Raw genomic sequence first — 115,343 nt, forward strand, 5'->3', positions numbered from 1 at the left:
GCGTGAATTGACACGCCTCGTGGAGGCCCTCCGAGTCTTCTGCAGCCAGACGCGCGAACGCTGCCGCTGCGTCGACCGTATGACTGTCCACCGGGCGGGAATGCCGGCGCAGATATACCAGCGTCTGCGCAAGTGCGCGCAGCATAGCTGCTTCGAGACTGCTGAACAGCAGAGAACGTACTTCCTCGACGCCGGCGAAATGGCGGCCCGATTCGCAGTAATCGGCAAGGAACATGATCATCGCGAGTCGGTCCATGTGAGGCGCGCCGGTCGTGTGCACAGCGATTGCCCGAAGAATATCAGGGTCATCCACACCAAAGTCGCGTCGAGCGATCAGTGCCCCGACGGGGGCATGGAGGACAACTGGGGCGGCCGTGCCAGCCATCTCACGAGCCAGAGGGTCATCGGCGTCCTCCGCCAGCCCGAGCAGGGAAGAGTCGGGCTCATCCCTCGCGATGTCGTGCAGTAGAGAAGCGACGCTGGCCTTCTCCTCAGATACTCCCCAGAAACGGGCAAGTCTCATCGCCAGCGTCTCCACACGGAGCACGTGCTCCAGACGTTTCTTCGAAACACGCTTGGCGATGAGGTCGAGAAGGGTACCTCTCTCCTGTGGTGTCACTGACTTCTGTACAATCCGCGTTCTGCAATATACCCAGCGACGGACGGGGATACGAGGCCCTCGATCGAGAGACCCTGCTGCAACCGGTCACGAATCAGGGTTGACGACAGGCTGTCGAACGGGTTGATATCAAACAGAGCCTTGGCATGGACTTCCGGGCTGACTGGATGGTGCCTGCCGGCGCGTGGAACGAACCATAGTTCGACCTGGTCCAGGATGTCCTGGTACCGATGCCACTGCGGGAACGCAACAAGCTGGTCCTCCCCGAGCAGCAGTGCAGGCTTGCCTCCACCCAGCGACGGACGGAGACCTTCGAGCGTGTCCACGAAGTAGGATGGACGTGGTTCACGGCTCAATTCGATGTCGGAGATGATCACATCAGGCACGCCTGCGAAGGCTAGCCGCAGCATTGCCACACGATCAGCAGCAGATGCGGAGAGGTGCTTGTTGAAGTCCGGATTGGGAAGTCCCGTGGGGATGAGTACAAGGATGGAAGGAGCCATGAGGCGAAGGGCCTCATGGCCGACAAAAAGGTGACCAGCATGGACAGGGTCGAACGCCCCCCCATACAGAACGGTCTTCATCGCTTCTTGGTTGTCTCTTCTCCCAGAGTGAAGACGCGGCCGCCGATCATGACGCTCTGTCCGTCGTGAGCCCCCTTCTTGCGGAGAGCCTTCTCGACGCCGATCTTGCGCATCCTCTGGTCCAGGAGTGTGACCTGGAACGGCTTCTCGAAGTCGGTCGTGTGGACAATCCGGTCGAGATAGCGTCCCGATGCAGAGAGCATACCGTCGGGAAGCCGGGAGATTCCGAATGTCTCATCGGACGGCTTCAGCTTGTAGACCCGCGTCACCTGTTCACGGGGAGGCACAGGCGCTGACTGCACGAGGGCCAGTCCGCGTTCGATGACGGCGTCAATGCCAGTATTTTCAAGAGCGGAAATCATCAGAGGCGGGGTCCCTTGATGGATAAAGCGGGTACGAATCCCCGTTCGCTTCTGCGGGGAAATCACGTCGATCTTGTTGACGACGATGAATTGAGGCTTGCCTGCAAGCTGCTCACTGTATTGTTCCAGTTCGCGGTAGAGCAGGTGATACGCCTGAACCGGGTCGGGATCGGACGAACTGCCGTCAACCAAAAACAGCAGAACCCGGCTGCGTTCAATGTGGGCCAGGAACTTGTTGCCAAGCCCCCGACCGTCGGCGGCTCCTTCCACAAGCCCCGGGATATCCGCAAATGTGACGCGCTCACCGTCTGGTGAGAATGCTACGCCCAAGTTCGGGGACAACGTCGTGAAGGGATAGTCGGCAATCTTCGGGTGTGCTGCAGAAAGCTTGCTCAGCAGTGTGCTCTTGCCAGCGTTCGGAAAGCCGACTATGCCGACGTCGGCAAGGATCTTCAGGCGCAGCCTGATCCGGCGCTCCTGCGCAGGGATGCCCTCTTCGGAGTACCTCGGGGCACGGTCGACGGACGTGGCAAACGCCGCATTACCCCTGCCACCACCTCCACCACGGGCTACGGTGACAGTCTCACCCTCGTCGACCAGGTCAGCCAGGACTTCTTCTGAGACAATATCCGTCAGGACGGTGCCCAGCGGGACCAGGATGGTGACATCCAGTCCATCACTGCCGTGCTTGTTGCGCCCAGCGCCCGGCTCTCCAGCCTGGGCCCTGAACGTCCGCTTCTTTGCAAAGAACTGAAGGCTCGAGTAGCGGGTGGTGGCAACAAAGATAACGTCTCCGCCTCTGCCGCCATCACCGCCATCCGGCCCGCCCTTCTCAACATACTTCTCACGGCGGAAGCTCATTGCTCCGTTTCCGCCGTGTCCCGAGGTGACTCGGACGATGACCTCATCGACAATGCGGTCAGCTGAGTCTCTAATGGAAATGCTCCCTATCTATGCTAGTTCGCCTGTTCAGGAACAGGAAGCTCGGGAACAGGAAGCACGTGAACGCGCTTCACCGTCTTGAGCGACTCGAACTTCACTGTCCCGTCGATGACGGCGAACAAGGTATAGTCACGGCCCATCATGACGCCCTTGCCGGCTTTGAAGTGCTCGCCGCGCTGACGCACGATGATGTTGCCTGGCCGAACGACTTGACCATCATAGAGCTTGACGCCGAGGTACTGCGGGTTGCTGTCCCGCCCGTTACGTGACTTACCGCCTGCTTTCTTGTGAGCCATTGTCCACCACCCCTCTTACCCGATCTCCGTGATCTTCACGTAGGTCGATGTCTGTCTGTGCCCTATGAGCTTCTTGTGCGTCGTCTTGTTCTTGTAGGTGAAGACACGGACCTTGCGGTCGCGCGTCGTACGAACGATCGTACCGCTCACCTTCGCGTCCAGAACGTAGGGCTTGCCGATTTGAGTGCCGGCGTCAGTGGTGACGACGAGGACTTTGTCGAACACGATCGGCGTGCCGGGTTCGCTGGCGATTTTCTCCATCTTGACGGTCTCGCCGAGCTCGACCCGATACTGCCTTCCTGCTGCTTCAATAACAGCGTACATAGACTACCTCCACGAGGAATTGCTCGGTCGAGGCGGCCTTTCGGCACTTAGGGAACCCGACCAATGCGAAGAAAGTATACGGTGTTCGAGCCCCCTGTCAACCGTTCACAGCTTGAAATCGGGCCTCTCCCGAGTAGTATATCATGTGTGAAAACGATCATGATCGCAGGGCTGGGCAACCCGGGGCCCGAATACGATGAGACACGGCATAACGTAGGCTTCATGGCCCTCGACGCTATCGCACATTCGTTCAAGGTTCACAGGTTCAACCACAATCGACTGGCGCACTGGGCTGCCGTCGACCTGGTGCTCTGTGACGGATCGGAACCTGTCAGAGTAGTGCTGGTGAAGCCTCAGACCTCCATGAACAGTTCTGGCGTCGCTATCGCTCCAATGATGAAGGAACGCAACATCCTTCTCGAGAATCTCATCGTGATCCATGACGAGATGGACTTGCCGGTCGGCACCATCAGAGTGAGCTTCAACGCCACAGCCGCAGGTCACAATGGGGTCCGATCGATTGCCGACAACTGTGGTGGGAAGGGATTCGTCCGGGTCCGTGTCGGTATTGAAAAGCCACGCAGCAAGGACGGTGTCATCGATTTCGTACTGTCGAGATTCTCCAGGTCCGAGTGGCCACCCATCATCGATGTCATTGCGCAGTCGCCGGCTGTCGTCCGGACCATCGTCTGTGATGGACTGATGGCCGCGCAGGCCATGTTCAACCACAAGGTGGCCAAGGACTGATGCAGTCTGGTTCCTTCGACCTGCTGCTGCAGCAGGCACGGGCCAGCACTCCGGAACTGTTCGCCAGATTTGCGCAGCTGCTGGAACAACCCGGCTCCATCACGGTGTCCAGCCCGTCGAGCGGCTATCGGCAGCTGTTGCTGACTGTGTTGGTCACCGTTTGCCCTCGGCCCGTCGTGGTCATTTGTCCCAGCGTCGACCGTGCGGAGGAGCTGTCTTCGATGATCCGCGGCATGTCCGGTGCCACCTCCAGCGCGCGCCCCTTCGTGGTCCTGCCCGAGCTGGGCGTCGAGATCATGGAATACACGCAGTACTCGCGTCCCTTGTCGTTCGCCCGGGCCCGGGCCCTCGATCAAATCTATGCTCATGCAGAGACCGTCGTTTTCACGACGGCCCAGGGGCTCATCGACCCGTCCATCCCCGCTGGCGATTTCGCGGAGCTTGTTTCCACGCTGACTGTCGGGGACCGCATCATCCCGCACTCGCTGGCGCGCCGGCTCTTGCAGATGGGGTATGACGGGGTTTCGTCGGTCACCGAGATGGGCCAGTTCAGCATGCGGGGCAACGTGTTCGATCTGTACTCGCAGGTCGGAGAGTACCCAGCGCGCATTGTGCTCGAAGGCAATGTCATAAGCCGTATCAAGCTGTTCGACCCCGTGACACAGCAGTCAGTCGATCCTGTGTCATCCGTCGGACTCCAGCCGCCGTACCCCGTCCTGCTGGATCGGGAGGCCCGTCAGAGCTTCGCCGCCCTGGCTGCGGAACGCTGGAAGAAGGAGCGTGAGACCAGTGAAGGAAGTGAGGAACAGGATGCAACATTTCTCGAGGACCTGGAATCCTTCATTTCGACGACGAACAGCAGGGGGGTCAACTACTTTCTCTATCAGTATGCGGATCCGGAGCGCATGTGCGGGGGCCTTGCCCGCTTGCTCGGACCCCGGGCCATTGCACTGTTTGCCGACGTCGACCCCGAAGCCGAACTGACGCAGATCTTCGACTCTGCGCGGGAACTCTATGACCGGACCATTCAGACCGGCTTCGTGCCATCGTCCAGCGCGCTCGACCAGGTGGAGCAGACTGCGAGACGGGCTCTGGGCGGTTTCGCCCGGTCGATTATCCTTACCGCTAGCTCAGCCCAGGACGCCCTGACGCCGGCCTCCCGCGAGTTGCCTCCACTGACGCTGTCGGGTTCCCTCAGCGAGTACCTGGGACTTCACGCCCCAGGAGAGACCGCAATCGACGTCGTGTCATGGAATCCCGACAAGGCCCGGCATCTGGTGATGGATACGGTCGAGGACCCTGGTATCATGGCAAGGCTTGCCGTCATCAAGGGCTCCCTGTCGGCGGGGTTTGCCGCAGAGGGATTCATGGTTCTGACGGACAGGGAACTGTTCCCGAGGGCCACGATGAGTCCCAGGAAGACGACCCGATTCTCTCAGGCCATCTCGCGCCTCGAGGACCTGCACGAAGGCGACTACGTCGTCCATCGGGACTACGGCATCGGCGTGTTCAGGGGCATGAACGCCTTGACGGTCGATGGTGTCACCCGGGATTATATCTCGCTGGAGTACAAGGACCGTTCACTGCTCCACGTGCCTGTCGAACGCCTGGGGTACCTCGAGAAATATGTCGGGGACCGCACGGAGATTACCCTCGACGAGCCAGGATCGAGGAAGTGGAAACGGGTGCGCAAGGAGGCTGCAGAAGATGCGCGGCGCATCGCCCACGAACTGCTCGAGACGGCGGCCAAACGCCATACGCGCGAGGGCTATATGTTCAAGCCGAATCCGGAGTTGGAGGTACCAGTCGTCGACGCCTTCGCCTACGAGTTGACGCCCGATCAGTCCAAGGCTATTGCCGACGTCCTCAGCGACATGGAGGCGGGCAAGCCGATGGATCGCCTGGTGTGCGGGGATGTCGGCTTCGGGAAGACCGAGGTTGCCATACGGGCGGCGGCACGGGCGGTCGCAAACGGCAAACAGGTCGCCGTCGTCGCCCCGACGACCATCCTGGCGATGCAGCACTTCCGCAACTTGGAGGCACGCTTCGAGCCGATCGGGTACAAGGTTGCGCTGTTCTCGAGGATGGTAGGCTCCAGGGAACTGACGGTTGACCGCAAGCTCCTACACGAGGGCCGTGTCGACATCGCCGTCGGCACACACAAGGTCCTGAACATGGCAGGGGACTTCAAGGACATCGGCCTGATGATTGTCGACGAGGAACAGCTCTTCGGCGTCCTGGACAAGGAGAAGATCAAGAAGATGAAAGCTGAGGTCGACGTGCTGACTCTCAGCGCCACACCTATCCCGCGCACTCTGGAATCGTCGATCGTTGGTATCCGGGATATCTCCCTCATCAACACGCCCCCGGTGGGCCGGTATCCCATCAGGACGTTCCTGATGCCCTTCGACGAGGAGCAGCTGACGCGGGCTGTCCGCGCTGAAATGGCGCGTCACGGGCAGGTATACTTTGTCCACAACCGCATCATCGACATCGAGGGCCGGTTTACGCTGCTCTCCCGACTGTTTCCGGAGGCACGCATCGCGGTAGCGCATGGGCAGTTGAGGAGTGAGGTCCTGGAACAGATCATGCTGGACTTCTACGAAGGCAGGTACGATATCCTCCTGTCGACCACCATCATCGAAGCGGGACTCGATTTCCCCAACGTCAACACGATCATCATCGACGAGGGAGAACGCCTTGGACTTGCCCAGCTCTATCAGCTGCGTGGCAGGGTGGGCCGTGCAGGGCGTCATGCCTATGCCTATATCTTCCATTCCCACGGTGTCCTGCGCGAATCAGCGGCTTTCAAGCGTCTCGAGGCCATTGCCTCGGCCGTGGACTTCGGTGCCGGCCTGCAAGTCGCCCTCAAGGACCTGGAGCTGCGTGGCGCCGGTGACGTCCTGGGCGTGAAGCAGAGCGGCCGGTTCTCCGATGTCGGGTACCACATGTTCCTCTCGATGGTCGAGGAGGAAATCATGAGAGTACGGGGCCAGTACTCGGAGCCTGTGGCGAAGCCCGTGATCATTCTTGGGATGTCCGCCTTCATCCCTGAGTCCTATGTAGCCGACTCAGGAGAACGGCTGGCACTCTACAACGCTGTCGAACGGGCTGGCGGACAGGATCTGACAGCACTCGAAGAGCGGACCGTCGACCGCTATGGAGCTCTTCCTCCTGAGGTCCTGGGGATCTTTGCGCTGAAGCGCCTCGAACTGTCACTGATTCCCCTTGGCGTGTCGTCCGTCAAGGAGTCGGGCCAGGCGCTTGTTCTGGAATTTGCCACTCAGGAAGCAGCCACGCGGTTCCTTCGCGCCCATGTCGACCAGATCGCCCACGCCCGAACCGTGCGAGACTCGGTGGTCCTTCCCATGAAGGCCGACCAAAAGCCGCTCTCACTGCTTTCACGGTTGCTTTCGGGGCCGGAAACGGTACACTGAAGCAATGGAAGAATATGAGATACGCATCATTAGTGAGCCGGACCCAGGTCTGCAATTGGCGTTCGAAAGTGGACGGCACGTTGCCTGGGCGGTTCCGGCTGGAACGGATGCTCTGGTCTATGCATCAGCCTCCAGCATCCGGTTTCTGCCAACCTCAGCCCGAACACTGCTGGATCCGGCAGAGGCTATCGGTTTCCTGACGTGGATACGTTTTGCGGGTCGGCACTATGGCACGATCATCTGTCAGTGTCCTGTCGACATGGCATCCGTTGTTGTGGGGCTTCTCGGCCGGCTGCCTGGACTGTCTCATGATCCGACAATCGAGGCCAACGACCTGACTCGGGAGGCGATACGGCTGGCCGACGTTCTCTGGCCTCTCGTTGGCACCCAGTATACGGCTCTGGAGGAGTTCAGGCTGCTCATTGCCGAGTTGCGCCAGAAGTGTCCATGGGACCGCCAGCAAACGCATGTGTCGCTTCTGGATACGCTTCTGGAAGAATCCTACGAGGTCGCGCTTGCCATACAGAGGGGCAGCGCGGACGACCTCGAAGAGGAGCTCGGGGATCTGCTGCTACAGGTGTTCATCCAGTCGGAAATCGCCCGTGAGGAAGATGGCTTCGACATCTGTGACGTGGTTCAGACCGTTGACGACAAGCTGACATTCAGGCATCCGCACGTTTTTGGCAGCGTTTCGGTGGCATCGAGCGACCAGGTGCTGGAGAACTGGCAGAAGCTCAAGGCCCAGGAGGGTCGGAAGAAGCACTTTGTCGACAGCGCAAAACTACTGTCGTCCATCGAAAACGCGTTGCTGTCCCAGGAGACCGCCCGTTGCGAGGGGTTCGATTTCGAATCGGCGGACCAGGCCTATGGCAAGCTGCTCGAGGAGTCCCGCGAGTTGGGAGAGGAACTGAACGCAGCGTCCAGGGACGAACACGCGCTGGCCATGGAGCTGGGGGACGTCCTCTTCTCTGCACTCAACGTCGCGCGGCTTTCAGGTATCAACCCCGTCAAGGCTCTGCACCACTCGTTCGACAAGTTTCGCGACCGATACGATCGCGTCCGTGCGTACGCGACACAGCAGGAGGTCGATATTGCGACAGCATCTCCTGAGGAACTGGACCGCTTATGGCAACTGGCGAAGAACGCATAGACGACAGTCTCCCGACGACGGGGACGCACGGTGACCAACCCGAGCCTGTCACGTTGAGCCCGGAGGATCACGCCGTCAGTCAGCCCGATATTGCTGCTGGGCTCTCTCAACCTCTGCCGCCGGCACCCGATCGTCCCGAGATTACCAACGTCTGGAGTATCGTCTGGAAGCTTCTGGGAGCACTTGCATTCGGAGCACTCGGTTTCTTCGCTGTCTCACTCATTTCGCATCAGATGAATATCGTGAACGTGGTGAGGTCCCTCAATCCCGGCTATATCCTGGCGGCCCTCGTCCTCATCTTCCTTGAGATCGTCTTCCAGGCGCTTCGACTGCAGGCAATCGTCCGCTCGGTCGGCCTGCGGATCACGTTCCGCACCGCCATGCGCAACATCCTCGTGGGCGAGTTCTTTGCCAGGTTGACACCGTTCGCGGCGGGCGGAGGTGAACCGGCCCAGATATTCATGCTGTTCAAAGACGACTCAATCAACGTGGCAGATTCGACGATGGTGTTCGCCATCAAGGCGATCCTCGCGGGTGCTTCCCAGATGGTCGTTCTCGTTTTTGTGCCTGTCTGGCTGTTCTTCTCCGGCCAGAGCCTGGATGTCGGCAATCGCTTCCGTCTCGTCCTGTACATCGGCATAGCAGCCTACGTGGCCAACTTCGCTCTGCTCGTGTTTTGCCTGATTCGGCTGCAGTGGATCAATGACTACATCGACAGGCTGGTTCAGCATCCGACGCAGACGCTCAATGGGCGAGGAAGGTTTTGGCAGCGACCAGCGCGCCGTGTAGAGAAATTCGTCAAGGATGCCCTGTGCGCGCGCGAGACAGCCGCCAAGGCCAATCGACCAATGCTTGCCGCAGGCCTGGCCTATAGTTTCGTCTCCTGGGGTCTCATCGTCCTGACGCCGATCATCCTGCTGTATGGTCTTGGCGTTGCGTCGTCGATCACCCAGATTGTTGTGGCAACCCTCATCTACTACCTTGCCGTCTCCTATTTTCCAACGCCTGGCGCCTCCGTCGGAGCCGAGCTCGGCGCGGTGGCCCTGTTTGCCGCGTTTGTTCCACATGGCATCCTGGGGGCTTTCATTCTGATCTGGCGTTTTTTCGATCACTATGTCAAGATGGGCGCCGGCGGCATCACCGCCATCGGCGAATTCATGCTGAGGCCGGCCCGTCGTCGCAGGCAGCGTCGACAGGCGGACAAGGGCACCAGCGCACAGGAGGGGACGAACAAGCCATGAAGAAGAGAGCAATCGTCATTGTTCTGGACAGCGTCGGCATCGGCGAAGCCAAGGATGCGTTCATCTATGGGGATGGTGGTTCGGACACACTTCGCCACATCTACAAGAGCGTGCCGGGTTTTCACCTCCCCCATCTCGAAGAACTTGGCCTGAAGTATCTGCTCGACCTGCGCTTCGACAGCCCCGTGGGTTCCTTCGGGATCATGGAGGAGAAAGCCAGGGGGAAGGATTCTGTGAGCGGTCATTGGGAGATGATGGGACTGACACTGACAAAGCCGTTCCCCACGTATCCCAACGGGTTTCCGCCTGAGGTCATTGAAGCCTTCGAAAAGCGCTTCAGTACGAAGGCTCTGGGCAACCGCCCTGAGTCCGGGACGACAATCATCGCGGAACTGGGCGAAGAGCATATGCGTACCGGCTATCCGATCGTCTATACGTCCGCCGACTCCGTGTTCCAGATTGCAGCCCACAACGAGGTCATCCCCCTGGACAAGCTGTATGAGATGTGCGAGATCAGCCGGCGCGAGATTCTTCAGGGTGAGCACCTGGTCGGTCGCGTTATCGCGCGTCCGTTCATCGGAACGCCCGGGAATTTCGTGCGAACATCTGACCGCCACGACTATGCCGCTCAGCCGCTTGGCCCTACCACCCTCACTCAGGTGAGCAAGGCCGGTATGGACGTCATCGGCGTCGGTAAGACCTACGACCTGTTTGCGGGTGAGGGGTTCACGCAGCATTTCCACGCCGAGAACAATGAAGAAGGTATCCAGAAGACGATTGAGCTGATCAAGGCCAACAACTGGGAAGGACTGCTGTTCACCAACCTCGTCGACTTTGACATGCTCTTCGGCCACCGCCGCAACGCGGCCGGCTATGCCACCGCCCTGGAACGCTTCGATGAGGCGGTCCCCGAGTTGCTGAGGTCGATGAAGCATGACGATATCCTGTTCATCTCTGCCGACCATGGCTGCGATCCAACATTCACCGCACATACGGACCATACACGTGAGTACGTGCCTGTTCTCGCATACTCTCCCTCGCGCCGTGGCGGAACATACCTGGGAGTCCGCGAATCCTTTGCGGACCTTGGTGCCACCGTGGCGGAGTACCTCGGAGTGGCGCCTGTCGCGGGTTCGAGCTTCCTTGCGGATATTTCCTAAGCTGTTGCAGGAATCCCGAGGATCAGCGGCCCAGTGAGCAGCGGAGGCAGTCCGGCCGAATCAGATACGTGGAAAGAGCTCCTGCGGGGTCTGGTGCGCTTGGAACTCAAGCGTGGCTGTCAGGACGATGCCGCCGTAGGCGGGTTTGCGCGGCTGGCCCTGGCGACCGTGGAAGGCTCTTGCACGCGAGCACAGCGTGTAGCGGAGCATGGCGTATCGAACGAGCTGCGGTCCTTGCTGGTCGATTATCAGTTCTTGCCGAAGCGCGAGCGAGCAGACAGGTGTAGCGCACTTCTTGCCCTTCTGGACAGCTCGACGCCTTCGACTGCGGGGTCGCCACTGCAGGGAAGCGCGCCTGCGATGTGTGCAACGCCTTCGCCGAAGCCTGTGTTCGACAGCATGAATGCCTTGCTGGAGGTGCTCGAGGAACCGGTGTCCACACTGTGGGGAGTCGGACCCCGTGTTCAAGAGGTCATGGGGAAACTCGGGGTGGCCAGCATTGCAGACCTCCTCCAGCATGCGCCCAAGGGCTACCTCGACCTGCGCTATCCTACGGAGCTGTCGCGCGAGTCGCTTGGACAGATGGTCCTCATCAAAGCGCGGCTGCAGTCGGTGACAGAGATCCGACGAAAGGTCCTGCTGGTCAAGGCGACAGCCAGGGACCCCGGTGGACGCGTGCTCCATCTCGTCTGGTTCAACAACCGGTTTGTGAGGAGCAGACTTCAGGCTGGACATGACTACGATTTCTACGGGAGACTGGAGAACTCGTTCGAAGGGGCTCAGCTGATGCAGCCGGCGTTCGAGGAGTCGGGAACGCCGGCTGCCCAACTGCACATGAACCGGATCGTACCGCTCTATCACCTTACGTCGGGCGTTACCCAGAAGGGATTGCGGTCTCATATGTGGCGTGCTGCAGGCCGGATACCCTCTGTGGCCGCCGAGTATCTGCCACGGGACGTGGCTTCGCGTTTCCAGCTGCCTGACCTTGCCTGGAGCTACCGCTCCCTGCACTTTCCAACCGATGAATACGAGGCGGAAAAGGCGCGCGGGCGGTTTGCATTCGATAGTCTGTTTCTCTTTGAACTGAGAGTCCTGATGCGCAGGCATGTCGAACAAGATGTTCTGGGAACCCCGTTCGACCTGCCCGCGGGGACGGTCGAACGCTATGTCAGGATCCTGCCGTTTGTTCCCACTGCGTCTCAGACAGCGGCCATGCGAGACATTGAGGGAGACGTACGCAGGCCGAGGCAGATGCACCGCCTGCTCCACGGGGACGTTGGTTCAGGCAAGACGGCGGTGGCCGGGTACGCGGCGTATGCCGCCAAGGTGGCCGGATACCAGAGCGCCGTCCTTAGTCCCACTGAGATTCTCGCGGAGCAAACGGGACGCGTCCTCGAGGAGCTGCTTGCTCCTGTCGGGGTTCGAGTCGCCACGCTGACCGGAGGGATGACCAAGTCCCAGCGCAGGGGCATCCTGAGCGCTGTCGCAACCGGTGAAGTCGATTGTCTCGTCGGCACGCATGCCATTCTCGAGGAGGGTGTGGCATTCGAGCGTCTTGGCCTGAGCGTGGTCGACGAGCAGCATCGCTTTGGAGTTGCTCAGCGCGTAGCTCTGGGAACGAAGGGCAAACAGCCACACTCGCTCGTCATGAGCGCGACCCCGATCCCGAGAACGCTGGCTCTCACCATATACGGCGATCTCGACATCTCCGAACTGCTGGAAAAGCCTCCGGGGCGATTCCCGATCCAGACGCATCTCCTGACGGCCACCAAACGCGATAGCGCCTATGCCATGGTGCGCAAGGAGATTGCTCAGGGCCGGCAGGCATTTGTCGTGGTCCCCGCCATCGACCCGGCTTCGGACGAGGGCGAAGGCACTGCGTCAGTCGAGGAGACAATGAAGGAGCTGACCGAAGGCAGCCTGAAGGGCCTGCGCATTGCTTCGTTGCACGGACGCATGAAGAGCAGTGAGAAGGAGGCTACCATGGATGCCTTCCGGTTGGGGAGTCTGGATGCCCTGATTGCGACGACGGTCGTCGAGGTCGGTGTCGACGTGCCGAACGCAAGTGTCATGGTCATCGAGGATGCGGAGAGATTCGGGCTCGCTACGCTCCATCAGCTCCGCGGGAGAGTCGGCCGAGGGTCCTCGGTCTCGCATTGCATGCTCATCCAGGGCAACGTGACTCCCGACGGTACCGAACGCCTCCAGGTCCTGGTCAATTCTGACGATGGGTTCCAGATCGCAGAGGAAGACCTCAAACTGCGAGGACCCGGCGACATCCTTGGAACGGTCCAGCATGGCTATGACGTTCCGCTGTTCGGATCGACAGCCCTGCTGAGCTACCGCGATCTTTCGACTCTTCCGGAGATCCGAAAGGCTGCTTCGGAGCTCCTGGAACACGACCCAGCACTTGGTACTCCGGAACACATGGATCTGGCCCGTATGCTGTCTCTCCGGTACCCTGCTTCAAAGCCAGGCATGGAGGACAACTGATATGATCATCGGATCAGGTACACTGAAGGGACGTTCACTGAAGACAATCGGGAAGGAACCATGGCTGCGGCCTACGTCCGACAAGGCACGAGAGGCCGTCATGGACATGCTGCGACCGGTTCTTGCGGGAGCGCGGTTCATCGACGTCTGCAGCGGCACCGGTGCAGTTGGCATCGAAGCGCTCAGCAATGGAGCGGCACATACGACCTTCGTCGATGCGGACAATCGCTCAGTGCGTCTCATCCATGACAACCTGCGGATGCTTGCGCTTCAGGAGCAGTCTTCTGTCGTCAAGGGCGATGCTGATGGATATGTGAGCGGATTGCAGGGAACGGAGTTCGACGTCCTCTTTGCAGACCCGCCCTTTGACTCCGGATTGCAGGAAGGGCTCCTGGTCACCCTGTCCGAGCATTTGCGCGACGCGGCAGACGGCTGTATCATAATCATGGAACATGCATCAAGGCAACCCGTGCATGAACGGTATGAAGGGCTGGCGATAGATCTGGTGAGTTACAAGGAAAGGCGCTACGGAGACGTTAGCACGACATTCTTCCGTGCAACAAGGCACAGAAACGAGGCGGACAGTACCACCCATGACCAGACACAGTAGAATAGCGCGTTTCCTCCGAAGTACTCGACATAGCCTCGTTGTCCGACTCACACGATTCAGATACACTGGTACCCTGGTGTTCATTCTGGCAGCACTCCTCTCCGCCGTGCTGTGCGCTCTTCCATTCATGCCCGTGCGCAGAAGTGTGCCTGTAGGCACCGCCCTCGACGCAGACATGGTTTCCAGGCGAGGCATCGTCTATGTCGATGGTGCCAGAACTGAGGACCTTCGCAAGCGCGCAAGAGACGAAGTCGCTCCTATCTACAAGTTCGACAGCTCGCGGCTGCCTGCAGCCATCGCTGCCTTCGAAGAAATCATGACCAAGGTCATCAGCATACGCGCGCAGGATCTCACGATGGACCAGGACTCTCAGCGGATCGCGGCACTGCTCATGACCTCGGCAGGTGCAACGACCAAGTACCTGGCGACCTGTTCGGAGTCGGAGGTTCAATCGTCGAAGACGGCGGCGCGTCAGGCATTGACGACCGTCATGAGTCGCGGCGTCCTCGAGGGAAGCCTCGCAGCTGCCCGCGAAAGCATCAACACGGAACTCAAGACCTACGGTGTCTCCGATAACCAGGTGCGCTCAGCGTATCTCCTGGCCGCCCGTTTCGTGTCTTCGAACCTCATTTTCGATGAGCAGGCAACGTTGCTTGCGCGCGAGAAGGCTGCGTCCTCCGTATCGCCGGTTGTCTCGACCATCCTCGCCGGCACCCCCGTCGTGAAGAAGGGGAGCATACTGGATCAGAGCACCGTCGACGTGCTCTTGAGTACGGGCCTGGTCTGGGGACCTCGCGCGCTTCGAAACGTTGTGTCTCAGATACTGGTCGCGTGGGTCGCGTGGATAGCGGTCGCGCTGGCAATCATACTACTGGGTTCGGCGAAAGGCCGGACCGAACATCTGTTGATGGAGACAGGGGTCATCGGCGGCTCCTGCATCGCGATCGGCTGGCTCGCCGGTGGCGTGGCGGCAACGATGACCCCCTTCTTCCTCTGCATGCTGCTCGGGTTCGTTTTCTTCGAGGGTACCCTTGCCACGGTCTTCGGCCTTGCCCTGATGGTCATGACGTGGATCATGGTTCCGATGCCCGCGGAAGTGATCTCGGGGCTTGTCGTGGGGGCTATTTCGCTATTCATCGTCATGCGGAAGGCGAACAAAATGAGCGCCCTTCTCATCGCCGGGCCGATTGCGGGGGTATCAGCAGCTCTTGTCTACGGCGCTCTTGCCGGGCTCAGCGAACAGCGGCTATCCGTGATTGCTGCCAACGCCGGGTACCTGCTCGCAGGGGGGGTCATTGCAGCTGTGTTTGCATTGGGACTGACCCTGGTTTTCGAGCGGCTCTTCAACGTCGCCACGGTCATGAGGTTGCGCGAGCTTCTGGATACGGGAAGCAAGCTTCTGGCGCAACTGTTCGAAAGCGCCCCGGGGACGTACCATCATAGTCTCAACGTGGCCAATCTCGCGGCAGGAGCCGCTCAGCGTATCGGTGCAAACTGGCTGATGGCTCGCGTTGGCGGTTACTACCACGACATCGGCAAGTTGCTGCATCCACAATTCTTCGGCGAAAACCGCGGAGAACTGCCGAACATCCACGAGGATATCTCTCCTGAACTGAGTACGAAGGTGATCCTCGAGCACGTCCAGGCAGGCGTTACGCTTGGAGGGAGCAATCACCTGCCGCCCGAGGTGGTCGATATCATCGCCGAGCACCATGGCACGACTGTCGTCCAGTTCTTCTACGACAAGGCGTCCGCCGAGCAGACAAACCTCTCGCCTGACACATTTCGGTACCAGGGGCCCAAGCCACACACGAGGGAGTCCTCTCTTGTCTTCCTTGCCGACGGCGTCGAAGCGGCGGCGCGGTCGCTTGCCAGGGTGGACAAACCAGCTCTGGAAGGGCTCATCGATGCGATTGTCAACGCTCGCATTGCCGACGGTCAACTTGCCGAGTCGCAGCTCACACTGGGTGAGATCGCTGCCGTCAAGGACTACTTCCTCACATCCCTCATCTCGTTCTACCACGTTCGCGATGCCTATGTGACGTCTGAGGAGGCAAATGAAAGAATCTGACCTGTCTGTACACTGTCGCGTAGAACTGTCGGATCCCGGATGGATGGTCGACAGCAAGGCTCTGGTGGCGCTTGTCGTCAGCATAGCTTGTGTGATACAGCCGGAAATCACCGCAATTCCGGGTGTTCGACACGCCGTCGCCGTCTCCTGCTATTTCGTCCCTGGGTCTCAAATGCGGGAGTTGAACCGTGATCACAGAGGCAGCGACACGATCACCGACATGCTATCGTTTCCGCTGGGTTATGCCGCGCCCGGCACGGGATGGGTGCTAGGGGACATTGTCATCTGTATGGATGCTGTGGAGAGCAAAGCGATCTCGAGTGGAAACGGGCTTGAAGACCAGCTCGCGTTCTCCCTCATTCACTCTGTGCTCCACCTGGTCGGCTTCGACCATATCCTGGAGCATGACTGCACACTGATGGAGCACCGCGAGGAAGAGGTGTTCGCAACAATAGCACAGGGGCACTGCCCTGACATGGCGAGAAGGTCTGTATGACCGGGCAGATTGTTGGATTGCTGGTCCTCCTGGCTCTCTCGTTCCTCTTCTCCATGGTGGAATACGGCTACGTGACCATCACACCGATGGCTCTGGAAAAGACCGGAGCGTCTTCCGCTCTTGCTGATCGGCTGAGGGCCAGAATGGCGGCTAGCCATTCGATGCTCATCGCCGTGGTGGTCCTGGGTAACAACATGGCCAATCTTGGGGCGTCCTTCATCTTCGCTCGGGTCGTTCTCACCCTGTTCACGCGCGTAAACCTGGACCTGCTTGCGGTGGCCTCCACACTCGCCTTGACGGTCGTTGTCGTTATCTTCGCCGAGAGTATCCCGAAGTCGATCGGCAAGGCGTTTCCTGAACAGGTCACACGCGGTACAGCCATTCTGCTCTATCCTCTCTACCTGCTGCTCTACCCGGGCGCACGTGCACTTGCGGCAGTCTCTGGGGTCTTTACCGGACCACTGCTCCGGCGTGCCAAGCACACCGGCTACCTCAACGATTCCGAGGACTTCCGCTACCTGCTCAAGATGGGGCAGGAGGACGGCGTGATCGACAAGGAGGAAGAGCGCCTCATCTACAATATCTTCGACTATACCAACACGCTGGCGTATGAGATCATGACGCCGTTTGTCGACGTGACAACAGTCGAGAAGGACACCCCGATCAGTGAAGTGGTCAGGGCCATCAACGAGACTGGTCACTCCCGTCTGCCGGTCATGGACGATGACAACGTCGTGGGAGTCGTTTATGCCAAGGATGCGCTGAGAGCCATGGCGGGCGGTGCCGGGCCCACCGTCAAGGCAAGCGGCATCCTCCGGCAGCCATTCTTTGCTCCTGATACCAAGAAGATCAGCAGCCTGCTCCAGGAGATGCAGCGGCAGCGCATCCAGACAGCTGTTCTCTTCGACGAGTACGGTGCCGTTTCAGGGCTCATTACCGTGGAGGATATCCTGGAGGAGGTGTTCGGCGAGATCCAGGACGAGTATGACAAGGAGGCCGCCGAAATCGAGAACGCGGGAGCCGATGCATTTCTTATCAAGGGTTCGGTGTCGACCGACAAGGTTTCGGAACTCTTTCGCGCAGAGCTGTCTGGTGAAGACTATGATACCGTCGCAGGGCTCATGCTGTCCCAAATTGGACGCCTTCCTCGTGTTGGAGACAAGGTCGAGCACGCCGGCGTTGTTTTCACAGTCGAGAACGTTGTCGGGAAGAGAATCTCCAGAGTGCGTGCAGAGCGATTGCCCACGGCTCCGCCACGCTCGACCGAGGATGAAGAATCATAGTGGGCGTGGGACTCATGTGTCGCGTCAAGAGGAGAACAACATGAAAATCGTCGCAGGAAACTGGAAGATGTTCAAAACCATTGAGGAGGCCGGGACGTACTTTGCCGAGCTGACTGCCGCCACTCCCCCGCAGGGGGACAAGGTGCGGGTCCTCGTTTTCCCCAACTACATCGCATTGGGTGCCCTGGCAGAAACCGGCGCGGTCCCAGCCTGGGTGCAACTCGGCGCTCAAGATGTCGCGGCCGACGCAGAAGGCGCGTTCACCGGAGAAGTGTCGCCAGCCATGATCCGCTCAACAGGGGCAACCCACGTGCTCATAGGGCATTCGGAGCGCAGACACATCATCGGCGAGTCAGCCGTTCTGCTTCATCGCAAGCTGGTCAACTCCCTGGAGGCGTCCCTGATTCCCGTGCTGTGCATTGGAGAGACACTCGAGGAGCGCAATGCGGGCAAGATCGAGGAGGTCGTGTTCGGGCAGCTGGATACCGCCCTCAGTGACGTTCGGCTCTCAAATGGCGCCCAGCTCATTGTCGCCTATGAGCCGGTATGGGCCATTGGAACAGGGGTGAATGCCACGAATGAGCAAATTGAAGAAGCACACCGCCTCATCCGGGAGCACCTCAAGCAGCTTCTCGGAACGGCCATTGGTGGCTCTGTCGCAATTCTCTATGGCGGCAGCGTCAAACCGGCCAACTTCGCCTCCATCGCAGGGCTCCCTTCGGTGGATGGTGGATTGATCGGAGGAGCCAGCCTCAAGCCGGCCGCCTTCGCCGAGCTGATCGCGATCGCAGAGCAGGTGTAGCCTTCAGCCACACGCTGTCCGGCAAGCGGCTGCTGAGATGTCGTCGGCAGGAACGCCTGGAAATAGAGAGACCCCTTCCGTGAGGTCGGGGTCTCTTCATATACCGCGAATGATAAGCCAGGTTCTGTCGTGGTCAGTCATTTATCTAAGCGACATACCCGAAGGCAGGGAGAAGCAGCCCTGTGTGCCTTCCTATTTTGTCTTGCTCCAGTTGGGGTTTGCAATGCGCAGCCCATCGCTGGTCTGCCGGTGGTCTCTTACACCACCATTTCACCCTTACCCCTTGCGGGGCGGTATATTTTCTGTTGCACTTTCCTTGGGGTTACCCCCACTCGGGTTTCCCGAGCAACTCGCTTCTTGGAGCCCGGACTTTCCTCAAGCAGGAAGATCTCCTGCCTGCGACTGACTCATTCGCGGTCTTTGGTGCCGGCGTACAGGATCTTGCCGCAGATCTCGCAACGGATAAGATCTTCAGCATCACCGCTACCGCCCTCTGCATTACGAAGATTGAACAGTGTCTTCTGGGACAGCCTCACGTGACAGTAGTCACAGGTCGAACTCGCCACTCTCGCAACAGGAGCTCCGCTGAATTTCTCCGAGAGACTCTCGAAAATCAGCTTGGCTTTGAGCGGCAGCTTCGACTTGCGATCGTCCATCTCCTTGCGCAAGGTTGGAAGAGACTTCTTCACGGCAGCTCTCGAGGTCTTGTCCAACTGTGGAATGGTTACGAGCTCCTTGCGAAGCTTTTCTGCCAGCAATTCCGACGCTCTGGTCTGATCCTCGACGTCCTGCCGGTCGTGGAAGTTCTTCCCCTGCGCATCCTCGACCTTCTCCTTCTCGAGGGTGAGCTTCTTCATCTTTTCCTCGAGTTTCTGGACCTTGTCCTCGGACATTTCTTCCTTCCCGAGCTTGGCGCCGGCTTCGTGAACCTTCGCCGAAAGGTCGTCCAGCTTCTCACCAATCCTGACCTCGTCGGCCCTGAACGTTTCCAGCTGCTCGCGTAGTGCGGCCAGCTGCTCCTCGGTCTCGTCGATCTTGTGACTCAACAATGAAGACAGGTCCGACTCCTCCAGAAGACGTTCCTTCCGCTGGTAGTCCAACTGGAGTTCTTGAAGCTCCCAAAGTTTGTCTATTAGCATGAATTCACCTCATCGACGATTATGACACCATGGTGGGCCCACCTGGATTCGAACCAAGAACCAAGTGGTTATGAGCCACCTGCTCTACCGTTGAGCTATGGGCCCCTGCGCTGTGCGCACGTCAGGAAAGGGCCTGCGCCGTGCCTATTATAGGCGGGGACGGCCGTGCGTCAACCTTTTGACGCGCACAGATACGCCACAGCCTCCACCCTGGAGTTGATCATACCGTCCAGCTGGAGGCGTCGCACCTGGTCGAGAAGCAGTCCGACCTGTTGTCCCTCGTGAATGCCGAGGCTCATGACGTCCTCACCTGAGACCAGTGGTGGGCCGTCCATCCTTGCCAGGACTGTCATGAGGAGGTCGTGGGGACCGGTCGTCTCCGATCCGGCAAGACGGGCCTCCAGGATCAAGAGGATAGGCAGGGGAATACCCTCGAGCTTTGCGGCTACAGCACTCACCTTGCATGATCCTTGCTTGAGAAGGCGGCGCAGTGCCCGTTCCTTTCGCTGCCATGACCGAAACGCCGCCGCAAGCCGGTCGCTCAATCCGAAGTCTTTGAGGACCTCCTGCAATTCCCCAGAAGGAATGTTGCCCAGCCACACGAGAAGCGGCGCAACCCACGGAGGAGCGTCCAGGCCGTTCACGGCCGTGTGGCGGCCATCTTTGAGGGCGGATAGGAGTCGGAGTTTTGTGGCCCGCGGCGGAACCAGTGGAAGACCGATGAGTCCGCATCCGAGTAAGCAAAGCGCTGCGATGCATGCGACGCTGCTGCCCCCCGAGAGCAGCTCCTTGAACTCGCCTTGCGCACGTCTGTTACGGCGGACGTTCAGGAGCCCGAGCTCAAGGGCTTCGCTCGCCTTCTCACGGGTGCCGTCCTCAAGGATAAAGCCCAGACGTACTTGGGCTGCCACGGCACGCAGTATCCGCGCGGGGTCCTCGATGAAGCTGTCGGCATATGTCATCCGGATGATCCGGGCGTCGAGGTCCTTGAGCCCTCCGGTGGCGTCGACGATGGTGCCGAAATCGCTCTCTGAGAGGGACATGGCAAGAGCATTCACGGTGAAGTCTCTCCTCAGCAGGTCCTTCATCAATGATGCAGGGGCGACCGTGGGCAATGAGCCTGGAAAGTCGTAGTACTCGAGGCGGGCTCCTGCAAAATCGTACTCCCGCTCTCGGATACGAACCTTGTGTGTCATGAAGCGTCCATAGGAGATCACGTTGGTGTCGAAGGACGTGGCGACTGCCGCGGCAACGCCCGAGACGTCTTTCTCCGTGACGATGTCCCAATCGTTGGGAGGCCTGCCGAGGAGGACGTCGCGTACGGAGCCGCCGACCAGATACGCGCGGTTTCCCTCGGTATCCCCAATCTGACCGATTTTGGCCAGTGTCGCTGCCGTGTCGCTTCCGCCCAGGCGATCCAGATCGGAACGCGCGATGACCCGCACGCCCGGCGTACCGACGACACTCTGTGGATGTGCCGTACTGTTGAGGTAGCGCAAGACGTCCGATCTCGACACCACGCCCAGAAGGCGGTCCTGTTCCATGACCAGCAGGAGACCTGTGTTGTACGTACCGAACGCCTCTATGAGCTCTTCGACGGTCGCAGTGAGGGGGACAGCCGGAATGCGCGTATTCAGGAAGTAATGTACAGGCTTCTGCTGGAGCCGCATGAGGGAAGTCTTCTCGAGAGCTTTCTTGGCCACGACGCCGACAATTTGGCCATCACGTTCGACCGGCAGGACCGAGAACCCAAGATTGACCATGATCTGCAAGGCTTCTTCGGCGACCCGGTCCTGGGAGACTGTCGCAGGATGGGGGGTCATGATATCGCGCACGACCTGACGCCACTGAGTACGCCTCGCGGCTATAGCGGATATAATGTGCTCCTGTGCAGTCTCAGCAGATGTTCCGTCTCGCAGGATGGATGCTGCCGCATGGATCCGGCCTGCTCCACCCAGAGGGGCAAGCAGCTCTGCGACGTTGAGCAAGCGGTCGCTGCGCCCGAGAACGTAGAGCGCCTGGGGGGTCTGGTAGACGAGAAAGACCGCTTCTGCCTTGATGATCTGGGCCAGCCGGTGGACGATGACCGAGAGGTTGCCGACGTTCCGCTCTGCATGCACGATGGAAAATGCTATCTGTGCTCCAGCCACTGTCCTGACCTGTGCATTGCTCAGCGCGTTCTCGAGAGCCGTTTGCTGATCCGGGACCAGGTAGGTCGTGACGTAACGGGCGACCATGGATAGGCTTGCCCCGGCCTTGAGCAGATAGGCCGCCTGTTCGACGTCGAATGCTGTCGTCTCGGGAAACAGCAGGGAGCCCGTGTCCTCATAGATGCCAAGCGCAAGAAGTGTAGCCTCGTCCGGATTCACCGGAACCAGCTGCTCGCGGAGCGCGGCTGTCACAAGTGATGCGGTCGCTCCACACTTCCGGATATGTCCCTCGTCAATATGTGCCAGGCTCGCGGAGTTTGGTTCATGATGGTCATAGGCAACCAGCCTTATCCCGGGGATCGAGAGGACCTCTTTGTATTCGCCGAGACGCGATGCGACAATCGTATCGGCAATAATGACCGTTTCGATGTCTTCTTTCAGCAAGGTGGGCGCGGGCATGCGCACAAAGCGAAAACGCCCCTCGTAGAGCCGGAGGAACTCCTCAACGTTCGGCTCGAGGGACCCAGGCAACACTGGGACGGCCCCGGCATACAGCCGAGACAGCCCAGCCATTGAGGCTACACAATCAAAGTCCGCACCTGCATGGCCAAGAATGACCGTTTTCACGAATGCCCGTACGTCACCACACCGTCCGCACGGCTGATCTTTGCCACGACGGTCTGCCACCGAGGGACGGACGCTTGCCCGACGACAATTGCCCCCAGGATCTCCTGCTCGCACGTAGTTGCGTCGCCCTCCGTGCGTGCGTAAGCGGTCGCAATCTGGTGTCCGGCACTGACGGCATCGCCAGTCTTGACATCTAGTACCAGGCCGACGGCCAGATCGATGACGTCTTCCTTCGTTCGGCGTCCTGCACCAAGGCGCATGGCAGCCAGCCCAATGCCTTTCGCATCGATGCTCGTGACGAATCCACTGTGTGGAGCATAGACAGGCCGCCTGACTGCGGCCTGCGGCAGAACCTCGGGCCGGTCGATGAATGCAGGATCCCCTCCCTGCGCCTTCACGATATCCGCGAAGCGCTGCAACGCGTTCCCGCTGGCGATGGCGTTCATCGCCATTGTTCTGGCGTCTTCACGTCTCTGAACGATTCCACTTTGCATGAGGACCTCGTCGCAGAGCGTCAGTATAACATCGACCAATTTGGCCGGTCCGTGCCCCTTGAGAACCTGGACAGCCTCGACGATCTCGAGGGCATTGCCCACTGCGTTGCCCAGCGGCTCATTCATGTCCGTCACATAGGCCACGGTCGTCTTGCCATTGTCCTCTCCGATGCCAACCATGGTCTTCGCCAGTTCGATGGCCTCCGACTTGCCTGTCATGAACGCACCAGATCCCCACTTCACGTCGAGGACGATCACGTCCGTCCCGGAGGCAAGCTTCTTGCCCATGATGCTGGACGCGATAAGAGGCACAGAGTCCACTGTTGCCGTCACGTCACGGAGAGCGTACAGCTTTTTGTCGGCCACGGCTACATCGCCGGTCTGAGCCATGATGGCTCCACCAAAACGGTTGACGACCTCCGCGAACGCCTCAGGCGTCAGGTTGACGTCGAAACCCGGAATCGACTCAAGCTTGTCGATTGTCCCGCCAGAATGGCCGAGCCCCCTTCCCGACATTTTGGGCATCACGGCACCACAGCTTGCGGCAATGGCAATGAGGGGTATGGACACTGTGTCGGCGACGCCCCCCGATGAGTGCTTGTCGCATTTCACTCCACGCAGGGAAGAGAGGTCGATGACGTCTCCGCTTGTGCTGATGCAATGCGTCAGCCAGGCAGTCTCGTGAGGATTCATCCCCCTGAAATAGATGGCCATGAGCATTGCAGATGTCTGGTAATCGGGGATGGAGCCACTCACAAGGCCATCGATCCACCACGAGATCTCTTCTTCCAAGAGCTCGCCGCCGGACTTCTTCTTCTCGATAAGTTCTGCGAAGTTCCTGCTCAGCACTCGGTCTCCTCGATGACACCGGTCAGCAACTCTGCCAAGTGTTCATCGGCACGTCTCGCCGTGGCGAGTACCTGGTCATGACTCAGCTCGGTGACCGTATCGGTCGCAAGGTCGGTAATAACCGAGACGGCGCCAACGCGCATGCCTGCCTGGTTTGCCACAATCACCTCGGGAATCGTCGACATACCGACCGCGTCGGCTCCCAGAATGCGCAGCATGCGAATCTCTGCACGGGTCTCGAACTGTGGCCCGGACAGTGCAGCATAGACGCCGGACGCCATCGGCAGCGAACGACGTTTGCCTACCGACTTGAGCGCCTGGGTGACCGTGGGGTTATACGCAGTGTACATGTTCACGAATTTGGAGCCAAAGACTTCATCTGCGAGCCCTCGAAGCGGGCTGTCTGCGGTAAGCAGGTTGAGATGGTCTTCGATGACCATGAGGTCCCCCAGTCGCAGACGATCCGCAATGCCGCCCGCCGCATTCGTGAAGAGGGCGGTATGGACACCGAGAGCCTGGGCAACTCGGACGGGGATGGTCACCGTGGCAGCATCGTAGCCCTCGTAGTAGTGAAAGCGACCCGCAAAACACAACACTCTGTGCCCGCCGATGCTCCCCGCGACAAGCTCGCTGGCGTGTCCTTTGACCGTCGACACAGGGAACCCCGGAATCTCGACATAGGGAACGATCGTTCGCGCGTCCATCCGTTCCACGAAGCTCGACAGACCAGATCCGAGGACGACCGTAAACTCGTATGACTGTCCAATACGCCGTATCAGGCTCTCGACGGCGATAGTTACCTGCTGTCTCAGCTGAGCACTGTCCATTACTCGACCGACCCCACGACATCGTAGAAAGCCTGCCCTCCATAGTAGGACTGAATCTCAAGGTCAGGGAATTGCTGGGTCAACGTCGCAACGAGCGCTTCGAATGACGCTTCAGCAAAGTCGACGCCCCGGTACACTGATACCAGAGACTTGTCATCCCAGGCGATGGGGAACTCGCTGAGGTGCACCAGTGCTTCCTCGACCGACTGTCCAAGTCCCATAAGCTTGTCGTCCACGAGCAGCATGTAGTCGCCCTCGTGGACAAGCATGCCGGAAACCGTGGCATTCTTGGTCGCACGCGTGACCGCAAAGAAGTCTGTCGCATCGATAGCCTGGTTCGCGATTGCCATACAGTCGTCATCGGGATCACACGAAGCTAGCTGGACTAGCGCGCTAATAGCCTGAACCGGGTGGCGAGCGTTCAACACTAGCACGTCCTTGTCGATGAGGCCGGCGGCCTGTTGTGCGGCCATGATGATGTTCTTGTTGTTTGGGAAGACAATGAACGACTTGGCCTTGCACGCCTTGATGGGACCCAGGAAAGCCTCAGTCGGCGGATTCATCGTGTCGCCGCCGCCGACAATGATCTGCGCTCCAAGTTTGCGGAAGATCTCGTCAAATCCAGGTCCCGGAGAGACGACGACGTATGCACGCTGGACGCCTTCGTCAGCGCAGCCCTCCGTCGAAGCGAGTGGCTTCGATAGTGAACCTGCTCCGGACGCCGGGCCGCTGGCATACTCGTTTGCCTGGTATTGCATGTCCTCGATGCGCCCCTCCCGTATCGGGGCAAACTTCATGAGGTACTGGATGGTGTCATATGGCTCATTGGTGTGGACATGGATCTTGGTAAGGCCACCCGCCGAGGCCATGACAAGGCTGTCGCCACGTTCTGTCAGTTTTGCGCGGATTTCGGTTTCCGGCAGCGTGTCGGAAGCCACCAGGATCACCGTGTCATAGCGGTACGTCAGGTCCTGCGGGCCGACATGTTCCTCCGGCTCATCCTCCACCGTCAGTCTGCCGGAGGCGACTGACTCACCCCGGAGGCTCATCAACATACCTTCCAGGAGTGTCACAAGTCCCTCGGCCCCAGCATCCACCACATGGGCTTCTGCGAGTGCGGGGAGCTGCCCCGTCGTCTCCTTGACCGCTTGTCTTCCCGTCCTGATGACCTCGGCCAGGTAATCCGTGTAGTCTTCCTGGTACAGCCCCGCCGCACTCTCGGCCATGCGTCTGACGACGGTCAGGATCGTTCCTTCGACAGGCGTGACCACGGCCTTGTATGCTACCTCGGTCGCTTTGGCGAGCATCTGTGTGAAATCTGTCGTCGTCAGCACCGGCTTGCTGTCAGCTGCCGCTGCCATGCCGCGGATGATCTGTGACAGGATGACGCCTGAGTTTCCACGCGCCCCGATGAGGGACCCGGCGGACAACGTCGAGATGAACTCCTTCATGGACTTTGGCTGGCTCTTCTGGACTTCCTCAAGAGCAGTCCGGAGGGTGAGGGACATGTTCGTGCCAGTGTCTCCGTCGGGCACGGGAAAAACGTTCAGGCTGTTGATAAAGGCTTTGCGGGATTCGAGGCTGGCGAGAGCAGCCGTGAACAGCGCCTCAAGCTCACTGTAACCGATTTCTTTCAAGATATCCTCCGGGAGTGCTGCTATTCGTTTTCGTGTTCGACGCGAATGGACCAGACCACGACGTTCAGCTCGACTCTCTCCTGCGCAATCCCTGTCATGCTGCAGAAAACATAGCGAACCTGTGATGCAATGGTACGGGCGACTTCGGAAACGCGAACACCGTACTGGAGCCGAACATGAACGGTCGCCACGATTGTGCCGTCCTTCTTGATCTGAGCATCGACGCCCTTCGGTGTCGACGGAAGCGCAAGAGCGCGGGTGAAGCGTTCGGCGAATGTGACGGGAGCCAGTCCTGTCACGCCGTACACATTCAGGGTAGCCAGCCGGAGGATTTCCTCCATTGCGTTCCTGCTGAGAACGACGTTACCTTTCGTATTTGTCATATCCACTCTCCAGGCAAAATGTGGTATTCGATTATACCACCAAACTTGAATTCGTTGGCCTTTGACATAGAATTGATCTACTTTTTCATGGAGGTTCATCGAAATGAGCAGAGTATGTACTATTTGTGGCAAGGGTCCCATGGTAGGCAACACGGTCAGCCATTCCGTTCAGCGCGCTTCTCGTCGTTTCCTGCCAAATCTTCACACAGTACAGGTAGAGATGAACGGCAGGGTTCAGAGGATTCGCGTGTGTGGCAAGTGTCTCAAGAAAATGAAGGCCACAGCCTGATTCGACGGTTCAGCGCATGAGTGAAGAACTCCGGAGCCTGTTGTGGACAGGCTCTAGTTTGCGTGTACTCGACCAGCTCAGACTCCCTTTCGAAACTGAGTGGATCGAGTGCACGTCCTACAGGGACATCTATGCTGTCATCAAGAATATGAATACTCGCGGGGCTCCGGCAATCGGGGTCGCCGCCGCATATGGCATGGCTCTGGCTGCCCGGGAGGCGCTGACAGCTCCGCAGCCGGTGCAGTTTGTGCTCGACGCCGGTGCCTATCTCAAGAGTGCCCGACCCACCGCCGTGAACCTGGCCTGGGCTGTCGATCGGTCTCTCTCCGAGGGAGCGCCGAGTCTCGGCAAGGACCCACGGGCGGCGGCCGACGAGCTTGCTGCATTCGCGGGCAGACTTGCCCAGGATGACGAAGTCCAGAATCTCGCCTTGTCGAAGCATGGTGCCGAACTGTTCAAAGACGGAGACACTATCCTGACCATCTGTAATACCGGTGCTCTTGCGACCTATCGATACGGAACAGCGTTTGGTGCCATCAACGAAGCGTTCAGGCAAGGAAGGAAGATCCAGGTCATTGCCCTCGAGACGCGGCCGTATCTTCAGGGAGCACGATTGACAGCCCTGGAACTTGTGAACGCAGGTATCCCGTTCCATCTCATCACTGACGGAATGGCCGGCTTCATGATGTCGCATGGGATGGTCACTAAGGTCATCGTGGGCGCCGATCGCATCGCCTCGAACGGTGACTTCGCCAACAAGATTGGGACCTACCAGCTGGCCGTCCTGTCCAAATACCACGGGCTGCCGTTCTACACGGCGGCACCATTGAGCTCCTTCGATTTCTCCATTGCTTCGGGCGCCGAAATCCCCGTCGAACAGCGCGACGAGCAGGAGGTCCTGTCGTTCGGGGGCCACCGTGTTGCTGCAGAAGGAGCACATGCCTTCAACCCGTCGTTTGATGTGACACCCAACGAGCTGCTTTCGGGCATCGTCACTGAGCGTGGCGTTTTCAGACACCCCTTCGGCAACTGGGAGCGGCCCTGAACAAGACAGCCCTGGCACAATCAGGCCACGGACCCCGACAGGAGAAGGTGCCGGGACCGTGGCCTTTTGCATGCTGTCGGACGTGGCTGCTCCTGGCACGACCAACGTCAGCGTGGAGCCTTCGCCCCTGGCACCCCGTTCTTCGGACAAAGCCCGGTAATGGCGCAGGCGTCGCAATCTGGTCTGCGAGCATTGCAGGCAGATCGCCCGTGGGCGATGAGTGCGTCACAGAGTGAGTTCCAGTGGCTCTCCGCAACGACAGCCATGATGTCCTGTTCCACGTTCTCCGGAACAAGGCTCTCGCTGAGTCCGATGCGATAGGCTAGACGCTTCACATGGGTGTCGACAACAACAGCCTCCTTGCCGAATGCATGTGCAAGGACGACGTTGGCGGTCTTGCGTCCGACGCCAGGGAGTCCCGTGAGAACATCCATCTCAGGGGTCACCATGCCCCCCCATTTCTCACAGAGCTCGAGAGATTCGGCAATGATCGCCTTCGCCTTGTTGTGGAAGAAGCCGGTCGACTTGACGATCTCTTCAACAGCCTTAACTTCAGCGTGACCCAGGGCACATGGGCTGGGATAGGCAGCAAACAGGCGTGGGGTAACCTTGTTGACCATGACGTCTGTGCACTGGGCGCTGAGTATCGTTGCCGTAAGCAGCTGCCATGGGTCCGTGAACTCCAGAGCGGTTCCTCTGCCGGGATAGGTCTTCTCGAGTGTAGTCACCACCTGTCGAACGTGCTTCTGCGCTGTGAATGCCATTTCCATGTCTCCTTACTTGACGTTTGCATACGAGCAACAGTATACTCATATGTCACGGCAGCAAGATGGCTGCTCTGACCCGCTCGAACAAGGACCCAAGGGGTGAAGGCCTCCAGGGTTGTGATATGCGGGCAGCCCCGAGTCGTGGGCTTGCGGCCGAGCGTGTTCTGTGTATACTACAGCAAGTCCGGTTTTGTGGGCGATTAGTTCAGAGGTAGAACGCTTCGTTGACACCGAAGAGGTCAGAGGTCCGATTCCTCTATCGCCCACCATCTGCGTTTCCAGGGAGCGGACATGGATATCAGAATTGTTCTTGACGACGCATCGTCTCAATACTCCTTCAATGATGGCGAGTCCATTCTCATGGCTGTTCAGAAGCTCTTTCCCCAGCAGAAACGATCGATCGTTGCTGCCAGGATTGGCGGCTTGCTCGTGGACCTGACGACGATTCCATCCACGGCCGACGACATCGAGCTTGTGAGCACTGCCGGCAGCGACGGGCTGGAAATCCTTCGCCACAGTACGTCACACATCATGGCCGAGGCGATCAAGGAGCTCTACCCGGACGCTAAGCTTGCCATCGGACCGTCGATCGACACCGGTTTCTACTATGACATCGACATGTCGAAGACGCTGTCTCCTGATGATCTCGCTGCAATCGAACAGAAGATGCACGAGATCACCGAGCGTAGCGAGCATTTCACCCGTCAAGACAAGCCCATAGCTGAAGCCATCGAGTTCTTCAAGGAACGCGGCGACCAGTACAAGGTGGAGATCCTGTCGGAGATACCCGCGACGACCGTCTCGCTCTACACGCAGGGATCCTTCACGGACCTTTGCCGTGGACCGCATATCCCTTCCACCAGCTACCTCAAGCACTTCAAGCTTCTGTCGATCGCAGGTGCATATTGGCGGGGGGACGAGAAGAACAAGATGCTTCAGCGCATCTATGGCACGGCCTTCCCGTCGAAGGAAGAGCTAGTCGGCTTTGTCACGGCCCGGGAAGAAGCTGCCAAGCGCGACCATCGCAAGCTGGGGCAGCAGCTGGACCTCTTCAGCATTCAGGAACAGGCCGGCGCTGGACTGGTTTTCTGGCATCCCAAGGGAGCCGTTGTTCGCAAGGAGATCGAGGATTTCTGGCGTGCTGAGCACATCAAGCGTGGATATGAATTCGTCTACACGCCCCACATTGCAAATCTCGAGCTCTGGAAAACCTCTGGCCACTGGGGTTTCTACCAGCAGAACATGTACTCGCCGATCCAGGTCGATGAGGACCAGTACATGCTCAAGCCGATGAACTGCCCCTTCCATATTCTCATCTACAAGTCGCAAGTTCGCAGCTATCGTGATCTTCCGCTCCGGTGGGCTGAACTGGGCACCGTGTATCGCTATGAGAAGTCGGGCGTCCTTCATGGTCTTCTGCGGGTGCGTGGGTTCACCCAGGACGATGCTCACCTCTTCGTCCGTCCTGACCAGCTCAATGATGAGGTCAAGGGAGTGCTCGATTTCACCCGTCACATGATCGAGACGTTCGGGTTCACGAAGTACAACATCTATCTGAGCACCCGGCCGGAACATTCTGTTGGAACGGACGAAGGGTGGCAGATGGCGACTGAGGCTCTGCGGGTGGCTCTTGAGGAAATGCATCTCGGCTACAAGGTCGACCCAGGCGAAGGTGTCTTCTATGGGCCAAAGATCGACGTGAAGCTTGTGGATGCCATCGGTCGCGAGTGGCAGGGGCCGACGGTCCAGGTCGACTTCAATCTTCCTGAACGCTTCGACGTCACCTACATCGGCGAAGACGGCAAGGAACACCGCCCGATCATGCTGCACCGTGTTGTGCTGGGTTCCATGGAACGGTTCTTCGGGACTCTCATTGAGCAGTATGCTGGCGCCTTCCCTCTCTGGCTTGCCCCCGTGCAGGTCGAGGTGGTTCCCATCACGGACGTGCAGGAGGAGTATGCCAAGGCAATCACCGCCAGGCTGGTCGAGCGTGGTATCCGTGCCAAGGTGGATATCCGCCGGGAAAAGATGCAGGCGAAGATCCGCGATGCCGAGATGCAGAAGGTCCCATACATTGCCGTCATAGGCGCCAAAGAAGCAGCAGTGGACTCGGTGGCCGTGCGCATGCGCCACGAAGGCGACCTTGGTGTGGTGGCCGTCGACCAGTTCATCGAGCGTGTGCTCGAGGAGATCACGGGCAAGGTCATCTTCCCCTAGTTGCTTTGCACGGGAACGTTGCTATACTCATGGAGGCTCAGAAGAGTCGAGCCACTGTAAAACGAAGCCTGTAAGGCTTCTACCTCCCGCCTTAGGCAAAGAGGTTCTTGAGTTCGCCAGTGTGTTACTTCAACTATATGGCGGCCGTTTTACAGCGGCCGCCATTTTTCTTTTTGGAGGTGTGGAATCAATAGGGATTCAGATCTGATTTACAACGAGAGAGTGCGCTGGAAGGAAGTCCGCGTCATTGACGAGAACAACGGCCAGCTGGGCTTGTTGACGTCCGAAGCGGCTCTTGAGCTTGCGTACTCGAAGGGGCTCGACCTGATCGTCGTGGCGCCGAACGCCACTCCACCCGTTTGCAAGATCATGGACCTGGGAAAATACCAGTATGAGCAGATGAAGCGGCAGAAGGAAGCCAGGAAGAAACAGGTCACAGTCGAGATGAAAGAGATGAAATACCGACTGCGCATCGACGTTGGCGATCTGACCGTGAAGAATCAGCACCTCAAGGAGTTCCTGTCCGACGGAAACCGTGTTCGCGTGACGATCATGTTCCGCGGTCGTGAGATGGCTTTCCCGGATCAGGGGCGTGCGCTGCTCAAGAGGGTCGCCACTGATCTTGCCGAGTACGGCACGGTCACTCAGGAACCAAAGATGCAGGGCCGCAATATGTCAATGATGATGGAACCATCCAAAGAAGCGCTCGCCAAGATGAAAGGATCCGGAAAGGAGTAGGACATGGCTATCAAGAACAAAGTGACCAAGATCAGGACATGCAGGGGAGCCGCCAAGAGGTTCAGGATAACCGGTACCGGCAAGATACAGGCGTATGGCGCCAACCATGGCCACAAGCTTGGCAAGAAGTCCATGGGGAAGAAGAAACTGATGCTGAAGAAGCATGTTCTTCAGGGCGCAGATGCTCGCAACATGAAGAGACTTGTGCCGTATCTCAAGGGTTAATGGAGGCTCATAATGTCGAGAGTTAAAGGTGGAAGCTCGATCCGCAGAAGGCACAAGAAGATACTGAAGCTCAGCAAGGGCTATGTCGGCGCACGCTCTATCCGGTACAGGGCGGCACGAGAAGCTGTTCAGCAGGCTGAGCGTCATGCGTACTTCAACCGCAAGGAAAAGAAGCGCGAGTACAGAGCACTGTGGATTGTGCGTATCAATGCCCTGTGCCGTTCCAATGGCATCACCTACTCCCAGTTTGTGGGAAGCCTGAAGAAGGCCGGCGTGAAGCTTGACCGCAAGGTCCTGGCTGACATGGCCGTCCACGACAAGGAAACGTTTGTCACCCTCGTCGCTGAGGCGAAGAAGCAGCTGACTGCCTAGTCCTTTCATGATCTCACCATTTGGTCGAGCGGCTCTAGCTCTCGATCTCCTGCCTCTTGGCGTCTACAAGTGGGACCTCGCGGCCCTGCTCGAGTCGCCGGGAGAATTGGAGACCGCGTCACAAGAGAGGCTCGACCAACTGCTTTCTGCGTCGACTTCGACTCGTGGGAAGCATCTGTCGCTGTCTGAACGCGACAGTGCTCTGGAAAAAGCCGATAAAGAGGTTACTGAGCTGACCACGCTCGGAGCTTCTCTCGTGACGATGTTCGACGGGCCGGAGACCTATCCGGGTCGCCTTCTCGAATGCTACCGCCCCCCACTCTTCCTCCAGATTCTGGGTGATGCAACCGTTCTCCTCAGGGACTGCATTGCCATCGTGGGAAGCCGAAAACCGACGCCTGAAGGTATCAGAGCCGCCTCCGACCTCGCGGGACAGCTGGCGAGCGCGGGTCTCGTGGTCGTCAGCGGCCTCGCTTATGGCATTGACAAGGCAGCCCACGTCGGATGTCTGGACGCAGGCGGTCAGACGATTGCAGTCCTCGGATCCAGCGTCGACGAGATCTATCCCTCCATTCACGGTCCAATTGCGCGGACCATTGCAGGGAGCGGCGGGGGAGCCGTCATTTCTGAGTTCCATCTTCATACGCAGCCGACGGTCTATACATTTCCACAGCGCAATCGCGTCATTTCCGGTCTTTCGCTGGGTGTCCTCGTGGTGGAAGCTGCGAAGGAGAGCGGGTCTCTTCTTACGGCCAACTTCGCCCTCGAACAGAATCGTGAGGTCTTTGCGATTCCAGGGTCCATCTACGCTCCTCAGCATGTCGGAACGAACGCGTTGATCAAGTCTGGTGCCAAACTGGTACAGTCTGTACACGACGTTCTCGATGAATTCCCGGGGTTCAAGGCCGTTGCCACCGCCGAGGAAAGCCCGTCCGAGGCACTGTCGCTGCAGGAACAGTCGATCATCGGCTGCATACAGACAGGGTGTACCTCCGTTGATCTGCTCTGTGAACGCCTTGCCTGCGCTGCACCCCAGGTCCTCAGCGTCCTGACCACTCTTGAACTCCGAGGCCTCCTGGTGCGACGGGGACCGGACAGTTTCGCTATCGTCCAGCCGCGGTAGCATGGACATAGACATCCGCGTTGTCGGCGGTGGCTTGGCAGGCAGTGAGGCTGCACTGTCCCTGGCTCGACTCGGTCTATCGGTCGAGCTATGGGAAATGCGGCCATTGCACCAGACCGACATCCACGAAACCGACCGATTCGGAGAACTTGTCTGCAGCAATTCTCTTGGCTCTGACGCCTTGCGCGACGCGAGAGGCCTTCTCAAAGCCGAACTTCGGCTTCTCGGTTCCGCCATCGTGCGGTGCGCTGATGCGAGCCGTCTTCCAGCAGGCAAGGCCTTCGCCGTTGACAAGAACCAGTTCAGCACCCTGGTGACTCAGAGCATCCAGAGCAATCTACTCATTTCCATTCGCAGGGAGGAATATAGACGGCTCGACTCCTCGGTTCCAACCATCCTCGCAACGGGCCCTCTTACCAGTCCGGATTTTCTCAGCGAGCTCCGGGAGCGCCTTGGACGCGAGAATCTGTTCTTCTACGATGCCATCGCTCCGTCCATCTGGGCTCATTCCGTCGACCACAACTCTTCGTTCTTGAGTTCCCGAGGAGGAGATGCCGCCGACTATCTGAACTGTCCCCTCACGAGGGAGGAGTACTACGCATTTGTTCACGCGCTCCAATCTGCCAGACGGCACCTCTCCGAGACTCCTGATGAACAGAAGTACTTTGAGGGATGTCTGCCCGTCGAGGAAATTGCGCGGAGGGGCGACGACGCTCTCAGATTCGGTCCGATGCGCCCCATCGGCCTCCGGGAGAGACCCGAAAACTGTTTCGCGGTCGTTCAGCTTCGCAAGGAGAACCGCGAAGGAACCGTCCTCGGCCTTGTGGGATTCCAGACTTCTCTGGCCATCGCCGAGCAGCAGAAGGTGCTTGGCATGATACCGGCTCTCCGCAACGCTGAATTCGTGCGGTACGGCCTTATTCACAGGAACGCGTTTCTGCGTGGCCCTTCAGTGCTGTCTCAGGACCTCGAACTGAGAGCATTTCCACGCGTATGGGCAGCGGGACAGCTATGCGGCGTCGATGGATACATGGAGTCGACCGCACTGGGACTCGTTGCAGCACTGAACGCTGCCGCAACCCTTCGCGGCTTCCCGCGGCCCGTCTTTTCTGTCCAGACAATGACGGGCCTTCTGGTCGACTACGTTACGCAGGAAAGGGATGACTTCCAGCCCACGAACGCCAACTATGGGCTGCTCCCGCTCGAGCCCGGCCCCAAACAGAAGGCCGTGGACCGTAAAGCATTCGCTGTCGTGGCTCTGGAACACATCCGGCACGTTGCCGACGAGGTCGACGCATGGACCACAGACAAGACACTCCTCTAGATTCAGGCGCGGTTGCGGCTCCGGGGCAGGACACGGCAACAAGTCCGGAGGTGGTCGCTGAGCTGAACGGGGCATATCTCCGGTTGTCGGATGCGGAGTTCCGGGCCCGGATCCGGACGGCATATCGCCGCATGGCGGCCTGTGATCTTTGTCCCAGGCGGTGCGGGGCCCACCGGCTTGCTGGAGACGCTGGTACCTGCGGCGCGGCTCTCAAGGCCAACGTCTTCGTCTGGAATCTGCATCGTGGCGAGGAACCTCCCGTCAGCGGGACACGAGGATCAGGAGCGGTCTTCCTCAGCGGCTGCAACTTGAATTGCTGCTATTGCCAGAACTATCCACTGAGCCAACTGCACCATGGAACGCAGATGCCGGTTGGGCAGCTCGCAGCGGCGCTCGTCGAGCTCCAGACAAAGGGAGCTCACAATATCAACTTCGTCACACCCTCTCACCAGGTACCGCAGTTACTGGCTGCAGTATTTGCCGCGCGGCAGCAGGGGCTGCACATTCCCATCGTGTACAACACGAGCAGCTACGACGAGCTGTCGACGCTGGCTCTCCTGGATGGAATTGTGGACATCTACCTGGGCGACCTTCGATACACGGACGAAGACGTCGCCATGCAACTTTCGGGAGTCCCCGATTACGTTCAGGTCGCTGAACGTGCTCTCATCGAGATGCATCGCCAGGTTGGAGACATCAGCATAGACGAGCAGGGCAGATATGTTCCACGAGGACTCATCGTGCGTTACCTCATTCTTCCGCGCCATACCGGCATGGCTGGAGAGGTCTTTGGCTTCGTTTCCCGCCGGCTCTCACTTCAGACATACGTGAGTGTCATGACCCAGTACTTTCCTGCCTACAAAGCGTTCGACCGTGCACTGGGCATCTCGCGGAAACTCACTGATGCAGAGTGCGACCGGGTCATGCGAACCTGGTCCCGATCAGGGCTGGTCCATGGATGGGTGCAGGATATGGGCGACGACGGGGGAGCCTGAGCAAGCGAAGAGAAGGAAGAGCGCAAGCCCCGGCATCTCGGCATCACTTGTGCATGAGCGGCAGATCAGATCTTGCTGACAACCTCGCGAGTGATTCCCTTGAGACACTCCATGACAGACACTCCACTGCTGGCCATGCCAAGGTAGACAGCCTTCCCTTTGAGCTGCAGGTCATCGACAAGCTCACTGACCGGCATGATGGCCGGTGTGTCCCGTTTGTTCAGCTGATAGATGATGGGCGTATCCGGCAACTCGTAGTCTTCGAGATTCTTGAACATATCCGCAAGGTTCTTGATGTTGTCCTCTCGCCGGTCGCGATTCGAGTCTGCGACGAAGACGATGCCGTCGACAGATTTGAGCACGGACTTGCGCGTCAGCTTGTACAGTTCCTGGCCCGGTACGGTATAGAGGCTGAGGCGGATCTTGAAGCCCTTGATGGTTCCCAGTTCCACCGGCAGGAAGTCGAAGAAAAGCGTCCTCTCTGTCTCGGTCGCGATCGAGGTGAACTGACCCTTCACCTTTTCCGGGATCGTCCGGAAGATCCAGCTGAGGTTCGTCGTCTTGCCGCTCATTGCCGGGCCATAGTAGACGACCTTGAACGTGATCTCAGACTTGGAGAAGTCGATCAGAGACATGTGATGGCTCGGATCAATGCGCTAGAAGAGGTTGTCGATCTCATCCTGCAGTCCCTTCTTCAAGTCCTGGGAAGGCTCTTGACGTGGGCCTGCGGCCATCTTCTCGAAGACCGGCTTGATCGAACCCGAGATCTTCTTGGCCCAGAACCTGATGGCGCCGATGGGTGCCTTGTTGTCGAATATGACGGCAAGCAGGATCAGGGGGTCTACGAGCGAAATATGGATGTTGGTCTCTTTGCCCTGGTGAAACGTCAGGGTGAATTCATATTCTCCGAGGAGTTTCGCCAATTCATTCGTGGCCGAGAAGACACCGGCTGCCAAGGCGGATACAGCGACTGCCGACTCTCGCGTCACGGCACCACTCTTCGCAAGGAGCTCGCCGCTCTTGTTGAGGAGGATAATGTCCTTCGCCTGAGAATCGACGAGGTACTGTGAGAACAGGTCGTCGATGGTTTCGATATCTTCCTTCGTAATTACCAGTGAAGACAGTTGACCTTCCATCTATGCCTCCGATTTCGACAACGTAACCATCTTCTTGTCCGCAAGACCGTTCAGAGCTGTCCATGCGCGGAAAAACCCAAACTCAGCTTCCTTCAGAATCCTATCGGACGACTGCGGCTCGCCAGCCTTCTGCAGGAGGAGAAACTCATCGGCGGTCAGCGTAACGGCTGCGTCGGAGTCATTCTCGGTCAGGCTTACCTGCAGCTCCGACGGTTCCGTATGGATTCCTGCACGTGCGTATTCGTCAGCAAGTTCCGTTGCCTCTATGAGGAGGCTCGTGTTGCTCTGGGTGATCCTTCGAGGCGGCATGATGACGTTAGATACAAAATTGAACGTACCGTCATGTTCGAGAAAGGCATCGAAGAAGGCGGGTAGCCCGCTGCTGTATGGTGATTGCGCATGGATGACCTTGCCCTTCTGGAAGAAGATGGCAAAGCTGCCAAGATGCCCTTCTATGTCCAACTTTCCAGTTCTTTGAGCGTTGTCCAGGGTCTGAATAAGCTGGACAAGCGGAAAGCTCTGCAAGTCACCGCGCAATTCCATAGGACTCCTCCATTTCTCTAACTTAGCATGCTATTTGATTTCGGTCCAATTTCAAGGTATGCTGACCTTCTCACACACTCGGAGGTGAACAGCGATGAAGTCCAAAGACATCGGATTGAACAAGACGTCCGCCTGGAGCAGCATCGATCGCAAGGCGGCCGACAAGCTGGCTGCGGAGTATATGTCGCTTATCAAGGATGCCAAGACGGAACGCGAGTTCGTCGAGGCAGCGACGGCCATTGCCCAGGCCAGCGGCTACAGAACTGCCGACGCTCTCTCTGCAGAACCATTGCCCAAGGGTGGGAAACTGGTTTTTGTCAACCGGGGCAAGAATGCCCTGATCGTGAGGCTTGGCAAGCGTCCTCTTGGAGAGGGTGTCAACATTGTGGCTGCGCACGTCGACGCTCCGCGCATCGACGTCAAGCAGAACCCGCTGTTCGAAAGCACTGGGCTGAGCCTCTTCCAGACCCACTACTATGGTGGAATCAAGAAGTACCAGTGGGTAACGATCCCCCTTGCCTTGCACGGAGTGATCTATGACAAGGCAGGGAAGAAGCTTCAGTTGCGCATCGGTGAGGAAGATACTGATCCTGTGTTTAACATTTCCGATATCCTTCCGCATCTGGGGCAGGCTCAGGGAGAGAAGAAGCTGAGCGAAGGTGTTTCGGGCGAAGCGCTCGATGCCATCGTTGGCCACGTTCCCGCTGATAGCAAGGACGATAAGACGCCCATCCGTACGAATGTCCTGAAGATACTCGCCGAGCAGCTCAACGTCGAAGAGCGAGCCTTCGCGGCTTCCGAACTGGAGCTCGTGCCGGCGATGAAGCCGCGGGAAGTCGGTTTTGACCGGGGACTCATCCTCGCCTACGGACATGACGACAGGATCTGCGGGTACACGGCCTTGCGCGGCCTGATGGACCAGAAGAAGGAGCCTGAGCGCACACAGGTCGTGTTCCTCGCTGACAAGGAAGAGATTGGCAGTGACGGCGACACCGGTATGCAGAGCGAGTTCCTTGAGCTGGTCATTGAGCGGCTCATCCTGGAAACCGGAGAGAAGACCACGGCCAGACAGGTCTTCTGGAGCTCCATGGCCCTCAGCGCCGACGTCGATGCCGGTATGGACCCCAACTACCTGGATGTGTTCGAACCGACGAACGCTGCCACAATTGGCAACGGCATTGTGATTACGAAGTTTACCGGCTCTCGGGGCAAGTCCTCAGCCCATGACGCTTCGGCCGAGACTCTTCACAAAGTGCTCGGATTGCTGGACGAGGCCAACGTCCCATGGCAGGTGGCTGAGATGGGCAAGGTAGACGTCGGCGGAGGTGGCACAGTAGCCAAGTTCCTGTCGAAGCGTGGTATCGAAACGCTCGACGCCGGCCCTGCGCTTCTGTCGATGCATGCCCCACAGGAACTGGCCAGCAAGGCGGATCTGTATGCCTGCTATCTCGCTTACAAGACGTTCCTGGAGAAGGCCCGCTAGCTCGTCGCATATCAGAGTGATGCAGCCGGATGCTCCCGTGAAGGGTCCTTCCGGTTGCATCGCTGCAGCTCCTGCATATACTATTGTCGCTCTCTGCCGTCGTGAAGACGGCCGAAATCTAAGTCCAAAGGGAGGAACTGTTGAGAGAGTTTGAATTGATGTTTATTGTGGACGGGACAATGCCGGAGGAAGAAGCTACGGCTGTCGCCACTACCGTTCAGTCCTTCATCTCATCGAAGGGCACGATTCTGAAGGCAGACCCATGGGGCCGTCGTCGCATGGCGTATCCGATCAACAAGAAACAGGATGGCTACTACTGGGTGATCGCATTTGAGTGCGAACCTGGCGAGGTTGATGCTCTCAAGCAGCAGCTGAGAGTGAACGAAAACATCGTCCGGTGGATGGTTACGCGACCCGAGCACAAGAAGACTGTCGTTCCAGTTGAGACAGTTGTGCCTCAGGAAGCTACCCCTGAACCTGAACCCGTTCCAGTAGCTGCGCCGGTACCTGAACCCGTTCCAGTAGCTGCGCCGGTACCTGAACCTGCTCCTGCCTCTGCACCTGAACCTGCTCCTGCTCCTGCCTCTGCACCTGAACCTGCTCCTGCACCTGAGGCGTAGGGATGAACGACCTCAACCAGGTTGTCCTCACAGGCAGGATTACCAGGGATCCGGACATCCGGTACACGCCGTCGGGCAAGAAGACGGCTCGTGTTTCAATTGTTGTGAACCGGAGCTGGAACGCGTCCAAAGACCCGTCTGTCCGTGACTGGAAGGAAGAAGCCTTCTTCGTTGACGTCAACGCATGGACCTTCGTCGCCGACAAGATCGAGAAGTCAGCTGAGAAGGGCCTGCGCGTTCTCGTGACAGGACGCCTGTCCATTAGAGACTACACCGCCAACGATGGAACCAAGAAGCGTGCCACCGAGATCGTGGCCACGACATTCGAGGTCATCGGTGTTCCGCAGAACCGTCAGAGTACTGGTGAGCCCGGTGAAGCCCCCGGCGAAGATGATCTTCTCAAGGACTTTGAAGTCCCCGAGGGATCGCTGCAGCAGGGCTCCGGCTCTGAAGACCACGACGTGCCATTCAACTGAGATGAAGGAGTAGACTATCATGCCAAATGCACCATTCAAGAAACCGAGCAAGACCGGCAAGAAGAAGTCGTTTTTCTTTCGCGCGCGTAAGAAGTTCTGCCCATTCTGTGCAGACAAGACTGATGATATCGACTACAAGGATGCTTCACGGCTGCGCCGTTTTGTGAGCGACAAGGGCAAGATCCTTCCTCGCCGGGCGACAGGCGTGTGTGCCAAGCACCAGCGTGCCCTTGCGGGCGCCGTCAAGAGAGCTCGCGTCATGGCTCTCCTGCCATTCGTGAATCGTTAGGTCAACACCAACTATGGACAGGAAGGTAATTCTGCTCGCCGACGTCAAGGGCGTTGGCCACAAGAATGACGTGGTCAGCGTTTCTGTGGGCTATGCTGCCAATTACCTCCTTCCCCAGCGTCTGGCCGTCGACGCAACACCCGAGAGAGTTGCCACCCTCAGCAAACACAAGATGGCAGTGTCTCAGGAAAAGGATGTTGTGCTTGCGCGGGCCCAGGACTTGGCGGCGAAACTCACAGGTCAGTCGGTTACCGTTCGCGCCAAAGCGACGCCGCAGGGAAGACTGTATGGCGCCATCACTCCGGATGAAATCGCCGCGGCCATTGGCAGTCAACTCGGTGTCGCCGTGGAGAAGAGAACCGTGAGCACCGATGAACCCATTAAAGCACTTGGCGTGTATGCGATTGCCCTGAAGTTGAGTCCCCAGGTCACTGCCCTCGTCTCCGTCACCGTCACGGAAGCTGTCTGAGGATGCCTGACCGAAGCGATGCCCAGATAAACGAAGCCCGCCCACGAGCTGGGCAGAACGAAACGGGTTCGAATCCGGGGAACGTTGTCCCGCCGTATGATATGGGAGCCGAGCAGTCGCTGCTCGGTTCCTTCATCGTCTCAAATCTCACCGTCGACGAGGTCATGGACTATCTCAAGCCTGACGACTTCTACTTCGATGAGCATGTTGCCATCTGTGACTCCATCTTTCGCCTCCGGGCGTCCAACAGGCCTGTCGACGTGGTCGTTCTGAGCAACGACATCAAGAGTCATGGCAACCTCGATCGCGTCGGCGGTGTGGCGTACCTCGTCAAGCTGACGGAGCTTGTCCCGACAACCCAGAACGTCAAGTACTACGCCGAGATCATCAAGGAGTCGTCGGTCAAGCGCAGTATCATCCGTGCGGGGCGAGACATCTACGAGCTGGGGTTTTCTCCCTCCGTCACGGCCATGGAGCTCATCGACAGGACAGAGAAGTTCATCTACGAGGCGTCTCAGGGTATGGTACGCGGTGATTTCATGCCGCTGGAACGCATCCTCCCGAAGACGTTGCAGTTGCTGGAGGAGCGGTATGATCACAGGGGTTCCATTCGTGGGATTGCCACTGGTATCAAGAATCTGGATCTTCAGATTGGCGGATTCCAGCCCCAGGAACTGGTCGTCCTCGCCGCGCGGCCAAGCATTGGAAAGACCTCGCTTGCATTGAACATTGCAGCGTACAACGCGGTCCGCCTGAAGAAGCCCGTGGGCATCTTCAGTCTGGAGATGTCCAGAGAGCAGCTGGCCGAACGCATCATATCGTCAGAAGCGATGATCGAGGCGGACAAGCTTCGGTCAGGCTATCTGTCGCAGGAGGACTGGCAAGCGCTGACACAGGTCAGCAACAGGCTATCGGAGGCACCCCTGTACATCGACGACGCAGCGGGGCTGACGGCTCTCGAGATACGGGCGAAGGCAAAGCGTCTAGCGATCACAGCGAAGGTAGAGCTCCTCATTGTTGACTACCTCCAGCTTGCTGCCTCTGGCGAGAAGGTCGAGAGCCGCGTCCTTGAAGTGGCGCAGATCACCCGTATGCTCAAGAACCTGGCCCGCGAACTCAATGTGCCGATCCTGGTCGTTTCTCAGCTTTCACGGGACATCGAGAAGAGAGACCGCAAGAAGCCTCAGTTGTCCGACCTTCGTGAGAGTGGAGCGATCGAGCAGGACGCCGACATTGTCATCTTCCTGTACACCGACGAAGCGATAGACACTTCCGAGATGAACACCCGGACGCCCACCAACGCTCTGGTCGCGAAGCACCGCAATGGCAAGCAGGGCAATGTGAAGCTGATGTTCGACAAGAGATACACCCGATTCGAGTCTCTCGACACGACTGCAGAGGACTGAGCACAGCTGCTCGACCGTCCCAACTATTGACGAGGAGCCGGTTCTCAGTAGAATAGACTCGTGCGCGGGCCGTTAGCTCAGCTGGCAGAGCATCTGCCTTTTAAGCAGAGGGTCACAGGTCCGAGTCCTGTACGGCTCACCAAAGCCCTCGTAGTCTAATGGTCAGGACACGGCCCTTTCAAGGCTGCGATAGGAGTCCGATTCTCCTCGAGGGCACCAGGTATGGGCGGATGGCTCAGCGGTAGAGCACCTCCCTCACACGGAGGGGGTCGCAGGTTCGAACCCTGTTCCGCCCACCACGTTTCTTGTATCGCATGTGGTGACAGCTTTGCGCGCCCAGTGAGACTGAGACACCGGATGCTCACTTGACTTTTTGCAGAACAATCTATACTAAGTGTGGTACGGGGTCGTGGTGTAGCTGGTCCAACACGCTGGCCTGTCACGCCGGAGACCACGGGTTCAAATCCCGTCGATCCCGCCAGAGCGGGAGTAGCTCAGGGGTAGAGCTCTGCCTTGCCAAGGCAGTTGTCGCGGGTCCGAATCCCGTCTTCCGCTCCATTTTTTTGTTCTGGCCAGTTGGCTATTTGTGTGCCGGCGTAGCTCAGTTGGTAGAGCAGCTGATCCGTAATCAGCAGGTCGTCTGTTCAAATCAGATCGCCGGCTCCAGTGTTTCTTGTTCCGCCTTCGCGATACCCAGTACAGGAGGGGCCTTGTAGTGAGTATTCCATCGCAAGCAGCCATTGCCTATCCTCTCGTTCTCGTTCCACTCCTCTCAGTCATCGGGCTCCTGTTCGTAGCACTTCTGGCGAGATCCATTGCCCGCCATCCGCTCGACAACGAGGCAATCCTCCAGATCACTCTTACCATCCATCGTGGTGCGACCACGTTCCTGGCGCGTGAATATGCCGTGCTGTTTCCCATCCTGGCGATCGTGGGCATTCTTCTCGCACTTGGCGACGGGCTTGTGGCAGGACTCTCCTTCATTGCCGGAGCGGGATTCTCGGTACTGGCCGGTTATGTGGGAATGCAGATTGCCACTATGGCCAATGGTCGCACTACCCTCGAGGCACGACGTTCCCTGGGGGCAGCTCTCAATATGGCTTTCTCTGGCGGGTCCGTCATGGGGATCCTTGTGAGCAGTCTTGGCGTTGCAGGGTCGTTCCTGTCGATGTTTGGCACACTGGCTATCCTTCACAGTCCCGAGAAGGCTCTTGTCGCTGCAACCGGATACTCCATGGGGGCGTCTCTTGTCGCACTGTTTGCACGCGTCGGGGGAGGCATCTACACCAAGGCGGCGGACGTAGGAGCAGACCTTGTCGGCAAGGTCGAGGCCGGCATCCCTGAAGACGATCCCCGCAATCCCGCCTCGATAGCGGACAACGTCGGCGACAACGTCGGCGATGTGGCAGGCATGGGCGCCGATCTCTACGAATCGTACATAGGGGCCATCCTGGCCGCCAACATCCTGGGCTACTGGTTCGCCCGTCAGCATGAGATGGCCGATGTTCTCCTGCCGGTGCGCTATGTTTACTACGTCGTTGCAGCAGGCCTGGCGTTCTCCCTGATAGCCGTACTGGTGGTGAAGCTCCTGTCCAGAAGTGACCGGTTCTCGCCCGAGTCCCTGCTGCGCTACGGGTCTATTGGAGCTTCTGTTGCACTCGTGATTTCGTCGATTCCTCTTTCTCTCGGAGTATTCGGGGATATGAAGGCAGGGAGCGCTGTCACCGTTGGTGTTATTTCCGGGGTCCTCGTCGGCCTGGCTTCAGAGTATTTCACATCATCACGACCCGTCGCGCAGATTGCGCTTGCGTCCAAGAGCGGCGCAGCGACCAACATCCTGAGCGGAATGTCTGCCGGCATGCGCAGTGTCGTGATTCCCGTTGTCGTGATTTCGGCAGCCCTGCTTGCAGCCTATGCCGGCCTCGGGATGTACGGCATTGCGCTGGCGGGGGTGGGGATGCTGGGAACCCTTGGCATATCCCTGTCCGTCGATGCCTATGGTCCGATCGCTGACAACGCGGGTGGCATTGCGGAACTGACGGGACAGCTACCTGTTGTCCGAGAGCGCACGGATCAGCTCGACTCGCTCGGCAACACGACGGCGGCAATGGGGAAGGGTTTTGCGGTCGGCTCCGCCGCCCTTACGTCGCTGGCACTGTTCAGCAGTTTCGCACAAGCTGTCAACTTGTCGGTGCTCAACATTCTTGATCCACGCGTGGTTGCAGGCATGTTTCTGGGCTCGGTTCTGCCATTCTGGTTCTCAGCGCTTCTTATCGAGGCTGTTGGCTCGACCGCAATGCTTATGGTTGCCGAAGTGCGCAGGCAGTTCCGCGAGATCCCCGGTCTTCTGCAGGGTCTCGCTCCGTCGGACCCAAATGCGTGCATAGCCATCAGCACGCAAGGCGCTCTCAAGTACATGGTGCCGCCGGCTCTCCTTGGTATCGCGGCTCCCTTTGTCACGTACTTTCTGCTGGGCAAGGAAGCCGTCGGTGGTCTTCTTCTCGGCGCCACGGTGACCGGCACACTGCTCGGGCTCTATATGGCAAATGCCGGTGGAGCATGGGACAATGCGAAGAAGCTTATCGAGCGATCGCTTGGCGGAAAGGGCAGCCTTGAGCACCAGGCAAGCGTCGTCGGGGATACGGTTGGCGACCCGCTGAAGGACACTGCAGGACCTTCACTGAACATCCTCATCAAACTCATATCGGTGATTTCGCTCAGCTTCCTTCCCCTCTTCATGAAGTAGGCCGGACCAGTCTAGGGACCGACGCATTCCTTCAGTGTTTGCGTCTTGCGCAGTCAGTCCAAATGCGTACTCTTTGAGTACACAGATGAATGGATCTGAACTTTCAGGTGAAGGAACGTGCCGATGAAAACAGAAACCAGGGGACTGACGGGCTCTCTGCGCTCGACAAAGGTCCGCAGGACGCTTCTCATAATTGTTGTTTCCATGTTGGCCATTGTGGTCTGTTTTGTCGGCTACAACGTCATCTCTCTCTACAGTTCTCTCCGCTCGATCAGCCCCAATGCGGGCGCCACGAGATCGACGCTCAACCTGCGGGAACGAGTCAACATCCTAGTCGTCGGCGTCGACTCGCGAGCCATGAACGATCCGGGTCGCGCCGACAGCATCATGCTCATCGGACTGGATCCCGTGTCACGGACAATGAGGGCGATGTCGATCCCGAGGGATTCTCGCGTCAGCATTCCTGGACACGGCTATGACAAGATCAACGCCACGACAAATACCGACTACTTTTCCGATGGTGGAATCGTGCTCCTCGAGCAGACGGTCGAGGCAATGATCCCCGGCATCAAGGTTAACTACTATGCGAAGGCCAACTTCGCCGGGTTTGAGCAGGTCATCGATGCCCTGGGGGGCGTGACCATTGACGTCGAGAAAGCCATGTACTACAAAGCAGAGGACACGCTTATCGACCTGAAACCGGGAGTACAGCACATGGACGGGAAGACGGCGCTCGGATATGCTCGCTTCCGTCACGATGCAGTCGGTGACTTTGGCTCATGGAACGGAGAAGAATACGGACGTGTTGTTCGTCAGAAGGCTCTTTTCAAGGCTATCGTAGCCCAGACCTCCTCGCTTCGGAACGTCTGGAGACTGCCGCCCGTTGTCCGTGCCGTCGAGAACGCTGTTGTGACCGACATTCTCCCCAATGATATGTTTCGCATCGCCCTGGCTTTCAAGAATGCGGGCGACAAGGAAGTAACCACCGTCCCCTTCCCTGGAGTGCCAGGGGATGTCCAGGGAACGTCGTACATCATCCCGGACCTGGATGCCTTGCGATCGAAGATCGCTCCTCTGTTCAGTGCGGCAGTCCCGTCCAACCAGGAGCCCTGACGAACGGAATCTCTGCCTGGCGTTGGCCACGACCGCGCAACGGTGCTTCATGAGCGTCATTGCCGTCGTCATCACCCTGGACCGCCCCGAAACGGCATCGTGCTGCTTGTCATCGATCCTGCACGGCTCCCGGCGACCCGACCGGGTCGTCGTCGTCGACAATGGGTCCGCCATCCCGTACACGCCTCCTCAGGAATACCGGTACGACGTCGACGTTGTTCGCCTGGAACACAACAGTGGACCGGCAGGAGGTGCAGCCATCGGCCAGCAGAAAGCACTCGAGCTCAAAGCCGACTGGGTATGGATGCTCGACGACGATGCCATCGTCGATCCAGACGCTCTGGCGCGTCTCGTGCAAGGCGCCGACACGCACGGCGTGCGAACGTACTTCCGCTCGGTGTGCTACAATACGCCACAGCCGGAACTCCCGTTCTTCAACTCGTTCACCTACAGTCGCCGGACTGGGATGCTCAGGCCGGTGCCCCGGGAGCGCTATCTGGAACCTGAATTTGCCTTTGACACCTGCGCCATGGCAGGCCTGTTCATCCCGTCTTCCCTGCTCTTTGAAGCGGGTCTCTTCGACGCGTCTCTGTATGGCTGGTATGACGACACGGAGTTCACTCTGCGAGCAACGTTGGCGGGTTTCCGTGGGTACGCCATCCCCGCGAGCCGGTTGCTGCATCCTTCGGCCAACCGCAGAACGATGCGGTTTCTCGGAAGGTCTCTTGCCGTCCTTGTCGACCAGCCGTGGCGCTTGTACTATGGGACCCGGAACTGCATTCTTACGCAGCGCCGACTCCTCGCACGGGGCCGTTTTCTGGCATTGTTCCTTCCTCTCTTCGCAGTTCGGCGTTTCATTTCGATTGTGCTTCTCTACAATAATCGTCGTGCGTTTCTGCACTACTTCGTGAGGGGTGTCTCGGACGGCCTCCACGGCCGAACGGGCGAACTCACACAAGGAGGTCGTACCATATGAAAAACAGAGGGGTAGTTGGAATCGTTCTTGCGATCGTCATCATCGCGGGTGTCGCTGCAGCCTACATGCTGACGCGTCCCTCCACCGGGACGAAGAGCCTCAGCGGCAAGCACATCGAGGCCACGTTCCTCGCCTATGGAATCCGGCCGGAGACGGCCGCAGAGATCAAGATGGGTACAACCATCTATGACGAGACAGGCAAGGTGTGTTTTACGATCACGAACGTCACACCATCGCCAGCCCAGATGGACGCGATTGACAGCAAAGGGGAGCTGCGTGTCGTCGGGCATCCTGTCCTCAAGGACGTCGTGATAACAGCCCGGTCCGTCGACGCGAAGGTCGCCTGGGCATACATGTACGGCCGCGACAAGATTCTCGGCGGGGCGAACGTTGCCATATATGGGGACACTTGGAAGGTCTGGACACGTATCCTGACGGTGCACGATCTCCCATAGGGACCGGATGAACCTCAATCCCACCAGGAGACGTTTGGCAGCGAGGGTGTTCCTCCTGCTGGTCGCCTATTACCCTCTTGTCAACTGGGCGATTCGGAAGGCCAATCTGCCTCTTGCCAACCTGTGGGAAGAGATCATGCTCATGGTCTTCCTTGCCGTGGCCGTCGCGACGAGCTGGCGGAAGATTGGGCGTCTCGTGGCTTCGCCCGTCGTTCTGACGGCCCTCCTGTTTGCTGCTGCAACACTGCTGAGCTATGCGGTGAACGCCTACTACATTGGCGCCTACATCCACGAAGCCCGCCTGGCGTTTGAACCATTCATGGCCTTTGTCATCCTGTGGCTCCTCATCGACGGGGATGCCGGCGGTCTCCTGCGCGAGACCGTTCCACACCTTGTCGCGAGTGCCACTATCGTAGCGTTCATCGGTGTCTATCAGTATGTCCAGAAGGTTCCGGTACCCGCTCAGTGGCTCGACAAAGACACAGAGAGTGGGATCATCAGTACTCGCGCGTTCTCGCTCTTCGGCAGCCCCAATGTTCTCGCTGCCTACCTCGAGACTATCATCCCACTGGGCGTGTACGTGGCCGTCGTGCGGACGAGATGGTACGAGCGAGCGATTGCGGTGGGATCTGTCCTGGTGATGGGCAGTGGATTCCTCCTCACGCTGACGCGAGCTGCTTGGTTGTCGGCCGCGGGGTCCTTCTTCGTCGGGCTCCTCACGTTGAACCCCATACTTGCGGCGGTGTTTGCCGCCGCCGGCGCTGGTATCCTCATCGCCGTCCCAACGTTCCGGCTCCGCATGACCAACCTCCTCAGTTCAACCTATGTCGACAAGAGCAACAACCTCGGCCGCCTGTTCCGCTGGAGGCAGGCCTTTGTGAACCTCAGTGATCACCCTCTTCTTGGAAGTGGACTTGGCACGTTTGGAGGCTCCGCCGCACAGAAGTATGGCTACTTCACGGGTATCTCCATGGATTCTGTGTGGATTCGCGTCTTTACTGAGACGGGTGTCGTCGGCTTCGCTTTGTATGTCTCATGGTTGGCAAGCGCCTTCGCCTGCGTCGCCACACGCTTCTTCCGCTCGAAGGACAAGCTCTGGCTGTTCGCGTCGGTGGGTCTTCTTGCGCTGCTGGTCAACCTGTTTACCGACAATCTTCTCAACTCGTGGGCAATAGCGCTCCTCATGTGGAGTCTCTTCGCCCTCGGCGCCGTTCCCGAGGCAGACGAGTGAAGGCACTCGTCCTCAGCACCAACAATTATCGCTCGTTCCCCAGCCGAAAACAGCGCTTTGCTCGCCGACTGGCCGAACGAGGCAACGACGTGCTCTACGTCGAGGCCCCAGTGACCTGGCTAGCTGCAGCTCGCTCGCAGCAGTGGCGGAAGCTGAATGCCTGGCGGTCCGGCACGCATGAGCAGGGAGACCACGTGTGGACCGCATCGCCCACGCCGTGGCTTCCGTACTTCAAGAAGTACGAGCGCGTGGCAGACCGCGACTCGCTCACCTACTACCGCTACCTGCAGAGTCTCGCGGGTGACTGGACGGAGGGTGTCGGCATCGTCCTGACGTACCTGCCGTTTGTCCCGAGAGCTCTTGACCTGCTTGGCGCTCCAGTTGTGTACGACTGCGTCGACGACCACAGCGCTTATCCTGGACTCCTTCTCAAGGCTACTGTCGACCGCCTCGAGGCTCGGACTGCCGACATCGCATCTGCCGTGATCGCGACCAATGAAACCATTGCCGCCAAGTTTTCATCGCACGAGGACAAGCTCAGCCTGATCCAAAATGGCGTAGATCACGAGCTGTTCGCCGCGCCCGCCATGAGGTGGCTTGACACCTTGACCACACTGCCGAGGCAGCACCGATTTCTGTACGTCGGAGCGATGCGCGAATGGTTCGACGTGCAGGCACTTGGCGCCGTGGCTGCCGCGTGTCCAGACTGCGAGATCGATTGCTTCGGCGAGGCCCTGCCGGTTGTCCGTGATGAACTGGCCGTCCATGCCAACATCGTCTTCAAGGGAATGCTCTCCCAGGCTGCGATCGCGCAGGAGGCGCCCCGCTATGACGTCGCGCTCATCCCCTTCCGTGAATCGCCGCTGACCCTGGGTGTCGACCCGCTGAAGTTCTATGAATATGTTGCGGCTGGACTGCCTGTGGTCTCGTCGACAATCCACGCCCTTGGGGTATTCGGCGACGACATGGTGCGACTCGCGTCCACCCCGCAGGAGTTTGTTGCCGCAGTGACAGAGACCATCAATAGAGATTCACTCGAACTGCGCCGCTACCGCGTGCAGTCGTCCCGACGTTTTGACTGGTCGTTCCGCATCGCGGAATTCGACCGCGTACTCGACGCGTTGACACCCAACGAGTCCTGAATATGGAGGAGAAGATGGAAAAGAAGCTTGCAATTGTCGGTCTTGGCTATGTTGGCCTGCCTCTTGCGCTCACCTATGCACTGGACGGATTCCAGGTCTCCGGGGTCGATATCGACCCACGTCGCATCGAGTCGATCAAGGCATCTTCGCTCAGTATGCGTGAGGACTTCGATGGCGTACCGGTCAATGACGTCCTCCGACGGTGTCTTGCAGATGGCAGTCTGAACGTCACCAGCAAGTTCGACGAACTCCCTAAGGACGTAGCGACCTTCATTATCACGGTTGGCATCCCCATCGACCATGCATGGGCCCTGGACATGAGCATGCTCACTGGCGCCTGTACGGAGCTCGGCAAGCTGCTCAAGAAAGGAGATCTCGTCATCTGCCGGTCCACCGTACCTGTTGGCACGACTCGCGGTCTCGTGCTCTCCACGCTGGAGCGCGAAAGCGGGCTCGCGGCAGGCACGGACTTCGATCTCGCGTATTCGTCGGAACGGATAGCTGAAGGGCACGCGTATGACGAGTTCCGCAATATGCCGCTGGTCGTCGGAGGCATCAACGCAAAGAGCCTCGACCGTGCGACCCAGGTACTGGGAGCGGTCAACCGTGAACCTGTCTTCAAAGCGTCGTCCATCGAACTTGTCGAAGTGGCAAAGATGTTCGAGAATGCCCAGCGGGACGTCAACATTGCCGTCGCCGACCAGCTGGCGCGCTTCGCGAATCGATTCGACATTCCCACCTGGGAGCTGGTTGAGGCCTGCAATACCCACTCCAGGGTCAAGATTCTCATGCCTGGCATCGGCGTCGGGGGGCACTGCATCCCCTATGCCTCGCCCTATCTGTTCGGTTCGCTCTCAACCCAGGACGAATGCGGCGACTTGCTGCCGACCTTCGTTTCGGCACGTCAGGCGAACGCCGCTCAGCCTGGCTACATTGCCAGGCGCATGTCCAGCAGGATGGGGGGGTTGGTGGGCAAGCATATTCTGTTCGTCGGCATCGCCATGAAGGACTACTCGGACGATATCACGGTGAGCCCGGCCGTCGACCTCGCCACGGCGCTCGCGAAGGCGGGAGCCGAAGTGCGTGTTTTCGACAGCATCGCTGAGGCGCCCAAGGATTTCGGACGCGAGACCGACATCGATGCCGGCTCGTTGTGGGCAGACGCACTCGTGCTGCCCATCCGACAGACGAATGTGGACTATGAATACGTCAAGAAGGTAGCTATGGCAGCAGCTGGCCGCCTGATTCTATGTGACTTCAGGGGAGTGTTCGAACATGACAGCGACGTCCTCAGGCAACCCTGGTACGTTCGTCTGTAGAACGCGGGCGCGCCTTCCTGACAATGGCTGAGCGAGTCCACGTCGCCGGTATTCCGGTCGACAACCTGGACATGGACGAAGCTCTCGCTGCCGTCGAGGGCTTCGTCGCGTCTCGCACCCCTCACATGGGTGTCGCCATCAATCCTGAGAAAGTCATCAAGGCAAAACAGGACAAGGCCCTTGAGAAGGTCCTGCGCAAGAGCGACCTGAATTTCTGTGACGGCATAGGGATCATGTGGGCTTCGCGGGTGTTCTACCACGAGCGTATCAAATCCCGTATCACGGGTGTCGACCTGTTCTTGCGGCTGCTCGAGCTGGCAGACGCTCGTGGATGGCGGCTCTTTCTTCTTGGGTCACGTCCAGAGACACTCTCGAGAGTCGTGGCAATTGTGAAGGACAGATACCCTGGCCTCGTCGTGGCCGGATCACGCGACGGATACTTTACCGCTGCGGACGAGCCCGGCCTCGTGGTAGAAATCGCCGCTGCCGGGGCGGACATGATGTTCGTCGGCATGGGCAGTCCCAAACAGGAGAAGTTCCTTGCGGACAATCTTTCCGCGATGGGTGTTCCGTTTGCCATGGGTGTGGGAGGAAGCTACAACGTCCTGTCGGGTGAGTTCAAGCGTGCACCTGCCCGTGTCCAGAGACTCGGTCTTGAGTGGCTGTATCGGTTTGTGCTAGATCCCAAGCGGCTGCCTCGCATTCTTTCGCTTCCGCGGTTCGTCGGTATTGTGATCCGGTCACCCCGGGAACATGTCGACAACATCGACTTCTTTGGCATTTCTATCAGCAACAGGGATATTGACGAGCTTCTCGAGATAGCCGACGGTTTCGTTGAAAGCGGAGTGCCTCATCTCGTCGTCACGCTCAACGGTGAGATGGCTGCTCGTGCGTTCCAGGACGCCGAGTTTCTGGCAATTGTCCAGCAGGCGGATCTTGTCGTTGCTGACGGCGTTGGCATCGTATGGGGAGCACGCATGCAGGGTACGCGCATCGAGAACCGCATCCCCGGCATTGAGTTCTCGGGTTCTCTGCTGGCACTCGCCGAACGCAGGGGCTACCGCGCGTACTTCCTCGGTGCAAAGTCGGATGTTGTCGAACGGGCTGCCTCCAACGTCATGACTCGTTACCCAGGTCTTCAAGTCGTCGGTTTCCATTCCGGCTACTTTGACGCAGCCGAAGAAGCGCACGTGATTCAGGAAATCCGGGAGGGGCACGTCGACATTCTGCTGGTTGGCATGGGCGGAGGAGCCCAGGAAAAGTGGATCTGGCGCCACCGCGACATGGGTATCCCTATCGCAATCGGGGTAGGCGGAACATTCGACGTCTGGAGCGGACTTGTCCGCCGAGCGCCGCGATTCGTTCAGAAGACCGGCACGGAGTGGTTGTACAGACTGGTCGTCCAGCCAAGCCGCATACGACGCGTAGGCAGTATCTTCTATTTCATGTTCCGCGTGCTTGCGCATCGTCGGACAGCCTCCAGGAGCTAGATGACCAGACTCCTTGTCCTCGGCTACTATGGCTTTGGCAATTTCGGCGACGAGCTCATTTTGTCGGCTGTGCAGGATGAACTCGCGAGTATCGAGTGTGAAGCAGTGTTCGCGGTCAATAAACCTGGCCAGTATGCTCACCCCGTCTGCCCGCGGCACACGCTCGTCGATCGGCATGACCCGACAGCGATGAGAGCCGCTCTCAGAGCATGCGACCATGTGATGCTAGGCGGAGGCGGGCTCATTCAGGACATCACCAGCTGGCGAAGCAGCCTGTACTATCTGGGGATTCCCCTGGTGGCAAGCCTCTGCAAGAAGGGAGTCATCTCCTACGCTCAGGGTGTCGGCCCCGTCAGGCGGCCCTGGATCCGGCGTCTTGTGAGGGCTGTCTTTGGCCGCATGATCCTCATCGATGTACGCGACGACGCTTCGCGAGACCTCCTGCTCGGTTGTGGGATTCGGACGCGGGAAATCTGCGTGTCGTCCGACGCTGGGCTTTCCTATCTGGTCGCCCGACGCGGTGAACCTGTCGCGACCACTCGCCGCGAGCCTCGCATTGTTGCTTGTGTCAACGAACGGTTCGGGTGGACGGCCGAGGAGACAGCCTCATTTCTCGACTGCCTGGGGTCCCAGTCATCTGCCCGGTTAGATCTGGTCGTGCTCTTTCCATCGGCAGACCTTGCATTCACGTGGGCGGTCCGGGACCGTCTGCTCACGCCGTCAGAACTCATCATCTCGCCTCAGCCATTACCGCTGCTGGACCTCTGCAGTTCTGCCACGCTGACGGTTGCGGGTCGATACCATATGGCTGCGGCGGCAGTCGCCACGCACTCTCCAGTGGTGGCGCTCGCCTACGATCCAAAGGTTTCCCAGTTGGCCGAGGGCTGTGGCTTCGATGCTATCCAGCCAGGAGACTCGCCGCAACAGGCTGCTCGGCGCGTTCGCGCCGCAAGCATCTCACCCTTGGCCGAACAGTCCATCGCGCGACTCGGTCAAACGAGAGTGGACCGCGTCGCCCGGCTGAAGGTCGCTCTGGAACGTGGGGACCCATGAGCGTTCTCTCAGTTCTTCGCCAGGTCCTCGCTGACAAGGCATGTTTTCTCTGTGGCGAGGAATCGGCCCTTCCTATCTGTCACCGCTGTGCCTCTTCGTTTCGAGCGTGCGACCCGGGATGGAGCGATAGCCACCTCGCCGCCGGTCCGGCGTCGGGCTTCTCCGCGTACTGGTATGAAGGAACATTGCGACAGGCCATCTTGCAGATGAAGGTACAAGGTGAGTATCAATTGGCCGGACAACTCTCTGGCATGCTGACAGGCCTTGCAAGAGCCCTTCCACTGGGAGACCGGCCGGTTTTTGTCCCTATTCCGCGGTTCGGCGCCCGGGATGAGAGAGGCCCTCGTCACTTCCCCCACGTTGCATGCAGAATACTCTCCGCGGGTTTCGATGGCGACTACGGCAGTGGCCTTCTGCTCAAGACGCGTCGCACGCCTCTTCAGACACAGCTGTCGGATATGAAACGCCTGAAGAATGTTGATGGAGTATTCGAACTCTCGTCCAATGCAGCAGGCGAGCTGCGCGGCAGGACGGTCGTCATTGTGGATGACGTCCTGACAACAGGAGCTACGGTCTGTACCGCCACGAACGTCATCCTGCAAGCACGTCCGCATCAATGTCTGTACTTGACCCTCGCTCGTAGTCGGGCTACAATACGGTCAGGCTTCTGATGGCAAGAGCCGAATCCGATGCAACGGGAGGCACACATGAATGTAGAACATAAATCCAGGACGCTTGAGATCCCTCCGCGCATTCTTGCCTATCTGAATGAGAAGGTCAGTCGGTTTGACAAGTTTTTTCGCAAGGAACCCACGCTCAATGCCAATCTGAACCTCCTGCGAGGAAAATATACATGCGAACTGACTCTTGAGGTCTCTGGCCGCATCATCAAGGCTTCAGGGCAGGGACCAGACATGGAAGGTTCTATCGATGCTGCATGCGACAAGCTCGATGTGCAGATCCGCAAGTTTCACACCCGGATCTTCCGGAGGGACTTCAAGGCGGTTGCCGAGCTCAAGGGTCTGTTCCAGTCCGAAGTACCAGTGGAGGATGTTGAGGAGTCTCCTGAGGGCATCGTGAAGCGCAAAGAATTTGAGGTACTTCCCATGTCAGAAGAAGAGGCGATCCTTCAGATCGAGATGCTGGCGCACCAGTTCTTCGTCTATCGAAACGCCTTGTCCAACAAGGTCTGTGTTCTGTACAAGCGTACCTATGGGGGCTACGGTCTGATTGAAATCGACTGACCAGACAAGACCCCCGGTCGTTGCGACGAGGGTACGGGCTATCGCTTCAGCGTTGGCGTCGCGGTCTGCTGGGCGACGCCAACGGTGTCTTGTGCTGTTGCGCATGCTGACAGGCAGAGTCCTGTGACAATCTAGCAAACCAGCGAAGTGCTGGTTTCGAAACGTCTAGAAGTTCGCTCCGTGGAGGTTGATCTCTGATGGGACTGTTCAGCTTCTTTTCCCCAGCTGCTCGCAAGCTCAAGACATATCAGGACATGGTTCCACGAATCCTTCAACTCCAGCCGGCGTTGGCCGAGCTCGACGATGAGGGTCTCAGAAGCTATGGAGCTGAGCTTAGACAGCGGGCCGCAGCAGGCGAAACCGAGACCGGGCTGTTACCCGGGGCCTTTGCACTGGTGAGAGAGACCTCCCGCCGTCTGATAGGGCTCGAACACTTCCCCGAACAACTGCTTGGAGGCATCGCTCTCTATTTTGGCAACATCGCCGAGATGAAGACAGGCGAAGGAAAGACGCTTGTGGCCACCTGTCCACTCTACCTCAACGCCGTCATGGGTCACAAGGGGCATCTCGTCACTGTCAATGACTACCTGGCCAAGCGAGACCGGGCCTGGATGGGGCCCGTCTATGAGTTTCTTGGCATGTCGGTCGGTCTCCTTCAGAACAACAGTACACCCGAGGAGCGTCGCGCCGCGTATGCGGCCGACATCACCTATGGCACGAACAACGAGTTCGGCTTCGACCACCTGCGAGATCACATGGCCGGCTCAGAAGACGGCATGGTCCAGAAGGGAGCCCTCGATTTTGGCATCGTCGACGAGGTCGACAACATCTTCATCGATGAGGCTCGGACAGCTCTCATCATAGCAGGCCCCAGTGGTGACTCGGACATGCCATACTACGAGGCTGCAGCATTCGTCAAGCGGCTGAAGGGGATGGCTCGTACGGAGACGTCTGATGGTGACAACGAAACACCAGATGGCTCTGACTATATCTACGAAGAGAAGCACAAGACAATTGAGCCTGCCGACGACCTGCTGACCCGTTTCGCCCACGCTGCCAGGATTCCTCAGGACAAGCTGCTGAAGGAGCAGGCTACCTATGGCAAGATCCTTCGCAACGCCATCAGGGCACAGGTCTTCTTCAGAAAGGACAGCGAATATATCATCAAGGACACAGAAGTCATCATTGTCGATGAGTTCACGGGCCGGCTCATGTATGGGCGTCGCTACTCCGAAGGGCTGCACCAGGCCATCGAGGCAAAGGAAGGGCTCAAGGTCCGCGAGGAGAGCCAGACGCTGGCGACCATCACGATCCAGAATTTCTTTAAGATGTACCACAAACTGTCTGGGATGACGGGAACAGCGCTCACGGAGGCAGACGAGTTCAAGGAAATCTACGGACTTGATGTCCTCGAGATTCCCACGCACCGTGCAGTGGCGCGCCAGGATGCGGACGACGAAGTGTACCGGTCCGAGCACGGCAAGCTGGACGCGATTCTCCGCGAGATCCAGGCCCGAAATGAGACAGGGCAGCCCGTCCTCGTGGGCACACGTTCCGTCGAGAAGTCCGAAGGGCTGAGTCATGAGCTGAAGAAGCTTGGCATCAAGCATCAGGTTCTCAATGCGAAGTATCACGAGAAGGAAGCGGAGATCATCGCCCAGGCGGGTCGGAAAGGCTCAGTCACAATTGCCACCAACATGGCGGGCAGAGGTGTCGATATCCTGCTCGGCGGCAATCCTGTGGCTCTTGCTCATGCCAAAGCCGATCCGGCGAAACAGCCGGAACAGTATGCCAAGCTGTTCGCAGAGTACCGCGAGTCGTGTGCGAAAGAACATGACGATGTCGTCAGCCTGGGAGGACTTTTCATCCTTGGGACCGAGCGCCATGAGTCACGCCGCATCGACAACCAGCTCCGGGGACGCGCTGGTCGGCAAGGGGATCCTGGCGAATCGAAGTTCTTCCTCTCGGCAGAAGACGACATCCTGCGCATCTTCGGTGGCGACCGCATCCAGCACATTTTCGAAATGATGAAGGTCGAGGAGTCGATGCCAGTGAATCACCCGCTCCTCTCGAAGACCATCGAGATGTCCCAGAAGAAAGTCGAGTCGTACAATTTCGATGCCCGCAAGAGCCTTCTTGACTACGACAACGTGCTCAACAAACAGCGCGAGGTCATCTACGCTGAGCGCGACAAGGTTCTTGCAGGAGTCGATCTTGGGGATGAGGTGCACGAGTTCATCAGCCAACAGGCCGAAACGACGGCAGAGCAGGTCATCCAGGCGCAACGCGCCGATGAGGCCGATCTTGGCAAAGTCTACAACGACCTGGTCCTGGATGCCTTTGGCAGACCTGTGGCAATGACGCTCGAAGAGCTGACGGAGCTCGTCGAACACCGTGACTCCGAACAGCAGCTCAGCACAACGATTCGGGACCGCGCGGAGACCATCTACCGTGAGAAGGTTGACCGGTACGGAGAGAGCGTCATGCACCAGATCGAGCACTACTTTTTCTTGCGCACCATCGACAGCGCATGGAGAGACCATCTTCTTCAGATGGACGATCTCAAGGACGGCATCGGCCTGCGCGCCTATGGCCAGCAGGACCCGGTCATTGCCTATCAGAAGGAGGGGTACGATCTCTTCAACGAGCTGATGGACCAGATCAAGCACGACGTGACGCGGGCATTGTTCACCTTCGAGCTGCAACCCGCTCAACCGGACAAGAAACATGATCGATCTTGAACCGCTGCGCAGGAGAGTCTCAGAGTGTGAGACACGCATCTCTGGACTCTATCAGCCTGACTGGTTGACGAGCCGGCAGGCCCAGCTGGAAGAACTGCGGGGCAAGACAACGGCCGCAGGCTTCTGGAATGACCAGACAAGTGCAGCAGAGATCATGGGTAGCATCTCACGCATCGAGGCAGACATTGTCTCCCAGCAGAAAGCACTGACGGACCTGGACAACGCTCGGACCGCCCTCGAGCTCCTTGTCGGGATGCCGGACCCCGAACTCGAGCACGAAGCTGTCGGCAGCATTGAGCACCTCGAACATGACCTGCAGATTCTCGAGACGACAGCCTATTTTGGCGGTCCCTATGATGCGTCCAATGCCATCTTGTCACTCTCAAGCGGAGCAGGCGGGACAGATGCGCAGGACTGGACCGAAATGCTCATGCGCATGTATATCCGCTACGCTGAACGACAGGGTTTCGAAGTCCTCGTGACGGACTACATGCAGGGCGAAGAGGCAGGGATTAAGGGTTGCACGCTGGTCATCAAGGGACAATACGCCTATGGTCTTCTGATGCACGAAAAGGGTGTTCATCGCCTCGTTCGCATCAGCCCTTTCGATGCAAACAAACGTCGCCATACGTCGTTTGCGGCCGCAGACGTGATCCCGGAAATCCCGGAAACCAGCACGGACGCCGAAATCCCCGAAGGCGACCTGCGCATCGATGTCTATCATGCGTCAGGTCATGGAGGCCAGAACGTGCAGAAGGTCTCTACCGCTGTTCGCATCACACACATCCCGACGGGTATTACGGCCAGCTGCCAGAACGAGCGCTCGCAGCTGCAAAACAAGCGAATGGCAATGGCCGTTCTGAAATCCAGACTGCTCGTGCAGCGAGAGTCGCAGCGCGATGCCCAGATTTCGGAAGTGCGTGGGGCGTTCAAATCAGCTGAATGGGGCAATGAGATCCGTTCGTACGTGCTCCAGCCCTACAAATTGGCCAAAGACCATCGTACCGGGCTTGAGAAGGGAAATGTTGATGCAGTTCTCGACGGCGACCTGCAGGACTTCATCCTTGCAAGCGTGCGACATGACGCGGAAAATCGTCGTTCGAACGATTCGTGACGCCGTCGGCATAACGATCGGGTGCTTCGTCTACGCCCTTTCGTTTGCCCTCTTCGTCATCCCTCGTGATCTGGCCCCCGGAGGCATCTCGGGACTTGCGATCATCGTGAATCACTTCTTCAAGCCCGTTCCCATCGGCATGACAATCATTGTCCTCAATACTCCGCTCTTCCTGCTGAGCCTCAAGAGGCTGGGGAGAGGATTCCTGTGGCGTTCAGCATACGCAACCATCATCTCGTCACTCCTTATCGACGTGATCGTGCCGTACACACAAGGCTTCCACGTGGACATGCTTCTCTCGGCGGTCTACGCCGGAGTCGCCATGGGCATTGGGATTGGCATCATCTTTCGCTTCTTCGGTTCCACCGGCGGCACCGATCTCCTTGCTCAACTGTTGTCCGAGCGCATCGGGCTGAGTTTTGGGACGACCCTGCTGATCATCGACACCATCATCATTGCCTTCTCAGGCATCGCGTTCCAGAGTATTACGATACCGCTGTACTCAATCGTGTCGCTTTACATCTGCGCAAAAGCCATCGACCTCGTGCAGGAAGGAATCTCCTTCTCCAAGGCGGCCTGGGTGGTCAGCAGCCAACCGGAAGCCATTGCGGGCAAGGTCATGGCCGACCTGGATCGCGGAGTGACGAAATTCACTGCAACTGGCGGTTTCACGGGCGAACGCAAGGAAGTCGTGTTCTGCGTTGTGCCCCAAAGCCAGATATCGCATCTCAAACAGATCGTCCATGAGGTTGACCCTGATGCCTTCGTGGCCATCATGGACGTGACCGAGACTCTGGGTCTCGGATTCAAGGAGCTGGGTACACGCTGATGATACAGATGTTGAGCGTCTCAAAGAGATATGACGATGGATACTATGGTCTCAGGGATATCACCTTCAAGATAGGCCCCGGCAAGTTTGTGTTTCTGACAGGCGAGTCTGGCGCAGGCAAGAGCACGGTTCTGCGACTCATTTATCGTGCCGAACGGCCGACCAATGGCACCATCCTGGTAGATGGAGCGGACACGGCAGCAGCTCATGGCAGAGCGCTCACGTCACTGCGACGGCGAATCGGCATGGTGTTCCAGGACTACATGCTTCTCTTCGACCGTACCGTATTTGAGAACGTAGCCTTGCCATTGGCTGTCCGAGGTGTGGGCAAAGGCACCATCAGCCAGGAGGTGGACAAGTACCTGGATCAGGTCGGCCTCGCTGGGTACCAGCGTCGCTTGTGCTGCTCGCTGTCTGGGGGAGAGAAGCAGCGTGTTGCCCTCGCCCGCGCGCTTATCGCAAAACCCGACATCATCCTTGCGGACGAGCCGACCGGGAACCTCGACCTGAGCAACGGAGAGAAGATCGTCGAGGTGCTCCATGACGCCAACCGTCTTGGTACCACCGTCTTCATGGCTACCCATGATCTGTACCTCGTCCAATCGACGCGCCTGCCATTCGTGCGGCTCCGCGGTGGACGCAAGGTTGAGGAGGGCAACTTCTAACATGTTTACCCTCAAGCAGACACTGCGAGACCTTGTGCGACATCCCATCCGCACTCTTCTCGTTTCGATCCTGATCGCCGTGCTGATGGTCGCAAGCGCCGGCATCTATGCGATGTCCATCGACGTGCGCCACACCATTGCGGAGATCGAGAGGACACACCCTATCAACGCATACCTCTTGCGCGGACTGGACCAGACTTCTATCCAGACTCTTCTCGAGCAGATGCAGAAAGATGAAGCCGTTGCCCGTGCGGAATATGTGAGTCCCGCAGACGGCCTCAAGAAGCTCGAGATTCAGTATCCCCAGTTCGCAAGCGTATTTCGCGATCTGACGCGCAATCCAATTCCTCCACTCATCCGGGTTTATCCGGTCTCTGTGCAGGGCATCGCCGGCCTGGCTGCGGAGCTTCGGTCTCTTGCGGGCGTTCAAACCGTTGAGTATGATGAAGGCTCGGTGCAGGGGATGGCCAACGCGAACATGTTTGTCCACAGCCTCCTGCTCTATGTGCTCGTTCTCGCTGGCTTTCTTTTCATTGCTGGTTTCTGCCTCATGGCATTCAGCATCATCAACGGCAAACGAAAAGAGACTGCAGTGCTGAGCGTAGTCGGTGCCAGCAACCTGCAGGTTCTTCTCTCGACGCCCGCCCACCTGGTCGCTGTCTGGGCGCTCGCATCGGTCCTCTTTGCCGTTGTTCTCCCCGGCGTCATCCGGTATTCCACGACACGCCTCAAGGCGTCCTTTTCGTGGGTGACACCCGAGCCTGCGGGCATCGTCTACGCCGGAGCCGCCTCCGTTGTTCTGCTGGCCTCCCTGGCTTGCCTCCTTCTGGCCTGCGTCATTGCGACGCTCCTGGCGTATCGCATTGACGAGGAACAGCGTCGAGAGGAGACACTTCTCGAATGAGAACTCTGAGGTTCCTGACTACCATTGTCCTGATTCTCTCCCTGTTTGTGGGCGGCTCCGTCTTCGCTCCTCGCGTGGAAGGAGACCTCACGAGTGATCTCAAGGCCGCTCAGGAGAAGATGGACCAGCTGAAGGCGCGGCTTCAGGAGGTCCAGAAGCTGATCAAGGAGAACAAATCGGCCAAGTACAGTCTCCTGAGTCAGCTGACCTCGCTCAATGAACAGATGAATTTGCTGGAAGGGGACATAGGAGAGATCGACAGTAACATCGCTCAGTTCGAGACTCTTCTCGCCAAGACGGCGGCTCAGATCGCCGTCAGGGAAAAGCAATACGACGAGCTTTCAGCGGGAATTGACTCGTCGATCGATCTTCTCTACCATGTGTCCAACCTTGATGTCGCAGGTCTTCCTTTCACTGGCAGAGATCTTAGTGCTACGGTCGAAGCTCAGCAGGGTGTGTCAGCCGTCCTCCAACAGATCGTCGCGTCTCTGTCTGCGGTGAGTACACAGAAACTCGCTCTGCAATCGGACCGCACCGACTATGCGCAGACAAAGAACCAGCTGGAGCAGGTGTATGCCCTCAAGAAACAGCAGGCAAGCCTTCTGGTGGAGCAGAAAGCTGCCACACAGCAGACCCTGAACTACCTCGCTGCCAAAGGAAGTCAATACTCGGCCGACGACAAGCGTATTCAAGACCAAATTGCCCGGGAAAACAAGCTCATCGACCAGATCGTCGCTGAGATCTATCGGCAACAACATCCTGGTAGTGAGCCGACAGGCAAGATCCTGTGGCCCATACCCGGCACCATTCGTATCACCGAGCTTTTTGGGATGCGCCACGACCCGATCAACGGTGTGTGGGAGATGCACAACGGCATCGACCTGGGTTGTCCGACGGGGACGACGCTTCTGGCTCCAGCTGACGGGGTCGTCGAGTACGTAGGGAGGTTCTCGGGGTATGGCAACATGTTGATGCTCCAGTGCGGCCAGCATATGACGCTGGTTTTTGCGCATCTCAAGTCGTTCATTGCCAAGAAGGGGCAGTCTGTGAAACGGGGTCAGGTGATAGCGCTGACAGACAACACTGGCTGGAGCACGGGTCCTCATCTGCACTTTGAGGTCCGGATCGACGGCACTCCGAAGAACCCGATGCTCTATCTTGGGCCAAAACCGTAGCGCTTACCGCGAAAGGAGATTCTCATGCCATCCAGAAAATCCTCACTTGTCATCCTAGTAGCCGCATTGCTCGTCGTCGTGATCGCATTCTGGGCAGGCTTCGTCGCTTATCCGTTTCTTGCACCACGCCTGACAGGCTCTTCGCGGCCATCGTCTGTCCAGACGACCCTTGACCGCGACACCTACCTCAAGCTTTCGGGCGAGGTGTATGACACCCTGAGTCTCCAGTACTACCAGAAGGTCGACGCGGGCAAGCTCCTCAAGGGACAGGTTGCCGGGCTCGGCGACCCGTACACAGAACTGTTTACGCCTGCCGAGGCGGCGGACTTTCGCGAACAGCTGTCCGGTGAATACGTAGGCATTGGTGTCGTTATCACGCCGAGCAAGAAAACTGAAGCCATCGAGATCGTGAGGGTGTTTGCTGGTACGCCCGCAGAAGAGGCTGGGCTGAAACCTGGAGACCTTATCGACAGCATAGACGGCACGACAGCTCGCGGACTCGAGCTCGACGCCGTCTCTGCTCGTGTCAAGGGCAAGGCAGGTACCTCCGTCCGATTGAAGATCGAACGGGCCGGAATACTTGTGGACTACACTGTTGTGCGGCGTCACGTCGAACTCCCGGTTATCGAGAGTCGCATCATCGGGAACAAGGTTGGGTACATCTCCGTCTCCTCGTTCAGCTCCGGTGTGGCCGTGAAGTTCGCCCGCGCTCTTCACGCACTCGAGGACCAGAAGATCACAGGACTGGTCATTGACATACGGGACAACGGCGGCGGCTATCTGAATGAGTGCCTCGACATGCTGTCGAACTTCATTTCCCAAGGGACAGCCTTGTGGACGAAGGAGGCCGGAGGCGAAGTGAACCCCGTGACTGTCAATGGCGGCAGTGTCTCATTTCCGATCGTCGTCCTTGTCAATGGAAGCTCTGCGAGCGCTTCCGAGATCTTCTCGGCGGCAATGCAGGAGAACAAAGCTGCTCTCGTCGTGGGAACCACAACATTCGGGAAAGGAGTCATCCAGCGAAGCTGGGACCTCTCAGAGGGATACGAGCTCAAAGTGACGGTCGAGGAGTACTACACGCCAAACAAGAACACGATCCAGAAAAAGGGACTGACTCCCAACATCGTGGTGGCAGATCCAGCCCCCGCACTTTTTGGAACACTTCCGGGCGATGGTCAGCTCGCACGTGCCGTCCAGATAGTGGAGGAGGGAGAGCGCCCATGATTGTCGTGGTATCTGGTCCTGGAGGCGTCGGCAAGAGCACTGTCGTTGCGGAACTCCTGCGACGCCACACCGACATGCACCGCTCGATCTCCGTGACGACGAGGGCCCCCCGACCGGGGGAAGTGGACGGCGTCGACTATCACTTTGTGACCGAGGAACAGTTCACAGATTGGATTGACAAAGGGCTGTTCGCAGAGTATGCTGATGTACGTGGTCATCACTATGGGACGCTGATGTCCTCGCTTGAGGCTGTCAGACCGCAGGAGATTCTCATCCTGACCATTGATATTCATGGTGGTCCCTGCATTAAGCGCCTGTTTCCGGAAGCCCTGATGATCTTCCTCAAGCCCCCGGATGCGATGGAGCTTGAACGCCGTCTGGAGTGCAGAGGCTCGGAAACGCCCGACGAGATAGCGGGACGCATCGAGCTTGGCCAATATGAGATGACGTTTGCCAAGGACTACGACTACATGGTCACGAATTGCGACCTTGAGACCACGGTCGACATTGTCGACAGCATCGTCCGCAGTGTACTGCGGAGATAGGAGTTGTGCATGGACGAGCAGAAAGAACAGCCTACCCTACAGCCAGAACTGGCAAATCTCTATCTGGAGACATTGATTGCGAAAGTTGACACGAACAAGTATCGGCTCATTCGTCAGCTTCTCGATACATCGCATCAGTTGCTCGAAGAGAAGACCGACCCACTCCGCGAGCCTGTTGACGACATCCTTCGGAAGTCCGCCGGTCGCATGGTGGCTGGTGCAGCACGCGATGCTGCGAACCCCGTCATCGAGGACGCCGACACCAAGCGCTAACGTATTCTGAAGTTCGATCACTTGCGAAGAAGGGTCAACCACCCCGTACGAGCGTGCGGGGTGTCGACAACCTGCGAAAGGAGAGACCTATGGACAAAAGTTCACGCATCAGCCAGACCGTAGAGTTTGTAACGATCGGGCATCCCGACAAGGTCGCCGATCAGATATCGGACGCCATTCTCGACGAACTGCTTACGCAGGATCGATACAGCCGCGTTGCCTGTGAGACATTTGTCACACACGGCCTGGTCATCGTCGGGGGAGAGATAACCACCAACGCATTCGTCGACGTCGACGGCGTCGTCCGGTCGACCATCGACAGCATTGGCTACAATCACCCGAAATATGGGTTTGACGCCAAGACCTGTGCGGTTGTCAGCGCAATTGGCCGCCAGTCTCCAGACATTGCCCAGGGTGTCGACGCAGGTGGCGCCGGGGATCAGGGTATCATGTATGGCTACGCCACGGACGAGACGCCGGAGTATATGCCACTGCCGTATGAACTGGCGCGCAGGCTCACGATGCGGCAGGAGGAAGTCCGGCAGCAGAATATCCTTGACTATCTGGGCCCGGATGGCAAGAGCCAGGTCACGCTGGAATACGATGGCGACAAACCCGTCTACCTGCGTTCTGTCGTTCTTTCGTCTCAGCACCTCGATACCGTTCTTGATCCCGATAATCCCTCACGAATGTCGAATGATGCGCGTGAGGAGATCATCGAGAAGATTGTACGGCCATCGTTGCCGTCTGACCTTCTCGACAGCAAGACCATGATCTTTGTGAACCCGACCGGCAAGTTTGTTGTAGGCGGCCCGCAGTCCGACACGGGCATGACTGGCCGCAAGCTAGGCATCGACACCTACGGAGGACGTATCCCCCATGGCGGAGGAGCCTTCTCAGGTAAGGACCCCACAAAAGTCGACCGATCGGCCACCTATCTTATGCGGTATCTCGCGAAGAACATCGTAGCTGCCGGTATTGCCCACCAATGCCTCACGCAGGTAGCGTACGTCATCGGCCAGAAGGACCCCGCTTCATTCGAGCTTTCCTTTGAAGGCACCGGCGCGGTTCCCGAGTCGATCGTACGAGACGTCATAGCCAAGAATGTCGACATGACTCCTACTGCCATCATCGACTATCTCGGCCTTCGAAAGCCTATCTACCGCCAGACGTCCATGCACGGTCACTTCGGACGTCCGGGATTCAGCTGGGAAGAACTTGACCTGGTTCGAGAACTGAAGAACTGGCTGAAGATCTAACCCGTGCTCGGCAGTTTCGCCGTTCTGACGCAGAGAGGTCCGTTTTCGCGGAACCTTCTGTCGTATGATCTCAGCTCGGCTGGGGATCATCCGGAACCAGGAACGTGGTTTCTGGTTCCGTTCATGCATGATGTGGCGCCCGCTCTGCTCGTCTCCACCTCTGGTCCCGAGAGCCCCTGGTCCGAGACGGGAGGCCTTCCTCTCTCCGTTCTGAGTGTGTGCTCAGCTCCTGGCGTGTATCCGGAGCTGGGGCCTGATGTGGCGGCACTTCAGCGTTCTCTCGACAGACAAGTCCTCGGGTGGGAAGATGCCCTCGCGATTGTCCGTTTCCTCCAGGCATCTCAGCCGCACGACCGCAGCAAGGCTCGCCTCACGGCACCCGAACCGGCACTACTCCTGCACAATTTGCAGGTCATGGCCGCGCGGGACCCCTCCTTTTCCGCAACAACCACTCCGATGCGCCAGCTGCTTTCAGATACTGAAGCCACTGCTCATCTACCCGGCGCGCTCTGGAGACTCTCCACTTCCGCACGGCGTCAGCTTTATGAACAGGGTTTCATTGTCGACCGCGGACTAGCCGACGCGGAGCAACGAGTGGCCCACACGCCGGGCGGCCCTCCTGACCCACAGCTCCTTATCGGATCGTTTGTGGACAGGGCGAATCGCTTTCGTCCGGCAGTAGAAGCGGCGATTGCCAGTGGGAGCAGCGTTGCCCTCATCGTCAGCTCAGAGGTCCTCGCGAGTCTCTACGAAGGCCTCCTGTCCCACGACTGGGGCATGCCAGTCGTTCGTTGGCCTTCAGCCGGCACTCGACGCTTTCGCGGTGACCGCTACTCGACCGTCTGGCTCAGTACCCGTCAGTTCTCGTCGTTGATCCTTCCCGAAATCGCACTCATTGGCGTGGATCTGGGAATCCCCGGGGAATGGCCCTTCTTCTGGCAACGCTTCTCGCTCAGAAGTCTTCTCAGCGTTGCGGCTGACATGAGCCACGCACGCGGCATCCCCTGTCTGGCTGGCGTCAGTGCGCCGACCCTCTCAGTACTGGACGCGTGTGGCGTCCCGACAGATGTTGCGCTGGGGTCAGTGGTTGAGAGTATTGCTACCAAGTCTGCGACCTTCGTTGTTCGGAGCCAGAACGCTGCCCTCGAGAAGCAGTCTGGTCCTACCGGAGTTCTCCTCGCACCCACGATGCGACTTCTCCGGCAACACTACGATCAGGGCAAGGACTCTATGCTCCTCCTCAACATCCGTGGTTTCGCGACGCTGATCGAGTGCGCGGAATGTGGGTATACGGCAACATGCCCTCACTGTGGTGCGACGCTGACCCTGGGAGGTGACAGGAAGAGGCTCTTCTGTAAGCAGTGTGGTCATTCGGAGGCGCCGCCCGATCTCTGTCCCAACTGCCATGGGACGCAACTCCGGTCACGGGGGTATGGCTTGGACCGCCTGGCCCATGAGCTCGAGCGTACGTTTCCGGTCTCAGCCGTCCAGCTGATGACGCCCAGCGACGAGACCGTGATTGTGCAAAACACTGGTCCATCACTGTTTCTCGGCACGTATGCCGACGTCCAGCGCATCGCCGTCCTGAAGCCTGAACTCGTCGTGTTTCCCGACGTGAGCGTCGGGCTGCGGCACCCCGTATTCGACAACATCGAGCAGCTGGCCGTCGTCGTCCGTGGTGCCGTTGCAGAGACTGCACCGGGTACCGTGCTGATCCAGCTGGACCGCCGTTCCACAGGCCTGCGAGCTGTTCTCGATGGTAGTGAGACTATGGCAGCCTTCCTTGAGAGTGAGAGGGAACAGCGCCGCGAGCTGTTGATGCCTCCTTTCGCACGTCAGTTCGTCGTACGTGTCTCGTCTCGTGGCGCGAGCCCCGACGTAGACGCTTTGACCAAATCGCTGGAAAGCGCCCTTGCTGCGGAAGGAGTGGATTTCCGCGGCCTGCACGCGGACCTGCTGACAGTCTCAACTCGGGCAAGGGTCATATCTCTCGAGTTTCGTGCCGACTCCCTGCAGGCGGCCCTTGGACTGCGTGTTGGCACAGCACTCGCTCACAATAAACACTTCCAGAATGCCGCTATCCGGGTATACTAGTCACATGAAGATCGTACTGATTGGCAGTCCCGTCCTTCGCAAGAAGGCAAAACCCATACGGAAGATGACGAGCGAGCTTGTTCATCTGGCCGAATCGATGGAAGATCTCATGAAACCCCTGGGAGTCGGCCTGGCTGCCCCTCAGGTCGGCCTTAGTCAAGCGTTCTTCATCTACGATATCGGCGAAGGACTCCATCTCGTGGCGAACCCTCAGATCCTCGAGCGCAAGGGATCAGAAAGCGCTGAGGAAGGGTGTCTCAGTGTTCCGGGTGTGTATGCTCCAATCGACCGTGCTACTGAGATCACGCTGTCGTATCTGGATCATACCGGAAAGAGACGCATCCACAAGTTCGTCGATTTTGAGGCTCGCGTGATTCAGCACGAGTTCGATCATCTCCAGGGCACGCTGTTCGTCGATCGGATCACTGACCCGTCCACGATTTCCGTGCAGGAAGGAAGCCCTGTCGCTGCCGCACTGACTCAGACAATCGAGGGACAGGGACCGCAGCTCTGACGATGGCCTCAGACGCCCCCCGCATCGCTGTCTTTGGTTCGTCATCAATTTCAGTACCGGTCTTTGATACCATCGGACGCCGGTTTCACGTCGTCCTTGCGGTTGTGTCAGAGGAGCCTCGCGTCCGCCGAGGCAAGCTCCTGGCGAATCCCGTACAAGAGTGGGCGCAGTCACATTCGATCCCAGTGCTCAACGGCGCAGACACCCCTGGAGCGGTTCTGACACAGAGACTGGTCGACGACGCCATCGACATCCTCTTCCTCCTTTCCTACGGAAGACTCCTTCCACAGGTTCTCCTCGATGCACCGCGCATCGCTTCCATCAACCTGCACCCGTCTCCGTTGCCCTGGTATCGGGGGGCGGCTCCCATTGAACGCCAGATCATGGATGGTTGCACCCAGTCAGCGGTAAGTATCATTCGCATGAACGGCCTGCTGGACAGAGGTGAGCTCCTGGCTCAGGAACCGTTCACAATTGCTGACTCGGATTACCGCGCCGATGTCGAGGCGTCTATCATCCGAGTAGGCGCGCTACTTGCTCTGCACGTCCTCGACCAACTGTTGCACAGGTCAACCACGCCGCTGCAACAAACCGGCGCGGGCTCCTATGCACGCAAGCTCAAGCGCGACGACGACCTCATCGACTGGTCGCACTCTGTTGCACAGGTATACAACCTTATACGGGCTCTTTCCCCCGAGCCAGGTGCATGCACATATCAGGAAAGGGATCGACTCAAGATCCTCCGGGCCAAACCTCTGCCTGACGATCTGGGCCTCCCCACGGGGGGTGTACCTTGTGGCACGGTCGAGACGTTTCTACGCAAACGAGCTGTCGTACGGTGCGGTGACGGATGGCTTGAACTTCTGGAAATCCAGTTTCCCGGGAAGACTCCCGTGTCGGCAGCCGACCTCCTCAATGGCCGGCGTCTTGTCGCCGGAACCATCCTCCGCCGAGTTCCCTCTCCATAGACTGTACTCACCCCGAAGGGTGGACCAAAGTTATCCACAGATGCATTACACCATCATAAATAATGATTTCTGATGGTGTTATCCCGTCACTCATCCTCGCTCTGATCTTGGCCAAAGTAGGGGGATAGAATGGGCCATCGTTTTTTTGACTACCACGTTCAAGTTGAAGGCGATACTGTAAAGATTACTGTGCCACACCACGCCTGTAGCGGTAGTAGCTTGCGAGCTCCGGTTTCCTATACGCTCGATGTACTCGTAGACATGGATATCTGCCAGAAGCTGAGAGCCGGAAATGCTCGTCTCGGGGTTAGCTATGCCGGGGGAAGGACTCCGCAACAGAGGTTGATCGCTCGGGCAAGGCTATTCCGCATGGATGAAGTTACTGATGGCCACGAGACGTACCCGCTCCCTTGGCTTGTTCTAGGCAGGCGGCCCGAACCAGGGATGATGGCGGACCACATCAACGGCGATGGGCTCGACAACCGCAGAGTGAACCTTCGTTGGGTCAACCATACACAGAACATGCAGAACCGACGCGGGTGGGGCAAGGTGAGCCAGACGATGGGGGTAACGTTTAACAGGAGCACCAGGAAATGGATTGCCAGCGTTGTCAGGGTCTGTGACACGAGAGAAGAAGCGGAACAGGAGGCACAACGCATGCATGCCATGATGTACGGACCGCATGCGCGAAAGCCAGATTGCTAGCGAGTCTCCACCTGCAATGTGGCATTTGGCGTGCATTTGGCCAACGCCTTGGTTTTTCCGGGCATTTGCGGAGATCTGCGTCCAGTCATACCGCAATGAACAATGAGATCTTCTCACAGGGACCGAATTCGGCGCCGTCGTGCGAGGAGTTGTTCGCCCACCTAAAGCACTATAGTGCCTTCGGCGGAGTGTTCGATCCTGTCTGTAGTATGCACGTAGATTTGGGTTGTCGCTATGCTGGCGTGTCGCAACGTGTCTCGGACCTGCTCGATGGTGGCACCGTTTGCCAGTGCCATTGTCGCGAAGGTGTGACGCAGTGAGTGAGCCGATATCCTTGAACTGAATACACCGATGTCCGTGAGCCGTGTCTTCACGCCTGCGCGCAAGGACTGTGTGGTTAGACGATCGCCATCGTTCGCAGTGCTGTGTGACACAAACAGCGCAGCGCGGGGGTCGGTGCACTGGCGCGCTGCAAGGTAGCGGGCAATCGGCTCGTATGCTTCTCGCGTCAGGACGACGAAATCGTCTTTCGCGTCCTTGCCTTTGCTGCGCACGTACAGGAGTGTGGCGTTGGACGTTTGACGAATATCTCCGACGTCGGAGCCGACGACCTCCATCGTGCGAAGACCTGTCCGCAGCATCAGGTTGATCATGGCGAAGTCGCGCAGGCCGATGATGTCGCTCGTATCGATGGAACTCAGCAGGTCGCGCGCCTGCTGCAGGGTAAGCGGATCGCGGTTGAACCCGTACGAACGCTTGAACCCTTTGAGGCCTGCGGAGACGTCGGGATAGATACGGTTCGACTCGAGATACTTGAAGAACTGGCGGACGGAGGTAAGGTACAGATTCCCCGTCCGAGGCGATAGTCCCTCGGCCAGCAGATGGCTCTTATATTGGACGATATCTGTCTTCGTCAGGTAGCCGACGCCGTCAGCGGCCTCTCGCAGCGACAGGAACTCCTTGAACCGCTTGAGCGCGCGCCGATACACCACCTTGCTGGTAATGCCGACATCCTGTGCCAGCAGGAAGCTCTCGATCAACTGGTCGAGATTCGCCGCCAGCGTTCCTGCAGGCTGTCGCGGCGTGATCTCCTTCATTTTTCCGTGGAGTAGTCGCCTCCGGCTGGGTCAGCCGGAGTGTCCGTGACAATACCGGCGCTCTTGAGGGCGTCTTCCTTGATCATGGAGGGCTCCCACGGAGGATCGAACACAAGATCCACCTGGACGTTCCGCACTCCCGCCACCGTCCGGACTCCCTGTTCAGCCTGCTGGAGCAAGTAGCCACTCATCGGACACTGCGGAGCAGTCATGGTCATGCGGACCGTGACGTCCCCGTCGGCTGTGACCTCCACTCCATAGATCAGTCCGAGATCAACGATGTTGATTGGAACCTCGGGGTCGTAGACGGCTCGCAGGGCGTCAAGAATCTGCTCTTGTTCTATCATGGTCTATGCCTCCGGTTGGGTGACACGAGTCACGTGTGCGCCCAGTTGAAACAGCTTGCCGTCGAGCGCTTCGTATCCCCGGTCGATATGATAGATGGATCGTACGGTGGTTGTGCCATGCGCTGCAAGGCCGGCGAGCACCAGAGCGGCACCGCCCCGCAGATCCTTTGCCTGGACCGTCGCCGAGTTCAGTGCCTCAACACCCTCGATAATGGCCGTCTCTTCCGATACCTTGATGCGGGCACCCATGCGCTCGAGCTCGAGGATGGCACCGAACCTGTTTTCGAAGATACTCTCCACAACGACCGAATTGCCATGCGCCAAGGTCAGATATGCGGTCATCTGAGGCTGAGCATCCGTCGGATACCCCGGGAACGTCAGGGTACGGATATCCGTCGACCGATATTCTGGAACACCCTTGACAACAACGGCATCATCTCCCTCGACCTCGACGACCGCTCCCGTCTCTCGCAGCTTGGCGATGATCGACCAGATATGACGGGCGTCGATGCCCGAGATGGTCGCCTCGCCCTGTGTAATGGCCGTGGCCATCATCAGTGTCGAAGCTTCGATACGGTCGCCGATGATGCGGTGCGACGCACCGTGCAGCTCAGCGACGCCTTCGACACGAAATCCGAATGGGAACACGGGCACAATGCGGGCACCCGCCTTGTTGAGGAAGGAGATGAGGTCATACACCTCCGGCTCCTGGGCTGCATTGAAGACACGTGTCGTACCTTCGGCAAGAGCAGCTGCCAACAGGAGGTTCTCAGTCGCACCCACGCTCGGAAAGTCAAGGTAGACGTCGCACGCCTTGAGAGCTGGGGCCTGACCGATAAGGTAGCCGTCTTTCCATTCGAACTGTGTGCCCATGGCTCGCAGCCCCTTGATGTGAAGGTCAATGGGTCGGGCACCAATACTGCAGCCGCCCAGCGATGGGAGCATTGCCCTGTGCTCACGTCCAAGCAGTGCTCCTACCAGTGTTTGCGTCCCACGCAAATTGTAGCCATTGGTGTTCTCGACGCGCGTCTCAATGGGACCACGAGTGTCGAGCACCAGCTCTCCATCAATGAAGGAAACCAGTTTGACGCCCATCGCCTGGATAAGAGTGAGGAGAGACTGGAGGTCACTGATGTCCGGGACATTCTGGAAGCTGACAACGTCGCGGACAGCAATCGCAGCCGCCACCAGCGGCAGGATCGAGTTCTTGGCGCCGCTGCAGCGGACCGAACCGTGGAGCGAGTTCCCCCCCTCGATGAGAAAGCTCTGTTCCGTGGTCATACGTTACCCTCCTCAGTGAGTTGCATTGAGATAATCGTCGATGCAAGTGAGTATCTGCGCTGCAGTTGTGCCATCACCATACGGGTTGACCCCATCCGCGGCCAGAATCGCAAAACTATTTGCCGCGAGCTGCTCGAACGACGAGACGATCAGGTCCTCGTCCTGGCCGACCAGCTTGACCCAGCCGCTTGCCACGGCCTCGGGACGCTCGGTGACCTCCCGGAGCAGGAGCATCGGCTTGTGCAGCGTCACCGACTCTTCCTGAATTCCACCCGAGTCGCTGAGAACAGCGGCACAGTGTTCAAGCATATACAGGAAATCGAAGTAGGGAAGAGGGTCGGTGAGCATGACGTTCGGCAGGTCTGACGCAATCCCGAACACCGTTTCACGCACCACCGGGTTGAGATGCACCGGAAAGACGAACGTCAATTCCGGATGCAAACTGGAGAGCTTCACGAGAGCGTCCGAGAAGATCGCGATGCCGGTGTCCCAGTTTTCGCGACGGTGGGCTGTCATGATGACGATGGGGCTGTCGGGCCGAACTCTCGACATGATGTCCGGAGCACGCAGGTGAGGCAAGGCCATGTGCACGGCGTCCACGATTGAGTTCCCAACGACGTCGATCCTGCTCGTGTCGATACCTGATTGTAGAAGATTCTTTCTGGCCTCGTCAGTGGGCGCGAAGCAGAGGTCGGAAATCTGATCTGTAAGCATGCGGTTCACTTCTTCGGGGAAAGGGCTGAACTTCTGATGGGACCTGAGTCCTGCCTCGACATGACCCACCGGGATCTTGACGTAGGTCGCCGCGAGAGCTCCCATGAACGTCGTGGTGGTGTCTCCGTGAACCAGGACCATGTCCGGCTGCAGCTCAGCCAGTGCATCGGAAATCTGTGTCACGAGCGCCGCTGTCAGGTACGGAAGTGTTTGGCGCTGCTTCATGACGTTCAGGTCTCGCCACACCTCTATCTCGAACATTTGCACGACGTCGTCCAGCATCTGCATGTGCTGGCCGGACAGAAGCACATGACTGTCGAACCGCGGATCGGCCTCCAGCGCCTTGACGATGGGCGCCATCTTGATCGCCTCAGGACGCGTACCGAAGATGGACAGAACTTTCCGACGCATGTCAGCGGACTCCCAGAAGGGCGATGGCCAGCCCGATCGAGCATAGCACGAACGTCACCAGGTAGTACAGCGTCGTAATACGCCGCTGGCTCCATCCCCGGAATAGCAGCAGATAGTGGAAATGCCCATTGTCTCCCTCCATGGGAGACCGGTGCTTGGCTGCCCGACGGAAAATGCTCGAGAGTGTTTCCGCGATGGGAATGCCAAGCGCGAATACCGACACGATGAGCATAACCGTTGTCGGCAGCTTGAGGGCGCCGTAGACGGACAGGCTCGCGATCATGAACCCAAGAAACTCGGACCCGGCATCTCCAAGAAACACTTTTGCCGGATTGTAGTTGAAGACAAGGAATCCCAGGACAGCACCAAGCAGCGCCACCAGGACGGCCCCCATGGTCGCCATGCCCTTGAGTGCGGCGAAGAAATACATTGCGAGGAGAATCAGCGCAGCGACGCCGCCCGCAAGGCCGTCCAGCCCATCGATGAGGTTCAGCGCATTCGTGATTCCCACGATCCAGAAATAGGTAAGGATGATGCCGCCGACGCCAAGCTCGAAGAATCCTCCATGCAGGAAGTTGGTGAACGCGGTCACACGAACCCCAAACGCGATGACGACGATTGCAGCCACTGATTGTATCAGCAGCTTCAGCAACGCGGGGATGTCGAACATGTCGTCCAGGAGCATGCCGATAAACACGATACCTCCACCGACAAGGATCCCCTTCAACTGCATTGTGAGTGAATCGAAGAAGAACACAGACACGATGAACGCGATCACGATGGCGATGCCACCAGTGCGGGGGGTCACCTTCCGATTCACTCTGCGCCGCCCCCCGTCGATGTTCGCCTCAGTACTTGCAGTCGGCTTGTCGGTGATGCCAAGGCGCAGCCCAAGTTTCATGAAGACCGGGGTCAACACAAGACTCAGCGCCAGAGCCACGAGAAACGACCAGAGCTGTGCCTGCGTAATCACAAGATGCATGGACTATTTTGTCCCGTATATCCTGTCCCCGGCATCCCCAAGACCGGGAAGAATATATCCATTCTCGTTCAAACGACGGTCAATTTCCAGAGTGACGATCTTCACGTCGGGATGCTCGCGCTGCAGCACCTCGATGCCCTCCGGCGCTGCAATGAGACAACAGAAACAGATGCTGCGAGGATGCCGCTCCTTGACCAGTGAAATGGCCTTGGAGGCGCTGCCTCCAGTTGCAAGCATCGGGTCCACGACAAATACGTCTGACTCAGGAGTGCTCTCGGGAAGCTTGCAGTAGTACTGAATCGGTTGCAGAGTGTTCTCGTCTCTGTACAGACCGATGTGCCCCACCTTGGCGTGAGGGATCATGTCGAGCATCCCCTGAGCCATGACGAGTCCGGCCCGAAGCACGGGCACGATGGTGACTTCGTTCTCCAGTTCCTGCCCATCGTAGGACTCCAACGGGGTCTCTATGGGGCACGCCTTGGTCCGCATATTCCTGCATACCTCGTACGTCATGAGCCCGGCAAGTTCCTCTGCCAGCTGGCGGAAGTCCTTGTGCGTCGTGTTCCTGTTGCGAAGAAGGGTCAGCTTGTGTCGTATCAGCGGATGATTCAGCACCTGAACGTTGGGGTAGTCCATCGGTTCTCCTAGTACATTTTGCCTGCGTATAGTGGAAAACGGTCCGTAAGCGCTGTCACACGAGCTCGAATCTGAGCCAGCATCCCCTCGTCGTCGCGTGCGACAATCGTCTCGTCGATCAGAGCAGCGATTTCAACCATCTCCGGCTCACGCATGCCACGACTGGTCGTGGCCGGAGTCCCAAGCCGTATGCCACTTGCCTTGTTGGGCGGCAAGGGATCGAAGGGAATGGCATTCTTGTTGACAGTGATCCCTACGGTCTCGACAAGCGCCTGAGCTTCCTTGCCCGTAATGCCCTTGGAGGTCAGATCGACCAGCATCAGGTGAGTGTCGGTGCCGCCGGAAACGATGCGGTAACCACGCTCCATCAGCGCCTGCGCCAAGGCTTTTGCGTTGGCGAGGACCTGCTTCTGATAGGTGACAAACTCGGGAGATGTGGCTTCTCTGAGAGCGACCGCCTTCGCCGCGATGACATGCTCAAGAGGGCCTCCCTGACTGCCAGGGAACACAGCACTGTTGAGCTGCTTGGCGTACTTCTCCTTGTAGAGAATGATGCCTCCCCGAGGCCCGCGAAGTGTCTTGTGCGTCGTGGTCGTGACAAAATCCGCGTATGGCACCGGTGAAGGATGGACGCCCGCGGCGACGAGCCCAGCGATGTGAGCCATGTCTACCATGAGCAATGCACCGACCGAATCGGCGATCTCACGAAAGCGGGGGAAGTCGATAGTGCGCGGGTATGCACTGGCGCCTGCGATAATCAGCTTGGGGCGCTCTGCTCGAGCTAGTTCGGCTACTTGGTCATAGTCGATTGTCTCAGTGTCTCTTCGAACGCCGTAGGAGACGATGCGAAACAGCTTTCCCACAAGCGACACGGGGCTTCCATGACTCAGGTGCCCGCCATCGGCAAGGGACATGCTCAGGATCGTGTCTCCTGGCTGTAGAACGGAGAAGTAGACCTCGAGGTTGGCCTGCGTTCCCGAGTGGGGCTGTACGTTTGCCCCCTCCGCACCGAAGAGCGCCATGGCACGCTCGATAGCCAGCGTCTCGACGACATCCACATACTCACAACCGCCATAGTAGCGCCTGCCCGGGTAGCCCTCGGCGTACTTGTTTGTCAGGACTGAACCCTGCGCTGCCAAGACCTCTTCGGACACGAAGTTCTCAGAGGCAATGAGCTCAATATTGTTCTGCTGGCGGTGCAGTTCCTTGTTCAGTGCGTCAGCTATCTCTGGGTCAACCCTCGTTAAGTCTGTCATGGTGACCTCCCATCATTTCATCCGGCATTTCGTCGTTCAAACATTCTATCACGAATGGCGGACGGCGACACTACTTGGATGTGTTCATACTGTATATGATTCCCCGTGCGGTCGCCTGCACCACTTGCCATACATTCAGACCCCCCTGCAAATATCCCACGTACGGTTCGCGAAAGGGCCCGTCGAAACTCAGTTCAATCGTGGATCCCTGGACAAGAGTTCCACCTGCCATCAAGATTTCCGTCTCGTATCCTTGCATGCGGCTCGGCTCGGGCACGGCATCGGCGTCCAGCGCAGAGCATTCCTGCACGGCGCGCGCAAACGCTGCGAACCGTTCCCTTGACCCGCACTCGATGCGAAGAACAATGTCCCCGCGGAGCTCGCGGGGACCCGGATCCACGACGAAGCCGTTTTCCTGCAGAAGCACGCTCGCAAGAAGGTTTCCCGTCAGGACCTGCTCAATGACTGTCGGGGCAAAGAGTAGACCTCGCAGAAACGCCTCGGCAAATCCAAGATTCGGCCCAATCTCAGCACCCACTCCTGGACTCGAGTACCGCGTCGCGGCCAAGGCGACTGCCCTGGAAGTTCCCACCACGTAGCCACCCGTCGGGACAATGCCCGCTCCTAGGTTCTTCATAAACGATGAAGCCAGCAGATCCGCCCCGTCCATCGTGGGCTCACGATCCTCAAGAAGGTCACCATAGCAGTTGTCGACAAGGATCAGACTCTCGGGCGAGACGCGTTTCACGGAGGAGATCATGCGTGCGATCTCACCCTCGCGAAGCGCGCGGACGCGCTTGTATCCGCGACTCCGCTGAATCAGGACAAGTTTTGGCAGCTGGGTCGAGAAGCATCTCTCGAGCTGTTCCTCCCAGAGTTCTGCGGGGGATACCGTGATGTCGCACTGGGCATAGCTGACACCAAACTCCGCAAGCGAACCGTCAGATGGGCGGATCCCAATAATCTCCTCCATCGTATCGTAGGGGGCTCCCGTCACGCAACACAGCAGATCCGTGGGGCGAAGTACCCCGAACAGCGCGATAGCCAGAGCATGGGTGCCAGAGATAATCTGCGGGCGCACGAGTGCAGCCTGTGCGCCGTAGAGGTAGGCAAAGACGCGTTCGGTCTTGTCCCGCAAGTTGTCCCCGATGCCATAGCCCGACATAGGCCGAAGGTCGGATGTCGACAAGCGGGCGGCGTGGAATGCGTCGAGGATTCGCATGAAGTTGCGACGTTGAACTGCACGAATATCCGCGATTTCGGTCGCATACTCCCGCTCGAGCTGCTGCGCCCGTTCCATCAGCCGGCCTTCCGTGATCATCTGCTTTGTCCCCCTGCGGCTGATTCGACGAGGGCAGCCGCCTGCGCCAGAATCACATTCGATGATTGATCGGACACGTCGATCCACCGAACGTCCTTCTCTCTCTTGAACCACGTCTCCTGCCGTTTGGCGTAATTGCGCGTACGCCTCTTCCAGAGCTCAATCGCCTCGTTGCGCCCGATTTCCCCGCGCATCCAGGCGCTCAGCTCCTTGTAGCCTATGCCCTGCATCGCGGTGTCATCAGGGTTCAAGCCATCGGCCAGCAGACGCCGCACTTCCTCTTCCATTCCTGCGGAGATCATGGCATCAACGCGCCGGTCAAGCCGTCTGTAGAGTTCGGCTCGCTCTGCATGCAGGCCAATCCGGAGTACTCGCCAAGGGACCGGGTGCTGTCTTCGCTTCAGGACGCTCGGCAGATCTCCTGACTGAGTGCTCATTTCCAAAGCCCGTTCCAGCCGCCTGGAATCGTTGGCAGCAATCTCGCATTCCGCGAGAGGGTCGATAACTCTCAGACGCTCGCGGAGCTCGCCCTCAGACAGCTTTCGCAGCTGGCTCCGCAGCATCGTGTCGGGCTTCTCCGGCAGGAATTCGTAGCCGTCGAGGACGGCCCTCACGTACAGACCAGTCCCTCCCACGAGGATCGGCAGTCGCCCTGAGCGAATCGCCTCATTCACAGCCTCGAATGCCAGGACCTGGTATTCCGCGACGGAAAAGTGGTGATTGGGAGGAACGACGTCGATGAGTGCATGCGGAACACCCAGGCGTTCTGATAGGCTGAGTTTTGCCGTCCCGACGTCCATCCCCTGGTAGACCTGCATCGAGTCGGCAGAGATGATCGATCCTCCGAAACGACGGGCTATTCCCAGGGAAAGCACGGTCTTGCCCGTTCCGGTGGCCCCGACGATGCCTACGATCAATGGAAGACTAGAATACTCGAGTGCCATACAACCCTTTCCTCGAGCCATGGTCGACGGCCACGCTGACGAAGGTGCCAATTCCTGGTACCGGCTCAGAACATGAGAACCAGACATTCCTGCCATCGATCGACCTTCCGAAGGCGTTCCCGCCTGCATGCGCCGACAGGACGAGCACGTCGAGGAATCTGCCGGCAAGCACCTGGTTGCTCTGCTCGCTCAGGTCCTGGACGATGTTGAGCAGGAAGGAGTGGCGTTCGTCGATGATTGCGGGCGGCACCTTGTCCTGCATTCTGGAGGACGGCGTACCCGGCCTGTCGGAGTACTTGGCAAGGAAAACCCCGTCGAACCGGAATCCACGGACCGCATCAACCGTATGGGCAAAATCATCATCCGTTTCCCCGGGAAAGCCCACAATGATGTCTGTTGTCAATGTCCAGTCAGCATTCTCGCGAATGGGCTCTGCAAGCCTGCCGTAGTCTGCAACTGTATGCCGCCGGTTCATCCGCTCAAGAATCCGGTCACTCCCCGACTGCAGGGGAAGGTGCAAACGATGCTCGATGTGCCGCAGTTCCATGAGCCGTTTCACTTCGTCCGGCGTGAAGTTGGCCGGATGAGAGCTCAGGAACCAGAACCAGAAGTTGCCGTCCAGTTCATCGACCGAGCACATAACCTCAACCAGCCCTCCTAGGCTCGACCGATACCTGTTGATGTTCTGTCCCAGGAAGAGCAGCTCAGAGAAGCCGCTCCCGACGGCTCGCTCGGCTCGATGCAGGACTTCGCCGACGTCGACAACGACCTCGGGACCTCGTGCCCTTGGAACGATGCAGTAGGTACAGTAGCTTTCACATCCACGAACAAGTTCAATGTCTGCCGTGGGAAACAGCGAGTGAGGAGCCGTGCAGTCCAGTTCACCGAGCGGCACAACGGTCCCTACGACGGCAAGCACGTGCTCCACATCCGCGGTGCCCTCCACGACGTTCAAGCCACGGCCTGCAATGCGAACCGCTCGTTCTTTGTCGAGCGTGGCCGTGCAACCCATGAACACGATGTGGCTGGCTCCAACCAGCTTCGCAGCTTCGCCGAGGAAGCTGAAGGCCTTTTCCTCAGCCTTCTCGCGGACTGCGCACGTGTTGATGATGACCAGCGATGCTTCGCCAAGACTCTCGGAAGGCCGATGACCTCCCCGTGTCAGTGCGTCAGCGATCGTAGCGCTGTACAGCTGGTTGAACTGACACCCGAATGTCTTGATGAGAAACCCGGACATGTCAGGTATCCCTCTGCAAGAGTGTTATCGACGTACTGCTCCCGGTTGACGCATCGATGTCAACCACGACCGCCATCAACGTCGCATCGCCCTCCGCAACGCGTGGCGCGTACATGATGCCCGTCTCGAAGCGACGCATCATGACTTCTGGGTCCAGCCCGATGATCGAAGAGCGTACGCCCGTCATGCCGACATCGGTGATGAATGCGGTGCCTGCGGCTGTGACGCGCGCATCCGCCGTGGGAACGTGCGTATGTGTTCCCAAGACCGCCGACATGCGGCCGTCCAGCAGGCGAAGCATCGCTGCCTTCTCTGCCGTAGCCTCCGCATGAACATCGACGACTTTCATACGGACGGCCGCAATCTCCGGGTCGCGCAAGACCTCTTCCATGTACCGGAACGGGTTATCGACACCGTTCATGCAATACTGACCCATGACGTTGACGACAGCCAGGGGACCCTCCGGCGTCTGCCAGATGATGGATCCGTGACGCCTGATGGCAGGACTGACATTGCCGGGACACAATACACTCGGGTGTTCCTGCATCAGGTCAAGGATTTCCGGCTTGCCGAGCGTGTGATTGCCCCCTGTAAAGATGTCGACACCCGCAGCGCTGAGTTCTTCAAACGCAGACCGGGTCATGCCGGTCCCGTGGGTCGCGTTCTCTGCGTTGGCCACGACGACCGTGGGCCGCAACTCTGCCTTGAGCTGTGGAAGCAGTCGCCGCACGATCGTACGCCCCGGGCGGCCGAAGACATCACCGATGAACAGCAGTCTCACGAGCAGCCCTTGCCCACGACGTGGACAGCAAAAGCGCTGGCCACAGAGGGCCAGCGCATATGGAGCGACTGATGCAGAGCTGACAACGGTTGTGCCGTGCTACTTCTTCGATGCTGTCTTCGCAGCGCCCTCGGCAGGAGCAGCGGCAGGAGCAGCACCCGGTGCAGGAGCAGTTCCTGCTGCAGGAACAGCGCCTTCGACCGCAACACCCTCCTCAGGAGCAGGCGGGGCCTCTTCGATAGCTGGCGCAACGACTGAGAACACCGTCGCCGTTGCGTTTGTGAGCACCTTCACCTTGTCGCCAAGCTTCAGATCAGCCACATGGATGGAATGCTTCAGTCCGAGGTCGGAAACGTCAACCTCCAGATAGTCAGGAATGTCGAGCGGAAGAGCCTCGACTTCGAGCTCGTACAGTGAGTGCTCGAGCACTCCGCCTTCCTTGAGGCCAATAGCTGTTCCGATGGGGCGAATCGGGATCCTGCTGGTCAGCGTCTCGTCAAGAGAGATGGACAGGAAGTCGACATGTGTATAGGTGTCCCGGATCGAGTTTATCTGGTACTCATGCACAACGGTGGTCATAGCCTTGCCACCCTCAAACTGAAGCTCGACGATGGCAGACGCCCCAGTCGTACGACGGATGCGTTCGAATGCTCGCACAGGAACTGCAACGGACATGGGCGCCATTCCGTGACCGTAAACCACTGCTGGGATGAAGCCCTGCCTGCGCAGGACGCTTAGCTTGCCATGCTTCCCGCTTTCACGGGCAACGGCTTCTATCGCTACTCTTTGCATACCAACTCCTCACTCATAAGATATCGGCATATCTTTGACATTGTATGTCAAATCAGCTCTGAATCAAGTAGACAGCCTTCAGACTATCACAGCTGAAACAGGGCGGAGACCGATGAGTGGTTGTGGATGCTGTAGACGGCCTTGGCGATGAGCTCCGACACCGACAACACCGTAAACATCGAGGGAAATTCGCGTCCGGGGACGAACATCGTATCTGTCACAATCACTTCGCTGAAGTTCGACCGGGCAAACAGTCCAAGGGAGTCCCCCGCAAAGACGGCATGAGTCGCGCAGGCAATGACGCTCTTGGCGCCCTCGGTCAGGGCACGGTTGCAGGCGTTCAACATCGTATTGCCCGTATGGATTGCATCGTCGGCAATAATAACGTTCTTGCCTCGTACATCACCGATGAGTGACTGAAATTCGACCGTGTCCGGCGAAAGACGCTTCTTCACAAACAGAGCCTGTGAAGCATGAATGGTCTGTGCAAACGTACTGGCCCTCGCCACGCCTCCCACATCAGGAGACAGGACAACAAGGTCCTCTAGCTCCTTGCGGCTGATATACTGCGCAAACTGGACCATGGCCGTCAGGTTGTCCGCAGGGATGTCGAAGAAGCCCTGAATCTGAGCAGCATGGAGATCGATTGCGACCACACGGTCTGCGCCCGCCACTGTCACGAGGTTCGCGACCAGTTTGGCACTGATGGGTTCTCGGGAGCGAACTTTCCGATCCTGGCGCGCATAGCCGAAAAACGGGATGATCGCTGTTATGCTGGCGGCTGAAGCGCGTTTCAGAGCGTCAAGCAGGATCAGTAGTTCGAACAGGTTCTCTGCCGGTGTATTGGTGGGCTGGATGACGTAGACGTTCAACCCCCGCACGTTCTCGCTGATACGCAACTTGATCTCTCCGTCAGGAAAACGGCCGACCTCAGCCTGACCGAGAGGAATACCAAGATAGGACGCGACCTTCTCGGCCAACGGTTTGTTTGCATTGCCAGAGAAGATCCTGATCGGGTTATACTCATTGTCCATGTTTTTTCCTCCTGACCCATCCCTCTTTGTCGACTTGAACCGCTCGTGCGATGGCAAGAGCTTCCGGGGGCACATCATGGGTGATCGTCGACCCGGTCGCAGTGTACGCTCCCTCATGAATCGTCACTGGAGCGACCAGATTGTTGTTGGCGCCGATGAAGACGTCTTTCTCGATGACCGTGCGGTGTTTGGCATGCGTGAATCCATCGTAGTTGCAGGTGATCGTTCCCGCTCCGACATTGACGTTCTCGGCAATGGCAGCGTCGCCGATATACGAAAGATGTGGAACCTTGCTTCCTGCTCCCAAAGATGAGGCCTTGAGTTCGCAGAAAGCGCCGACCTTTGATCGTTCGGCCATCAGCGTCCCCGGCCGGATGTAGGAGAAGGGACCGACTGCACAGTTGCTTCCTATCGTGGAGCCCTGCACGAACGAGGCCAGGACTGTTGTCTCATCGCCCACCTGCGCGTCGATGAGAATCGTGTTGGGCCCGATGATACTGGAGTTGCCTACCCTGGTGGCTCCCTTCAGACAGGAACCTTGCCGGATCTCTGTATCGCGTCCGACAACGACATCCCAATCGACGCGGACTGTTCCCGGCATGTCGACGGTAACGCCCTCCCGGTACAGATGGTCCAGCTTCCGCCGCTGAAGCAGACCAGTGGCCAGCGCGAGCTCTGCCCGGTCGTTCACCCCAGACATCTCCCATGCGCCGCGAGCCACAGGACAATGCACATGACTGCCATCCTGCACAGCCATTGAGAGACAATCCGTGACATAGTACTCACCCTGAGCATTGTTCGGCTTCATCTGTGCCAGCCACCTGCGAAGCTCCGCCGAACGGAACAGGTAGATGCCGGTGTTGATCTCGTGAATGTCAAGTTGTTCCGGCCGCGCGTCTCGTGCCTCGACAATGCCGGCGAACGCTCCGTCCACGGTCCGCACGACGCGTCCCAGTTGGCCGGCGTCATCAAGATACGCCGCAAGGACTGCTGCATCGGCCTGTTCAGCAAGACTCTCGTCAAGGAACTCGCGGTAGTCCTCTGCGGACGGAAAGGGATCATCCCCGTTGCATACGAGGACGTACTCCGCAGAAACGTGGTCCATGCCGCACTGGACGGCGTGACCGCTGCCATGCTGTTCAGGCTGAACCGCGTAGGTCAGGCGGTTGCCGAATGCCGCGCAAAACGCCTCATTGGCTGCCGGTGTGACGACGATCGGCTGGACATCGATGTCCTTCAGTGCATCAACAACGTACCACAACATGGGATGGCCCAGGACATCATGGAGAACCTTGGGCACCGCACTCTTCATGCGGGTGCCGAGTCCTCCGGCTAGGATCAGGGCCTGGACAGCAGGAGTGGACATCACACGCCTAGCTCTTCAGAATACCGAGCTCGAGAGCCGACTCATGGAACATTTCGGCCGCAAAGTCGAGTTGTTCCTTCGTGTGCGTCGAACACAACATGCAGCGGATGCGCGCCAGGCCCTGTGGAACCGTAGGGAAGCCCAGCGACTGCGCAAAGACTCCCTTCTCGAACAGCTTGGCAGAGAGATTCTTGGCAAGCCGGCCGTCGCCAATGATGACGGGAGTGATCGGGGTCTCGCTTCGCCAGGTGTCAAAGCCATAGGCCTTCATTTTGGCCTTGAAGTATGCTGCGTTTTCCCACAGCTTGCGCACGAGATCATCGCTCTCGGTCAGGATGTCGATAACCTTCAGGATTGCACCTGCATCGGCTGGCGTCATGGTTGAGCTGAACAAGATTGTGCGGGACTTGTTCTTGAGATACTCGACAAGCGTGTGCGTGCCTGCGACGTATCCACCCACCACGCCGAACGCCTTCGACATGGTTCCGACCTCGACATCAACTTCTCCCTCAAGATGGAAATGATTGACAATACCACGCCCATGATCCCCCAGGACTCCCTCGCCGTGCGCATCATCGACCATGGTGACTGCGCCGTATCTCTTGGCTACTTCGACGATATCGGGTAGTGGAGCGATGTCCCCATCCATGCTGAAGACACCATCAGTGATGACCATCTTCGTGCCCGGCTCATTCTCGTATTCCTTGATCCTCTCTTCGAGACTGGCAGCGTCGCAGTGCTTGAAGGGCACGATCTTCGCCTTGCTGAGGCGGCAACCGTCGATGATGCTGGCATGATTCAGCTCGTCGCTGAAGATCAGGTCCCCGTCGTGGACAAGCGCCGGAATGGTACCGGAATTCGCGGTCAGGCCTCCCTGATACATCAAAACGTCCTCGACCTCTTTGAATGTCGCCAGCTTCTTCTCGCCGTCGACGATCAGACGCGTATTGCCGATGATCGTCTTGACGGCGCCAGACCCCACGCCGAACTCGTCGATAGCCTTCTTGGCAGCTTCCTTGACATCCTTGCGACCAATGATGCCCAGGTAGTTGTTGGCAGCAAGGTTCACGACATACTTGCCATCGATGGTACATGCTGGACCCTGTTCGGAGTCGAGCGTTCGTATGCGGAGAGTGAGCCCTTCCTGTTCGAGCCGGTCAAGCTCGGCCTGCATCATCCCCTGGAACTTCTCGTTCATGCCACTACCTCCCCGCGATCTGGAGAACGACTTTGCCACAGGTCCCGGCGACCATGGCGTCCATGCCTGTCTGCCAGTCCTCAAACTTCAGTTGATGCGTAATGGCAGGACTCGGGTCCACAATGCGCGAGGCAAGCAGCCGGGATACAGTCTGCCACGTCGAGAAGATCTTGCGTCCAGTGATGCCATAGATGCGGATTTCCTTGAAGATGACTTCATTGGTCAGATCAATGGTCACTGGGCGATCAGGAAGTCCGAGCATCGACATGCGTCCGCCTGGTGTCAGCACCTTCAGGCCCTGGTGCATGGCTCTCTCACTGCCGGACATCTCCAGCACGACGTCGACGCCAATACCATGCGTCTGCTCCCTGATCACCGCCTCGATGTCGTCGCGGCCGGGATTGAGAACGAAATCCGCACCCATGCTCTTGGCGAGATCCAGCCGATAATCCGAAAGATCAGTCACAAAAAGCTGTGTGGCACCGAAAGCCTTGGCAATTCCCACGGCGAGCACTCCGATCGGACCTGCTCCTGTAATGAGGACGGTCTTCCCCGATACCGACTCGGAATTGACGGTATCCAATGCGTTGCCCATCGGCTCCTGGATGGAAGCCCACGCAGCTGGAATCGACTGGTCGTTCTTCCAGAGCACGCGCTCTGGAACGGCGATATACTCGGCAAATGCGCCGGCGCGGTCCACGCCCAGGATCTGCAGGTTCTGGCAGACCTCACTATGGCCCGTATGGCACTGATAGCAGTGCCCGCAGTAAATGTGTGTCTCGGAACTGACGAAATCGCCCCCATTGAATCCCCGCACGGACCTGCCTGTCTCCACGACGTGTCCCGCGAATTCGTGGCCCATGATATGCGGAGTCTTGATCCGGTTCTGTGCCCACTCGTTCCACACGTAGATATGGACATCTGTGCCACAGATAGAGGCATAGTCAATCTTGACAAGCACTTCGTCCTCTGCGACCCTGGGGATGTTCACCTCCGTCAGTGTTGCCCCCCGTTCTGGACGTTCCTTCACAAGTGCAAGCATTGTTCCCGTCATTCCGCTCCTCCTCCCTGTCCCTTCGTTTTCAGGTGACACGCAAACGAGCGTTCTGGGCACTCCATTCCCTGTAGACATACCGGGCCGGCATGCTCGAACAGGAGGGGCGCCACGGCTTTGGCCTTGGCCAGCATCAACCACGCCAGAGCCCGAATCTCGAACTGTGCCCTCAGACAGCAACGCAGCTCAAAGAAGTGCCTCAGCTCCCTGGCATTCATCGTGACCACCAGACGTGACGCAACGCCCTGTGGAAGGACATAGCGGGCGTCTTCCTCATGGACACCTTCTGCGAGCAGACGTTCGTATTCCACGTAAGCCAGCTCATAGAAGCGTCTGAAATCATGGCCGGGGGGGGAGACGAAGATCGGCTGAGCCTTCGTGAACCGCAGGCTTTGCTGCGAGTACGAGGCAAGCCGGTGCCGAACCAACTGATGGGAAGCTGCACGCGACAGCCCTTCGACAAGAAACGTGAAACTCGCATGCTCGAGAACGGACAGATGACCGTTGCCACAGACCTTGCGCAGAATACCGGCGCTTCGATCGGCGTTGAATGGTTCGGTGCTGTAGCAGAGATGAGCTGCGTAGGCACACAGCATATCCGCATCCGGAGTATGAGCCAGCAGCTCTACCCTCATGAATTCAACAGGAAGTCGAGCGGATGCTCATCGTCGCCCCGACCGGCTGGGAGTTGTGCGATGCGGGGAAGAGACCGGCGCAGGACTTCAACGAGCGAAGTCGATGCTACAGCCATGGCGTCGAGAACCTCCTTGTGCGTAAGGAGTGAAGCACTTATGCCGGCCGCGTAGTTCGTGATGATGGCGATTGTCTGATACTCGAGACCCGCCTCCCGGGCAAGCGTCACCTCCGGCAAGCCCGTCATCCCGACCACCGATCCGCCCATGGCCGCATACATACGGACTTCCTGCGGCGATTCGAAGCGTGGACCTTCCGCCGCCACGTACACTTCGCCTGTGTGAAGCGAAAGCCCCAGGGCGAACATCTCCGTCGCCAGCACGTCCGTGACGGCTGCACTGTAGGGATGGGTCATGTCCGTGTGAACGACCTTGCCAACCTCGAAGAACGTCTGCGCGCGCACTTTGGTGAAGTCCAGAAAGCCGTCCATCAGCGCATACGATCCTGGCGCAATCGACCTCTTGAGCGACCCTACGGCACTCGTGGTGACGACCTTCTCGACGCCGAGCATATACAGTGCCATGATATTGGCACGGTAGTTGATGAGATGGGGCGGTACGACGTGACCTTCTCCGTGGCGCTTGAGGACGCACACATCCACATCGCCTATGGAGCCCTGGACATAGCACACGTCACCAAACGGGGTTTTGATGCTGGAGAGGCTCGCATCGGAAAGAAGCTGAACACTGTCGACGCCCGTGCCAATGATAAGACCAACAGGTCTGGACATGACTGCTCCTCAGGAACAAGTTGTCTCGTACCTAACAGATTGTAGTTCCAAGGTTGCCAATGTCAACCCAAAACCAGCTTCCAGGGCTACGTCCTCGCGACGGCGCTTTGACTATCACCACGAATTTCGTATAATTAGCGTCGATGGGGCCGTGGCTCAGCTGGGAGAGCGCATCCCTCGCACGGATGAGGTCAGGGGTTCGAATCCCCTCGGCTCCACCACGTTCTCCCTTCCCGCGTCAGGACTGACTTCTGGATCCAGACGACCTGTGCGGGTTCTCCCCCTATCTCCACCACCCGATCACCATCACCCTTCGTTCTGGCTTTGGGACTGATTTCAGATCGAGTCAACTCACACACGTTCTTGCGAAAGAGTGTCAGTGGGTACCTACGTCGGTGACTCCGAGGTCAATGCGTTTCATGAGCCCGCTCACCAGTCCAGCCGACCCGTCCTGACTGACTGGAAAACGATAACACACTACCTGAAACAGTGCTGCTGATACACAAGGAGCGGTCAGACGGAATGATTGCGGCACTTGACGCGTTCTGCGCCACGACTATCTTCAAATCAGGACCATGCGCATTCCCCACTTTTCGCGCGTGTCGCAAGCAACCTGCCACTCGACGAGGTCAAGGAGAGTTCAGGAGCTGCGAATGGAACGATATGCACAAGGCAGCCGCTGGCAGTGCGGGATGTCGTTGGCGTGCCCGACGTGGCACAGGAAGAGGCAAAAAGGGAAAACCATGACTGACAAAGGAATCCGTTCAGGCAAGGCTGCCATTCTCAACCCTGCCGCTGGCACGGCGAGGGGCATCACCGAGGTCTGTCGCCAGGAGTCCTTGCTTAGGACTGGGCCCTGCAGAACGCGATCTTCAACAGCGCCAACTTCTCGAGCATCGGCACGGACGCAAAGGGCGTCATCCAGATCTTCAACGTGGGAGCCGAGCGCATGATGGGATATGCGGCCGCCGACGTCTTGAACAAGATCACGCCGGCCGACATCTCCGACCCGCAGGAAGTGATCGCGCGGGCCAAGGGGCTCAGCGCCGAGCTCGGCACGCCGATCACGCCAGGGTTCGAGGCGTTGGTGTTCAAGGCATCGCGCGACATCGAGGACATCTATGAGCTGACCTACATTCGCAAGGACGGCAGCCGCTTCCCCGCGGTCGTGTCGGTCACGGCCCTGCGCGACGATGAAGGTGCCATCATCGGGTACCTGCTGATCGCCACGGACAACACGGCACGCAAGCAGGCCGAAGAGGCGCTGCGGAACGGGCAAGTCTACACACGCTCGCTTGTCGAAGCTGACATCGACGCGCTGATGGCCACCGAGCGCTTGGGACAACTCATCGACGACATGCTGCTGCTGTCACGGGTGACCCGCTGCCGGATGCATGTGGAGGAGACCGACATGAGTGCGCCGGCCGCCGAAGTTGCCGAGAGACTGGTCCAGGAAAACCCGCAGCGAGACGCCCAACTGAGCATCGAGCCGCGCATGACGGCGACGGGCGACCGCCAGCTGCTGCATATCGTGCTGGGTAACCTGCTGGGTAACGCCTGGAAGTTCACGTCCAAGCACGAGCACGCGCACGTCAGCATGGGAACTGAGCGCGACCCGGAGCACGGCCTCGCGTTCTTCGTGCGCGACGACGGAGCCGGATTCGACCTAAGATACAAGGACAAGCTGTTCGTGGCCTTTCAGAGGCTGCATTCACGGGAAGAGTTTCCAGGGACCGGCATCGGGCCGGCGACGGTCGAGCGGGTAGTCCGCCGCCACGGCGGGCGCGTCTGGCCCAACGCGCAGGTGGGACAGGGTACGACATTCCATTTCACCCTGGGAGGCGCATCATGAATTCCAAGATCGTCCTGCTGGCAGCTGGGGAGTGCGCCTACCTGACCAAACCGATTGACGTGAAGGAGTTTCTGAAAATGGTTGCGGAGAAGCGGGGATGACCGCCATTTTTGCGCGCCGCAACCTGCGCTCGCTATTGCGCACTGCGCTGATTGTTGCCGCATACCTGTGCGCGTTCATCATTCTCGACCTTATTTCACGTCAGTTTGAAGAACTGCGTGGGATTGTCGCCTGGTATCCGCCCGCTGGGCTAACTTACGCCCTGCTGTTGGTGTTCGGGGCGAGATTCACACCTGCTGTGACGATCGCCTCACTCATTGGCAGTGTATTCATCTATCACATGCCTCAACCCGCCCACCTGCTTTTTTTGTGGGCGCTCATTACATCTTCGATTTATGGCGTTGCTGCCGCGTTCCTGCGCCACCGAATTCGCTTCGATTGGCAGCTGCGAAAATTGCGCGACGTGACCTGGTTGGTTGTCACGGCTGTATTTGTTTCAGCGCTTCTTGCCGTACTTTCCGTTTTGAGTTCCGCCTTGAGCAGTGATATGCCGCGCAATGAAGTCCTGCGCGCGATTTTCATCTGGTGGATTGGTGAGACGGTCGGCGTCCTGACCATCACACCCTTTCTGCTTATCCATGTGATGCCGCGGCTGAAACGGTCTGCAGAAGGACGGCCAGTCAGGTCCCCCGCCCGCCGGTCATTTCCGCGTCCAACGCTCTCTGTCATTGGACAAGCGTTCAGCATCGCGTTTATGTTCTACTGGGTCTTTGGTGCGCGCGGCCTGGGTGAGTTTCGGCCCATGTATCTTATTACCTTGCCGCTCATCTGGATTGCCCTCGATTACGGCTTCAAGGGAGTCACCACCGGAATCGTAGTGTTGAATTTCGGGGTGATGTTAGCGATGTGGTTTTTTCGATTCGACCTCGCACCCCTGGGCGAACTACAACTGCTGATGATCGTCAATTGTATCGTTGGCTTGCTTATGGGCGCAGTTGTCACCGAGCGCAAGCGGGCTGAGAACGCGCTGCGCGAGAGCGAAGAGCGATATCGCACGCTGATTCAGAACGTGGGCGAGGGCATAGGTTTTGTTGATCCCGAAGAGCAATTCGCCTTCGCGAACGCTGCTGCTGAAGACATCTTTGGCGTACCGCCCGGCGGCCTTCTGGGGCGCAGTTTACGTGAGTTCACCAGCCCGGAGCAGTTCGGCATGATCCGTCAGCAATCGGACCGGCGCCAGGCTGGCGAAAAGAGCGTTTATGAGATTGAAATCAGTCGTCCTAAAGGAGAAAAACGCAACTTGCTCATAACAGCTGTCCCACAGTTTGATGGCCAGGGGAAAACTCTGGGCACCTTTGGCGTTTTCCGCGACATCACCGACCGGGTTCATGCAGAAGCAGACAAGGAAGCGATGCAGGGCCAGCTCCGCCAGTCCCAGAAGATGGAGGCTATCGGGACACTGGCAGGAGGGGTGGCACACGACTTCAACAACCTGCTGACCGGCATCCTGGGCAACATCGCCCTCATGCGCAGCAGCCTGCCCCCAACAGATCCATTGCTGGAGAACCTGAATGGAGCCGAGACCGCTGCCCGTCAGGCGGCGGACCTCACGAAAGGGCTGCTGACCTTCGGCCGCAGTGCCATGGTCCTGCCGGTGCCCATGAAGATCGCGGCCGCGCTCGAAGCGAGCCTGAAACTGCTGAAGCAGTCACTGCCGGCCACCATGGAGATCGTCCGCGACGACGATCAGGAAGCCTGGACCGTCCTGCTTGACCAGTCGCAGATGACACAGATCCTCCTCAACCTTGCTGTGAACGCCCGCGATGCCATGGTCGGCAAAGGGATGCTGACGATACGCACCAGGAACGAGGTTGTGCGGGAGGAATACGTCCAGAACCATCCGTTTGCGCGGGCCGGGGAGTACGTTCATCTGAGCATCAGGGATACTGGTCCGGGGATTCCACCGGCAATCCTGGAGCACCTCTTCGAGCCCTTCCATACGACCAAGCCGTCAGGGTCCGGCACGGGGTTGGGGCTCTCCGTCGTCTACGGTGCCGTCAAGCAGGCCGGCGGGTGGATCACGGCAGTGTCAACGGAAGGTGTCGGCACCACCTTCGACATCTACCTGCCACGCTGTCTGGAAGAACCCATGCAGTCCTTCACTCCCAGTCCCCTCTCTGCGAACGTATGCAGCGGAACGGTCCTGGTAGTCGAGGACGAGCCAGTCGTCTGCGAGGTCACACAGGCTCTCCTGAGCAGGAGCGGGTATACGGTCCTGACAGCGACGGACGGAGCATCAGCATTGAACGTCCTCCGGGATCAACCTCAGGGTATCGGGCTCATCCTGCTTGACATGACCATGCCAGGCATGACGACAGATGAGACCGTGAAAGCCATCCGGGTCCTGGACCCCACAGTCCCTATCCTGCTGAACTCCGGGTACACCTCCAACGGCGCCGTCAAGCAGATGCTCGACGAGGGCAGCGTCCAGGACTTCGTGGGCAAGCCGTACGACCTGCCCTCCTTGATGGAAGTAGTGCAAAGGCTTATTCGCAGAGGCTGAGTGGACCCTGCAGCGTCAAGACGACCGCCGACGCTGCATGGCTGACTCCTCAACATGCCTGGCATCGCACGGGGTCCTGCGCAAGACCTCGATTCTGAGGCATGTTCCGTGTCCAGCCCCAAGCCTGAAGAAACAGTAGTCTAGGCGGGCTTGGGAGTACGATCCGATCGAGAACCAAACCTGCGAGAGATCTTCGATGACTGAGCGTGGAGTGCCCCGATTAGGGCATTCAATGGTGGCCGTGAAGAGCGGTCCTTGCCCTTCGGCTCCACCATCATCCCTCTCTGCATCCATCATACAAGCCTGCATGCCAAGCCCTCGCCTGGGAAACCACAACCCTGGTTACCGCCCACCCACGGTCGTTTCGGGTCTGGATGGATACCTGCAGCCCCTACTGCTGCTTGACAGAGATGACAGACGTGAGGCCCCTGAGCGCTTCCATCGTCTGTCGATAGGCGGCTTCGTCAGCGAATTCCGCGACGATCTTGATCTGCGTACGAGGCGCCTCGCCCTTTTTCCTGAACATGGAGAGATGCTCGGCATTTTTCATGTACTTGATGTTGATGTCTCTCTTGGCAAACTCTTCAGACACCTGGTAGAGCACGCCGGGGACATTCAGGGTCTCGATGACAATGGCCCGCTCAAGCGCTTTCCGGGGGATCAACTCCCAGTGGGCGTCCACAAGACGCTCCGGCTCCATGGCTAGCGATGGAATATTGGCACAATCGGCCCTGTGGATCGTGACGCCTCTGCCGCGCGTTACGTAGCCGAGAATCTCATCGGGATATGAAGGACTGCAACATGTGGCCATGATAATCGGGAGCGTCGCATCGCCTCGAACGACGATACGAAATCTACTGTCCGCCGCAGCCCGCCGGTCCGACAGCGATGGGCGCGCCACGACCGTGCGCGGGCGCTCCTCCACATTGGGTCTCTCGGGGGACGAACGCTCCAATTCCTTCTTCCGCAGATATGCCCGGATGTGCCCCTTTGTCGAGGCTGCCTTGACGAACTTCAGCCAGTCTGACTTTGGCCCACCGGAATTCCGCGAGGTAATGACCTGCACGCGGTCTCCAGTCACGAGCTCAGTATCGATAGGCACGATGCGATCGTTGACTTTGGCTCCGACCAAGTTGTTGCCTACGTCCGTATGGATGCGATAGGCAAAGTCCACGGGAGTGGAGCCAACCGGCAGATTGATGACGTCCCCTTTCGGCGTGAAGACGAGGACCTCATCCGTAAACACGTCGACCTTGACGCGCTCCACAAACTCTCCACTGCTGCGGACATCTTTCTGCCAGTCTACCATCTGGCGCAGCCAGGCGAACCGCTCCGAATCGACCAGATCGGCCGCCTTACCTTCCTTGTACTTCCAATGGGCAGCCACACCCATCTCATCGACTTCGTGCATCCGCTTGGTCCGTATCTGGATCTCCAGCGGTTCTCCGTTGGAGCCCATCACGGTCGTGTGCAGCGATTGATAGCCATTCGGCTTCGGAAGAGCGATGTAGTCCTTCACCCGCCCGGGAACGACAGTGAATGCCTCGTGCACGTATCCCAGAACGAGGTAGCACTCAGGGATCGTGTTGACAAGAATCCGCACCGCCGTGAGATCGTAGATCTCGTCGAAGGTCTTGCCCTGCTGGACCATCTTGCGGTAAATACTGTACAGATTCTTTGGCCGGCCAGAGACCTGAGCGCGGATATCCTTCTCTTCCAGAAAGTGGTCGATCTGGTCGATCGTTTCCTGTACAAACGCTTCCCGCTCAACTCGCTTGGCAGCAACAAGTCCAGCCAGTCTCCGGTACTCATCGGGGTTCAAGAAGCGGAATGCGAGGTCCTCCATCTCCCACTTGAGCTCGTATATCCCGAGCCGGTGGGCGAGAGGAACGTAGATCTCCATGGTCTCCTGGGCAATACGCTGTTGTTTGTCCTCACTCAGATACTGCAGTGTCCGCATGTTGTGCAGTCGGTCAGCAAGCTTGATCAGGACCACCCGCAGATCTGCAGCCATGGCCAGCAGTATCTTGCGGACGTTCTCGAGGTTGGTCTCCTCACGGGAAAGGTAGTTCAGGCCGCGCAGCTTCGTCACTCCCTCGACCAGTGATGCTACCTTGACCCCGAAACCCTCTTCAAGCTCCTTCGCCGTCGTCTGTGTGTCCTCCAGGACATCATGCAGAAGACAGGCGGCGTACGTCTCAGCATCCAGACGATAGTCGGCCAGCACTAGAGCGGCTTTGACCGGGTGGAGCATATAGGGACTGCCAGAAGCACGTTTCTGATCCCCGTGCCTCTGGCGCGCAAACACGAACGCTCGTTCGACGAGGCCGACCTCCTCTGGGGAGAGCCAGCCTCCAAGCGTCGCTATGAGAGTCTCAAACTCCTTGTCAACGTTAAACTCAGTGTCAAGCTTCAAAGGTCAAGCAGCGAGACAACCCTTCCACCACTCAGCTTGCTGGCTCCGCCGAGGTCCTTCAGAGTCACCAGAAACGCATACGCGACAATGTCGCCGCCCAATGACTGGACGAGGTCGGCAGTAGCGCTGATAGTGCCACCCGTCGCCAGCAGGTCGTCGACGATGAGCACGCGTTCGCCGGGCTTGATGGCGTCCTCATGCATCTCAAGGATTGATACGCCATACTCGAGCTCATATTCCTTGCGGACCGATTTGTAGGGAAGCTTCCCCGGCTTGCGCGCAGGAACAAAACCGACATGCAGGGCGTAGGCCAGGGCAGCACCGATGATGAAGCCTCTCGCTTCCACTCCGACGATCTTGTCAATGCGGTCCGTTCTGAACTGTTTTGCCAGCTCGTCGACCGCAAACTCCAATGCATCCGCATCGCCCATGAGTGGCGTCAGGTCCCTGAACATGATCCCTTTCTGGGGGAAATCTGGAATGTCGCGTATGAAATCTCTCAGGTTCATGTTGCCTCCCTGCATTGTCCTCCGGATGTCACAGTGTTCTCGAGTTCCTCAGGCTTTCTGTAGAGCAACTTTCCTCTCTGCACGCTGCACCCACAACACCAGCAGTGGCACAACCACGTACAGCGATGAGTATGTCCCCACGATGATGCCAACCAGGAGCGTCGTCGAGAAATCGCGAATAGGCGAACCACCCATCAGGAACAGGACCATCACAGCGAGAAACGTCGTGAAGGAAGCGTTGAATGAACGCATCCACGTCTCGGTGACTGCAGCATTCGCCAACTTGTCAAAGGGCTCCTTGCCGCGGTACCTCAGCTTCTCACGTACACGATCAAGTAGAACGACGCTGTCCTGTACGGAGTACGTGATGATAGCAAGAAACGCTCCGACGAACGGCGAGTTGAGTGGGATACGGAATATCGCGAGGACACCCAGCGTCACCAGCACGTCGTGCATCAGGCCTGCGATGGTCGCCAGTCCGAATGAGAACTTGAAGCGGATCGTGATGTATAGGAGCGTGAACAGGAGAGAGAGACCCAACGCGAGCGCCGAACGGCGCAGAAGGTCCCGACCGATCACCGGTGCGATGGAGGTGATTTCCTTGGTGCCCACGTCCACAGCGCCATACTTCGCCACAATGTCATCGATGATCTTCCCGCTGACGGCCGGGTCAATCTCAGTTGCCTCCACCTTCATCGTAATGCCCTTTTCTCCGGCACGCTGGACCGTAACGTTGCTGTAGCCATTGGCTGATAGTATGCCGCGGACAACTACCTCATCAGGAGCTTTCTCGAAGGAGGCGTTGATGACCGTTCCACCGATGAAGTCGATACCAAACTTGAGCGGTGACCCAAAACTGAACACATTGACGATCATGGCAATGAGACCGATCGCAATGACAATCGTAGATACCGTGAACCACGTACGTGTCTTGCCAACGATATCCCAGCTGAGGATTCTCTCTCTGAATGTCATAGTTGCACCGCCTAACCGAGGAATTTCCTGCCGTTTCTGGCAATGCCAGGGGTGAGCAGGAGATCGACCAGCGAGTGGCTCGCGAACACAGCCGTGAACATGCTGGTGAGAACGCCCAAGGCAAGGGTCACGGCAAAGCCGCGGACGGTGCCGCTACCGAAGTAAAACAGGAAGGCCGTGCCGACCAGAACCGTGAGGTTCGAGTCGAAGACAGTCCGGAAAGCGCGAGAAAATCCTGCCCCGATGGCCCCTTTGACGGTCTTCTTCAGCCCTAGTTCTTCTCGAATGCGCTCAAAAATGATGCAATTCGCATCTACCGCCATACCGAGCGAAAGGATGGCACCACCGATGGCCGGAAGCGACAGCGTCGCTCTGAGCACGATATAGGCGGCCATGAGGATGTCGACATAGACAAGCAGAGAGATGCCGGATACGAGACCGAGATACCGGTACATGACCAACATGTAGAGGACTACGAGAGCGAATGCGATGACTGCAGCCCATGCACTCCGACGGACGAAAGCAGCGCCCAGGGACGGTCCGACCACCTGCTCCGAGATGGCCGTCAGCTTGACCGGCAGAGCCCCACTCTTCAGCAGGAGCGCATAGTTGCTGGCCTGCTCCGCGGTGAAGCCACCGGAGATGACGCCCTTCCCGTCCGTGATCGCGACCTCAACTGTCGGGCTCATCAGGATTTGGCTGTCAAGATAGATGGTGATCACCTTGCCGATATTTGCCTGCGTTGCAGTAGCAAATGCACTGGTGCCTGCTGCATCCAGCTCAAACGAGATCTGCGGTTCTCCCAGACTATTCTGCTCCTGGCTGAAGACAAGTCGGGCATCCCTGAGGTTCGAACCACTCACGACAACCTTCCCGTCATCCGTCTTGAACTCGAGAAGGGCAGTCTTGCCGATGAGCTGCTTGGCGCGTTCAGGATCCTCCCACCCGGGAAGCTCCACAATGATGCGTTTTGAGTTGGCACCCTCACGGACGGCGATCGCCTCGCTGACTCCGAGAGCGTTGACACGCTTGTCGATGACGCTGACTGCCGCATCGATCGCCTCGTTCGTGGCCTTGGCCGATTCCGTATCCTGCGCCTCAAGCACAATGCGCACACCGCCCCTGAGGTCAAGCCCGAGCTTCGGCGCCAGCTTCGCATTCTTGGCAATCAGTCCCTGGTAGTTGATCACACCAGCGACGACAGCCACGACAATCACAAGAATTAAGCTTGTTGTAACTTTCGACCGCATGTGGTTCCTCCTCGTTTCGACAACACATCAAATGTACACCAAATAGGACTCTCTGTCAATGCAGTAATGGGCACTGCGAGACACTCACCATGCCCTGTCGGACGATGCAGTGTACCGCTCGATGAACGCGCGTTTGTACTCGGCGAACGTGCCGGCAGCAATCGCAGTTCGGATCTCGCCGATCATCGTCTGAAGGAACTGGAGGTTGTGAATGGTCGCAAGCGTCCCCGCGAGCATCTCGTTCGCCTTGAACAGGTGCCGCAGATATGCCCGGGTGTAGTTGCGGCACATGTAGCAGGAACAGCCTTCATCGATAGGACGGAAGTCACGTTCATACAGCTTCTTGGAGATCTTGACGACGCCATCCCGGGTGAAGACCATCTGATTCCGAGCTACCCTCGTGGGCAGAACACAGTCGAACATGTCGACACCTCGGCTGATGATCTCCAGAATCCCGATCGGATCGCCCAGTCCCATGAAGTACCTTGGACGGTCGTCGGGAGCATGTAGCAAGCTGTGATCCAGCATGTCCATTGTCACCTGACGCTCTTCGCCTACGCTGAGACCTCCTATCGCAAACCCCTGTGGCTCCAGCTCCATGATGCGTTCGGTCGACTCCTCTCTCAGGTCACCATAGAAACCACCCTGCGTGATCCCGAAGAGCAGTTGATGTGACTCGCCCATCGCCTTCTTCGCCCGCCCGAACCAGGAGACAGTCCGCGCAAGGTCCTTTTCCGCCGCAACGCGCTCTGAGGGATACTGTGTACAGATGTCCAGAGGCATGACCACGTCGGAGTCCAGGTTCTTCTGGATGGCGATCACGCGTTCAGGCGTGAACATGTGCCTCGAGCCATCAATGAAGGATTGAAACTCGATGCCGTCGTCACTGCGTTTGCTGATCCGGGACAGACTCATTACCTGGAAGCCGCCGCTGTCCGTGAGGATGCTCCGGTCCCAGTGCATGAACCTGTGGAGGCCGCCCGCTTCGCGCACCACGTCATCTCCTGGCTGAAGATACAGGTGGTACGTGTTCGACAGGATGATCTCGAACCCGATCTCCGTCACTTGTTCTGGAGTGAGCCCCTTGACGGTCGCTTGTGTGCCGACAGGCATGAAGACAGGCGTTCTCACCGTGCCATGCGCGGTCGTCAGGATCCCCGTGCGTTCGTGTCCCGTCGTGCTCTGGTGCGTGACTTCAAATATGGCCATCGTTACCACCTACAGAATCAGCATGGCATCGCCAAAGCTAAAGAAGCGGTACTGCTCTCGTATTGCCTCGCGGTACGCTGTCCACATCAGGTCCATCCCCATGAATGCTCCGACAAGCATCAGCAGGGTCGATTTCGGGAGATGGAAGTTCGTGACCAGATGGTCGAATCCGTGGAACTCATGGGGGGGATAGATGAAGATGCCCGTCTCGCCGCTGTCTGCTCTGACAGTCGCGTCCAGGTTGATGCATGACTCGAGCGTCCTGGCGACCGTCGTACCGATGGCGGTCACGGCCGCGTGGTTTGCGCGGGCCGCGTTGACGGCTGTCGCGGTTTCCTCAGGCAGTGTGAACCGCTCGGTATGCATGTGATGATCCTCGATGCGCTCGACACGCACCGGCTGAAACGTTCCGAGTCCAACGTCAAGCGTGACGTGCTCGATGTCAATACCAAGGTCCCGTATCCTTGCCAACAACTCAGGAGTGAAATGGAGACCGGCCGTCGGTGCCGCGACGGAGCCAGGCTCGCGCGCATAGACTGTCTGATACACCCCGGGATCGTCAGGGAACTGCTTGATATATGGGGGGATCTGTACCCGCGCTTTGGCCCGAAACTCGTCGCTCGTATATGGGTCACGAGAGAACTCGACCGTCGCGTCACCGTCGTCATTGCGCTCCAGCAGCCGCAGGCTGACGTCGGATGTAACAGTGCACGTCTCCCCGACGTGCAGGCGCTTGAGGGGGCGTACGAGCGCCATGAAGCGGGTCGGCGACTTCCGAGCTGTCAAGAGCACATCGATAGTAGCGCCGGTTGCATCCTTATGGCAGCTGAAACTGGCCTCGTTGACGCGCGTATCGTTGACAACCATGACATCGTGAGGACGAAGGTATGAAAGGAGATCACGAAACAGCCTGTGCTCTATCATTCCAGTCGCCCGGTCGACGACCATGAGACGTGCAAGGTCGCGCTGTTCAAGAGGCGTCTGGGCGATCAGCTCCTGTGGCAGCTCGTAGTCAAAATCCCGGATGTTCACGGTTTGTCCAGCTCCTTGTCTCCACGCCGCTGTGCGCCGACGTCAATGCATCGGTCTCCAGGTCGGCAGAGTGTATTATATGAGTGCAGCCCCCGTTGCCAATGGAGTCCGGGCTCGCAGGCGTTCACATGATGGGTATCGAAACGCCGAGTGGCTGCCGCTAATCCTTTCGCAGGAAACGCCGAGGGAGGCGGGCGCCGGGCGCTGCGCCGGCTGCTTCGATGATCCAGGTCCGCGCACTGAGTCTCTCGTTCAGGACTACTGCGCCGGCATACACTTCGGCTCGCGCTCCCGGCTCGGTGAACGGGATGACGTACCTCCCGTGCACAACACGGCGGAGCAGGACTCCCGCAATGTGGTCCTTGAGTCGATCGATACCCTCAAGAGTTGTAGCGGAGACCATGAACCCTGTCCCAATGAGGAGAATCTCTTCTCGTCTGGCCTGTTCGACGGTATCGATCTTGTTGAAGAGCAGCACCCGGGGAATGTCGGCGCAACCAATGCGTTCCAAAACGGTGTCGACGATGTGAATACGCTCGTGCAGGTCTCGCACGCCGGCATCGACCATATGCAGGAGAAGGTCTGCATCGCGGGCTTCCTCGAGAGTCGAACGAAACGAATCCATCAATGATTCCGGAAGGTCCCGGATGAAGCCGACCGTATCGATGAGGACAGTGGACTGGCGTCCGAAGTGAGCTGGCCTTGCCGCCGTGTCCAGTGTCGCAAAGAGCTTGTCCTCGACCAGCAGCTCGGACCCCGCCAGCAGATTGATCAGCGTAGTCTTGCCGGCATTCGTGTACCCTACCACAGCTATCTTCGCAATCGCCGATTCCTGCCGAGTGTGCGTCTTGATGGCATACCGCGTATCGACTTCCTTCACCTCTTCACGGAGATCGTGGATCTCCGATCTCTTTTGTCTGCGGCGCTTCTGAAACAGAGTCTCGCCTGGCCCGCGCATGCCGATATAGCCTGCCTGCTGGTCATACCCTGCGTTCATTGCCCGCAGCTGCGTCAGCTCGAAGAGACGCTCGGCAATCTGGACGCGCTTCTTTGCATCAGCCGTGTGAGCCTGAGAGGCAAATGTCTCCAGGATGAGTCTGGCTCGGTCCATCACGGAGCTCTCGAGATGGTCGATCATATGGCGATACTGCGGAGGCGTAAGCTCGGAGTCGAAAATGACGAGATCAGCCCGCAGGGCCTGCAGCAGCTCATGCAGCTCTTCAACCTGCCCCTTGCCAAGTAGGAAACGCTGAGGGGTCCGCTGCACATAGGTTTTGGACTCGAGTACTTCTACTCCGAGGCCTTCGGCCAGCTGTCGTGTCTCTTCCGGGCGGTCAGGATCGACGATCTCACCGATCCTGCGAATGCTTACAATGACGGCCGTTCGTGCGATGCCTTCGCCGCTCATGACTGCGGGACCAGGTACTGCTGGATGAGCTCTTCCGAGTAGTTCACCGTAGAAGCTGGATCGATGTCGTGTGCAACCAGAAGTCGCTCGCACTCCGACACAATGCCTACGCTGTAGGAGATGTGTGAATCCGAACTCATCAGGATCGGCGCATGGTACTTTTCGAGGAGCTCCAGGATGCGCTCGTAGTGAGCAACGTTGACGTCCTTCCAGGTATGAAGCGCCGACTGGTTCAGCTCGACAAGCACTCCCCTTGCTGCGGCGGCAGCAATCGACTCTTCGAGATCTACCGGATATGGAAAACGGGGGTCACCAATATGGGCCATGACCGTTATCCGGTTTTTCTCGATAGCCTTGACGAGCGCCCCCGTGTTCTCGGAAACCGACGAGCCGCCGTACCCTGTCGAGTTGTGGAATCCGGCGATGACGATGTCGAGCTCCTGCAACAACTTCTCAGGCATGTCCAGCTCGCCCCAGGGGTTAATGATGTTCGCCTCGACCCCAATGAGCACGCGGATCCCGGGCAACTGACGCAGGGTGTCCTGTCTGTTGAGATTCTTGAAGTAGTCCAACTTGGGTCCATCCGGACGTGCAGGACCGTGGTCCGTAATGGCAAGATACTTCAGGCCACGCCCCTGTGCTGCAACAACGACTTCCTGAAGCGTGGAGAACGCATGTCCAGAGAAGACGGTATGGACGTGAAAGTCCCCAAGCATCTGTGGACTCATGCCCGCTTCCCTCCGTTGTCTCTGAGCAACGATGAAACAATCATGCTCCCAACGGAGACGAGCACCCACCCTATGAGCGCCGCCAGGAAACCGCGCACGTCAAAGCCCGGGACAAGCCATGCCGTCAGAGCCATGACAGCGGCGTCGATGACCAGCGTGAACAGTCCAAGACTCAGAATGCTCAGTGGAAGGCTTATGGCGAGCAGGATCGGGCGAATGAGGGCGTTGACGAACCCGAAGATGAGTGCCGCCCATAACGCCGTCCAGAGCGAGGCAACCTCGAATCCGGGGACTACCCGGCTGACGAGCAGAAAAACCGAAGCATTCAGCAACAGACGAATAATGAGGTCCATAGGGGTCTCCTTTCAAAAATCAGCGGTGCTTCAGAGAACGTTCGTGGCGTTTGTGAAACTCCCGCTTGCCAAAGCGATGAGCTTCGTCCCGAATTGCCATGAGCAACAGCAAAGCGCCGGAATCGTGTGAGAGCCGCACCGGTTCCGGAGTCCCTTCACGGTACAGCAGTTCTTCCTTCTTGGCGATGCCTACAACAGGCACATGCACACCGGCATCGTCGCGTACAGCACAGACGGCTCCCAGTTGGGAAAGTCCCCCGTCGATCAGCAGGAGATTCGCAGGGTCACCGAACGCAATGTCGCTCCATCTTGCGAAGCGCCGAGCAAGAGCCTCTGCCAGCATTGCCGGATCGTTCGGCGAATCCAGAAAGCGCATGTTGAACAGCCTGTACTGATCCTTTGCCGGTTTTCCGGCCACAAAAACGACCATGGACACCGTAGCATCCTTTCCTGAGATGTTCGATACGTCGTATCCCTCGATGCGCACCGGCATGTGGTCAAGGTCCAATACTGCCTTCAGAACTGACAGCTGTGCAGGGATGTCACTCGCCCGCGTCGAGGCAATCAGTTTCTGTTCGGCGTTCTCACCTGCAAAGCGCAAAAGGCGTGAAGTCTCTGTCGAACGTGGCGACGCCAGGGAAATCGCGGGCCCAAGAGCTTCCCGCAGTCGCTCGCGCACAATCGTCGCTTCAGTGCCCACAGCATCGACAGCTATCCGTATCGGAGCAGCTACACGAAACCGGTGGTAGAAATCAGTGATGAGATCCGTCCGCATGACTGCATCAAGAGCCTCCTTGCCTTTGAGGTCATAGATGAACTCTGTGGAAGCGATCAGTCTGCCTTCGCGAAGTGCTTGCCGGACGACGGCCACAAGGTTTCCCTGTTGATGAAACGCGAAAACATCCATGTCTCGCGCCCGGGGCGCAAACACGGCGTACCGTTCAAATAGTCCCTTCAGCGCAAGGTAGGAGTCGCGGTAACGTACCGCCCGCTCGTATTGCTGCGACCGAGACGCCTGATCCATGCTGTTCTCGAGCTGTCTCAGCAACGTGCGCATCTTGCCGTTCAGAAACTCCGACAGGTTTTGAACCGCTTGGGCATACTCATCGTCGGAGCACCTGTTCCCACACGGTGCCAGACAGAGGCCCAGATCAAAGTCGAGGCAAGGCTTGGTAGGTTTCGCCGGATCGATTCTTCGATGACACGTTCTGACTGGAAACGCATGTCTCAGGCTGTCAAGGCCAAGGTTCAGCAGTCCAGACTTGGGGTATGGACCAAAGTATCGGCTTCTGGCCGTCGTCACACGACGAGTCTTCCTGAGGATCGGAAAAGCCTCTCCCGTCAATTCGATAAGGGGGTACGACTTGCCGTCGATGAGCTGAATATTGTAGTGGGGCTTGTAGCACTTGATGAAGTTCGACTCGAGCACCAGGGCCTGGTCCTCGTGTCCCGCCGTGATGAAACTGAAGAAGCGGGCATTGCCCACCATTGATTTCGTTTTCGGGTTCAGGTCATTTCTGAAGTATGACTCGACTCTCTTGCGGAGATTCTTGGCCTTGCCGACATAGATGATACGGTCAGAAGAATCCCGTATGACGTAAACCCCCGGCGTAGCCGGGAGTTTACCGAGAGAATCCTTCTCGAAAGGAAGCTTGTATGCAGTATCCAGGCCGTCGAGTGTGCTATTTGGCGTAGTCGGAGTATCTGGTCTCACGAACGACGGTCACCTTGATCTGCCCCGGGTACGAGACTTCCAGCTCCACCTTGCGAGCAACATCCATGGCGATCTTTGCTGCCAGGGACTCGTCAACTTCATCGGGTTCCACAAGAATTCGGAGCTCGCGCCCCGCTTGTATGGCATACGACTTCTTGATTCCAGGTATCGAGTTCGCAATAGACTCCAGTTTCTCCAGGCGCTTGATATAGCTTTCAACGCTTTCCCGGCGAGCGCCCGGTCTTGATGCGGAGAGAGCGTCGGCGACGTGCACGATGACGTCAAGAACGGTCTCCATGGGAATGTCGGTATGATGTGCGGCGACAGCATGAACGATGTCCCCGGATTCGCCAGACTTGTTCAGGATGTCCGACCCGATGAGGGCATGCGGCCCTTCGACTTCGTAGTCGACAGCCTTGCCGATGTCGTGAAGGAACCCTGCCCGCTTTGCTGGTCCAGCAGGCAGCTTCAACTCAGACGCGATGTTGGCTGCTATGAAAGCCGTCTCCACTGAATGCGCGAGGACGTTCTGGCCATAGCTGGTGCGATACTTCAGACGACCAATCAGGCGAGTGATCTCGTCGGAGAGACCGGCAATGCCGACATGATTCGCGGCCTGCTGCCCTTCACTGAAAACTCGCTCATCCATCTGGCGTTCTGCTTCCTCGACGAATTGTTCGATGTGTGCCGGGTGAATGCGCCCGTCAACAACCAGCCGTTCCAGGGCAATCCGCGCTACTTCCCGTCGAATCGGGTTGAACGCGGACAACGTGACGGCTTCCGGCGTATCATCGATCAGGAGGTCCACGCCAGTCAGGGTCTCGAAAGCCCTGATGTTCCGGCCTTCCCGGCCAATGATGCGTCCCTTCCAGTCTTCGGACGGGAGAGGAACAACACTGATCGTAGACTCACCCACGTAGTCAGTGGCAATCTTCTGGATAGACGAAGCGATAACCTCAGCTGCCTTGGCATCAGCCTGAAGCTGGGCATCGTGCACGACCTCGCTTACCATCTTGGCGACACGGGTCCTCGTGTCTTTCTCGGCTCGGTCCAGAACGATCGTCCGGGCCTCCTCGGGATTCAGTTGCGCGATGCGCTGCAGTTCAGCTTCGGCCGCAACTCGCTGACCATCGAGGACCTCTGTCTTGCTGCGAAGCTTCTCTTGTGCTGCGTCGAGATCCCGGTCTTTCTGTTCCACCTGCTCAACGCGATGGTCAAGGAAGTCCTCTTTCTGGATCAGACGATGCTCAGTCTTTTGCAGCTCTGTCTGACGGGCAACGAACTTGTTCTCCAGACTGTTCTTCTTCTCTTCCAGTTCTTCTTGGAGCTTGAGCCTGTTCTTGGCATTCTCGGCCTCGATGCTCGAACGCGCTTCCTGTTCCATCTTGCGCACGAGCTCACGCGCCGACTCGACACGGTTCCTGGCGATGTATCCTTCGATGAGGAGACCTATGACAATACCAAGAATCAGCATCCCCGCGTATATCGCGGAGGAGATGATCCCGTTTATTCCAGGCATGTATCTACCATCCTTAGTGTGTATGACTTCGGTCCGGCCAAGGCCGACCGAAGTGCCTTCAAGGAACCCTGCCGAACTAGTCTGTGGGGGAGGGCTCCGCTTGAGGCGAAAGCTTGTCGCGGACCTTTCCCTTTATCTCGGCCATGATGTCTGGGTGCTCCTTGAGGTAGGCCGCAGCATTGTCACGTCCCTGTGCAAGCCGTGTGCCGCCGTAGGCATACCACGACCCGCTCTTCTCGATGATGTCGAACTGCACGGCCAAGTCTACGACCTCGCCGAACGTCTGGATCCCCTTGCCGAAAATGATGTCAAACTGCGCCACTCGATAGGGCGGCGCCATCTTGTTCTTGACAACCTTTACCTTCACCTTGTTGCCAATGACCGCATCGCCCTCGGTGATACTCTCGACGCGACGCACTTCCAGCCTCACGGATGAGTAGAACTTCAGAGCACGCCCGCCTGGGGTGACCTCCGGATTCCCATACGTGACACCGATCTTTTCGCGTAACTGGTTGATGAAGATAGCGCACGTCTGTGACTTGCTCAAGACACCTGCAAGTTTGCGCAGAGCCTGGGACATGAGACGCGCCTGAAGTCCCACGAACTGATCCCCCATCATGCCTTCGAGTTCGACTCTCGGTACAAGCGCAGCCACAGAATCAAGAACAAACACGTCCAAACCACCTGATTGAACAAGCATGTCGGCTATCTCCAGAGCTTGCTCCGCATAGTCAGGCTGTGAGATGATCAGCTCGTCTACGTCGACTCCGATGTTGCGGGCGTACATGGGGTCAAGAGCATGCTCAGTGTCGATGAACGCCGCCCTGCCCCCCGCCTTCTGTGCCTCGGCAATTGCCTGGAGACCAAGAGTGGTCTTGCCTCCTCCCTCCGGACCATAGATCTCGACGATCCTGCCACGCGGAAGCCCGCCGATGCCGAGCGCGGCATCAAGGGAAAGGCTCCCGGTCGAGATGGCAGGGACCAACGCCCTGTCTGAGCGATCGCCAAGCTTCATGACGGAACCCTTCCCAAACTGCTTCTCTATCTGAGACATGGCAGCTGCCAGAGCCTTGTCACGATCGGCTACTCTGTCGGCGGCCTCGCTCTTCTGTACCTTGTCAGTCATCTTTCCGTTTTCCATATAGCCTCCACGTTTGGTGTAAGCCCTACATTTCAGTATAATTCGGTATCCCTATTCAGCAAATGGCGCAAGCCGCACCGAAGCGCGAGCAATGTACACCGGATGACCCCGTCCCATGACGCTCTCATAGACAACAACGTCCGTGACGGGAACGGCACATGGTTTTGCAGGCCATGCCTCAATGGCCGCGACCTCGTCCCCACGGGTACCGGTTGCGAACCGGCCTAACGTCACATGTGGCGCGAAGCGCTCCGTCCGACCGTTGGAACCCAGCCCGGACAAGGAGCGATCGATTGTTGCCGCCAGAACAGCGAGAGCCCGGGAGACGACGCCTGGCCCAGTCCACAGAACGGTGGGCTGCCCGTCCCGGCGAAATACTCCGAACCTGTCCAGCACGACACTGGTCCCCGGCATCGCCGAAAGTGACAGCGACAGACGCTCTCCTGCATCATCGAGCTGCTCATCCGGAAACTCCCCGAGGAACCGCAGTGTGATGTGGCAGGAGGCAACCGGAACCGGTCTAAGCCCAGGGACTTTCAAAGCAAAGGCAGTCATGTAGGGTCGCAGCCAGTCAGCAAAGCTTCTTGGAAGAGGGATAGCGACAAACGCTCTCACAGGAGGAGGCCGTCAAGGTCATAGGGGCCAACGGTCGTGATGCGTGCCCTGCAGATATCGCCCAGTGCAGGTTGCGTCTTGTGACCGGTTCGTACCACGACGGTGTTGTCGACGTCGGGTGCATCGAGCAGTGTTCTGCCGTAGATTCCTGATTGGGTCACTCCATCGACAATGACCTCGACGTCCCTGCCCAGGTATCGAACCTCGTTGATGGAAGAGGAGATCTTCTGCTGGGACTCCATGAACTCACGCAGCCGGCGGCTCTTTGTTGACCCATGCACTTGATCCGGGAACCGCGAAGATATGGCAAAGGCTTCCTTCGAGTAAGCGAATGCCGACGCATGATCCAGTCGAAGCACACGGAGATCGGCAAGCAGACGTTTGAACTGCTCTTCAGTCTCCCCGGGGAACCCGACGATGAACGTGCTCCGGAGTCCGGCATCCGGGATAATCCGTCGAACGCGGTCGACGACGCAGGCTGCCGACCCAGCCGCCCAAGGGCGTCCCATGGCCTTCAGAACGACTGGATCCGTATGCTGCAATGGGATGTCGACGTAGTGGGCAATGTGGCGTGAACTGCCGATCACTTCGAGGAGTTCCTGAGTCACCAGTGTGGGGTAGAGATACAACACCCGCAGAATCCTGATACCCGTCAATTGATCGAGTTCGCGAAGGAGGGCTGCAAGTTGCGGACGATGTTCGGGCGTCAGATCCATGCCGTAGGCACTCGTGTTTTGCGAAACAAGGATGAGCTCGGTCACGCCAGTCTGTACCAACTGCTCCGCCTCACGGAGAATCGTGTCGACGGAGCGACTGATGAGAGGCCCCTTGATCCGGGGTATGGTGCAGTAGGTACACCGCTGCGAGCACCCGTCCGCTATCTTGAGGTAGGCATAGGAGCCACCCCCGCTCAGAACGCGTGGTGCTTCGAATGCCCGCATGGTATCGAGGTCGACAGGTTGCTCGACCCCTGAAGGCGGGACCTGCTTCAGCAGGCTCTCCCAGAACGTTCTCTGGTACATCGCGCCCACTCCCATGACGGCGTACAATCCTGGATGTCGCTTCAGGACTTGCTCTCTCCACAACTGCGGATAACAGCCTACCGCTACAATTCGTACAACATGCCCTTCGGCCTGCAGGAACTCGACAGCATCGAGTGTCTCGTCAGCCTCATCACGAGCCGCTTCCAGGAAACCACACGTGTTTACGACAACAACATCGGCATCCTGGGGCTCGGCACACACGAGAGCGGTTGGTTCTGCTGCAATGATCTGTCCCAGCATTGCCTCGCTGTCGGCCAGGTTCTTTGCACACCCGAGACTGACAATGCAGACTCGAGGCCTACGGTGTATGCGCTGGTGAACCATACTCAAGGGTCATGACCGTCTTGTCGGGAGAGGCGACTCCCTGGTCAACCCCATTTGCTGTCACCTGCGTATACATGGCATTGCCAAAGTCGACGACGACATGGTTCCCCGTAGCCTGTGTGCTGTCTCCCGGACGCAGGATTCCGGAGAAGACGACGCTCCCGTCCACCGTAATCTCCAGCCATGCACGTTGAGTCGTCGGCGCGAATCTGAGCGTTATCGCCCCATCGGCTGGCAAGACTGGCGTGGTATCTGGAATGGAAGGTGTTGCAGGCACAGACGGCGTACTCGACGGCCCGGTCTGCCCTCCCGGCACGATGACCGTTGCCGGCCATTCCCTGGAAAGCAGAACGACGGCAGCTACGAGAGCTACTACTACGATCAGAACTGTGGAAACAAGGCTCCGCTTCTTCTTGTACGCTGGAACAGCTACCACAGAACGACCAAGCCTCGAGGGCTGCGCAGCCAGCGCGTCAGAGTCTACGGCAACGGTGGCAGACGAACCCACAAACGCCGCAACAACCTCGTCGCCATTCAGCCCAAGATACTGAGCGTAGCGACGCGCGTATGCCTTGAAGTACCCGTTCGGTTCCGGCGGACCGCCCGCTTCGATGGATTCAAGCACGGACTTGCGGAGCAGAGTTGCGCGGGCAACATCCTCAAGCGACAATTCGAGTGACGTTCGCTTGTCCCGAAGAGCTGTACTGGCCTGTTGGCGATCCATCCTGCCCCTCCTAGCGGCGACGCTTGGAACCGCTTGCTGCTCCGGCCGGCAGGAGAGCCTCTTCAAGCACCTGCGCAATGTCGTTGACAAAGGTGAACTCAAGCTTCTTGCTGATATCGGGCGAAATCTTGCTCGTGTCGCGACGGTTTTCTTCGGGAAGGATCAGTTTCCTGATCCCCGCGCGGTATGCACCGAGCACCTTTGCCTTGATGCCGCCAACCGGCAGTACCTGTCCACGAAGTGTAATCTCACCAGTCATCGCTATGTCTGAACGCACTTTTCGGCCCGTGAGAGCCGAAACCATGGCTGTTGCCATGGTGACGCCGGCAGATGGCCCTTCCTTCGGCACCGCGCCTTCGGGAACATGCACGTGCAGATCCGTCTTCTCAATGAAATGGGGGTCCAGCCCAATGTCGACAGCATGCGTACGGATATAGCTGAGCGCAGCCTGGGCTGATTCCTTCATGACGTCGCCGAGTTGGCCCGTGAGTTGAAGATTACCTTTGCCGTCCATGCGCGTGGATTCGACATACACAGTGTCACCACCATACTGAGTCACGACAAGACCGCACGCGACTCCTACGCGCGCTTCCTTGATAAGACTCGTGTACGAATATGGGGCCAGGTCCAGGTAGACGGCAAGGTTATCCGCGTGAACGGTGACGCCCGCGAACAATTTCTTCTCCTCCACTTTCGCTCTCGCTACCTTGCGGCATATCCTGACAAGCGAGCGCTCGAGTCCCCGTACTCCGGCTTCCCGCGTGTACTGCTGGATAATCGCCAACACGGCATGGTCATCGACGGCAAGGTCTTCCTGCTTCAGCCCATGCTGCTGCATGGCCTTGGGAAGAAGGAAATGCCGGGCTATCTGCTGTTTCTCCTCGTCTGTATATCCGGGAAGGGAAATGACCTCCATGCGGTCGAGGAGAGCAGATGGAATCGTCTCCGACACATTCGCCGTCGTCAGGAACAGGACCTCAGAAAGATCAAACGGGATCTCGATATAATGGTCGCTGAATTGCGTATTCTGTTCTGGATCGAGCGCCTCAAGCAGAGCAGCTGTCGGGTCGCCCCGGAAGTCCGCCCCTACCTTGTCGATCTCATCCAGAAGGAAGACTGGATTCTTGGTGCCCGCCTGCTTGATCCCCTGAATGATGCGCCCTGGCATGGCTCCAACGTACGTCCTGCGATGTCCGCGCACTTCCGCCTCGTCGCGGATGCCACCGAGGGAGACGTGGACGAATTTCCTGTCGAGCGTCTCTGCAATGGACTTTCCCAGCGATGTCTTGCCAACGCCGGGCGGACCGACAAAGCAGAGGATCGGACCCTTGGCCTTGTCCGAAAGCTTGCGCACTGCAAGATACTCGAGTATCCGGTCCTTGATCTCTTCGAGCCCATAGTGGTCCTTGTCCAGGACCTTGCGTGCACGCTTCAGGTCGATCTTGTCGGCAGTCCTGATGTCCCATGGAAGGCCGACAAGCCAGTCAAGATATGTTCTGATGACGGAGCTTTCCGGACTCATGGCCGGCGTTTTCGCAAGTCTGGCCAACTCTTCATCGATCTTGTCGCGGGCGTACGCTGGCATATGGACCTTCTCGAGCTTCTGTCGATACTCACCGACCTCGCCAGCCTCCTCACCCTCTTCGCCGAGTTCTTTCTCGATTACTCTGACCTGCTCGCGGAGGTAGTACTCACGCTGGGACTGGTCGACCTTGGCTTTCACGTCGCTTTCGATTTTCCGCGCAAGCTCCAGCACATAGATCTCCTTGGCGAGAAGTTCAGCGATGCGGTGAAGCCGTTCCTCTGCATCCAGTACAGCAAGCAGCGCCTGCCGGTCTTCGGTCCCGAGCAGAAGGCTGCTCGCAATAAGGTCCGCGAACCTGTCCGGCTCCGTGACGCCCGAGACATTGTTCACTGTCTCCGAAGGCAATTTCCTGGACAACTCGACATACTGGGAGAACTGGTCGAGAACAACGCGCATGAGAGCCTGGCGCTCCGTCGACACCTTGTCGTCTACCGGCAATGGTTCGACGCTGGCCACAAGCATCTCGTCGTCGTCCAGGCGCACGTTTGTGATGCGGACTCTGCGGACGCCCTCTACGAGGACTCGATCGCTCCCATCGGGCAGCTTGAGCAGCTGCAGTATCTCGGCACCGACGCCGATGTCATAGAGATCGGCAAGCCCGGGGTCTTCGTTCGACTCGTCCTTCTGGCATACAAGCACAATCTTGCGGTTGGCCGCCAACGCAGATTCGATGCTCTTCAACGATTTTGGCCTGCCTACAAAGAGGGGAAGGACATGATATGGAAAGACCACCACGTTCCGCAGCGGAATCAGTGGTGCTTCAGTCAGTTGCCAGTCACGTTCACTCATTGATGGTGTTCTCTCCTATCAAGCAGATTCCGGCAAGGGAATGCGCTCGGTCGTCCCGTCGGTTCTCGTCGCAACGACCTCATGGCGATCGGAGAAAAACTCGTCTCCCACGGCTACCTCCGTGACTCCCTTGAAGGAAGGCAGTTCGAACATCAGATCCACCATGGGCTGGTCGACTACGGACTTCAAACCACGGGCTCCCATGCCCATGTCTTTCGCTTTCTCGGCGATGCGTTCCAGTGCAGATTCGGTGAATGCCAGGTCGACTCCGTCCATGGCAAAAAGCTCCTGATACTGCTGGACGATCGAATTCTTCGGCTCGACCAGAATCCGCTTCAGGTCACCCACTGAGAGTTCTTCCAGCTCAAGTCTCAGGGGAAATCTGCCAACGAGCTCAGGCAACATGCCGAACTTGACAAAGTCGGAGCTGAGTAGCGTCCTGCCTTTGCGATCGGCTGGCTCGTGAACGAACCCAACCTCCCTCGGGTTTGCCCGGAGTCTCCTGATACTGTCTAGTCCGTCAAATGTCCCGCCGGCAATGAAGAGAACGTCTTGGGTGTTGAACTTGATGCTCTCCTGAAGAGGATGCTTGCGTCCACCTTGAGGGGGAACACTGGCAATCGTCCCTTCCACGATCTTGAGAAGCGCCTGCTGGACTCCTTCACCACTGACATCACGCGTGATCGAGGGGTTCTCTGACTTCCGCCCGATCTTGTCGATCTCGTCGATATAGACGATGCCGCACTCAGCCCGGGCAACGTCGAAATTCGTAGCCTGCAGGAGTCCAAGGAGGATGTTCTCCACATCCTCGCCAACGTAGCCCGCCTCAGTGAGTGTCGTTGCATCGGCGATCGTGAACGGAACATCAAGAATGCGGGCAAGAGTCCTGGCCAGATAGGTCTTCCCAACCCCCGTGGGGCCTGCGAGCAGGATGTTGGACTTCTCGATCTCTACCTTGGCGTCCTTCTTGGCTCTCAGGCGTTTGTAGTGATTGTACGCGCCGACGGCAAGTGCCTTCTTGACCTCATTCTGCCCAATGACGTACTCGTTCAGGCGCGCATAGATTTCCTTGGGGCGCAGCGACTTGAACTCGATGGCATGACTTTCATGCCTGGACTGCTGCATGAGTTGGTTGCCCCGCTCGATGCAATCGTCGCAGATATACGATCCGTCGAGTCCCTTGATGAGCAGACCGACTTCACTCGACTTCTTGCCGCAGAACGAGCAGGACGGCTCCTCGCTATTGTGGCTCGGCATTCTTCCCCAACGGGCCGGCTTCCCCTGCAACGCCAATCTTAGAGATGACCTGGTCTACGATGCCATACTCCACCGCCTCTTGGGCAGACATGAAGAAATCTCGCTCTGTGTCTCTTCGCACAATGTCGAGAGGTTTTCCCGTATGTGAGGCAAGAATGTTGCTCACGGACTCCTTGATCCGCAGAATCTCCTTGGCCTGGATCTCAATGTCCGTCGCCTGCCCCTGTGCTCCGCCCCAGGGCTGGTGGATCATGATACGCGAATTCGGCAGCGCAAATCTCTTTCCCTTGCGTCCGGCAGCAAGAAGAATGGCTGCGAGGCTCGCTGCTTGTCCCAGACAGATGGTGGAAACGGGAGCGGTGATGTACTGCATGGTATCGTAGATCGCCATGCCGGGAGTGACTTCGCCGCCAACGCTGTTGATATAGAGATAGATGTCTTTGGTGGCGTTCTCGGCAGTCAGATAGAGCATTTCGGCGACGATCAGGTTCGAGACCTGGGTATCGATCTCTCCGCCGAGGAACACGATGCGATCCTTCAGCAGCCGGGAGTAGATATCATAGCCACGCTCTCCATGAACCGTCTGTTCGACTACGTACGGAATGACGCTCATTGGACCTCCTGCTTCGCCTCTGAGGGCTCCTTCAACTGAACTGCGCCAGCAATAAGGCTGCGCGTCTTCTCCCAGACGATCACGTTCCGGATCGTCTTGCGTCCAGTCTCCGTCGCCCCGTCGATACCTGCCTTGCCCAATTCTTCCTTATGCGACTCCACATACACCTCGATGTCTGCGTCCCCGGCCACGATACTGCACGCTCTCTCAGTTGCCTCCATCAAGAGGTCGCGCTGGAGCAGCTTGACGGCATCCGCTTCAACGTCCTTGGTCAATTGATCGGCGCTGATATTATTGTACTTCAGGTACTCGTTGAGGGAAAGCCCATTGCGGGCAAGACTCTCCTTGATTTCGCCGAGCCGTTCCTGAGTCGCGTCACGCCGAATATACCCGGGGAAATCAATGCCCAGCTTCTCTGCTGCAGTCTCAATAGCACGGCCGACGATCGTGTCCTTCCTGGCCTCGTCCGCCTTGTGCTGTTCATCTTCTTCCAGGGTCTTCCGAAGCTCCACGAGGGAACCGAACGCACCGACAGTCCGGGCAAACTCGTCGTTGACTTCGGGAATGTGTTTCTCCGCGACGCCGTCGAGCGTGATGTCTCCCTCGAGGGCGCTCTCCAGCAGCTGCACACTGAAATGCTTCGATTCTCCGACATTCATTCCAGTGAGGAATGGCTCGTAGGCCTTGCCCACCTCGCCCTCGCCAACCGTGAACTCTGTGTGGTACGGATTCTGGGATTTCTCGGTCGCGACAGTGACAGTGACGGAATCGCCGTGGGCAGCAGGGCCATCCTTCGGAGACGTCTCGGTCACAGCATCGACAAGAGCCCTGATCCGGCGTTCGACGGCTTTGGATGTGTCAGTCGAGACGCCTTCAACCTCCACGCCGCTCCACAGGTCATGATCTGCCTTGGGCATCTCGAAGACGCGTACGTCGACCTTGAGCCCCTTGGCGGCATCATCTTCCAGTACTGAATCGACGAGTTCGGGCTCAAAAATGAGGGCGTCGGTCTCCTTGTGTTCCTTGAGGAACGTGACATAGGTTTGAGAGGCTGCTTTCTGAAGGACGTCGTCCTTCAACTCCTCATCACTCACATATTTGGCGACAATGGAAAGGGGAGCCTTGCCCGGACGGAACCCGGGTATGCGAAGTTTGCCGGCCATCGCCTGCATCGCCTCGCGGTGCATTGCTGAGACTTCGTCGGCACTGAATGTTGCAGAGAGTACGGTCGAATTGCCGATCTTGTTGGTGGTGGTGTATTCCACGGTCTCCTCCAGGTTGGTGCGAAGGGCGGGAGTCGAACCCGCATGGAATTACCCACTGGATCCTAGGTCCAGCGCGTCTGCCAGTTCCGCCACCCTCGCTGAATACTTACTGACATCGCAGGGAACTGAATCTTTGGGCAAGTGGTGGTGGGTCGTACAGGACTTGAACCTGTAACCGCCTGATTAAGAGTCAGATGCTCTACCAATTGAGCTAACGACCCACAACTTGAACGCAACGATTATAGGACTTTTCATGAGGGTGTCAAGCGATCCCGCGGCTACAACTGCATCATATGCCGCGCCGTCGGTTCTCGTAGCTCGAAACACAATTGGCGCGCCCAGCAGGAGTCGAACCCGCAACCTGCGGATCCGAAGTCCGCAGCTCTATCCAGTTGAGCTATGGGCGCTAGCCTCACGATCCTGGTGCGCTTAGCAGGACTCGAACCTGCGACCTACGGATTAGGAATCCATCGCTCTATCCGCCTGAGCTATAAGCGCAGTATTGCAAAGCGCATGATATCAAGGGTCGTGCTCACAAAAATGGGGTGGGTAAGGAGACTCGAACT

The 115,343-nt window shown here is 58.3% G+C and carries 105 protein-coding genes, 14 tRNA genes, 1 other RNA gene and 1 pseudogene (1 of these 121 running past the window's edge); 62 read left to right on the forward strand and 59 right to left on the reverse strand.

Annotated elements, in window-relative coordinates:
- The 5 genes from C0398_05970 to rplU form a co-directional block, all read right to left on the reverse strand.
- Positions 1 to 619 (reverse strand): hypothetical protein (locus tag C0398_05970; protein ID MBA4365541.1); only part of this gene is annotated, 619 nt, incomplete at its 3' end.
- Entirely contained in the window at positions 616 to 1,203 is a 588-nt protein-coding gene (gene nadD, locus C0398_05975) for a nicotinate (nicotinamide) nucleotide adenylyltransferase (protein ID MBA4365542.1), read from the reverse strand. The genes C0398_05970 and nadD, both read right to left, overlap by 4 nt.
- Entirely contained in the window at positions 1,200 to 2,516 is a 1,317-nt protein-coding gene (locus tag C0398_05980; GenBank protein MBA4365543.1) for a GTPase ObgE, read from the reverse strand. The genes nadD and C0398_05980 overlap by 4 nt, the downstream gene beginning before the upstream one ends.
- A gap of 5 nt (positions 2,517 to 2,521) precedes the next feature.
- Positions 2,522 to 2,803, reverse strand: a complete 282-nt coding sequence (locus tag C0398_05985; protein MBA4365544.1) for a 50S ribosomal protein L27 — start codon at positions 2,801 to 2,803, stop codon at positions 2,522 to 2,524.
- A 15-nt stretch (positions 2,804 to 2,818) separates the two neighbouring features.
- Entirely contained in the window at positions 2,819 to 3,127 is a 309-nt protein-coding gene (gene rplU, locus C0398_05990) for a 50S ribosomal protein L21 (GenBank protein MBA4365545.1), read from the reverse strand.
- 63 nt (positions 3,128 to 3,190) lie between these two features.
- Here rplU and C0398_05995 point away from each other — a divergent pair, with 63 nt between their 5' ends.
- From C0398_05995 to C0398_06045, 11 genes are read left to right on the forward strand one after another with little or no spacing between them, the layout of a single operon-like run.
- Positions 3,191 to 3,874, forward strand: coding sequence for an aminoacyl-tRNA hydrolase (locus tag C0398_05995; GenBank protein ID MBA4365546.1), 684 nt, complete (start codon positions 3,191 to 3,193; stop codon positions 3,872 to 3,874).
- The gene (gene mfd, locus C0398_06000; protein ID MBA4365547.1) at positions 3,874 to 7,311 is read left to right on the forward strand and encodes a transcription-repair coupling factor; all 3,438 of its coding nucleotides are present in this window, start codon (positions 3,874 to 3,876) and stop codon (positions 7,309 to 7,311) included. The genes C0398_05995 and mfd overlap by 1 nt, the downstream gene beginning before the upstream one ends.
- Before the next feature lie 4 nt (positions 7,312 to 7,315).
- Positions 7,316 to 8,461, forward strand: a complete 1,146-nt coding sequence (locus C0398_06005; protein ID MBA4365548.1) for a nucleoside triphosphate pyrophosphohydrolase — start codon at positions 7,316 to 7,318, stop codon at positions 8,459 to 8,461.
- On the forward strand, positions 8,437 to 9,702 hold the full coding sequence (locus tag C0398_06010; GenBank protein ID MBA4365549.1) for a hypothetical protein: 1,266 nt from the start codon (positions 8,437 to 8,439) through the stop codon (positions 9,700 to 9,702). The genes C0398_06005 and C0398_06010 overlap by 25 nt, the downstream gene beginning before the upstream one ends.
- Positions 9,699 to 10,862 carry a phosphopentomutase gene (locus C0398_06015; GenBank protein MBA4365550.1) on the forward strand — a complete coding sequence of 388 codons (1,164 nt, stop codon included), beginning with the start codon at positions 9,699 to 9,701 and terminating at the stop codon, positions 10,860 to 10,862. The genes C0398_06010 and C0398_06015 overlap by 4 nt, the downstream gene beginning before the upstream one ends.
- 12 nt (positions 10,863 to 10,874) lie before the next feature.
- Positions 10,875 to 13,355, forward strand: a complete 2,481-nt coding sequence (locus C0398_06020; protein ID MBA4365551.1) for an ATP-dependent DNA helicase RecG — start codon at positions 10,875 to 10,877, stop codon at positions 13,353 to 13,355.
- Position 13,356: 1 nt separating this feature from the next.
- A complete protein-coding gene (rsmD, locus tag C0398_06025) occupies positions 13,357 to 13,965 on the forward strand; it encodes a 16S rRNA (guanine(966)-N(2))-methyltransferase RsmD (protein MBA4365552.1) in 609 nt (202 codons plus the stop codon).
- A complete protein-coding gene (locus C0398_06030; GenBank protein MBA4365553.1) occupies positions 13,949 to 16,036 on the forward strand; it encodes a hypothetical protein in 2,088 nt (695 codons plus the stop codon). The genes rsmD and C0398_06030 overlap by 17 nt, the downstream gene beginning before the upstream one ends.
- Entirely contained in the window at positions 16,023 to 16,532 is a 510-nt protein-coding gene (ybeY, locus tag C0398_06035) for an rRNA maturation RNase YbeY (GenBank protein ID MBA4365554.1), read from the forward strand. The genes C0398_06030 and ybeY overlap by 14 nt, the downstream gene beginning before the upstream one ends.
- A complete protein-coding gene (locus tag C0398_06040; protein ID MBA4365555.1) occupies positions 16,529 to 17,815 on the forward strand; it encodes a hypothetical protein in 1,287 nt (428 codons plus the stop codon). The genes ybeY and C0398_06040 overlap by 4 nt, the downstream gene beginning before the upstream one ends.
- Positions 17,802 to 18,617 (forward strand): triose-phosphate isomerase, encoded by an 816-nt coding sequence (locus tag C0398_06045; GenBank protein ID MBA4365556.1) that lies wholly within the window; start codon positions 17,802 to 17,804, stop codon positions 18,615 to 18,617. Before C0398_06040 ends, C0398_06045 begins: the two co-directional genes overlap by 14 nt.
- 98 nt (positions 18,618 to 18,715) lie before the next feature.
- On the opposite strand, the gene rnpB is transcribed toward C0398_06045, so the two are convergent.
- The 8 genes from rnpB to C0398_06085 all read right to left on the reverse strand — a co-directional run bounded on the left by rnpB (position 18,716) and on the right by C0398_06085 (position 26,864).
- Positions 18,716 to 19,035: RNase P RNA component class A (gene rnpB / locus C0398_06050), an RNA gene on the reverse strand.
- Positions 19,025 to 19,756, reverse strand: coding sequence for a hypothetical protein (locus C0398_06055; GenBank protein ID MBA4365557.1), 732 nt, complete (start codon positions 19,754 to 19,756; stop codon positions 19,025 to 19,027). The genes rnpB and C0398_06055 overlap by 11 nt, the downstream gene beginning before the upstream one ends.
- A 30-nt stretch (positions 19,757 to 19,786) precedes the next feature.
- A tRNA-Met gene (locus C0398_06060) sits at positions 19,787 to 19,861 on the reverse strand.
- 65 nt (positions 19,862 to 19,926) lie between these two features.
- On the reverse strand, positions 19,927 to 22,647 hold the full coding sequence (locus C0398_06065; protein ID MBA4365558.1) for a hypothetical protein: 2,721 nt from the start codon (positions 22,645 to 22,647) through the stop codon (positions 19,927 to 19,929).
- On the reverse strand, positions 22,530 to 23,873 hold the full coding sequence (locus tag C0398_06070) for a thymidine phosphorylase (protein MBA4365559.1): 1,344 nt from the start codon (positions 23,871 to 23,873) through the stop codon (positions 22,530 to 22,532). The genes C0398_06065 and C0398_06070 overlap by 118 nt, the downstream gene beginning before the upstream one ends.
- Positions 23,870 to 24,703 (reverse strand): purine-nucleoside phosphorylase, encoded by an 834-nt coding sequence (locus C0398_06075; GenBank protein ID MBA4365560.1) that lies wholly within the window; start codon positions 24,701 to 24,703, stop codon positions 23,870 to 23,872. Before C0398_06075 ends, C0398_06070 begins: the two co-directional genes overlap by 4 nt.
- On the reverse strand, positions 24,703 to 26,466 hold the full coding sequence (locus C0398_06080; protein ID MBA4365561.1) for a hypothetical protein: 1,764 nt from the start codon (positions 26,464 to 26,466) through the stop codon (positions 24,703 to 24,705). The genes C0398_06075 and C0398_06080 overlap by 1 nt, the downstream gene beginning before the upstream one ends.
- Positions 26,361 to 26,864 carry a hypothetical protein gene (locus tag C0398_06085; GenBank protein ID MBA4365562.1) on the reverse strand — a complete coding sequence of 168 codons (504 nt, stop codon included), beginning with the start codon at positions 26,862 to 26,864 and terminating at the stop codon, positions 26,361 to 26,363. Before C0398_06085 ends, C0398_06080 begins: the two co-directional genes overlap by 106 nt.
- On the opposite strand from C0398_06085, the gene rpmB reads away from it, so the two are divergent.
- Positions 26,827 to 27,012 (forward strand): 50S ribosomal protein L28, encoded by a 186-nt coding sequence (rpmB, locus tag C0398_06090; GenBank protein ID MBA4365563.1) that lies wholly within the window; start codon positions 26,827 to 26,829, stop codon positions 27,010 to 27,012. The two genes, C0398_06085 and rpmB, sit on opposite strands and share 38 nt — an antisense overlap.
- A gap of 16 nt (positions 27,013 to 27,028) precedes the next feature.
- On the forward strand, positions 27,029 to 28,057 hold the full coding sequence (mtnA, locus tag C0398_06095) for an S-methyl-5-thioribose-1-phosphate isomerase (protein ID MBA4365564.1): 1,029 nt from the start codon (positions 27,029 to 27,031) through the stop codon (positions 28,055 to 28,057).
- Between the two features lie 107 nt (positions 28,058 to 28,164).
- On the opposite strand, the gene nth is transcribed toward mtnA, so the two are convergent.
- Positions 28,165 to 28,827 carry an endonuclease III gene (gene nth, locus C0398_06100; protein ID MBA4365565.1) on the reverse strand — a complete coding sequence of 221 codons (663 nt, stop codon included), beginning with the start codon at positions 28,825 to 28,827 and terminating at the stop codon, positions 28,165 to 28,167.
- 191 nt (positions 28,828 to 29,018) lie between these two features.
- Here nth and C0398_06105 point away from each other — a divergent pair.
- The 8 genes from C0398_06105 to C0398_06140 all read left to right on the forward strand — a co-directional run bounded on the left by C0398_06105 (position 29,019) and on the right by C0398_06140 (position 35,818).
- A tRNA-Val gene (locus C0398_06105) sits at positions 29,019 to 29,093 on the forward strand.
- Between the two features lie 22 nt (positions 29,094 to 29,115).
- Positions 29,116 to 31,041 carry a threonine--tRNA ligase gene (locus C0398_06110; GenBank protein ID MBA4365566.1) on the forward strand — a complete coding sequence of 642 codons (1,926 nt, stop codon included), beginning with the start codon at positions 29,116 to 29,118 and terminating at the stop codon, positions 31,039 to 31,041.
- Between the two features lie 186 nt (positions 31,042 to 31,227).
- On the forward strand, positions 31,228 to 31,779 hold the full coding sequence (locus tag C0398_06115) for a translation initiation factor IF-3 (protein ID MBA4365567.1): 552 nt from the start codon (positions 31,228 to 31,230) through the stop codon (positions 31,777 to 31,779).
- 21 nt (positions 31,780 to 31,800) lie between these two features.
- Positions 31,801 to 32,004: a 50S ribosomal protein L35 gene (locus C0398_06120; GenBank protein ID MBA4365568.1), complete on the forward strand. Its 204-nt coding sequence runs from the start codon at positions 31,801 to 31,803 to the stop codon at positions 32,002 to 32,004.
- A gap of 12 nt (positions 32,005 to 32,016) precedes the next feature.
- Positions 32,017 to 32,376, forward strand: a complete 360-nt coding sequence (locus tag C0398_06125) for a 50S ribosomal protein L20 (protein MBA4365569.1) — start codon at positions 32,017 to 32,019, stop codon at positions 32,374 to 32,376.
- A gap of 262 nt (positions 32,377 to 32,638) precedes the next feature.
- Entirely contained in the window at positions 32,639 to 33,499 is an 861-nt protein-coding gene (gene dprA, locus C0398_06130) for a DNA-protecting protein DprA (GenBank protein ID MBA4365570.1), read from the forward strand.
- Position 33,500: 1 nt separating this feature from the next.
- Entirely contained in the window at positions 33,501 to 34,823 is a 1,323-nt protein-coding gene (locus tag C0398_06135; protein ID MBA4365571.1) for a methylenetetrahydrofolate--tRNA-(uracil(54)-C(5))-methyltransferase (FADH(2)-oxidizing) TrmFO, read from the forward strand.
- A complete protein-coding gene (locus C0398_06140) occupies positions 34,796 to 35,818 on the forward strand; it encodes a radical SAM protein (GenBank protein MBA4365572.1) in 1,023 nt (340 codons plus the stop codon). The genes C0398_06135 and C0398_06140 overlap by 28 nt, the downstream gene beginning before the upstream one ends.
- 65 nt (positions 35,819 to 35,883) lie before the next feature.
- On the opposite strand, the gene C0398_06145 is transcribed toward C0398_06140, so the two are convergent.
- The 3 genes from C0398_06145 to C0398_06155 are packed head-to-tail and all read right to left on the reverse strand — an operon-like array spanning position 35,884 to position 37,497.
- A complete protein-coding gene (locus C0398_06145; protein ID MBA4365573.1) occupies positions 35,884 to 36,453 on the reverse strand; it encodes a gliding-motility protein MglA in 570 nt (189 codons plus the stop codon).
- 21 nt (positions 36,454 to 36,474) lie between these two features.
- Positions 36,475 to 36,954: an MglB protein gene (locus C0398_06150; protein MBA4365574.1), complete on the reverse strand. Its 480-nt coding sequence runs from the start codon at positions 36,952 to 36,954 to the stop codon at positions 36,475 to 36,477.
- Positions 36,955 to 37,497 (reverse strand): hypothetical protein, encoded by a 543-nt coding sequence (locus C0398_06155; GenBank protein MBA4365575.1) that lies wholly within the window; start codon positions 37,495 to 37,497, stop codon positions 36,955 to 36,957.
- Between the two features lie 94 nt (positions 37,498 to 37,591).
- On the opposite strand from C0398_06155, the gene C0398_06160 reads away from it, so the two are divergent.
- The 37 genes from C0398_06160 (at position 37,592) to C0398_06340 (ending at position 70,019) form a co-directional block, all read left to right on the forward strand.
- The gene (locus C0398_06160; GenBank protein ID MBA4365576.1) at positions 37,592 to 38,980 is read left to right on the forward strand and encodes an aminopeptidase; all 1,389 of its coding nucleotides are present in this window, start codon (positions 37,592 to 37,594) and stop codon (positions 38,978 to 38,980) included.
- 158 nt (positions 38,981 to 39,138) lie between these two features.
- Positions 39,139 to 39,600: a 30S ribosomal protein S6 gene (rpsF, locus tag C0398_06165; GenBank protein MBA4365577.1), complete on the forward strand. Its 462-nt coding sequence runs from the start codon at positions 39,139 to 39,141 to the stop codon at positions 39,598 to 39,600.
- A 2-nt stretch (positions 39,601 to 39,602) separates the two neighbouring features.
- Positions 39,603 to 40,076 (forward strand): single-stranded DNA-binding protein, encoded by a 474-nt coding sequence (locus C0398_06170; protein MBA4365578.1) that lies wholly within the window; start codon positions 39,603 to 39,605, stop codon positions 40,074 to 40,076.
- A 19-nt stretch (positions 40,077 to 40,095) separates the two neighbouring features.
- Positions 40,096 to 40,365: a 30S ribosomal protein S18 gene (gene rpsR, locus C0398_06175; GenBank protein MBA4365579.1), complete on the forward strand. Its 270-nt coding sequence runs from the start codon at positions 40,096 to 40,098 to the stop codon at positions 40,363 to 40,365.
- A gap of 13 nt (positions 40,366 to 40,378) precedes the next feature.
- Positions 40,379 to 40,834 (forward strand): 50S ribosomal protein L9, encoded by a 456-nt coding sequence (gene rplI, locus C0398_06180; GenBank protein ID MBA4365580.1) that lies wholly within the window; start codon positions 40,379 to 40,381, stop codon positions 40,832 to 40,834.
- Between the two features lie 2 nt (positions 40,835 to 40,836).
- Positions 40,837 to 42,240 carry a replicative DNA helicase gene (dnaB, locus tag C0398_06185; GenBank protein ID MBA4365581.1) on the forward strand — a complete coding sequence of 468 codons (1,404 nt, stop codon included), beginning with the start codon at positions 40,837 to 40,839 and terminating at the stop codon, positions 42,238 to 42,240.
- Between the two features lie 66 nt (positions 42,241 to 42,306).
- Positions 42,307 to 42,382, forward strand: a tRNA-Lys gene (locus tag C0398_06190).
- Positions 42,383 to 42,384: 2 nt separating this feature from the next.
- Positions 42,385 to 42,459, forward strand: a tRNA-Glu gene (locus tag C0398_06195).
- Positions 42,460 to 42,464: 5 nt separating this feature from the next.
- Positions 42,465 to 42,539: transfer RNA gene (locus C0398_06200), tRNA-Val, on the forward strand.
- A gap of 104 nt (positions 42,540 to 42,643) precedes the next feature.
- A tRNA-Asp gene (locus C0398_06205) sits at positions 42,644 to 42,721 on the forward strand.
- Positions 42,722 to 42,723: 2 nt separating this feature from the next.
- Positions 42,724 to 42,798, forward strand: a tRNA-Gly gene (locus tag C0398_06210).
- A gap of 32 nt (positions 42,799 to 42,830) precedes the next feature.
- Positions 42,831 to 42,906: transfer RNA gene (locus C0398_06215), tRNA-Thr, on the forward strand.
- A gap of 73 nt (positions 42,907 to 42,979) precedes the next feature.
- A complete protein-coding gene (locus tag C0398_06220; protein MBA4365582.1) occupies positions 42,980 to 44,986 on the forward strand; it encodes a sodium-translocating pyrophosphatase in 2,007 nt (668 codons plus the stop codon).
- 123 nt (positions 44,987 to 45,109) lie between these two features.
- The gene (locus C0398_06225) at positions 45,110 to 46,099 is read left to right on the forward strand and encodes a hypothetical protein (GenBank protein MBA4365583.1); all 990 of its coding nucleotides are present in this window, start codon (positions 45,110 to 45,112) and stop codon (positions 46,097 to 46,099) included.
- On the forward strand, positions 45,999 to 47,075 hold the full coding sequence (locus C0398_06230) for a hypothetical protein (protein ID MBA4365584.1): 1,077 nt from the start codon (positions 45,999 to 46,001) through the stop codon (positions 47,073 to 47,075). Before C0398_06225 ends, C0398_06230 begins: the two co-directional genes overlap by 101 nt.
- Positions 47,072 to 47,530 carry a hypothetical protein gene (locus tag C0398_06235; GenBank protein ID MBA4365585.1) on the forward strand — a complete coding sequence of 153 codons (459 nt, stop codon included), beginning with the start codon at positions 47,072 to 47,074 and terminating at the stop codon, positions 47,528 to 47,530. The genes C0398_06230 and C0398_06235 overlap by 4 nt, the downstream gene beginning before the upstream one ends.
- Before the next feature lie 7 nt (positions 47,531 to 47,537).
- Positions 47,538 to 48,761: a hypothetical protein gene (locus C0398_06240; GenBank protein ID MBA4365586.1), complete on the forward strand. Its 1,224-nt coding sequence runs from the start codon at positions 47,538 to 47,540 to the stop codon at positions 48,759 to 48,761.
- On the forward strand, positions 48,566 to 49,903 hold the full coding sequence (locus C0398_06245) for a hypothetical protein (GenBank protein ID MBA4365587.1): 1,338 nt from the start codon (positions 48,566 to 48,568) through the stop codon (positions 49,901 to 49,903). Before C0398_06240 ends, C0398_06245 begins: the two co-directional genes overlap by 196 nt.
- A 2-nt stretch (positions 49,904 to 49,905) precedes the next feature.
- Positions 49,906 to 51,222: a nucleotide sugar dehydrogenase gene (locus C0398_06250; GenBank protein MBA4365588.1), complete on the forward strand. Its 1,317-nt coding sequence runs from the start codon at positions 49,906 to 49,908 to the stop codon at positions 51,220 to 51,222.
- A 23-nt stretch (positions 51,223 to 51,245) separates the two neighbouring features.
- Positions 51,246 to 52,712: a hypothetical protein gene (locus C0398_06255; protein ID MBA4365589.1), complete on the forward strand. Its 1,467-nt coding sequence runs from the start codon at positions 51,246 to 51,248 to the stop codon at positions 52,710 to 52,712.
- On the forward strand, positions 52,713 to 53,765 hold the full coding sequence (locus C0398_06260) for a hypothetical protein (protein ID MBA4365590.1): 1,053 nt from the start codon (positions 52,713 to 52,715) through the stop codon (positions 53,763 to 53,765). It abuts the gene before it with no gap.
- Positions 53,762 to 54,436 carry a hypothetical protein gene (locus tag C0398_06265; GenBank protein ID MBA4365591.1) on the forward strand — a complete coding sequence of 225 codons (675 nt, stop codon included), beginning with the start codon at positions 53,762 to 53,764 and terminating at the stop codon, positions 54,434 to 54,436. Before C0398_06260 ends, C0398_06265 begins: the two co-directional genes overlap by 4 nt.
- Before the next feature lie 18 nt (positions 54,437 to 54,454).
- Complete coding sequence (raiA, locus tag C0398_06270) at positions 54,455 to 55,009, forward strand: ribosomal subunit interface protein (protein MBA4365592.1); 555 nt, start codon at positions 54,455 to 54,457, stop codon at positions 55,007 to 55,009.
- A gap of 197 nt (positions 55,010 to 55,206) precedes the next feature.
- A complete protein-coding gene (locus tag C0398_06275) occupies positions 55,207 to 57,750 on the forward strand; it encodes a preprotein translocase subunit SecA (GenBank protein ID MBA4365593.1) in 2,544 nt (847 codons plus the stop codon).
- Positions 57,737 to 58,864 carry a peptide chain release factor 2 gene (locus C0398_06280; GenBank protein ID MBA4365594.1) on the forward strand — a complete coding sequence of 376 codons (1,128 nt, stop codon included), beginning with the start codon at positions 57,737 to 57,739 and terminating at the stop codon, positions 58,862 to 58,864. Before C0398_06275 ends, C0398_06280 begins: the two co-directional genes overlap by 14 nt.
- Positions 58,773 to 59,693: a hypothetical protein gene (locus C0398_06285; GenBank protein ID MBA4365595.1), complete on the forward strand. Its 921-nt coding sequence runs from the start codon at positions 58,773 to 58,775 to the stop codon at positions 59,691 to 59,693. Before C0398_06280 ends, C0398_06285 begins: the two co-directional genes overlap by 92 nt.
- On the forward strand, positions 59,693 to 60,358 hold the full coding sequence (locus C0398_06290) for a cell division ATP-binding protein FtsE (GenBank protein ID MBA4365596.1): 666 nt from the start codon (positions 59,693 to 59,695) through the stop codon (positions 60,356 to 60,358). The genes C0398_06285 and C0398_06290 overlap by 1 nt, the downstream gene beginning before the upstream one ends.
- Position 60,359: 1 nt before the next feature.
- Complete coding sequence (locus tag C0398_06295; protein ID MBA4365597.1) at positions 60,360 to 61,262, forward strand: hypothetical protein; 903 nt, start codon at positions 60,360 to 60,362, stop codon at positions 61,260 to 61,262.
- Complete coding sequence (locus C0398_06300; protein MBA4365598.1) at positions 61,259 to 62,437, forward strand: hypothetical protein; 1,179 nt, start codon at positions 61,259 to 61,261, stop codon at positions 62,435 to 62,437. The genes C0398_06295 and C0398_06300 overlap by 4 nt, the downstream gene beginning before the upstream one ends.
- Positions 62,438 to 62,461: 24 nt before the next feature.
- Positions 62,462 to 63,661, forward strand: coding sequence for a hypothetical protein (locus C0398_06305; GenBank protein MBA4365599.1), 1,200 nt, complete (start codon positions 62,462 to 62,464; stop codon positions 63,659 to 63,661).
- Complete coding sequence (locus C0398_06310; GenBank protein MBA4365600.1) at positions 63,658 to 64,206, forward strand: guanylate kinase; 549 nt, start codon at positions 63,658 to 63,660, stop codon at positions 64,204 to 64,206. Before C0398_06305 ends, C0398_06310 begins: the two co-directional genes overlap by 4 nt.
- 9 nt (positions 64,207 to 64,215) lie before the next feature.
- Positions 64,216 to 64,479, forward strand: coding sequence for a hypothetical protein (locus tag C0398_06315; GenBank protein MBA4365601.1), 264 nt, complete (start codon positions 64,216 to 64,218; stop codon positions 64,477 to 64,479).
- An 89-nt stretch (positions 64,480 to 64,568) separates the two neighbouring features.
- The gene (locus tag C0398_06320; protein ID MBA4365602.1) at positions 64,569 to 65,738 is read left to right on the forward strand and encodes a methionine adenosyltransferase; all 1,170 of its coding nucleotides are present in this window, start codon (positions 64,569 to 64,571) and stop codon (positions 65,736 to 65,738) included.
- A gap of 3 nt (positions 65,739 to 65,741) precedes the next feature.
- Positions 65,742 to 67,832, forward strand: coding sequence for a hypothetical protein (locus C0398_06325; protein ID MBA4365603.1), 2,091 nt, complete (start codon positions 65,742 to 65,744; stop codon positions 67,830 to 67,832).
- Entirely contained in the window at positions 67,810 to 68,346 is a 537-nt protein-coding gene (gene def, locus C0398_06330; protein ID MBA4365604.1) for a peptide deformylase, read from the forward strand. Before C0398_06325 ends, def begins: the two co-directional genes overlap by 23 nt.
- Positions 68,347 to 68,348: 2 nt before the next feature.
- On the forward strand, positions 68,349 to 69,314 hold the full coding sequence (fmt, locus tag C0398_06335; GenBank protein ID MBA4365605.1) for a methionyl-tRNA formyltransferase: 966 nt from the start codon (positions 68,349 to 68,351) through the stop codon (positions 69,312 to 69,314).
- A gap of 261 nt (positions 69,315 to 69,575) precedes the next feature.
- Positions 69,576 to 70,019 (forward strand): hypothetical protein, encoded by a 444-nt coding sequence (locus C0398_06340; GenBank protein ID MBA4365606.1) that lies wholly within the window; start codon positions 69,576 to 69,578, stop codon positions 70,017 to 70,019.
- Positions 70,020 to 70,180: 161 nt separating this feature from the next.
- On the opposite strand, the gene C0398_06345 is transcribed toward C0398_06340, so the two are convergent.
- From C0398_06345 to C0398_06430, 18 genes are all read right to left on the reverse strand, one after another.
- On the reverse strand, positions 70,181 to 71,116 hold the full coding sequence (locus C0398_06345) for an integrase (protein MBA4365607.1): 936 nt from the start codon (positions 71,114 to 71,116) through the stop codon (positions 70,181 to 70,183).
- Positions 71,113 to 71,463 (reverse strand): hypothetical protein, encoded by a 351-nt coding sequence (locus C0398_06350; GenBank protein MBA4365608.1) that lies wholly within the window; start codon positions 71,461 to 71,463, stop codon positions 71,113 to 71,115. Before C0398_06350 ends, C0398_06345 begins: the two co-directional genes overlap by 4 nt.
- A gap of 3 nt (positions 71,464 to 71,466) precedes the next feature.
- Positions 71,467 to 72,744, reverse strand: coding sequence for a UDP-N-acetylglucosamine 1-carboxyvinyltransferase (gene murA / locus C0398_06355; GenBank protein ID MBA4365609.1), 1,278 nt, complete (start codon positions 72,742 to 72,744; stop codon positions 71,467 to 71,469).
- 12 nt (positions 72,745 to 72,756) lie between these two features.
- Positions 72,757 to 73,869, reverse strand: a complete 1,113-nt coding sequence (locus tag C0398_06360; GenBank protein ID MBA4365610.1) for a UDP-N-acetylglucosamine 2-epimerase (non-hydrolyzing) — start codon at positions 73,867 to 73,869, stop codon at positions 72,757 to 72,759.
- Position 73,870: 1 nt separating this feature from the next.
- Positions 73,871 to 74,851 carry an undecaprenyl-phosphate alpha-N-acetylglucosaminyl 1-phosphate transferase gene (locus C0398_06365; GenBank protein ID MBA4365611.1) on the reverse strand — a complete coding sequence of 327 codons (981 nt, stop codon included), beginning with the start codon at positions 74,849 to 74,851 and terminating at the stop codon, positions 73,871 to 73,873.
- A 3-nt stretch (positions 74,852 to 74,854) separates the two neighbouring features.
- Entirely contained in the window at positions 74,855 to 75,487 is a 633-nt protein-coding gene (locus C0398_06370) for a uracil phosphoribosyltransferase (protein ID MBA4365612.1), read from the reverse strand.
- Between the two features lie 8 nt (positions 75,488 to 75,495).
- A complete protein-coding gene (locus C0398_06375) occupies positions 75,496 to 76,743 on the reverse strand; it encodes a serine hydroxymethyltransferase (protein ID MBA4365613.1) in 1,248 nt (415 codons plus the stop codon).
- A 70-nt stretch (positions 76,744 to 76,813) separates the two neighbouring features.
- Positions 76,814 to 78,064, reverse strand: coding sequence for a hypothetical protein (locus C0398_06380; GenBank protein ID MBA4365614.1), 1,251 nt, complete (start codon positions 78,062 to 78,064; stop codon positions 76,814 to 76,816).
- Positions 78,061 to 79,104 carry a tRNA (adenosine(37)-N6)-dimethylallyltransferase MiaA gene (locus C0398_06385; GenBank protein ID MBA4365615.1) on the reverse strand — a complete coding sequence of 348 codons (1,044 nt, stop codon included), beginning with the start codon at positions 79,102 to 79,104 and terminating at the stop codon, positions 78,061 to 78,063. The genes C0398_06380 and C0398_06385 overlap by 4 nt, the downstream gene beginning before the upstream one ends.
- On the reverse strand, positions 78,989 to 80,245 hold the full coding sequence (locus tag C0398_06390; GenBank protein MBA4365616.1) for a hypothetical protein: 1,257 nt from the start codon (positions 80,243 to 80,245) through the stop codon (positions 78,989 to 78,991). The genes C0398_06385 and C0398_06390 overlap by 116 nt, the downstream gene beginning before the upstream one ends.
- A gap of 1 nt (position 80,246) precedes the next feature.
- The gene (locus C0398_06395; protein ID MBA4365617.1) at positions 80,247 to 81,080 is read right to left on the reverse strand and encodes a metallophosphoesterase; all 834 of its coding nucleotides are present in this window, start codon (positions 81,078 to 81,080) and stop codon (positions 80,247 to 80,249) included.
- Between the two features lie 45 nt (positions 81,081 to 81,125).
- A complete protein-coding gene (locus C0398_06400; protein ID MBA4365618.1) occupies positions 81,126 to 81,818 on the reverse strand; it encodes a 50S ribosomal protein L25 in 693 nt (230 codons plus the stop codon).
- Between the two features lie 86 nt (positions 81,819 to 81,904).
- A complete protein-coding gene (locus C0398_06405) occupies positions 81,905 to 82,852 on the reverse strand; it encodes a ribose-phosphate diphosphokinase (protein MBA4365619.1) in 948 nt (315 codons plus the stop codon).
- On the reverse strand, positions 82,842 to 84,218 hold the full coding sequence (glmU, locus tag C0398_06410) for a UDP-N-acetylglucosamine diphosphorylase/glucosamine-1-phosphate N-acetyltransferase (GenBank protein ID MBA4365620.1): 1,377 nt from the start codon (positions 84,216 to 84,218) through the stop codon (positions 82,842 to 82,844). Before glmU ends, C0398_06405 begins: the two co-directional genes overlap by 11 nt.
- A gap of 7 nt (positions 84,219 to 84,225) precedes the next feature.
- Positions 84,226 to 85,416 (reverse strand): glycine C-acetyltransferase, encoded by a 1,191-nt coding sequence (locus tag C0398_06415; GenBank protein ID MBA4365621.1) that lies wholly within the window; start codon positions 85,414 to 85,416, stop codon positions 84,226 to 84,228.
- Positions 85,417 to 85,420: 4 nt separating this feature from the next.
- On the reverse strand, positions 85,421 to 86,470 hold the full coding sequence (gene tdh, locus C0398_06420; protein MBA4365622.1) for an L-threonine 3-dehydrogenase: 1,050 nt from the start codon (positions 86,468 to 86,470) through the stop codon (positions 85,421 to 85,423).
- Entirely contained in the window at positions 86,467 to 87,105 is a 639-nt protein-coding gene (locus C0398_06425) for a thymidylate synthase (FAD) (protein ID MBA4365623.1), read from the reverse strand. The genes tdh and C0398_06425 overlap by 4 nt, the downstream gene beginning before the upstream one ends.
- Entirely contained in the window at positions 87,102 to 87,893 is a 792-nt protein-coding gene (locus C0398_06430; GenBank protein ID MBA4365624.1) for a 5'-methylthioadenosine phosphorylase, read from the reverse strand. The genes C0398_06425 and C0398_06430 overlap by 4 nt, the downstream gene beginning before the upstream one ends.
- Positions 87,894 to 88,038: 145 nt before the next feature.
- Here C0398_06430 and C0398_06435 point away from each other — a divergent pair.
- The 4 genes and pseudogenes from C0398_06435 to C0398_06450 all read left to right on the forward strand — a co-directional run bounded on the left by C0398_06435 (position 88,039) and on the right by C0398_06450 (position 92,308).
- A tRNA-Ala gene (locus tag C0398_06435) sits at positions 88,039 to 88,114 on the forward strand.
- A gap of 522 nt (positions 88,115 to 88,636) precedes the next feature.
- Positions 88,637 to 89,226, forward strand: a pseudogene (locus tag C0398_06440) (hybrid sensor histidine kinase/response regulator).
- Positions 89,227 to 89,283: 57 nt separating this feature from the next.
- Positions 89,284 to 89,745 carry a hypothetical protein gene (locus C0398_06445; protein MBA4365625.1) on the forward strand — a complete coding sequence of 154 codons (462 nt, stop codon included), beginning with the start codon at positions 89,284 to 89,286 and terminating at the stop codon, positions 89,743 to 89,745.
- Positions 89,746 to 89,842: 97 nt separating this feature from the next.
- Complete coding sequence (locus C0398_06450; protein ID MBA4365626.1) at positions 89,843 to 92,308, forward strand: hypothetical protein; 2,466 nt, start codon at positions 89,843 to 89,845, stop codon at positions 92,306 to 92,308.
- A 391-nt stretch (positions 92,309 to 92,699) separates the two neighbouring features.
- Here the strand turns inward: C0398_06450 and C0398_06455 are convergent, their stop codons facing one another.
- From C0398_06455 to C0398_06570, 24 genes are all read right to left on the reverse strand, one after another.
- Entirely contained in the window at positions 92,700 to 94,724 is a 2,025-nt protein-coding gene (locus tag C0398_06455; GenBank protein ID MBA4365627.1) for a bifunctional (p)ppGpp synthetase/guanosine-3',5'-bis(diphosphate) 3'-pyrophosphohydrolase, read from the reverse strand.
- Complete coding sequence (locus tag C0398_06460; GenBank protein MBA4365628.1) at positions 94,721 to 95,233, reverse strand: adenine phosphoribosyltransferase; 513 nt, start codon at positions 95,231 to 95,233, stop codon at positions 94,721 to 94,723. Before C0398_06460 ends, C0398_06455 begins: the two co-directional genes overlap by 4 nt.
- 48 nt (positions 95,234 to 95,281) lie before the next feature.
- Positions 95,282 to 96,208 (reverse strand): protein translocase subunit SecF, encoded by a 927-nt coding sequence (gene secF, locus C0398_06465; GenBank protein MBA4365629.1) that lies wholly within the window; start codon positions 96,206 to 96,208, stop codon positions 95,282 to 95,284.
- A gap of 11 nt (positions 96,209 to 96,219) precedes the next feature.
- The gene (secD, locus tag C0398_06470; protein ID MBA4365630.1) at positions 96,220 to 97,458 is read right to left on the reverse strand and encodes a protein translocase subunit SecD; all 1,239 of its coding nucleotides are present in this window, start codon (positions 97,456 to 97,458) and stop codon (positions 96,220 to 96,222) included.
- Between the two features lie 84 nt (positions 97,459 to 97,542).
- Positions 97,543 to 98,667: a tRNA guanosine(34) transglycosylase Tgt gene (locus tag C0398_06475; protein ID MBA4365631.1), complete on the reverse strand. Its 1,125-nt coding sequence runs from the start codon at positions 98,665 to 98,667 to the stop codon at positions 97,543 to 97,545.
- Between the two features lie 9 nt (positions 98,668 to 98,676).
- Positions 98,677 to 99,699, reverse strand: a complete 1,023-nt coding sequence (locus C0398_06480) for a tRNA preQ1(34) S-adenosylmethionine ribosyltransferase-isomerase QueA (GenBank protein MBA4365632.1) — start codon at positions 99,697 to 99,699, stop codon at positions 98,677 to 98,679.
- A 160-nt stretch (positions 99,700 to 99,859) separates the two neighbouring features.
- Complete coding sequence (hflX, locus tag C0398_06485) at positions 99,860 to 101,107, reverse strand: GTPase HflX (GenBank protein ID MBA4365633.1); 1,248 nt, start codon at positions 101,105 to 101,107, stop codon at positions 99,860 to 99,862.
- On the reverse strand, positions 101,104 to 101,835 hold the full coding sequence (locus tag C0398_06490; protein MBA4365634.1) for a phosphatase: 732 nt from the start codon (positions 101,833 to 101,835) through the stop codon (positions 101,104 to 101,106). The genes hflX and C0398_06490 overlap by 4 nt, the downstream gene beginning before the upstream one ends.
- A complete protein-coding gene (locus C0398_06495; protein MBA4365635.1) occupies positions 101,832 to 102,188 on the reverse strand; it encodes a hypothetical protein in 357 nt (118 codons plus the stop codon). The genes C0398_06490 and C0398_06495 overlap by 4 nt, the downstream gene beginning before the upstream one ends.
- Positions 102,189 to 102,207: 19 nt before the next feature.
- Positions 102,208 to 103,902: a hypothetical protein gene (locus C0398_06500; protein ID MBA4365636.1), complete on the reverse strand. Its 1,695-nt coding sequence runs from the start codon at positions 103,900 to 103,902 to the stop codon at positions 102,208 to 102,210.
- Positions 103,871 to 105,421 (reverse strand): ribonuclease Y, encoded by a 1,551-nt coding sequence (gene rny, locus C0398_06505; GenBank protein MBA4365637.1) that lies wholly within the window; start codon positions 105,419 to 105,421, stop codon positions 103,871 to 103,873. Before rny ends, C0398_06500 begins: the two co-directional genes overlap by 32 nt.
- Before the next feature lie 76 nt (positions 105,422 to 105,497).
- A complete protein-coding gene (gene recA / locus C0398_06510) occupies positions 105,498 to 106,547 on the reverse strand; it encodes a recombinase RecA (protein MBA4365638.1) in 1,050 nt (349 codons plus the stop codon).
- 66 nt (positions 106,548 to 106,613) lie between these two features.
- Positions 106,614 to 107,177, reverse strand: a complete 564-nt coding sequence (locus C0398_06515) for an RNA 2',3'-cyclic phosphodiesterase (protein MBA4365639.1) — start codon at positions 107,175 to 107,177, stop codon at positions 106,614 to 106,616.
- On the reverse strand, positions 107,174 to 108,544 hold the full coding sequence (gene rimO / locus C0398_06520) for a 30S ribosomal protein S12 methylthiotransferase RimO (GenBank protein ID MBA4365640.1): 1,371 nt from the start codon (positions 108,542 to 108,544) through the stop codon (positions 107,174 to 107,176). Before rimO ends, C0398_06515 begins: the two co-directional genes overlap by 4 nt.
- Positions 108,519 to 109,268 carry a hypothetical protein gene (locus tag C0398_06525; protein ID MBA4365641.1) on the reverse strand — a complete coding sequence of 250 codons (750 nt, stop codon included), beginning with the start codon at positions 109,266 to 109,268 and terminating at the stop codon, positions 108,519 to 108,521. The genes rimO and C0398_06525 overlap by 26 nt, the downstream gene beginning before the upstream one ends.
- 10 nt (positions 109,269 to 109,278) lie before the next feature.
- Positions 109,279 to 111,642, reverse strand: coding sequence for an endopeptidase La (lon, locus tag C0398_06530; GenBank protein ID MBA4365642.1), 2,364 nt, complete (start codon positions 111,640 to 111,642; stop codon positions 109,279 to 109,281).
- 18 nt (positions 111,643 to 111,660) lie between these two features.
- Positions 111,661 to 112,899, reverse strand: a complete 1,239-nt coding sequence (locus tag C0398_06535; GenBank protein MBA4365643.1) for an ATP-dependent Clp protease ATP-binding subunit ClpX — start codon at positions 112,897 to 112,899, stop codon at positions 111,661 to 111,663.
- A complete protein-coding gene (gene clpP, locus C0398_06540) occupies positions 112,883 to 113,512 on the reverse strand; it encodes an ATP-dependent Clp endopeptidase, proteolytic subunit ClpP (protein MBA4365644.1) in 630 nt (209 codons plus the stop codon). The genes C0398_06535 and clpP overlap by 17 nt, the downstream gene beginning before the upstream one ends.
- The gene (locus C0398_06545; protein MBA4365645.1) at positions 113,509 to 114,777 is read right to left on the reverse strand and encodes a hypothetical protein; all 1,269 of its coding nucleotides are present in this window, start codon (positions 114,775 to 114,777) and stop codon (positions 113,509 to 113,511) included. The genes clpP and C0398_06545 overlap by 4 nt, the downstream gene beginning before the upstream one ends.
- A 14-nt stretch (positions 114,778 to 114,791) precedes the next feature.
- Positions 114,792 to 114,876, reverse strand: a tRNA-Leu gene (locus tag C0398_06550).
- A 46-nt stretch (positions 114,877 to 114,922) separates the two neighbouring features.
- Positions 114,923 to 114,998, reverse strand: a tRNA-Lys gene (locus tag C0398_06555).
- Positions 114,999 to 115,107: 109 nt separating this feature from the next.
- Positions 115,108 to 115,184, reverse strand: a tRNA-Arg gene (locus tag C0398_06560).
- Positions 115,185 to 115,198: 14 nt separating this feature from the next.
- Positions 115,199 to 115,275, reverse strand: a tRNA-Arg gene (locus tag C0398_06565).
- 43 nt (positions 115,276 to 115,318) lie between these two features.
- Positions 115,319 to 115,343: transfer RNA gene (locus C0398_06570), tRNA-His, on the reverse strand; it runs 52 nt beyond the window's last position.

The sequence above is a fragment of the Coprothermobacter sp. genome, from assembly GCA_013824685.1.
Taxonomy (GTDB): domain Bacteria; phylum Caldisericota; class Caldisericia; order Cryosericales; family Cryosericaceae; genus Cryosericum.

What these genes read in the sequence shown, in the direction of transcription:
- nadD (MBA4365542.1), bottom strand. Translation starts at nt 1,203, where the DNA reads ATGAAGACCGTTCTGTATGGGGGGGCGTTCGACCCTGTCCATGCTGGT.
- C0398_05985 (MBA4365544.1), bottom strand. Translation starts at nt 2,803, where the DNA reads ATGGCTCACAAGAAAGCAGGCGGTAAGTCACGTAACGGGCGGGACAGC.
- rplU (MBA4365545.1), bottom strand. Translation starts at nt 3,127, where the DNA reads ATGTACGCTGTTATTGAAGCAGCAGGAAGGCAGTATCGGGTCGAGCTC.
- C0398_05995 (MBA4365546.1), top strand. Translation starts at nt 3,191, where the DNA reads ATGCGAAGAAAGTATACGGTGTTCGAGCCCCCTGTCAACCGTTCACAG.
- mfd (MBA4365547.1), top strand. Translation starts at nt 3,874, where the DNA reads ATGCAGTCTGGTTCCTTCGACCTGCTGCTGCAGCAGGCACGGGCCAGC.
- C0398_06005 (MBA4365548.1), top strand. Translation starts at nt 7,316, where the DNA reads ATGGAAGAATATGAGATACGCATCATTAGTGAGCCGGACCCAGGTCTG.
- C0398_06010 (MBA4365549.1), top strand. Translation starts at nt 8,437, where the DNA reads ATGGCAACTGGCGAAGAACGCATAGACGACAGTCTCCCGACGACGGGG.
- C0398_06015 (MBA4365550.1), top strand. Translation starts at nt 9,699, where the DNA reads ATGAAGAAGAGAGCAATCGTCATTGTTCTGGACAGCGTCGGCATCGGC.
- rsmD (MBA4365552.1), top strand. Translation starts at nt 13,357, where the DNA reads ATGATCATCGGATCAGGTACACTGAAGGGACGTTCACTGAAGACAATC.
- C0398_06030 (MBA4365553.1), top strand. Translation starts at nt 13,949, where the DNA reads ATGACCAGACACAGTAGAATAGCGCGTTTCCTCCGAAGTACTCGACAT.
- ybeY (MBA4365554.1), top strand. Translation starts at nt 16,023, where the DNA reads ATGAAAGAATCTGACCTGTCTGTACACTGTCGCGTAGAACTGTCGGAT.
- C0398_06040 (MBA4365555.1), top strand. Translation starts at nt 16,529, where the DNA reads ATGACCGGGCAGATTGTTGGATTGCTGGTCCTCCTGGCTCTCTCGTTC.
- C0398_06045 (MBA4365556.1), top strand. Translation starts at nt 17,802, where the DNA reads ATGAAGAATCATAGTGGGCGTGGGACTCATGTGTCGCGTCAAGAGGAG.
- C0398_06055 (MBA4365557.1), bottom strand. Translation starts at nt 19,756, where the DNA reads ATGCTAATAGACAAACTTTGGGAGCTTCAAGAACTCCAGTTGGACTAC.
- C0398_06075 (MBA4365560.1), bottom strand. Translation starts at nt 24,703, where the DNA reads ATGGACAGTGCTCAGCTGAGACAGCAGGTAACTATCGCCGTCGAGAGC.
- rpmB (MBA4365563.1), top strand. Translation starts at nt 26,827, where the DNA reads ATGAGCAGAGTATGTACTATTTGTGGCAAGGGTCCCATGGTAGGCAAC.
- C0398_06085 (MBA4365562.1), bottom strand. Translation starts at nt 26,864, where the DNA reads ATGGGACCCTTGCCACAAATAGTACATACTCTGCTCATTTCGATGAAC.
- mtnA (MBA4365564.1), top strand. Translation starts at nt 27,029, where the DNA reads ATGAGTGAAGAACTCCGGAGCCTGTTGTGGACAGGCTCTAGTTTGCGT.
- nth (MBA4365565.1), bottom strand. Translation starts at nt 28,827, where the DNA reads ATGGAAATGGCATTCACAGCGCAGAAGCACGTTCGACAGGTGGTGACT.
- C0398_06110 (MBA4365566.1), top strand. Translation starts at nt 29,116, where the DNA reads ATGGATATCAGAATTGTTCTTGACGACGCATCGTCTCAATACTCCTTC.
- C0398_06125 (MBA4365569.1), top strand. Translation starts at nt 32,017, where the DNA reads ATGTCGAGAGTTAAAGGTGGAAGCTCGATCCGCAGAAGGCACAAGAAG.
- dprA (MBA4365570.1), top strand. Translation starts at nt 32,639, where the DNA reads ATGTTCGACGGGCCGGAGACCTATCCGGGTCGCCTTCTCGAATGCTAC.
- C0398_06135 (MBA4365571.1), top strand. Translation starts at nt 33,501, where the DNA reads ATGGACATAGACATCCGCGTTGTCGGCGGTGGCTTGGCAGGCAGTGAG.
- C0398_06140 (MBA4365572.1), top strand. Translation starts at nt 34,796, where the DNA reads ATGGACCACAGACAAGACACTCCTCTAGATTCAGGCGCGGTTGCGGCT.
- C0398_06145 (MBA4365573.1), bottom strand. Translation starts at nt 36,453, where the DNA reads ATGTCTCTGATCGACTTCTCCAAGTCTGAGATCACGTTCAAGGTCGTC.
- C0398_06150 (MBA4365574.1), bottom strand. Translation starts at nt 36,954, where the DNA reads ATGGAAGGTCAACTGTCTTCACTGGTAATTACGAAGGAAGATATCGAA.
- C0398_06155 (MBA4365575.1), bottom strand. Translation starts at nt 37,497, where the DNA reads ATGGAATTGCGCGGTGACTTGCAGAGCTTTCCGCTTGTCCAGCTTATT.
- C0398_06160 (MBA4365576.1), top strand. Translation starts at nt 37,592, where the DNA reads ATGAAGTCCAAAGACATCGGATTGAACAAGACGTCCGCCTGGAGCAGC.
- rpsF (MBA4365577.1), top strand. Translation starts at nt 39,139, where the DNA reads ATGTTTATTGTGGACGGGACAATGCCGGAGGAAGAAGCTACGGCTGTC.
- C0398_06170 (MBA4365578.1), top strand. Translation starts at nt 39,603, where the DNA reads ATGAACGACCTCAACCAGGTTGTCCTCACAGGCAGGATTACCAGGGAT.
- rpsR (MBA4365579.1), top strand. Translation starts at nt 40,096, where the DNA reads ATGCCAAATGCACCATTCAAGAAACCGAGCAAGACCGGCAAGAAGAAG.
- rplI (MBA4365580.1), top strand. Translation starts at nt 40,379, where the DNA reads ATGGACAGGAAGGTAATTCTGCTCGCCGACGTCAAGGGCGTTGGCCAC.
- dnaB (MBA4365581.1), top strand. Translation starts at nt 40,837, where the DNA reads ATGCCTGACCGAAGCGATGCCCAGATAAACGAAGCCCGCCCACGAGCT.
- C0398_06225 (MBA4365583.1), top strand. Translation starts at nt 45,110, where the DNA reads ATGAAAACAGAAACCAGGGGACTGACGGGCTCTCTGCGCTCGACAAAG.
- C0398_06230 (MBA4365584.1), top strand. Translation starts at nt 45,999, where the DNA reads ATGTCCAGGGAACGTCGTACATCATCCCGGACCTGGATGCCTTGCGAT.
- C0398_06235 (MBA4365585.1), top strand. Translation starts at nt 47,072, where the DNA reads ATGAAAAACAGAGGGGTAGTTGGAATCGTTCTTGCGATCGTCATCATC.
- C0398_06240 (MBA4365586.1), top strand. Translation starts at nt 47,538, where the DNA reads ATGAACCTCAATCCCACCAGGAGACGTTTGGCAGCGAGGGTGTTCCTC.
- C0398_06245 (MBA4365587.1), top strand. Translation starts at nt 48,566, where the DNA reads ATGGTTGGCAAGCGCCTTCGCCTGCGTCGCCACACGCTTCTTCCGCTC.
- C0398_06250 (MBA4365588.1), top strand. Translation starts at nt 49,906, where the DNA reads ATGGAGGAGAAGATGGAAAAGAAGCTTGCAATTGTCGGTCTTGGCTAT.
- C0398_06255 (MBA4365589.1), top strand. Translation starts at nt 51,246, where the DNA reads ATGGCTGAGCGAGTCCACGTCGCCGGTATTCCGGTCGACAACCTGGAC.
- C0398_06260 (MBA4365590.1), top strand. Translation starts at nt 52,713, where the DNA reads ATGACCAGACTCCTTGTCCTCGGCTACTATGGCTTTGGCAATTTCGGC.
- C0398_06265 (MBA4365591.1), top strand. Translation starts at nt 53,762, where the DNA reads ATGAGCGTTCTCTCAGTTCTTCGCCAGGTCCTCGCTGACAAGGCATGT.
- raiA (MBA4365592.1), top strand. Translation starts at nt 54,455, where the DNA reads ATGCAACGGGAGGCACACATGAATGTAGAACATAAATCCAGGACGCTT.
- C0398_06275 (MBA4365593.1), top strand. Translation starts at nt 55,207, where the DNA reads ATGGGACTGTTCAGCTTCTTTTCCCCAGCTGCTCGCAAGCTCAAGACA.
- C0398_06280 (MBA4365594.1), top strand. Translation starts at nt 57,737, where the DNA reads ATGATCGATCTTGAACCGCTGCGCAGGAGAGTCTCAGAGTGTGAGACA.
- C0398_06285 (MBA4365595.1), top strand. Translation starts at nt 58,773, where the DNA reads ATGTTGATGCAGTTCTCGACGGCGACCTGCAGGACTTCATCCTTGCAA.
- C0398_06290 (MBA4365596.1), top strand. Translation starts at nt 59,693, where the DNA reads ATGATACAGATGTTGAGCGTCTCAAAGAGATATGACGATGGATACTAT.
- C0398_06295 (MBA4365597.1), top strand. Translation starts at nt 60,360, where the DNA reads ATGTTTACCCTCAAGCAGACACTGCGAGACCTTGTGCGACATCCCATC.
- C0398_06300 (MBA4365598.1), top strand. Translation starts at nt 61,259, where the DNA reads ATGAGAACTCTGAGGTTCCTGACTACCATTGTCCTGATTCTCTCCCTG.
- C0398_06305 (MBA4365599.1), top strand. Translation starts at nt 62,462, where the DNA reads ATGCCATCCAGAAAATCCTCACTTGTCATCCTAGTAGCCGCATTGCTC.
- C0398_06310 (MBA4365600.1), top strand. Translation starts at nt 63,658, where the DNA reads ATGATTGTCGTGGTATCTGGTCCTGGAGGCGTCGGCAAGAGCACTGTC.
- C0398_06315 (MBA4365601.1), top strand. Translation starts at nt 64,216, where the DNA reads ATGGACGAGCAGAAAGAACAGCCTACCCTACAGCCAGAACTGGCAAAT.
- C0398_06320 (MBA4365602.1), top strand. Translation starts at nt 64,569, where the DNA reads ATGGACAAAAGTTCACGCATCAGCCAGACCGTAGAGTTTGTAACGATC.
- def (MBA4365604.1), top strand. Translation starts at nt 67,810, where the DNA reads ATGCCGCTATCCGGGTATACTAGTCACATGAAGATCGTACTGATTGGC.
- fmt (MBA4365605.1), top strand. Translation starts at nt 68,349, where the DNA reads ATGGCCTCAGACGCCCCCCGCATCGCTGTCTTTGGTTCGTCATCAATT.
- C0398_06340 (MBA4365606.1), top strand. Translation starts at nt 69,576, where the DNA reads ATGGATATCTGCCAGAAGCTGAGAGCCGGAAATGCTCGTCTCGGGGTT.
- C0398_06345 (MBA4365607.1), bottom strand. Translation starts at nt 71,116, where the DNA reads ATGAAGGAGATCACGCCGCGACAGCCTGCAGGAACGCTGGCGGCGAAT.
- C0398_06350 (MBA4365608.1), bottom strand. Translation starts at nt 71,463, where the DNA reads ATGATAGAACAAGAGCAGATTCTTGACGCCCTGCGAGCCGTCTACGAC.
- murA (MBA4365609.1), bottom strand. Translation starts at nt 72,744, where the DNA reads ATGACCACGGAACAGAGCTTTCTCATCGAGGGGGGGAACTCGCTCCAC.
- C0398_06360 (MBA4365610.1), bottom strand. Translation starts at nt 73,869, where the DNA reads ATGCGTCGGAAAGTTCTGTCCATCTTCGGTACGCGTCCTGAGGCGATC.
- C0398_06365 (MBA4365611.1), bottom strand. Translation starts at nt 74,851, where the DNA reads ATGCATCTTGTGATTACGCAGGCACAGCTCTGGTCGTTTCTCGTGGCT.
- C0398_06370 (MBA4365612.1), bottom strand. Translation starts at nt 75,487, where the DNA reads ATGGACTACCCCAACGTTCAGGTGCTGAATCATCCGCTGATACGACAC.
- C0398_06375 (MBA4365613.1), bottom strand. Translation starts at nt 76,743, where the DNA reads ATGACAGACTTAACGAGGGTTGACCCAGAGATAGCTGACGCACTGAAC.
- C0398_06380 (MBA4365614.1), bottom strand. Translation starts at nt 78,064, where the DNA reads ATGATCACGGAAGGCCGGCTGATGGAACGGGCGCAGCAGCTCGAGCGG.
- C0398_06385 (MBA4365615.1), bottom strand. Translation starts at nt 79,104, where the DNA reads ATGGCAGGAATGTCTGGTTCTCATGTTCTGAGCCGGTACCAGGAATTG.
- C0398_06390 (MBA4365616.1), bottom strand. Translation starts at nt 80,245, where the DNA reads ATGTCCGGGTTTCTCATCAAGACATTCGGGTGTCAGTTCAACCAGCTG.
- C0398_06400 (MBA4365618.1), bottom strand. Translation starts at nt 81,818, where the DNA reads ATGCAAAGAGTAGCGATAGAAGCCGTTGCCCGTGAAAGCGGGAAGCAT.
- C0398_06405 (MBA4365619.1), bottom strand. Translation starts at nt 82,852, where the DNA reads ATGGACAATGAGTATAACCCGATCAGGATCTTCTCTGGCAATGCAAAC.
- glmU (MBA4365620.1), bottom strand. Translation starts at nt 84,218, where the DNA reads ATGTCCACTCCTGCTGTCCAGGCCCTGATCCTAGCCGGAGGACTCGGC.
- C0398_06415 (MBA4365621.1), bottom strand. Translation starts at nt 85,416, where the DNA reads ATGAACGAGAAGTTCCAGGGGATGATGCAGGCCGAGCTTGACCGGCTC.
- tdh (MBA4365622.1), bottom strand. Translation starts at nt 86,470, where the DNA reads ATGACGGGAACAATGCTTGCACTTGTGAAGGAACGTCCAGAACGGGGG.
- C0398_06425 (MBA4365623.1), bottom strand. Translation starts at nt 87,105, where the DNA reads ATGAGGGTAGAGCTGCTGGCTCATACTCCGGATGCGGATATGCTGTGT.
- C0398_06430 (MBA4365624.1), bottom strand. Translation starts at nt 87,893, where the DNA reads ATGTCCAGACCTGTTGGTCTTATCATTGGCACGGGCGTCGACAGTGTT.
- C0398_06445 (MBA4365625.1), top strand. Translation starts at nt 89,284, where the DNA reads ATGCATGTGGAGGAGACCGACATGAGTGCGCCGGCCGCCGAAGTTGCC.
- C0398_06450 (MBA4365626.1), top strand. Translation starts at nt 89,843, where the DNA reads ATGACCGCCATTTTTGCGCGCCGCAACCTGCGCTCGCTATTGCGCACT.
- C0398_06460 (MBA4365628.1), bottom strand. Translation starts at nt 95,233, where the DNA reads ATGAACCTGAGAGATTTCATACGCGACATTCCAGATTTCCCCCAGAAA.
- secF (MBA4365629.1), bottom strand. Translation starts at nt 96,208, where the DNA reads ATGACATTCAGAGAGAGAATCCTCAGCTGGGATATCGTTGGCAAGACA.
- secD (MBA4365630.1), bottom strand. Translation starts at nt 97,458, where the DNA reads ATGCGGTCGAAAGTTACAACAAGCTTAATTCTTGTGATTGTCGTGGCT.
- C0398_06475 (MBA4365631.1), bottom strand. Translation starts at nt 98,667, where the DNA reads ATGGCCATATTTGAAGTCACGCACCAGAGCACGACGGGACACGAACGC.
- hflX (MBA4365633.1), bottom strand. Translation starts at nt 101,107, where the DNA reads ATGAGCGGCGAAGGCATCGCACGAACGGCCGTCATTGTAAGCATTCGC.
- C0398_06490 (MBA4365634.1), bottom strand. Translation starts at nt 101,835, where the DNA reads ATGAGTCCACAGATGCTTGGGGACTTTCACGTCCATACCGTCTTCTCT.
- C0398_06495 (MBA4365635.1), bottom strand. Translation starts at nt 102,188, where the DNA reads ATGGACCTCATTATTCGTCTGTTGCTGAATGCTTCGGTTTTTCTGCTC.
- rny (MBA4365637.1), bottom strand. Translation starts at nt 105,421, where the DNA reads ATGCCTGGAATAAACGGGATCATCTCCTCCGCGATATACGCGGGGATG.
- recA (MBA4365638.1), bottom strand. Translation starts at nt 106,547, where the DNA reads ATGACTGACAAGGTACAGAAGAGCGAGGCCGCCGACAGAGTAGCCGAT.
- rimO (MBA4365640.1), bottom strand. Translation starts at nt 108,544, where the DNA reads ATGGTTCACCAGCGCATACACCGTAGGCCTCGAGTCTGCATTGTCAGT.
- C0398_06525 (MBA4365641.1), bottom strand. Translation starts at nt 109,268, where the DNA reads ATGGATCGCCAACAGGCCAGTACAGCTCTTCGGGACAAGCGAACGTCA.
- lon (MBA4365642.1), bottom strand. Translation starts at nt 111,642, where the DNA reads ATGAGTGAACGTGACTGGCAACTGACTGAAGCACCACTGATTCCGCTG.
- C0398_06535 (MBA4365643.1), bottom strand. Translation starts at nt 112,899, where the DNA reads ATGCCGAGCCACAATAGCGAGGAGCCGTCCTGCTCGTTCTGCGGCAAG.
- clpP (MBA4365644.1), bottom strand. Translation starts at nt 113,512, where the DNA reads ATGAGCGTCATTCCGTACGTAGTCGAACAGACGGTTCATGGAGAGCGT.